Source organism: Halomonas pelophila (assembly GCF_040196315.1).
Taxonomy (GTDB): Bacteria; Pseudomonadota; Gammaproteobacteria; order Pseudomonadales; family Halomonadaceae; genus Halomonas; species Halomonas pelophila.
Genome location: NZ_JBEGCI010000013.1, coordinates 1 through 111,226 on the forward strand (window position 1 = coordinate 1; position 111,226 = coordinate 111,226).

The 111,226-nt window shown below is 68.8% G+C and carries 103 protein-coding genes, 1 tRNA gene and 1 pseudogene (1 of these 105 cut by a window edge); 70 read left to right on the forward strand and 35 right to left on the reverse strand.

Going from position 1 to position 111,226, the window contains the following annotated elements:
• Window positions 1-186 precede the first annotated feature (186 nt).
• The 3 genes from ABE957_RS14145 to ABE957_RS14155 all read right to left on the reverse strand — a co-directional run bounded on the left by ABE957_RS14145 (window position 187) and on the right by ABE957_RS14155 (window position 2,262).
• Window positions 187-405, reverse strand: coding sequence for a hypothetical protein (locus ABE957_RS14145; RefSeq protein WP_349759300.1), 219 nt, complete (start codon window positions 403-405; stop codon window positions 187-189).
• A 210-nt stretch (window positions 406-615) separates the two neighbouring features.
• Window positions 616-1,800, reverse strand: a complete 1,185-nt coding sequence (locus tag ABE957_RS14150; RefSeq protein WP_349759301.1) for a hypothetical protein — start codon at window positions 1,798-1,800, stop codon at window positions 616-618.
• A gap of 385 nt (window positions 1,801-2,185) precedes the next feature.
• Window positions 2,186-2,262, reverse strand: a tRNA-Arg gene (locus ABE957_RS14155).
• A 129-nt stretch (window positions 2,263-2,391) separates the two neighbouring features.
• Here ABE957_RS14155 and ABE957_RS14160 point away from each other — a divergent pair.
• On the forward strand, window positions 2,392-3,201 hold the full coding sequence (locus ABE957_RS14160; protein WP_349759302.1) for a methyltransferase domain-containing protein: 810 nt from the start codon (window positions 2,392-2,394) through the stop codon (window positions 3,199-3,201).
• Window positions 3,198-4,202: a methyltransferase gene (locus tag ABE957_RS14165; RefSeq protein ID WP_349759303.1), complete on the forward strand. Its 1,005-nt coding sequence runs from the start codon at window positions 3,198-3,200 to the stop codon at window positions 4,200-4,202. The genes ABE957_RS14160 and ABE957_RS14165 overlap by 4 nt, the downstream gene beginning before the upstream one ends.
• A gap of 34 nt (window positions 4,203-4,236) precedes the next feature.
• On the opposite strand, the gene greB is transcribed toward ABE957_RS14165, so the two are convergent.
• The gene (gene greB / locus ABE957_RS14170) at window positions 4,237-4,776 is read right to left on the reverse strand and encodes a transcription elongation factor GreB (protein WP_349759304.1); all 540 of its coding nucleotides are present in this window, start codon (window positions 4,774-4,776) and stop codon (window positions 4,237-4,239) included.
• A gap of 150 nt (window positions 4,777-4,926) precedes the next feature.
• On the opposite strand from greB, the gene ABE957_RS14175 reads away from it, so the two are divergent.
• The 8 genes from ABE957_RS14175 to ABE957_RS14210 all read left to right on the forward strand — a co-directional run bounded on the left by ABE957_RS14175 (window position 4,927) and on the right by ABE957_RS14210 (window position 12,195).
• A complete protein-coding gene (locus ABE957_RS14175) occupies window positions 4,927-5,586 on the forward strand; it encodes a TRAP transporter TatT component family protein (protein WP_349759305.1) in 660 nt (219 codons plus the stop codon).
• An 80-nt stretch (window positions 5,587-5,666) separates the two neighbouring features.
• On the forward strand, window positions 5,667-6,317 hold the full coding sequence (locus ABE957_RS14180) for an NUDIX domain-containing protein (protein WP_349759306.1): 651 nt from the start codon (window positions 5,667-5,669) through the stop codon (window positions 6,315-6,317).
• Window position 6,318: 1 nt separating this feature from the next.
• Window positions 6,319-6,762 carry a DUF1249 domain-containing protein gene (locus ABE957_RS14185; RefSeq protein WP_349759307.1) on the forward strand — a complete coding sequence of 148 codons (444 nt, stop codon included), beginning with the start codon at window positions 6,319-6,321 and terminating at the stop codon, window positions 6,760-6,762.
• Window positions 6,763-6,842: 80 nt separating this feature from the next.
• Window positions 6,843-7,577, forward strand: coding sequence for a phosphodiesterase (locus ABE957_RS14190; protein WP_349759308.1), 735 nt, complete (start codon window positions 6,843-6,845; stop codon window positions 7,575-7,577).
• A gap of 122 nt (window positions 7,578-7,699) precedes the next feature.
• Complete coding sequence (gene cysD / locus ABE957_RS14195; RefSeq protein ID WP_349759309.1) at window positions 7,700-8,671, forward strand: sulfate adenylyltransferase subunit CysD; 972 nt, start codon at window positions 7,700-7,702, stop codon at window positions 8,669-8,671.
• Window positions 8,671-10,095 carry a sulfate adenylyltransferase subunit CysN gene (gene cysN, locus ABE957_RS14200; protein ID WP_349759310.1) on the forward strand — a complete coding sequence of 475 codons (1,425 nt, stop codon included), beginning with the start codon at window positions 8,671-8,673 and terminating at the stop codon, window positions 10,093-10,095. Before cysD ends, cysN begins: the two co-directional genes overlap by 1 nt.
• Window positions 10,096-10,227: 132 nt before the next feature.
• On the forward strand, window positions 10,228-10,902 hold the full coding sequence (locus ABE957_RS14205; protein ID WP_349759311.1) for a zinc metallopeptidase: 675 nt from the start codon (window positions 10,228-10,230) through the stop codon (window positions 10,900-10,902).
• 222 nt (window positions 10,903-11,124) lie between these two features.
• A complete protein-coding gene (locus ABE957_RS14210) occupies window positions 11,125-12,195 on the forward strand; it encodes an App1 family protein phosphatidate phosphatase (protein ID WP_349759412.1) in 1,071 nt (356 codons plus the stop codon).
• A 42-nt stretch (window positions 12,196-12,237) separates the two neighbouring features.
• On the opposite strand, the gene cmoB is transcribed toward ABE957_RS14210, so the two are convergent.
• Entirely contained in the window at window positions 12,238-13,230 is a 993-nt protein-coding gene (gene cmoB / locus ABE957_RS14215) for a tRNA 5-methoxyuridine(34)/uridine 5-oxyacetic acid(34) synthase CmoB (RefSeq protein WP_349759312.1), read from the reverse strand.
• Window position 13,231: 1 nt separating this feature from the next.
• Window positions 13,232-13,975, reverse strand: coding sequence for a carboxy-S-adenosyl-L-methionine synthase CmoA (cmoA, locus tag ABE957_RS14220; RefSeq protein WP_349759313.1), 744 nt, complete (start codon window positions 13,973-13,975; stop codon window positions 13,232-13,234).
• Window positions 13,976-14,062: 87 nt separating this feature from the next.
• Here cmoA and pgi point away from each other — a divergent pair, with 87 nt between their 5' ends.
• The 7 genes from pgi (at window position 14,063) to leuA (ending at window position 24,962) form a co-directional block, all read left to right on the forward strand.
• Window positions 14,063-15,745: a glucose-6-phosphate isomerase gene (pgi, locus tag ABE957_RS14225; RefSeq protein ID WP_349759314.1), complete on the forward strand. Its 1,683-nt coding sequence runs from the start codon at window positions 14,063-14,065 to the stop codon at window positions 15,743-15,745.
• Between the two features lie 28 nt (window positions 15,746-15,773).
• Window positions 15,774-16,475 carry a YqiA/YcfP family alpha/beta fold hydrolase gene (locus tag ABE957_RS14230; protein ID WP_349759315.1) on the forward strand — a complete coding sequence of 234 codons (702 nt, stop codon included), beginning with the start codon at window positions 15,774-15,776 and terminating at the stop codon, window positions 16,473-16,475.
• Between the two features lie 3 nt (window positions 16,476-16,478).
• Window positions 16,479-18,359, forward strand: coding sequence for a DNA topoisomerase IV subunit B (gene parE, locus ABE957_RS14235; RefSeq protein ID WP_349759317.1), 1,881 nt, complete (start codon window positions 16,479-16,481; stop codon window positions 18,357-18,359).
• Window positions 18,360-18,567: 208 nt separating this feature from the next.
• Window positions 18,568-20,820, forward strand: coding sequence for a DNA topoisomerase IV subunit A (gene parC / locus ABE957_RS14240; protein ID WP_349759318.1), 2,253 nt, complete (start codon window positions 18,568-18,570; stop codon window positions 20,818-20,820).
• 1 nt (window position 20,821) lies between these two features.
• Window positions 20,822-22,051: a phosphoserine phosphatase SerB gene (gene serB / locus ABE957_RS14245; protein ID WP_349759319.1), complete on the forward strand. Its 1,230-nt coding sequence runs from the start codon at window positions 20,822-20,824 to the stop codon at window positions 22,049-22,051.
• Window positions 22,048-22,905, forward strand: a complete 858-nt coding sequence (locus ABE957_RS14250) for an ion transporter (protein WP_349759320.1) — start codon at window positions 22,048-22,050, stop codon at window positions 22,903-22,905. The genes serB and ABE957_RS14250 overlap by 4 nt, the downstream gene beginning before the upstream one ends.
• 350 nt (window positions 22,906-23,255) lie before the next feature.
• Window positions 23,256-24,962 carry a 2-isopropylmalate synthase gene (leuA, locus tag ABE957_RS14255; protein ID WP_349759321.1) on the forward strand — a complete coding sequence of 569 codons (1,707 nt, stop codon included), beginning with the start codon at window positions 23,256-23,258 and terminating at the stop codon, window positions 24,960-24,962.
• A 109-nt stretch (window positions 24,963-25,071) separates the two neighbouring features.
• Here leuA and epmB read toward each other — a convergent pair whose 3' ends face one another.
• Entirely contained in the window at window positions 25,072-26,109 is a 1,038-nt protein-coding gene (gene epmB / locus ABE957_RS14260) for an EF-P beta-lysylation protein EpmB (RefSeq protein WP_349759322.1), read from the reverse strand.
• Between the two features lie 108 nt (window positions 26,110-26,217).
• Between epmB and efp the strand changes: the two genes are divergently transcribed.
• A complete protein-coding gene (efp, locus tag ABE957_RS14265; RefSeq protein ID WP_349759323.1) occupies window positions 26,218-26,784 on the forward strand; it encodes an elongation factor P in 567 nt (188 codons plus the stop codon).
• Between the two features lie 217 nt (window positions 26,785-27,001).
• Entirely contained in the window at window positions 27,002-27,976 is a 975-nt protein-coding gene (epmA, locus tag ABE957_RS14270; protein ID WP_349759324.1) for an EF-P lysine aminoacylase EpmA, read from the forward strand.
• A gap of 28 nt (window positions 27,977-28,004) precedes the next feature.
• On the opposite strand, the gene asd is transcribed toward epmA, so the two are convergent.
• The 3 genes from asd to rsgA all read right to left on the reverse strand — a co-directional run bounded on the left by asd (window position 28,005) and on the right by rsgA (window position 30,864).
• The gene (gene asd, locus ABE957_RS14275) at window positions 28,005-28,841 is read right to left on the reverse strand and encodes an archaetidylserine decarboxylase (RefSeq protein WP_349759325.1); all 837 of its coding nucleotides are present in this window, start codon (window positions 28,839-28,841) and stop codon (window positions 28,005-28,007) included.
• Between the two features lie 67 nt (window positions 28,842-28,908).
• A complete protein-coding gene (locus ABE957_RS14280) occupies window positions 28,909-29,739 on the reverse strand; it encodes a sulfurtransferase (protein WP_349759326.1) in 831 nt (276 codons plus the stop codon).
• 78 nt (window positions 29,740-29,817) lie between these two features.
• Window positions 29,818-30,864, reverse strand: coding sequence for a small ribosomal subunit biogenesis GTPase RsgA (gene rsgA, locus ABE957_RS14285; protein ID WP_349759327.1), 1,047 nt, complete (start codon window positions 30,862-30,864; stop codon window positions 29,818-29,820).
• An 86-nt stretch (window positions 30,865-30,950) separates the two neighbouring features.
• Here rsgA and orn point away from each other — a divergent pair, with 86 nt between their 5' ends.
• On the forward strand, window positions 30,951-31,550 hold the full coding sequence (gene orn / locus ABE957_RS14290; protein ID WP_349759328.1) for an oligoribonuclease: 600 nt from the start codon (window positions 30,951-30,953) through the stop codon (window positions 31,548-31,550).
• A gap of 276 nt (window positions 31,551-31,826) precedes the next feature.
• Here orn and queG read toward each other — a convergent pair whose 3' ends face one another.
• On the reverse strand, window positions 31,827-32,924 hold the full coding sequence (gene queG, locus ABE957_RS14295) for a tRNA epoxyqueuosine(34) reductase QueG (RefSeq protein ID WP_349759329.1): 1,098 nt from the start codon (window positions 32,922-32,924) through the stop codon (window positions 31,827-31,829).
• A gap of 99 nt (window positions 32,925-33,023) precedes the next feature.
• Here queG and ABE957_RS14300 point away from each other — a divergent pair, with 99 nt between their 5' ends.
• From ABE957_RS14300 to ABE957_RS14350, 11 genes are all read left to right on the forward strand, one after another.
• The gene (locus ABE957_RS14300; RefSeq protein WP_349759330.1) at window positions 33,024-34,571 is read left to right on the forward strand and encodes an NAD(P)H-hydrate dehydratase; all 1,548 of its coding nucleotides are present in this window, start codon (window positions 33,024-33,026) and stop codon (window positions 34,569-34,571) included.
• Window positions 34,552-35,055, forward strand: a complete 504-nt coding sequence (tsaE, locus tag ABE957_RS14305; protein ID WP_349759331.1) for a tRNA (adenosine(37)-N6)-threonylcarbamoyltransferase complex ATPase subunit type 1 TsaE — start codon at window positions 34,552-34,554, stop codon at window positions 35,053-35,055. Before ABE957_RS14300 ends, tsaE begins: the two co-directional genes overlap by 20 nt.
• Window positions 35,052-36,524: an N-acetylmuramoyl-L-alanine amidase gene (locus ABE957_RS14310; RefSeq protein ID WP_432765422.1), complete on the forward strand. Its 1,473-nt coding sequence runs from the start codon at window positions 35,052-35,054 to the stop codon at window positions 36,522-36,524. The genes tsaE and ABE957_RS14310 overlap by 4 nt, the downstream gene beginning before the upstream one ends.
• Window positions 36,525-36,557: 33 nt before the next feature.
• Window positions 36,558-38,552, forward strand: coding sequence for a DNA mismatch repair endonuclease MutL (mutL, locus tag ABE957_RS14315; RefSeq protein WP_349759332.1), 1,995 nt, complete (start codon window positions 36,558-36,560; stop codon window positions 38,550-38,552).
• A 16-nt stretch (window positions 38,553-38,568) separates the two neighbouring features.
• Window positions 38,569-39,507 (forward strand): tRNA (adenosine(37)-N6)-dimethylallyltransferase MiaA, encoded by a 939-nt coding sequence (gene miaA / locus ABE957_RS14320; protein WP_349759333.1) that lies wholly within the window; start codon window positions 38,569-38,571, stop codon window positions 39,505-39,507.
• 123 nt (window positions 39,508-39,630) lie between these two features.
• Window positions 39,631-39,882 (forward strand): RNA chaperone Hfq, encoded by a 252-nt coding sequence (gene hfq, locus ABE957_RS14325; RefSeq protein ID WP_089847152.1) that lies wholly within the window; start codon window positions 39,631-39,633, stop codon window positions 39,880-39,882.
• Window positions 39,883-39,890: 8 nt separating this feature from the next.
• Window positions 39,891-41,207, forward strand: a complete 1,317-nt coding sequence (hflX, locus tag ABE957_RS14330; protein ID WP_349759334.1) for a ribosome rescue GTPase HflX — start codon at window positions 39,891-39,893, stop codon at window positions 41,205-41,207.
• A 154-nt stretch (window positions 41,208-41,361) separates the two neighbouring features.
• Window positions 41,362-42,576, forward strand: coding sequence for an FtsH protease activity modulator HflK (gene hflK, locus ABE957_RS14335; protein WP_349759336.1), 1,215 nt, complete (start codon window positions 41,362-41,364; stop codon window positions 42,574-42,576).
• A 2-nt stretch (window positions 42,577-42,578) separates the two neighbouring features.
• Window positions 42,579-43,460 (forward strand): protease modulator HflC, encoded by an 882-nt coding sequence (gene hflC / locus ABE957_RS14340; protein WP_349759414.1) that lies wholly within the window; start codon window positions 42,579-42,581, stop codon window positions 43,458-43,460.
• 184 nt (window positions 43,461-43,644) lie between these two features.
• Window positions 43,645-44,841 (forward strand): ATP phosphoribosyltransferase regulatory subunit, encoded by a 1,197-nt coding sequence (locus ABE957_RS14345; RefSeq protein ID WP_349759337.1) that lies wholly within the window; start codon window positions 43,645-43,647, stop codon window positions 44,839-44,841.
• A 72-nt stretch (window positions 44,842-44,913) separates the two neighbouring features.
• A complete protein-coding gene (locus ABE957_RS14350) occupies window positions 44,914-46,209 on the forward strand; it encodes an adenylosuccinate synthase (protein WP_349759338.1) in 1,296 nt (431 codons plus the stop codon).
• A gap of 89 nt (window positions 46,210-46,298) precedes the next feature.
• Here ABE957_RS14350 and cobO read toward each other — a convergent pair whose 3' ends face one another.
• The gene (gene cobO, locus ABE957_RS14355) at window positions 46,299-46,898 is read right to left on the reverse strand and encodes a cob(I)yrinic acid a,c-diamide adenosyltransferase (RefSeq protein WP_349759339.1); all 600 of its coding nucleotides are present in this window, start codon (window positions 46,896-46,898) and stop codon (window positions 46,299-46,301) included.
• Window positions 46,899-46,963: 65 nt separating this feature from the next.
• Window positions 46,964-48,472 (reverse strand): RimK family ATP-grasp domain-containing protein, encoded by a 1,509-nt coding sequence (locus ABE957_RS14360; RefSeq protein ID WP_349759340.1) that lies wholly within the window; start codon window positions 48,470-48,472, stop codon window positions 46,964-46,966.
• 168 nt (window positions 48,473-48,640) lie between these two features.
• Here ABE957_RS14360 and ABE957_RS14365 point away from each other — a divergent pair, with 168 nt between their 5' ends.
• The 4 genes from ABE957_RS14365 (at window position 48,641) to pepN (ending at window position 52,923) form a co-directional block, all read left to right on the forward strand.
• The gene (locus tag ABE957_RS14365) at window positions 48,641-49,141 is read left to right on the forward strand and encodes a GNAT family N-acetyltransferase (RefSeq protein ID WP_349759341.1); all 501 of its coding nucleotides are present in this window, start codon (window positions 48,641-48,643) and stop codon (window positions 49,139-49,141) included.
• A gap of 48 nt (window positions 49,142-49,189) precedes the next feature.
• Window positions 49,190-49,675 (forward strand): YajQ family cyclic di-GMP-binding protein, encoded by a 486-nt coding sequence (locus ABE957_RS14370; protein ID WP_349759342.1) that lies wholly within the window; start codon window positions 49,190-49,192, stop codon window positions 49,673-49,675.
• A gap of 164 nt (window positions 49,676-49,839) precedes the next feature.
• Window positions 49,840-50,217 (forward strand): YbaN family protein, encoded by a 378-nt coding sequence (locus tag ABE957_RS14375; protein WP_349759343.1) that lies wholly within the window; start codon window positions 49,840-49,842, stop codon window positions 50,215-50,217.
• Between the two features lie 72 nt (window positions 50,218-50,289).
• Window positions 50,290-52,923, forward strand: coding sequence for an aminopeptidase N (gene pepN / locus ABE957_RS14380; RefSeq protein ID WP_349759344.1), 2,634 nt, complete (start codon window positions 50,290-50,292; stop codon window positions 52,921-52,923).
• 81 nt (window positions 52,924-53,004) lie between these two features.
• Here pepN and ABE957_RS14385 read toward each other — a convergent pair whose 3' ends face one another.
• Both ABE957_RS14385 and ABE957_RS14390 read right to left on the reverse strand, forming a co-directional pair.
• A complete protein-coding gene (locus tag ABE957_RS14385; RefSeq protein WP_349759345.1) occupies window positions 53,005-53,292 on the reverse strand; it encodes a hypothetical protein in 288 nt (95 codons plus the stop codon).
• Between the two features lie 143 nt (window positions 53,293-53,435).
• Window positions 53,436-55,034: a cation:proton antiporter domain-containing protein gene (locus ABE957_RS14390; RefSeq protein WP_349759346.1), complete on the reverse strand. Its 1,599-nt coding sequence runs from the start codon at window positions 55,032-55,034 to the stop codon at window positions 53,436-53,438.
• Between the two features lie 253 nt (window positions 55,035-55,287).
• Between ABE957_RS14390 and yegS the strand changes: the two genes are divergently transcribed.
• From yegS to ABE957_RS14415, 5 genes are all read left to right on the forward strand, one after another.
• Window positions 55,288-56,190, forward strand: a complete 903-nt coding sequence (gene yegS / locus ABE957_RS14395; protein WP_349759347.1) for a lipid kinase YegS — start codon at window positions 55,288-55,290, stop codon at window positions 56,188-56,190.
• An 83-nt stretch (window positions 56,191-56,273) separates the two neighbouring features.
• Window positions 56,274-56,870 (forward strand): LemA family protein, encoded by a 597-nt coding sequence (locus ABE957_RS14400; RefSeq protein WP_349759348.1) that lies wholly within the window; start codon window positions 56,274-56,276, stop codon window positions 56,868-56,870.
• Between the two features lie 10 nt (window positions 56,871-56,880).
• Complete coding sequence (locus ABE957_RS14405; protein ID WP_349759349.1) at window positions 56,881-58,869, forward strand: M48 family metallopeptidase; 1,989 nt, start codon at window positions 56,881-56,883, stop codon at window positions 58,867-58,869.
• Between the two features lie 44 nt (window positions 58,870-58,913).
• Window positions 58,914-59,342 (forward strand): VOC family protein, encoded by a 429-nt coding sequence (locus ABE957_RS14410; RefSeq protein ID WP_349759350.1) that lies wholly within the window; start codon window positions 58,914-58,916, stop codon window positions 59,340-59,342.
• A 77-nt stretch (window positions 59,343-59,419) separates the two neighbouring features.
• Window positions 59,420-60,163: a prolipoprotein diacylglyceryl transferase gene (locus ABE957_RS14415; RefSeq protein WP_349759351.1), complete on the forward strand. Its 744-nt coding sequence runs from the start codon at window positions 59,420-59,422 to the stop codon at window positions 60,161-60,163.
• A 130-nt stretch (window positions 60,164-60,293) separates the two neighbouring features.
• Here the strand turns inward: ABE957_RS14415 and ABE957_RS14420 are convergent, their stop codons facing one another.
• Window positions 60,294-60,500 (reverse strand): cold-shock protein, encoded by a 207-nt coding sequence (locus ABE957_RS14420; RefSeq protein ID WP_040187864.1) that lies wholly within the window; start codon window positions 60,498-60,500, stop codon window positions 60,294-60,296.
• 304 nt (window positions 60,501-60,804) lie between these two features.
• Between ABE957_RS14420 and ABE957_RS14425 the strand changes: the two genes are divergently transcribed.
• Both ABE957_RS14425 and ABE957_RS14430 read left to right on the forward strand, forming a co-directional pair.
• Window positions 60,805-61,230, forward strand: a complete 426-nt coding sequence (locus ABE957_RS14425) for an NINE protein (RefSeq protein ID WP_349759352.1) — start codon at window positions 60,805-60,807, stop codon at window positions 61,228-61,230.
• A gap of 64 nt (window positions 61,231-61,294) precedes the next feature.
• Entirely contained in the window at window positions 61,295-61,939 is a 645-nt protein-coding gene (locus tag ABE957_RS14430; protein ID WP_349759353.1) for a LysE family translocator, read from the forward strand.
• Between the two features lie 112 nt (window positions 61,940-62,051).
• Here ABE957_RS14430 and ABE957_RS14435 read toward each other — a convergent pair whose 3' ends face one another.
• Window positions 62,052-63,992 carry a transglycosylase SLT domain-containing protein gene (locus ABE957_RS14435; RefSeq protein ID WP_349759354.1) on the reverse strand — a complete coding sequence of 647 codons (1,941 nt, stop codon included), beginning with the start codon at window positions 63,990-63,992 and terminating at the stop codon, window positions 62,052-62,054.
• A gap of 159 nt (window positions 63,993-64,151) precedes the next feature.
• On the opposite strand from ABE957_RS14435, the gene ABE957_RS14440 reads away from it, so the two are divergent.
• From ABE957_RS14440 to ABE957_RS14480, 9 genes are all read left to right on the forward strand, one after another.
• Window positions 64,152-64,508 carry a YkvA family protein gene (locus ABE957_RS14440; RefSeq protein WP_349759355.1) on the forward strand — a complete coding sequence of 119 codons (357 nt, stop codon included), beginning with the start codon at window positions 64,152-64,154 and terminating at the stop codon, window positions 64,506-64,508.
• A gap of 45 nt (window positions 64,509-64,553) precedes the next feature.
• A complete protein-coding gene (locus tag ABE957_RS14445; protein ID WP_349759356.1) occupies window positions 64,554-65,048 on the forward strand; it encodes a PaaI family thioesterase in 495 nt (164 codons plus the stop codon).
• The gene (locus ABE957_RS14450) at window positions 65,041-65,505 is read left to right on the forward strand and encodes a PaaI family thioesterase (RefSeq protein WP_349759357.1); all 465 of its coding nucleotides are present in this window, start codon (window positions 65,041-65,043) and stop codon (window positions 65,503-65,505) included. The genes ABE957_RS14445 and ABE957_RS14450 overlap by 8 nt, the downstream gene beginning before the upstream one ends.
• 105 nt (window positions 65,506-65,610) lie before the next feature.
• On the forward strand, window positions 65,611-67,515 hold the full coding sequence (gene htpG, locus ABE957_RS14455; protein ID WP_349759358.1) for a molecular chaperone HtpG: 1,905 nt from the start codon (window positions 65,611-65,613) through the stop codon (window positions 67,513-67,515).
• Between the two features lie 264 nt (window positions 67,516-67,779).
• Entirely contained in the window at window positions 67,780-69,351 is a 1,572-nt protein-coding gene (locus ABE957_RS14460) for a Re/Si-specific NAD(P)(+) transhydrogenase subunit alpha (RefSeq protein WP_349759359.1), read from the forward strand.
• A gap of 16 nt (window positions 69,352-69,367) precedes the next feature.
• Window positions 69,368-70,810 (forward strand): NAD(P)(+) transhydrogenase (Re/Si-specific) subunit beta, encoded by a 1,443-nt coding sequence (locus tag ABE957_RS14465; protein ID WP_349759360.1) that lies wholly within the window; start codon window positions 69,368-69,370, stop codon window positions 70,808-70,810.
• A gap of 137 nt (window positions 70,811-70,947) precedes the next feature.
• Window positions 70,948-72,012: an NAD(P)H-dependent glycerol-3-phosphate dehydrogenase gene (locus tag ABE957_RS14470; protein ID WP_349759361.1), complete on the forward strand. Its 1,065-nt coding sequence runs from the start codon at window positions 70,948-70,950 to the stop codon at window positions 72,010-72,012.
• On the forward strand, window positions 72,009-72,542 hold the full coding sequence (gene sixA / locus ABE957_RS14475; RefSeq protein ID WP_349759362.1) for a phosphohistidine phosphatase SixA: 534 nt from the start codon (window positions 72,009-72,011) through the stop codon (window positions 72,540-72,542). The genes ABE957_RS14470 and sixA overlap by 4 nt, the downstream gene beginning before the upstream one ends.
• Window positions 72,539-72,862: an antibiotic biosynthesis monooxygenase family protein gene (locus ABE957_RS14480; RefSeq protein WP_349759363.1), complete on the forward strand. Its 324-nt coding sequence runs from the start codon at window positions 72,539-72,541 to the stop codon at window positions 72,860-72,862. Before sixA ends, ABE957_RS14480 begins: the two co-directional genes overlap by 4 nt.
• 18 nt (window positions 72,863-72,880) lie before the next feature.
• Here the strand turns inward: ABE957_RS14480 and ABE957_RS14485 are convergent, their stop codons facing one another.
• Window positions 72,881-73,828: an AEC family transporter gene (locus ABE957_RS14485; protein WP_349759364.1), complete on the reverse strand. Its 948-nt coding sequence runs from the start codon at window positions 73,826-73,828 to the stop codon at window positions 72,881-72,883.
• 223 nt (window positions 73,829-74,051) lie between these two features.
• Between ABE957_RS14485 and ABE957_RS14490 the strand changes: the two genes are divergently transcribed.
• Genes ABE957_RS14490 through ABE957_RS14500 form a run of 3 tightly spaced genes read left to right on the forward strand, consistent with a single transcriptional unit; the run spans window position 74,052 to window position 76,962 of the window.
• The gene (locus tag ABE957_RS14490) at window positions 74,052-74,867 is read left to right on the forward strand and encodes an alpha/beta fold hydrolase (RefSeq protein WP_349759365.1); all 816 of its coding nucleotides are present in this window, start codon (window positions 74,052-74,054) and stop codon (window positions 74,865-74,867) included.
• Window positions 74,864-75,817: an alpha/beta fold hydrolase gene (locus tag ABE957_RS14495; protein WP_349759366.1), complete on the forward strand. Its 954-nt coding sequence runs from the start codon at window positions 74,864-74,866 to the stop codon at window positions 75,815-75,817. Before ABE957_RS14490 ends, ABE957_RS14495 begins: the two co-directional genes overlap by 4 nt.
• Window positions 75,814-76,962 carry a patatin-like phospholipase family protein gene (locus tag ABE957_RS14500; protein WP_349759367.1) on the forward strand — a complete coding sequence of 383 codons (1,149 nt, stop codon included), beginning with the start codon at window positions 75,814-75,816 and terminating at the stop codon, window positions 76,960-76,962. Before ABE957_RS14495 ends, ABE957_RS14500 begins: the two co-directional genes overlap by 4 nt.
• Before the next feature lie 36 nt (window positions 76,963-76,998).
• Here ABE957_RS14500 and ABE957_RS14505 read toward each other — a convergent pair whose 3' ends face one another.
• On the reverse strand, window positions 76,999-77,577 hold the full coding sequence (locus tag ABE957_RS14505; protein WP_349759368.1) for a Smr/MutS family protein: 579 nt from the start codon (window positions 77,575-77,577) through the stop codon (window positions 76,999-77,001).
• 118 nt (window positions 77,578-77,695) lie between these two features.
• Between ABE957_RS14505 and prmB the strand changes: the two genes are divergently transcribed.
• The 5 genes from prmB (at window position 77,696) to phaC (ending at window position 82,867) form a co-directional block, all read left to right on the forward strand.
• A complete protein-coding gene (gene prmB / locus ABE957_RS14510; protein WP_349759369.1) occupies window positions 77,696-78,652 on the forward strand; it encodes a 50S ribosomal protein L3 N(5)-glutamine methyltransferase in 957 nt (318 codons plus the stop codon).
• Between the two features lie 45 nt (window positions 78,653-78,697).
• Window positions 78,698-79,783 carry a chorismate synthase gene (aroC, locus tag ABE957_RS14515; protein ID WP_349759370.1) on the forward strand — a complete coding sequence of 362 codons (1,086 nt, stop codon included), beginning with the start codon at window positions 78,698-78,700 and terminating at the stop codon, window positions 79,781-79,783.
• 57 nt (window positions 79,784-79,840) lie between these two features.
• Window positions 79,841-80,263, forward strand: coding sequence for a hypothetical protein (locus ABE957_RS14520; protein ID WP_349759371.1), 423 nt, complete (start codon window positions 79,841-79,843; stop codon window positions 80,261-80,263).
• 132 nt (window positions 80,264-80,395) lie between these two features.
• Complete coding sequence (locus tag ABE957_RS14525; protein ID WP_349759372.1) at window positions 80,396-80,833, forward strand: phasin family protein; 438 nt, start codon at window positions 80,396-80,398, stop codon at window positions 80,831-80,833.
• Between the two features lie 198 nt (window positions 80,834-81,031).
• Window positions 81,032-82,867, forward strand: coding sequence for a class I poly(R)-hydroxyalkanoic acid synthase (phaC, locus tag ABE957_RS14530; RefSeq protein WP_349759373.1), 1,836 nt, complete (start codon window positions 81,032-81,034; stop codon window positions 82,865-82,867).
• 162 nt (window positions 82,868-83,029) lie between these two features.
• Here the strand turns inward: phaC and lnt are convergent, their stop codons facing one another.
• The 5 genes from lnt to miaB form a co-directional block, all read right to left on the reverse strand.
• Complete coding sequence (gene lnt, locus ABE957_RS14535) at window positions 83,030-84,520, reverse strand: apolipoprotein N-acyltransferase (RefSeq protein ID WP_432765423.1); 1,491 nt, start codon at window positions 84,518-84,520, stop codon at window positions 83,030-83,032.
• A gap of 17 nt (window positions 84,521-84,537) precedes the next feature.
• Window positions 84,538-85,407: a CorC family transporter gene (locus tag ABE957_RS14540; RefSeq protein ID WP_349759375.1), complete on the reverse strand. Its 870-nt coding sequence runs from the start codon at window positions 85,405-85,407 to the stop codon at window positions 84,538-84,540.
• A complete protein-coding gene (ybeY, locus tag ABE957_RS14545) occupies window positions 85,404-85,928 on the reverse strand; it encodes an rRNA maturation RNase YbeY (protein ID WP_349759376.1) in 525 nt (174 codons plus the stop codon). Before ybeY ends, ABE957_RS14540 begins: the two co-directional genes overlap by 4 nt.
• On the reverse strand, window positions 85,925-87,031 hold the full coding sequence (locus tag ABE957_RS14550; RefSeq protein WP_349759377.1) for a PhoH family protein: 1,107 nt from the start codon (window positions 87,029-87,031) through the stop codon (window positions 85,925-85,927). The genes ybeY and ABE957_RS14550 overlap by 4 nt, the downstream gene beginning before the upstream one ends.
• Window positions 87,032-87,104: 73 nt before the next feature.
• Window positions 87,105-88,448, reverse strand: coding sequence for a tRNA (N6-isopentenyl adenosine(37)-C2)-methylthiotransferase MiaB (miaB, locus tag ABE957_RS14555; protein ID WP_349759378.1), 1,344 nt, complete (start codon window positions 88,446-88,448; stop codon window positions 87,105-87,107).
• 417 nt (window positions 88,449-88,865) lie between these two features.
• Here miaB and ABE957_RS14560 point away from each other — a divergent pair, with 417 nt between their 5' ends.
• A complete protein-coding gene (locus ABE957_RS14560) occupies window positions 88,866-89,501 on the forward strand; it encodes a TIGR04211 family SH3 domain-containing protein (RefSeq protein ID WP_349759379.1) in 636 nt (211 codons plus the stop codon).
• A 2-nt stretch (window positions 89,502-89,503) separates the two neighbouring features.
• A complete protein-coding gene (locus tag ABE957_RS14565; protein ID WP_349759380.1) occupies window positions 89,504-90,130 on the forward strand; it encodes a thiopurine S-methyltransferase in 627 nt (208 codons plus the stop codon).
• A 34-nt stretch (window positions 90,131-90,164) separates the two neighbouring features.
• Here ABE957_RS14565 and ABE957_RS14570 read toward each other — a convergent pair whose 3' ends face one another.
• The 6 genes from ABE957_RS14570 to ggt all read right to left on the reverse strand — a co-directional run bounded on the left by ABE957_RS14570 (window position 90,165) and on the right by ggt (window position 96,581).
• Window positions 90,165-90,755 (reverse strand): YajG family lipoprotein, encoded by a 591-nt coding sequence (locus ABE957_RS14570; RefSeq protein ID WP_349759381.1) that lies wholly within the window; start codon window positions 90,753-90,755, stop codon window positions 90,165-90,167.
• Between the two features lie 74 nt (window positions 90,756-90,829).
• Window positions 90,830-91,930 (reverse strand): sulfate/molybdate ABC transporter ATP-binding protein, encoded by a 1,101-nt coding sequence (locus ABE957_RS14575; RefSeq protein ID WP_349759382.1) that lies wholly within the window; start codon window positions 91,928-91,930, stop codon window positions 90,830-90,832.
• Entirely contained in the window at window positions 91,927-92,754 is an 828-nt protein-coding gene (gene cysW, locus ABE957_RS14580; RefSeq protein WP_349759383.1) for a sulfate ABC transporter permease subunit CysW, read from the reverse strand. Before cysW ends, ABE957_RS14575 begins: the two co-directional genes overlap by 4 nt.
• 1 nt (window position 92,755) lies before the next feature.
• Window positions 92,756-93,628: a sulfate ABC transporter permease subunit CysT gene (gene cysT, locus ABE957_RS14585; RefSeq protein ID WP_349759384.1), complete on the reverse strand. Its 873-nt coding sequence runs from the start codon at window positions 93,626-93,628 to the stop codon at window positions 92,756-92,758.
• Between the two features lie 18 nt (window positions 93,629-93,646).
• On the reverse strand, window positions 93,647-94,657 hold the full coding sequence (gene cysP / locus ABE957_RS14590) for a thiosulfate ABC transporter substrate-binding protein CysP (protein ID WP_349759385.1): 1,011 nt from the start codon (window positions 94,655-94,657) through the stop codon (window positions 93,647-93,649).
• 193 nt (window positions 94,658-94,850) lie between these two features.
• The gene (ggt, locus tag ABE957_RS14595) at window positions 94,851-96,581 is read right to left on the reverse strand and encodes a gamma-glutamyltransferase (RefSeq protein WP_349759387.1); all 1,731 of its coding nucleotides are present in this window, start codon (window positions 96,579-96,581) and stop codon (window positions 94,851-94,853) included.
• Between the two features lie 143 nt (window positions 96,582-96,724).
• On the opposite strand from ggt, the gene rpe reads away from it, so the two are divergent.
• The 3 genes from rpe to ABE957_RS14610 are packed head-to-tail and all read left to right on the forward strand — an operon-like array spanning window position 96,725 to window position 98,615.
• The gene (gene rpe / locus ABE957_RS14600) at window positions 96,725-97,423 is read left to right on the forward strand and encodes a ribulose-phosphate 3-epimerase (RefSeq protein WP_349759388.1); all 699 of its coding nucleotides are present in this window, start codon (window positions 96,725-96,727) and stop codon (window positions 97,421-97,423) included.
• A gap of 9 nt (window positions 97,424-97,432) precedes the next feature.
• Window positions 97,433-97,726 carry a GIY-YIG nuclease family protein gene (locus tag ABE957_RS14605; RefSeq protein WP_349759389.1) on the forward strand — a complete coding sequence of 98 codons (294 nt, stop codon included), beginning with the start codon at window positions 97,433-97,435 and terminating at the stop codon, window positions 97,724-97,726.
• 46 nt (window positions 97,727-97,772) lie between these two features.
• Window positions 97,773-98,615, forward strand: a complete 843-nt coding sequence (locus ABE957_RS14610; RefSeq protein WP_349759390.1) for a mechanosensitive ion channel family protein — start codon at window positions 97,773-97,775, stop codon at window positions 98,613-98,615.
• Window positions 98,616-98,842: 227 nt separating this feature from the next.
• Here ABE957_RS14610 and ABE957_RS14615 read toward each other — a convergent pair whose 3' ends face one another.
• Window positions 98,843-100,141 carry an NAD(P)/FAD-dependent oxidoreductase gene (locus ABE957_RS14615; protein WP_349759391.1) on the reverse strand — a complete coding sequence of 433 codons (1,299 nt, stop codon included), beginning with the start codon at window positions 100,139-100,141 and terminating at the stop codon, window positions 98,843-98,845.
• A gap of 104 nt (window positions 100,142-100,245) precedes the next feature.
• Between ABE957_RS14615 and ABE957_RS14620 the strand changes: the two genes are divergently transcribed.
• From ABE957_RS14620 to trpC, 5 genes are all read left to right on the forward strand, one after another.
• A complete protein-coding gene (locus ABE957_RS14620; protein ID WP_349759392.1) occupies window positions 100,246-100,911 on the forward strand; it encodes a phosphoglycolate phosphatase in 666 nt (221 codons plus the stop codon).
• A 248-nt stretch (window positions 100,912-101,159) separates the two neighbouring features.
• Complete coding sequence (trpE, locus tag ABE957_RS14625) at window positions 101,160-102,656, forward strand: anthranilate synthase component I (protein ID WP_349759415.1); 1,497 nt, start codon at window positions 101,160-101,162, stop codon at window positions 102,654-102,656.
• Window positions 102,657-102,708: 52 nt separating this feature from the next.
• On the forward strand, window positions 102,709-103,317 hold the full coding sequence (locus ABE957_RS14630) for an anthranilate synthase component II (RefSeq protein ID WP_349759393.1): 609 nt from the start codon (window positions 102,709-102,711) through the stop codon (window positions 103,315-103,317).
• A 16-nt stretch (window positions 103,318-103,333) separates the two neighbouring features.
• Complete coding sequence (trpD, locus tag ABE957_RS14635; RefSeq protein ID WP_349759416.1) at window positions 103,334-104,353, forward strand: anthranilate phosphoribosyltransferase; 1,020 nt, start codon at window positions 103,334-103,336, stop codon at window positions 104,351-104,353.
• An 8-nt stretch (window positions 104,354-104,361) separates the two neighbouring features.
• Window positions 104,362-105,168: an indole-3-glycerol phosphate synthase TrpC gene (trpC, locus tag ABE957_RS14640; RefSeq protein ID WP_349759394.1), complete on the forward strand. Its 807-nt coding sequence runs from the start codon at window positions 104,362-104,364 to the stop codon at window positions 105,166-105,168.
• 381 nt (window positions 105,169-105,549) lie between these two features.
• Here the strand turns inward: trpC and ABE957_RS18175 are convergent.
• The 3 genes and pseudogenes from ABE957_RS18175 to ABE957_RS14660 form a co-directional block, all read right to left on the reverse strand.
• Window positions 105,550-105,868: pseudogene (locus tag ABE957_RS18175) on the reverse strand (hypothetical protein); the annotation flags it as partial.
• 56 nt (window positions 105,869-105,924) lie between these two features.
• Window positions 105,925-106,125: a DUF2905 domain-containing protein gene (locus ABE957_RS14655; RefSeq protein WP_349759396.1), complete on the reverse strand. Its 201-nt coding sequence runs from the start codon at window positions 106,123-106,125 to the stop codon at window positions 105,925-105,927.
• Window positions 106,126-106,199: 74 nt separating this feature from the next.
• The gene (locus tag ABE957_RS14660; RefSeq protein WP_349759397.1) at window positions 106,200-109,502 is read right to left on the reverse strand and encodes an FAD-binding and (Fe-S)-binding domain-containing protein; all 3,303 of its coding nucleotides are present in this window, start codon (window positions 109,500-109,502) and stop codon (window positions 106,200-106,202) included.
• 196 nt (window positions 109,503-109,698) lie between these two features.
• Here ABE957_RS14660 and serS point away from each other — a divergent pair, with 196 nt between their 5' ends.
• Window positions 109,699-110,976, forward strand: coding sequence for a serine--tRNA ligase (gene serS / locus ABE957_RS14665; RefSeq protein ID WP_349759398.1), 1,278 nt, complete (start codon window positions 109,699-109,701; stop codon window positions 110,974-110,976).
• Between the two features lie 121 nt (window positions 110,977-111,097).
• Here serS and ABE957_RS14670 read toward each other — a convergent pair whose 3' ends face one another.
• On the reverse strand, window positions 111,098-111,226 hold the 3' end of the coding sequence (locus ABE957_RS14670; RefSeq protein ID WP_349759399.1) for an SIMPL domain-containing protein. The gene runs 657 nt beyond the window's last position; the window shows 129 of its 786 coding nt (coding positions 658-786); the start codon falls outside the window, past its right edge; the stop codon is at window positions 111,098-111,100.

Sequence of the window (111,226 nt, forward strand, 5' to 3'; positions counted from 1 at the left end):
AAGCTGGTGCCATCGTGCAAACACTGCTGCGCCACCTGCAGTTTGAACCACTCGTCGTATCGTTTGCTCATAAAAACACCCCGAAGGTTGGATTGGGGGTCCAACTTTCGGGGTGCAGTTCAGTGAAGGCGCTGGGGGCCTCTTTGTCAGGCGTTACGTTATCAGGCATCGAGGGCCCGATGGTCGTCAAGAATCCGAGTCGTCGAGCATCATCTGGATCATTTCCTCCAGTGCCTCGACCTTCTGCTCGAGCGCCTCGACTTCGCCCTCCTGCTCGGACGTCTTGACGTATTGTTCGTTGATCTTGGCCATGTGCTCCTCGATGGCCGCGGAATCCATGGCCTGCGCGGCGCCGCCCATCAGCAGCAGGGTCAGGAAGCCGGCAGTCAGCGTCTTGATGTTCATGGGGCACCTCTCGTGTGACGAAATGGTCAGGACCTGCCGCCAGGTCCTGTTCACTTGGTGTCTCCCTGCTCGCGTTCCTTACAGCGGGCAATGGACCCTCTTGCACTATGGCACTGGATCCATCACCCGGCCATGTTCCGCGGCTCACAGGCGGAGCGACTGCTTATCGAGTGACCTCGAGGCCCCGCCAGCCAGTACCCCGCGTCGGCCTCAGAAGCGGTACTTCACCATGCCCTGCAGGCGCAAAGCGTCGCCGTCGCGGCCGTCGACCACCTCGCGGGTGTGGTAACCGGCCTCCAGGCCGTAGCTGACGCGTTCGATCGGTGACCAGATGTAATTGAGGTGCAGTGCCTCGAACTGTTCGTTGGCGCCCTCCACGCCGGCGATGCCGGCCTCGCGGGCATCGTCCAGGTCGGCGCTCGAGATGCCGTAACCCAGGTTGATGGCGCCAGGACCAGTCCTGAGGCTCATGCCGACGTTGGCGCCCCAGGCGGTGACGGTGTCGATCTCACCCTCGGAGAGGTAGCCCGGGGCCGAGGGGTTGTTCTGTAGGTATTCGCCGATGCCGTCGCCGTAGGTCAGCGCGCCGCGCAGGGTCAGGCGCTCGCTGGCCCGATAGCGCGCCGCCAGGTTCAGGCCCCAGCCGGTGGCGCTATCGTCGATGCCTGACAGGCCATCCTCGCTTTCGACCTCCAGCTGACGCAGCAGGGCCGAGGCCGAGTAGTCGACCCCCGCGGCCCGGCTCTGGTAGCGCAGCGTCAGGTCGGGCAGGCCGGTCTTGGCATCGTCGGCTTCCCGATAGATGCCGCGCTTGTCATTGAAGCTGGCCGCCACGCCGTCCCGATAATCCTCGGCGTCGGGGTTCTCCAGGGCAAGGTGCCACTGGCCCCAGGAGTAGCGCAGCTGCGCCTTGCGGCCGATCTTGCTCTGGCCCGGCTGAGGCGCGAGGTCGATGGTCGGCGTCTTGCCCAGCCGGCTGCCGAAGTTGGTCCAGGTCTTGCCCGCCAGCACGCCGTTCCAGCTGCCGTAGGCGTGACGAAGTCGCAGATCGCCACCCTCCGGCGCGTTATCGAACCAGTCGACTTCCACGCGGGTGACGAGTTGGCTATCGCCGGCCGGGGTGGCCGTCTTGAAGCCCAGGCGCGACTGGTAGGCGTGCAGGGTGGTGTGACCGTCGCTGCCTTGCTGATCGTCGATCAGGATCCGCGGGCGAGCCACCAGGTCGCCAAGCTCGTTGTCCATGTCGTAGATCATGTCCAGCTTGGCGTAGCCATAGATGCTGGCGGTGGTGTCGCCGACCTCGATGTCCACGGCGTGGGCGGCGCCGGCGATGGCCATGGTGAGGGCGCTGGCTGCGAAGCATGAGGCGCTCTTGAGGGAGACGTGAGATGTCATCGGGTCGTTTCCTTCTGCAGGTTCACCGCCGAAGCGGGGGAGTCGGCGACGTCCATGGCTCCCCTGATGATCCCGGTGCCGCCGATGGTTGATATGCTAACCATCCCTCGGCGGGCTTCCCATATAAGCAAGAGCTTAAAACTTGATTTGTCTCATTGAACGGTAAAAACCACGTTTTTTAATCAAAAAAGCGACAACATCTGCCATTTATATGGATTAAGAGCATATTATTGTCTTGCGATGAATCAACATGACGGCATCGTGGCGCAGAGAATCTCGATGACGATCGAGGAGGCACGGATGGTACGACGTCGCCGTATGTGGGACGGATCGCCACAGGGGACAGAGCAGGAAATGGGCAGGGTAAGACGGTGCAGGAGGGGAGTGGCGCCCCCATCAGGATTCGAACCTGAGACCTTCCCCTTAGGAGGGGGACGCTCTATCCAGCTGAGCTATGGGGGCGCAACGCAGCGCATTATAAGCGCCTGACCCGCCGAGATAAACCCGCGCCGCCCCCGGGCAGTGCCCCGGGCCATGAGTCCGGCGCGATTCCCGGGTAGAATGCGCCCATCTTCGCTTCCGGTGGCCGGCATGACCGAACCCGTCTCTCCTCTCTCGCCGGCTGGCGATCGCCACTTCGACGGCCTGGCCGACAAGTTCGCCGCGAGCCTCTACGGCGGCGCCCGCGGCGAGCTGCGCCTGGCGCTGCTCGATCGCCTGCTGCCCGAGATGCTTGATCTCGACGGCCAGCCGCTGCTCGACGTCGGTGGTGGGCTCGGTCAACTGGCCGGCTGGTTCGCCGGGCGCGGTCACGCCGTGACCCTGGCCGAGCCCTCCGGCGAGATGCTCGCGCGGGCCAGGGAGCACCTGGCCGGCAAGAACGTCACCTTTCATCAGGCGCCGCTGCAGGCCCTGCCCGAGCAGGCCCCCGGGCCCTGGTCGCTGATCGCCTGCCATGCGGTGCTGGAGTGGCTGGCCGACCCGCGCGGTGCCCTGGCCACCCTGGCGAGCCTGCTTGCCCCAGGCGGGCAGGTCTCGCTGATGGTGTTCAATCGCGACGCGCTCAGGCTCTCCAACGTCGTCAAGGGGAACCTGGAGAAGGCCCTGGCCGACCGCCTGGAGGGCAAGGGGCTTCGCAAGCGGTTGACGCCGATCTCGCCGCTGACCCATGGGCAGGTTGAGGCCTGGAGCGCCGAGAACGATCTCGTGATCCGTGAGGTGGCGGGCATCCGAGTGTTTTCCGACTACCTGCGACACCCGCCGGAGAACGAGGCCGATCGCGACCGCCTGCTGACGCTCGAGCACCGCTACTGCCGGGTCGATCCCCACTGGCGGCTTGGCCGCTACCTGCTCTACACCCTGGAGCGCCCGATCCATCCCGCACAGGAGCCCACACCATGAGTGCCGAGACCCCCGTCTGCCAGCTGCTGGAGCGACAGGCTTTCGACTACCGCGGCTGGCTCTGGGTGGCGCCGCCCAGGGACGCCTGGCTGGAGACGGGGCAGGGCAGCCTGCTCTCGGCCGACCAGGCGGTGCGCACGGCCTGGCAGGCCCGGGGGCTCCCGACGGCCTCGCCCTTCGAGGCCGTCGACGCGGCGCCTTCGGGCGTGGTGCTGTTCTGGCCCAAGAGTCATGCGCTGGGCGAATGGTGGCTGCTGTGGCTCTGCACCCACCTGCCGCCGGGCACCCCGCTGCAGTTGGTCGGCGAGAATCAGGGCGGCATCAAACGGGTCCTCAAGGTGCTGGCGGCGCTGGGGCTTGGCTGTCGCAAGGTGGACAGTGCCCGGCGCTGCGGCCTCTACGCGACCCGCCTGGATCGGGTGGGGATCGATCCCGACGAGGCCTGGATGAGCTTCGAGGCCGAGGGCCTGCGGCTTTCCAGTCACCCGGGGGTGTTCGGCCACGGCAAGCTCGACGACGGCACTCGGCTGCTGCTGGGCGAGCTGCCTGAAGCACTGGAAGAGGCGCTGGATAAGGGACGGGGCGATATCCTGGATCTCGGCTGCGGCGACGGCATCCTCGCCGCCTGGCTGGCGCGGCGCGGTGCGCGGGTCACCGCGACGGACGTCAACGGCTTCGCGGTGGAGGCGACCCGGCGCACGCTCGAGGCCAACGGACTGGCCGGCGAGGCGCTGGCGAGCGACGTCTACTCGGCCCTGGGTACCCGACGCTTCGACGCCATCATCAGCAATCCGCCCTTCCACCAGGAGCGGGCCATCGACTATGGCCCGGCGGGGCGGCTGATTCGCGAGGCGCCGGAGCACCTGAAGCCCGGCGGCCAGTTGCTGCTGGTGGCCAATGCCTTCCTGCCCTATCCGGACCTGCTGACTCGCGCCTTCGGCGGCTTCGAGATCCTGGCCGACGATCGGCGCTTCCGGGTCTATCGGGCGGTCAAGGCCTGATCGAGGGGCTGATCAGGGCCTGATCAGTGCTTGATCAGGCCTGCGGGTCGCGATAGGCGATATCGGTGATCAGGTAGGTGGTCTCGCCGCCCGGCGCGGCCACCGTGGCCTCGTCGTCGAGCCCCTTGCCCAGCAGCGCCTTCGCCAGCGGGGCATCCACGCTGATCCAGCGCCTGGTGGTATCGGTCTCGTCGTGGCCGACGATGCGGATGGCGAGCTCCTCGCCTTCCTCGTCCTCCAGGGTGACGAAGGCGCCGAAGAAGACCTTGCCGGTATTCCCGGGGAGGCGATCCACCACCGTGAGCTCGTCGAGGCGCTTGGTGAGATAGCGGATGCGCGCGATGACCCGGTTGAGCTCCTTCTTGTTATAGGTGTAGTCGGCGTTCTCGCTGCGATCGCCCAGCGCTGCCGCCTCGCCCACCTTGGTCGAGAGGTCGGGGCGCTTGACCCGCGACAGGTGGTCGAGGATGCCGCGCAGTCGTTCGGCCCCCTCGGCGGTGATCAGGTTGCTCTTGGGTTCCTGACGCGGGTCCTTGGCGGGGTCGCGCCAGCGCGTCATGTTGCGGCCCTTCATCCGTTGCGTCCTCCTTCGATCGAGAGGGGCAAGATACGCCATCGCCTCGGCGCATGCCACGTTGCCCCTCGCTCGCCTGGTAGTTCATTCGAACGTTCGTTACATTGCGGGTGACGCCATCACAACAACAATCCGCCAGGGAGTCCCGCCATGCATCGTCGTTCACTGTCCGCCATCGTTCTCGCCGCCGTACTCGGCCCGGCACTGCTCGCCGCCTCGTTGGCACAGGCCCAGACCTCGCCCCAGACCTGGGACCACGAGGTGAGTGAGCTGCGCCACCGCTGGGAGCAGATCACTACCGAAATGCCCGAGGATCGCCGCGAGTCCGCGCTCGAGTCGCTGGCGGATGAGAGCAGTGCCCTCGCCGAGGCCTATCCCCGGCAGAGCCCGGTGCTGGTCTGGCGGGGAATCGTTCTGGCCTCCCATGCGCGGGCGGCCGGCGGGCTTTCCGCACTCGGCTCGGCCAAGCAGGCGCGCGAGGTGCTGGAGCGCGCCGTCGAGCTCGACCCCGAGGGGCACCACGGCTCCACCTGGGTGACCCTGGGGGCCCTCTACGATCGGGCGCCCGGCTGGCCGGTGGCCTTCGGCGACGCCGAGACCGCCGAGCGGATGTTCCAGCGGGCCCTGTCGATCCGTCCCGAGGGGATCGACGTTCACTTCTACTACGCCGCCTTCCTCGAGGACGAGGGCCGAAGCGACGAGGCCCGTGAGCATGCCCGTCGCGCCATCGAAGGCACGGCCCGCGCGACTCGCCCGCTCTCCGACGAGGCGCTGCGCGACGACGCCAGGGCGCTACTCGCGCGCCTCTGAGGGGGCACGACGGGGAAGGGTGGTTGGCATTCCTGTCCGCGGTCCCGATAATGGGTCCTTTGTGCGATCGGGAGACCGGCATGAGCGTTACGCGCCCGCCTGCAGACGAGCATGACCTCACCCGCGAGCTGCCCTTCACGGCGGCCGACGTGGAGCTGGAAGAACGGCGCTGCCTGTACGAGGGGTTCTTCCGCCTGGAGGCGCTCCATCTGCGTCACCGTCTCTTCGAGGGCGGCTGGAGCGGTCGCATGGTGCGCGAGGTGCACCATCGCCACGACGCGGTGGGCGTGTTGCTCTACGACGTGGAACGCGACGCCGTGGTGTTGATCGAGCAGTTCCGCGCCGGTGCCCTCGACGATCCCGCCTCCCCCTGGAAGCTCGAGGTGGTCGCCGGGCTGGTCGAGCGCGGCGAGAGTGCCGCCGAGGTGGCCCGCCGCGAGGCCATGGAGGAGGCCGGCTGCGCGGTGGGCGAGCTGATCGAACTGCACGCCTACTACCCGAGCCCCGGCGCCTGCGACGAGCGCGTCACCCTGTTCTGCGGGCTGGTCGACAGCCGCGGCCTCGGCGGCGTGCACGGGCTGGACGAGGAACACGAAGATATCCGCGTGCATGTGCTACCGTTCCTTCGTGCCTGGGAACTCCTGCAGGCCGGACGACTCGACAATGCCATGTGCCTGATCGCCTTCCAGTGGCTGGCCGGTGAGCGTGCATCGTTGCGAGCAAGGAGGTAGCGTGCCGAGAAACGCCTATGTCACCGACCTGAAGACCCTGCAGGGTGAATGCGCGGCCAACTTCATTCGCCTTAGCCGGCTGCTGGGCGACCTGGAGGCCGGCGAGACCCGCGAGGTGGCGCTGGTCAACCGGGGGCGTCGCCTGGGCGCGCTCTGTCTCGAGCTTCAGGAGCGCGCGCCCTACACCAGTATCGTGCGCGTGTCCCAGCGCGGGGTGCTCGATGCCGTCATCGAGTCGCCACGCATGCGCGTGCATCTCTACCACGACGTGCGCATGGCCGAGGTCACCGATTTCCAGCGTCAGCGCCACTTCCACGGCCGCTACCGCTATCCCAATGCGCGCATGCACCAGCCCGACGAGAAGCTGCAGCTTAACCGCTTCCTCGGCGAATGGCTGGAGCACGGGCTGGCCCACGGCCACTCCGACCTGCCGCAGCTGCCCTGACGACGCCCCCGTCGGGCCACCGTCCGGCACGCGCGCCGAATCCCCGACCCGTTGCCTGTTCGATCAAGAGATTCGTCCCGATGCGCCTGATCCAGATTACCGACTGCCACCTCTATGCCGCCCCCGAGGCGCGCGGCCGGATCGGCGTGCCGCTGCGCCAGCTCGATGCCGTGGTCGAGGCGGTCAACCGCGAGCGCCCGGATCGGGTGGTGGTCAGCGGCGATATCAGCCAGGACGAGTCGGCGGCCTCCTATGAGTTGGCCGAGCGGACGCTTTCACGGCTCGACGCCCCCTGGTGCTGGCTGCCGGGCAACCACGACCGCACCGACCTGATGGCCGAGCGTCGGGCGCTGCCCGCCGAGCTCGACCTGGGCGACTGGCGCGCGCTGCTGCTGGATACCCAGGTCCGCGGTCGCGAGGGCGGCGAGCTGGGCCCCGAGCGGCTGGCGGCCCTGGACGCGAGGCTCGCCGGTGACGATCGCCCGACGCTTCTGATCATGCACCACCCACCGCTGGCCATCGGCACGGCCTGGCTCGACGCGATCGGCCTGGCCGACGCCGAGGCTTTCTGGCGCCTCATTGCCCTGCATCACCGGGTACGGGCGGTGTGTTTCGGCCACGTCCACCAGGCCTTCGAGGGCGCCAAGACCCTGGCCGGTCGGCAGGTGGTGGTCTACGGCTGCCCCGCCGCCAGCGACCAGTTCCTGCCCGGCGCCACCACCTTCGCCCTCGACGAGGCCGCCCGCCCCGGCTATCGCCTCCTCGACCTCGGCCCCGGTGCGCTCGAGACCCGGGTGGCACGCGTCGTCCTGTGAGGCTCGAGCAGTTGAAATGAGTATAAAAAGATAGTTATTGATTCTTTTGGGTTATTACCGCCCCGGGGTTACCCTGTCTCGCATGATCTCTCCCGCCCAACGTCATGCGAGGTAGCCGGGCCATGAGCCATCTTTCCGCACCGTCCCGCGAGAGCGCCGTGGAGGCCGCCGTCGGCGACCCGACGCCGTCGCGCCAGCGCCTCACCCACCTGCAGCAGCTCGAGGCCGAGTCGATCCACATCATCCGCGAGGTGGTGGCGGAGTTTGCCAACCCGGTGATGCTCTACTCCATCGGCAAGGACTCCTCGGTGATGCTGCATCTGGCGCGCAAGGCCTTCTACCCCGGGCCGCCGCCGTTCCCGCTGATGCACGTCAACACCACCTGGAAGTTCCGCGAGATGATCGAGTTCCGCGATCGCATGGCCGCGGAATCCGGCATGGAGCTGATCGAGCACATCAACGAGGAGGGGCGCGCCGCCGGCATCAACCCCTTCGACCACGGCTCCAGCGGCTACACCGACGTGATGAAGACCGCGGCCCTCAAGCAGGCACTGGACAAGTACGGCTTCGACGCCGCCTTCGGCGGGGCGCGCCGTGACGAGGAGGCCAGCCGCGCCAAGGAGCGGGTGTTCTCCTTCCGCGATCGCCACCACCGCTGGGACCCCAAGAACCAGCGCCCGGAGCTGTGGAACCTCTACAACGCCCGGGTCAACAAGGGCGAGTCGATCCGCGCCTTCCCGCTCTCCAACTGGACCGAGCTGGATATCTGGCAGTACATCCATCTCGAGGGCATCCCCATCGTGCCGCTCTATTTCTCCGCGCCGCGTCCGGTGGTGGAGCGCGACGGCATGCAGATCATGGTCGACGACGAGCGCCTGCCGCTGGCCGAGGGCGAGGTGCCCGAGGAGAAGTGGGTGCGCTTCCGCACCCTCGGCTGCTACCCGCTGACCGGCGCCGTGGAGTCCCGGGCGGCCACCCTGCCCGAGATCATCCAGGAGATGCTGCTCACCCGCACCAGCGAGCGCAGCGGCCGCGCCATCGACCACGATCAGGCCGGCTCCATGGAGAAGAAGAAGCGCGAGGGGTATTTCTGATGTCACACCAGTCCAATCTGATCGCCGACAACATCGAGCAGTACCTGCACGAGCACGAGAACAAGGACCTGCTGCGCTTCATCACCTGCGGCAGCGTCGACGACGGCAAGTCGACCCTGATCGGCCGGCTGCTGCATGACTCCAAGATGATCTTCGACGACCAGCTGGCGGCGATCACCCAGGCCTCGAAGAAGAGCGGCACCACCGGCGAGGCGGTGGACCTGGCGCTGCTGGTCGATGGCCTGCAGTCCGAGCGGGAGCAGGGCATCACCATCGACGTGGCCTACCGCTTCTTCTCCACCGACAAGCGCAAGTTCATCATCGCCGACACCCCGGGCCACGAGCAGTACACCCGCAACATGGCGACCGGGGCCTCCACGGCGAGCCTGGCGATCATCCTGATCGATGCTCGCTACGGCGTGCAGACCCAGACCCGTCGGCACAGCTTCATCGCCGACCTGCTGGGCATCCAGCACCTGGTGATCGCGGTCAACAAGATGGACCTGGTCGGCTTCGACGAGGCGCGCTTCGAGGAGATCGTCGCCGAGTATCGCGCCTTCGCCGAGCAGCTCGACGCCCCCGACATCCGCTTCGTGCCGCTCTCGGCGCTGGAGGGCGACAACGTCGTCAATCCGAGCGACAAGACCCCCTGGTACGCCGGTCCGCCGCTGCTCGAGCTGCTGGAGAGCGTCGAGATCAGTCGCGATCGCAACCTGACCGACCTGCGCCTGCCGGTGCAGATCGTCAACCGCCCCGATCTCGACTTCCGCGGCTACGCCGGCACTCTGGAGGCGGGCATCCTGCGCCCGGGGCAGGCGGTCAAGGTGCTGCCCTCCGGGCGGACCTCGACGGTGGAGCGGATCGTCACCTTCGATGGCGACCTGGATATCGCCTGGCCGGGTCAGGCGATCACCGTCACCCTGAGCGATGAGGTCGATATCTCGCGCGGCGACTGGATCGTCGCCGCGGATGCCGAGGTGGCCCTGGCCGATGCCTTCGAGGCCGACATCGTGTGGATGCACGACGAGCCCCTCGTCCCCGGGCGGCCGGTCGACATCCGCCTGGCCGGGCGCTCCGTGGCGGGCCGGGTCGGCGAGATCCTCCACCAGGTCGACGTCAACAGCCAGGCGCGCCATCCGGCCGAGCGCCTTGAACTCAACGCCATCGCCCGCTGCCGGGTCGAGCTGACCGCCGAGGTGGCGCTGGACGACTATGGCACGAGCCCCGGCACCGGCAGCTTCATCGTCATCGACCGGCTCACCAACGTCACGGTGGGCGCGGGGATGATCCGCGCCGTCGCCCAGCCGGGCAGCCGTCCGACCGGCGAGGTGGACTGGGCCGGCTTCGAGCTGGAGCTCAACGCCCTGGTGCGCAAGTACTTCCCGCACTGGGAGGCGAAGGACCTTCGCGAGCTGCTCAAGTAGCCCGATGAATCCGGCCATACACGAGCCCGGCGACCTGTGTCGTCGGGCTCGTTGTCGTCTGGGGCAGGCGGTTGGGAAACCGGCTCTGGTAGGCTGGGTCCAATGATCTGACCCCGCTTTGGAGCCCGCCCGATGATCGTCCTGGCAATCGCCCTGCTGCTGGCCCTCTTCCTGCTGCCTAACCTCTGGGCGAAGTGGGTGCTTGCCCGTCATGCTCGGGGGCGCAAGGAGTACCCCGGCACCGGGGGCGAGCTCGCCGAGCACCTCATTCGGCGACTCGGCCTCGAGGGCGTGCGTGTCGAGGTGACCGACCAGGGCGATCACTATGATCCCGAGGCGCGCCGGGTGCGGCTCTCCCAGGAGCACTACACCGGGCGCTCGCTCACGGCGGTGACGGTAGCGGCCCACGAGGTGGGCCATGCCATCCAGCACCGGGACGGCTATGCACCGCTGCTGGCCCGCTCGCGCCTGGTGGCCGTGGCGCAGAAGGCCGAGAAGGTCGGGGCGCTACTGATGATGGCCGCGCCCTTCCTGTTCGTGCTGACGCGCCTGCCCGGCGGCCTGATCGTCGTGGTGGCCCTGGCGGTGATCAGCTTCGGCACCGCCGCGCTGGTGCACCTGGTGACCCTGCCGGTGGAGTTCGATGCCAGCTTCGGGCGGGCCCTGCCGCTGCTCGCCGAGTACATCCCGGCCCGCGACATGGCCGGAGCCCGCCACGTGCTCACCGCCTGCGCCTTCACCTACGTGGCCGCCTCGCTGGCCAGCGTCCTCAATCTGGGGCGCTGGCTGGTGATCCTGCGGCGCTAGGCGCCGCGCGGCCGACGGCCGACCGCCGTCGTGGCGTTGACCGGCGTGAGATGCGACACCGGCCGGGCCGGGGGTAGGCTGGGGGCATCGACACGACTCGGAGCACCCGACCATGAGCGGCACGACGCGACTCGATCACGCGACAGGGAGGTCGGCGTGACGCCGACGCTTCGGCGCGCCGCCCTGTTCGTCAAGCGGCTGGTGGGTGTGGTGGCTCGGCCGATGAAGCACCGCCAGGGGCACGGCGGCCTGACGGTCACGCCCTATCGGGGCTACGGCTCGCGGCGAGAGGCCTTCCTCACGGGGCGCGTGTTTCGTCAGGCGCCGCTGAGTCGGGGCTTGCCGCGTCGCGGCTTCCTGCGCGACCTGGTCGACGTGGCACGACGCATCGCCCGACGGGGCGTGGCCGAGGCCAGCGTCGATATCCGCCTGGGCGACAATCGGGTGGCCGTGACCACCGACCGCGACGGCTACTTCGATGCCCGGCTGCCCCTCGAGGCCGCACTGCCCCGCAATGGGGTCTGGCATGTCGCCGAGCTGTGGGTCACGGCGGCCGAGGAGGGGCCGGTGCGTGCCAGCGTGGAGGTCTTCATCCCGTCGCCCGAGACCGACCTGCTGGTGATCAGCGACATCGACGATACCGTGATGTACACCGGCGTGGCCGACAAGCTGCGCATGCTCTATCGGCTGTTCATCGAGCAGCCCGATCAGCGCATGGCCTTTCCCGGCGTGGCGGCACTCTACCAGGCCCTGCACCGCGGCGCCGACGATCGGGGCGAGCGCCCCATCCTCTATGTGTCGCGGGGCCCCTGGGCGATCTACGAGATGCTGGAGACCTTCTTCCAGCTCAATCGCATTCCGGTCGGGCCGATCCTGTTCCTGCGCGAGTGGGGCATCTCCCTGCGCCACCCCTTGCCGCGTCGGGCCGAGGATCACAAGCAGCAGCTGATCAGCCGCATGCTGGCGACCTTCGAGGGGGTGCCCTGCGTGCTGATCGGCGACAGCGGACAGCACGACCCCGAGGTCTATACCCGCATCGTCGAGGCCCACCCCGGGCGCATCAAGGCCATCTACATCCGGCGCGTGGAGCAGCGGGATGATCGCCAGCGTGCCATCCAGCGGCTCTGCGACCAGCTACGCCACACCCACTGCGACCTGGTACTGGCCGCCGACAGCGTGCTGATCGCCGAACATGCCCAGGCGAGCGGCTTCATCTCTGATTACGGCCTCGAGGCCGTGCGCCGCGAGGCGGCCGCAGCATCTGAGGATAAGGGACCCGAGGATGCCGCCTGAGGCCGAGTCTGCCCATAGCTTCTCGCGATCGCGCCTCGGGACTCAGCTGGGCCGGTTAGCCATGACCACCGCGCGGCGCGGGGCGGGGTAGCCCTCCCGGGTGCGGGTCGGGTCGTTGGGGTCGAGGAAGTCGGCCAGCGACTGGAAGGTCATCCACTCGGTGGCGCGCTGCTCGTCCGTGGTCGTTACCGCCTCGTCTACCACCCGCACGTTATAAAAGCCGCAGCGTTCGAGCCACTGGCAGAGCGCCGCGGAGGAGGGCAGGAAGTAAACGTTGGGCATGGCGGCATAGCGCTCCCCGGGCAGCAGCACCGTGGTGGCGTCGCCCTCGACCACCAGGGTCTCCAGCACCAGCTCGCCACCCGGGCGCAGGGCCTCCTTGAGCTGCACGAGATGCTCCAGCGGCGAGGGGCGGTGGTAGAGCACGCCCATGGAGAACAGCGTGTCGAAGAAGGCGAGCCGCTCGGGGACGTCCTCGATGCCCACCGGCAGGAAGTGGGTGCGGTGGCCGTCGGCGTTGCCGACGAAGTGGCGCACCGCCCGGAACTGCCAGAAGAAGCGCGGCGAGGGGTCGATCACCAGCACGAAGGCGGCGCCGGCCCCGGCCATGCGCCAGGCGTGATAGCCGCTGCCGCCGCCCACGTCGAGCACCCGGCGGCCGGCGAGCGGCGCCAGGTGGGTGGCGACTCTTTGCCACTTCCAGTCCGAGCGCCACTCGGTGTCGATGTGCACGCCGCCGAGGCAAAAGGGTCCCTTGCGCCAGGGCATGAGCTTACGCAGCAGGTTCTCGGCCTGGCGGCGCTGACTCTCGCTCAGCTCGGCCTCGACGCTTACCGTGTCATGATCGAGGTCGACGCGGCGCGCCTCGGGCAGCGCGGGCAGCTTGGCCACGGCCTTCTCCCAGGCCGGCAGATCGCCGTAGCGCTGGCGATCCAGCCCCCGGGCCAGCTGGTCGGGCAGGCGAGCCAGCCAGGTGTCGAGGCCCTGGTCGAGGAAGGCGCAGTAGAGGTCGCGGTGTTCCGGCGCGATCGGCATGTCAGGCGTCCTTGAAGGCGATCAGCGAGGCGAAGTTGAGGAACTGGAACCAGGTGTGGGCGCGGGAGAAGCCGGCCCGGGCCAGGCGCTCGTGGTGCCCCGCCAGGGTATCCGGTACCAGCACGTTTTCCAGCGCCGTGCGCTTCTGGCTGATCTCCATCTCGCTGTAGCCGTTGGCGCGCTTGAAGTCGTGGTAGCGCTCTACCAGCCAGGCGTTCTCCTGCTCGTCGGCGGCCTTGATCTTCTCGGAGAGCACCAGCACGCCGCCGGGCTCCAGGGCGTCGAAGAGACGGGAGATCACCGCGTCGCGATCCTCCGGGGCGAGAAACTGCAGGGTGAAGTTGAGCACGATCATGCCGGCGGGGGCGTACTCCAGCTGGCGGATATCGCCCTCGAGCACCTCCATGGCGTGATCGGGACACTCCGCCGCCAGGGTCTCCCGGGCCCGCGCGACCATGGCCGGGGAGAGATCCACGCCGGTGTAGCGAAAGGCGTCCGGCGCGAGGGTCCCGGCGAGCGCCAGGCCGGCGGCGCCCAGCGAGCAGCCGAGGTCATAGACCTGGGCGCCGTGGCGCAGGTGGCGCCCGGCGATCACGCCCTGCATTCCGAGTATCTGGCCGTATCCCGGCACCGAGCGGCGGATCATGTCGGGAAAGCAGGCGACGACCTGCTCGTCGAAGGAGAAGCGCGCCACCCGGTCTAGGGGTGTCGAAAAGATCGCGTCACGGTAAGATGCGTCACTCATGGAACAGGCCGGATATCATGGGGTAAGGGGGCGCCATTCTACGCCTCGCCCGCATCGGCTGCACGACAGGACGTTCAGGAGACGCCCATGATAGAGCCCACCATCGACCAGGGTGCTGCCTGGCAGGCCCTGGCCGACCACGCCGAGGGGATGCGTGCCACGCACCTGAGCGAACTCTTCGCCGGTGAGTCGGGGCGCCATGGAGCCTTCACCCGCCAGGCGGCGGGCCTGACCCTGGATCTCTCCAAGCAGCGCTGGGACGCCGAGACTCTGACCAAGCTGCTCGACCTCGCCCGGGAGGCCAAGGTCCCCGAGGCGATCCGCGCGCTGCTCGAAGGCGAGCGGGTCAATCGCAGCGAGGACCGTCCGGCCCTGCACACCGCCCTGCGGCTGCCGCCCGAGGCGAGCCTGGTGGTGGAGGGTGAGGACCTGGTGCCCTCGGTGCACGCGACCCTGGAGCGCATGGAAACCATGGTCGAGCGCTTCCACGCCGGGCAGTGGCGGGGCGCCACCGGCAAGGCGATCCGCGACGTGGTCAACCTCGGCGTGGGCGGCTCCGACCTGGGGCCGTTGATGGTGACCCACGCCCTGGCCGACTACCGGCCCCGGGGCGTGCACGCCGTCGACGTGCACTTCGCCTCCACCATGGACGGCTCCCAGCTCGCCGACTATCTGGCGCGGCTCAACCCCGAGACCACGCTCTTCGTGCTCTCGTCGAAGTCGTTCACCACCATCGATACCCTCTCCAACGCCCGCACCGCCCGGGACTGGCTGATGGCGCGCCTCATGGGTGAGGGCCGCGAGGAGGGCGTCGATGCCGAGCTGGTCATGCACCAGCACTTCATCGGCATCTCGGCGAGCCCCGAGAAGATGAACGAGTGGGGTATCGCCGAGGCGCACCAGCTGGAGTTCTGGGAGTGGGTCGGGGGGCGCTATTCGCTGTGGGGCGGCATCGGCCTGCCCATCGCCCTGGCGGTGGGCATGGCGCAGTTCCGCGAGCTACTGGCCGGCGCCCACGCCCTGGACACTCACTTCCGCGAGGCGCCCCTCGAGGACAACCTGCCGGTGCTGCTGGCCCTGGCGGGGATCTGGAACGTCAACTTCCTCGACGTCCGCGCCCACTCGATCCTGCCCTACGATGGGCGGCTGGAGTACTTCGCCGCCTATCTCGAGCAGCTGGAGATGGAGTCCAACGGAAAGTCGGTGACCCACGACGGCCAGGCCGTCGGCTACTCCACCTGCCCGGTGCTGTGGGGCCAGCTCGGCCCCAATGCCCAGCATGCCTTCTATCAGCTGCTCCACCAGGGCACCCAGGCGGTGGAGTGCGACTTCATCGCCCCCCTGGTGCGCTACGAGGACGTCGAGGACCCGGCCACCCGCGACCACCTGATGGGCCAGCATCGCCTGACGCTCGCCAACTGCTTCGCCCAGTCCCGAGCCTTGATGCTCGGCGACGAGGCCATCGAGGAGGACGGGCCGCGCCCGGTGCACAAGCGCTATCGTGGCAACCAGCCTTCCAGCACCCTGCTGCTCGAGCGGCTGACGCCGGCGACCCTGGGGGCGCTGATCGCCCTCTACGAGCACAAGGTGTTCGTCCAGGCGACCATCTGGGACATCAATCCCTTCGACCAGTGGGGCGTGGAGCTCGGCAAGCAGATCGCCGGCGAGACCCAGCGCATCCTCGAGCATCACGCCGACGTCGCAACCATGGACGACTCCACCCGGGGGCTGATCGAGGCCGCCTGGGCGGCGGAGCGCGGGTCGCGATGATACTGGCTGCATGTACAGGGGTTGCGGTATGCTGAGCGCCGCCCGGGAGCGGCCGGCGGCCAGCGGGGTGCTCTACCTGCACGGTTTCAACAGCGGTAGCGGTTCGCCCAAGGCGGGCCTGGTGCGCGAGGCCTGCGCGCGGCTCGGGCTGCCCTGCGCCACGCCGCAGCTGCCGCACCGCCCCGAGGCGGCCCTGGCCTGCGCCGAGGCGCGACTCGCCGATCTGGGGCCGGCCCCGCTGGTGGCGGGCAGCTCCATGGGCGGCTTTCTGGCCACCCTGATCGCCGAGCGCCACGACCTGCCGGGGGTGCTGATCAACCCGGCGGTAGCGCCGGCCACGCTGGTGGCGGACTGGGTCGGCCAGCGCTTCGACAACGCCTACACCGGCGAGCGCTTCGCCATCGAGGCCGCGCATCTCGAGGAGCTCGAGGCCCTGACGCCCGAGCGGGTCACGGCGGAGCGCTATCTGCTGCTGCTGGGCACGGCCGACGAGACCCTGGATCCCCGGCGGGCCTTCGCCCTCTACCGGGGCGCGCGAGTCATCCTGCACCCGCAGGGGGATCACGGCTTCGCGGCCCTGGCGGACTACCTGCCGGCGATTCTCGCCCACGGCGGCCACGCCCTGACGGCGGCGCGGCTCGCCGGCCGCGAGGCCCCCGGCATCCAGGCCGCCGGCGTCCCGGGTGCCAATGTCCCGGGCGACACGAACGATCGAAACCACTTTGGGTGATGCATGACGCAATACAGTGCCAGCTCCATCGAGGTCCTCTCCGGCCTCGAGCCGGTGCGCAAGCGCCCCGGCATGTACACCGATACCTCGCGGCCCAATCACCTCGTCCAGGAAGTCATCGACAACAGCGTCGATGAGGCGCTGGCCGGTCATGCCGGGGCGATCACCGTTCGCCTCTTCGAGGACGGTGGCGTCGAGGTCTCCGACGACGGCCGCGGCATGCCCATCGACATCCACCCGGAGCATGGCGTCTCCGGTGTCGAGCTGATCATGACCCGGCTGCACGCCGGCGGGAAGTTCTCCCAGTCGAGCTACCGCTTCTCCGGCGGCCTGCACGGCGTCGGGGTCTCGGTGGTCAACGCGCTCTCCAAGCGCCTGGAGATCGAGGTGCTGCGCGACGGCAGCCGCCACGGCATGGCCTTCGAGCACGGCGACAAGGCCTCCCCCCTGCAGGTGATCGGCAGCGCGCCCAAGCGCGCCCGCGGCACCCTGGTGCGCTTCTGGCCTGAGGAGAGCTACTTCGACAGCCCGAAACTGTCCCTCTCGCGCCTCAAGCATCTGCTGCGCGCCAAGGCGGTGCTCTGCTCGGGCCTCAAGGTCACCCTGGTCGAACCCGACGGCAACCAGAGCGTCTGGCAGTACGCCGACGGCCTGCGCGACTACCTGGCCCAGGCCACCGACGGCTACGAGGTGCTGCCGGCCTCGCCCTTCGTCGGTCACTTCGCCGACGATGAGCACGGCGTGGACTGGGCGATCCAGTGGCTGCCCGAGGGGGGCGAGGCGCTGCTCGAGAGCTACGTCAACCTGATCCCCACCCCCCAGGGCGGCACCCACGTCAATGGCCTGCGGGCCGGGCTGCTCGATGCCCTGCGCGAGTTCTGCGAGTACCGAAGTATCTTGCCGCGGGGCGTCAAGCTCACCGCCGAGGATCTCTGGGAGCGCGTCTCTTACGTGCTCTCGGTGAAGATGCTCGACCCGCAGTTCGCCGGCCAGACCAAGGAGCGGCTGTCGTCCCGCACCGTTTCGGGCTTCGTCTCCGGGGTGGTCAAGGACGCCTTCTCGCTGTGGCTCAACCACCATGTCGACCAGGCCGAGGCGCTGGCCGAGCTGGTCATCAGCGCCGCCCAGCGTCGCCAGAAGAGCTCGAAGAAGGTGGCGCGCAAGAAGGTCACCTCGGGGCCCGCGCTGCCCGGCAAGCTCGCCGACTGCTCGGGTCAGGACCCGGCCGCCAGCGAGCTCTTCCTGGTCGAGGGGGACTCGGCCGGCGGCAGCGCCAAGCAGGCGCGCAACCGCGAGAGCCAGGCGATCCTGCCGCTGCGCGGCAAGATCCTCAATACCTGGGAGGTGGAGTCCCACGACATCTACGGCTCCCAGGAAGTGCACGACATTGCCGTGGCCGTGGGCATGGACCCGGTCAGCGAGGATCTCTCCAAGCTGCGCTACCACAAGATCTGCATCCTCGCCGATGCCGACTCGGACGGCCTGCACATCGCCACGCTGCTCTGCGCGCTTTTCGTGCGTCACTTTCCGGCGCTGGTCGATGCCGGCCATGTGTTCGTCGCCATGCCGCCGCTCTACCGCATCGACCTGGGCAAGGAGGTGCACTACGCCCTGGACGAGAGCGAGAAGGCCGCCATCCTGCGCAAGCTCGAGGGCAAGCGCGGCACGGTGAACGTGCAGCGCTTCAAGGGCCTGGGCGAGATGAGCCCGTTACAGTTGCGCGAGACCACCATGGCGGTCGAGACCCGCCGGCTGGTGCAGCTCACCCGCGAGGTCGGCGACGGCACCATGGAGATGATGGACATGCTGCTGGCCAAGAAGCGCGCCGGCGATCGCAAGAGCTGGCTCGAGGACTACGGCAACCTGGCGGACATCGAGGTATAGCGCTGAGCTACGAGCATCGAGCTACAAGCACCAAGGCAAGCGGCGCCGGGGACAGGTCGAAGGGGAGGTCCTTTCCCAGGGAGGGAAAAGGTAGCGCCCAAGGAAGGGTTCACAGCGCCTCCACGATGGTCCGACACTTCGGGGCCTGTCGCCGGAACAGCCGCGGTTGGCGGACACAGATTTTGAACCCTGACCAAGGGCATATCGTATGACCATGGATATCCAGGTGGCGGAAGGCGACGTCGAACGTCTCTCGCTGCGCGAGTACACCGAGAAGGCGTACCTCGACTACTCGATGTACGTCATCCTCGATCGGGCCCTGCCCCATATCGGCGACGGCATGAAGCCGGTGCAGCGACGCATCGTCTACGCCATGCGCGAGCTGGCGCTGTCGGCTAACGCCAAGTACAAGAAGTCGGCGCGCACCGTCGGCGACGTGCTGGGCAAGTTCCACCCCCACGGCGACAGCGCCTGCTACGAGGCGATGGTGCTGATGGCCCAGCCGTTCAGCTATCGCTACCCGCTGGTCGACGGCCAGGGCAACTGGGGCAGTCCCGACGATCCCAAGTCCTTCGCCGCCATGCGCTACACCGAGGCGCGGCTGTCGAAGTTCGCCGAGGTGCTGCTCGCCGAGCTCGGCCAGGGCACCGTCGACTGGACCCCCAACTTCGACGGCACCATGAACGAGCCGGTGGTGCTGCCGGCGCGGCTGCCCCACGTGCTGCTCAACGGCGGCACCGGCATCGCCGTGGGCATGGCCACCGACATCCCGCCCCACAACGTGGGCGAGGTGGTCGAGGCCACCTGCCATCTGCTGCGCCATCCCGAGGCGACCACCGTCGACCTGCTCGAGTACCTGCCGGCGCCGGACTTCCCCACCGAGGCGGAGATCATCACCTCCCGGGCCGACCTGCGAAAGCTCTACGAGTGCGGGCGTGGTTCGGTGAAGCTGCGCGGGCGCTACGTGCGCGAGGAGGGCAACGTGGTGGTCACCGCGCTGCCCTACCAGGTCAGCGGCGCCAAGGTGCTCGAGCAGATCGCCGCCCAGATGCAGGCCAAGAAGCTGCCCATGGTGGCCGACCTGCGTGACGAGTCGACCCACGAGGAGCCGACCCGGCTGGTGATCGAGCCGCGCTCTAACCGCGTCGACGTCGAGGCGCTGATGGCGCACCTCTTCGCCACCACCGACCTCGAGAAGAACATTCGCGTCAACATGAACGTGATCGGCCTGGACGGCCGGCCGCGGGTGATGCCGCTGCCCGACCTGCTCGGCGAGTGGCTGCGTTTCCGCCGTGCCACGGTGCGCCGGCGCCTCGAGCACCGCCTGGGCAAGGTCGAGGACCGCCTGCATATCCTCGAGGGCCTGCTGGCCGCCTACCTCAACCTCGACGAGGTGATCCGCATCATCCGCGAGGAGGACGAGCCCAAGGCCGCGCTGATCGAGGCCTTCGGCCTCAGCGACCGCCAGGCCGAGGCGATCCTCGAGCTGCGCCTGCGCCACCTCGCCAAGCTCGAGGAGATGAAGATCCGCGGCGAGCAGGACGACCTGGAGGCCGAGCGCAAGCGTCTGCAGGAGCTGCTCGGCAACGAGGCCAAGCTTACCGACCTGATCGAGCAGGAGCTGCGCGAGGCCGGTGAGGCGCACGGCGACGCGCGTCGCTCGCCGCTGGTCGAGCGCCAGGAGGCGAAGGCGCTCTCCGAGGTCGAACTGGTCGGCGCCGATCCGGTCACCGTGGTGCTCTCCGAGAAGGGCTGGATCCGCAGCGCCAAGGGCCACGAGATCGATCCCGCCGGGCTCTCCTACAAGGCCGGCGATCGCTTTCACCTTGCCGCCCGGGGCAAGACCAATCAGCCGCTGGTGCTGCTCGACGACACCGGCCGCGCCTATACCCTGCAGGCCCACAACCTGCCCAGCGCCCGCGGCCAGGGCGAGCCGGTCACCGGTCGGGTCAACGTGGTGGCCGGGGCACACATGGCGGGCCTGATGCTGGCACCGCCCGAGACCCGCTACCTGCTGGCCTCGGACGGCGGCTACGGCTTCGTCGCCCGGCTCGAGGAGCTCACCGGCAAGAACAAGTCCGGCAAGGCGATCCTCAGCGTGCCCAAGGGCTGCAACGTGCTGCCGCCGCTGGAGGTGTCGTCGCCGGAGGACGCCAGCGTGGCGGCGGTCTCCAACGAGGGACGGCTCTTGGTCTTCCCCCTCGCCCAGCTGCCCGAGATGGCCAAGGGCAAGGGCAACAAGATGATCGACATCCCCGGCGCCCGGGCCGCCCGTCGCGAGGAGTTCCTGCGCGACCTGGTGGTACTGCCGGCCGGCGCCGCCCTGGTGGTGCACGCCGGCAAGCGCAAGCTGACCCTCAAGGCGGCGGACCTGGACTATTATCGCGGTGAGCGCGGCCGGCGGGGCAGCAAGCTGCCCCGAGGCCTGCAGAAGGTCGACCGCCTGGACGTGGAAGAGTGACATGACGAGACGATTGCTGATCCGTGCCACCGGCACGGCGCGCCCCGGCCAGCTGGCCGGCCTGGGTAAGGCGCTGGCGGCCAGCGGCGCCCGCCTGCTGGACATCAACCAGAGCGTGACCTTCGGCATCCTGTCGCTGGAGGCGCTGGTGGGGCTCGCCCACGAGAGCGACCTGGAGGGCGCGCTCGCCACGGCCGGCGATGCCCTGGGGCTCGATATCCAGGCGATTCAGGTCAGCGCCGAGGACTACCAGCGCTGGAGTGCGACGGCCAGCCAGCCGCGGCTGATCCTGACCCTGCTGGCGCCGCACCTGCCCGCCGGGATCCTCGCCGAGGTCGGCGCGCTGACCGCCGAGCACGGCTTGACCGTGGAGCTGATCCATCGCCTCTCCGGCCGTGAGCCGCTGGACGGCGGCGTGCCCGGGGAACACGACGCCATCCAGGGCGCCTGCGTGGAGTGTTGGCTGCGCGGCGAGGAGGTCGATCTCGACGCCCTGCGCGAGAAGGCCCTGGCGCTCGGCGCCATGCACGGGGTGGACATCGCCATCCAGGAGGACTCCATCTGGCGTCGCCATCGCCGGCTGGTCTGCTTCGACATGGACTCGACCCTGATCCAGACCGAGGTGATCGACGAGCTGGCGCGGCGCCACGGCGTGGGCGACGAGGTGGCGGCGGTCACCGAGCGGGCCATGCGCGGCGAGCTGGACTTCCAGCAGAGCTTCCGCGAGCGCATGGCGAAGCTCCGCGGCCTCGACGAGGCGGTGCTCGCCGAGATCGCCGAGTCGCTGCCGCTGATGGATGGCGTTGAGCGGCTGATGCGCCAGCTCAAGCGCCTGGGCTATCGCACGGCGATCCTCTCCGGCGGCTTCACCTACTTCGCCCGCCACCTGCAGGAGACCCTCGGCTTCGACGAGGTGCACGCCAACGAGCTGCTGATCGAGAACGGCAAGGTCACCGGCGAGGTGCGCGAGCCGATCCTCGACGCCGACCGCAAGGCCGAGCTGCTGCGCCAGATCGCCGAGCGCGAGGGGCTTTCCATGGAGCAGACCATCGCCGTGGGCGACGGCGCCAACGACCTGAAGATGCTCGCCGCCGCCGGGCTCGGCATCGCCTTCCGCGCCAAGCCGCTGGTGCGCCAGCAGGCCAGCCACTCGATCTCCACCCTGGGGCTCGATGCGGTGCTCTACCTGATCGGCTATCGCCAGGGCGACCTGGAGGAGCCGTCGCGGTGAGCACTACCTTCGAGACCTGGCGGGGGCACGTCGAGCGCCTGCGCGCCCACAAGGCCTTCGAGCTGACGGTCATCACCATCATCATCCTCTCGGCGCTGTTGATCGGGGCCAAGACCTACGAGGAGACCGGGCGCTTCGAGCAGTGGCTGCTGGCGATGGACGTGGCGGTCACGGTGTTCTTCCTGGTGGAGATCCTGATCCGCATGGGCGCCGAGAAGCACCTGCGCGACTTCTTCCGCCGGGGCTGGAACGTCTTCGACTTCCTGATCGTGACCGCGAGCCTGATTCCCCTGGACGACTCGGAGATGGTGCTGCTGGCGCGGCTGCTGCGCATCTTCCGGGTGCTGCGCCTGGTCTCGATGATCCCGGAGCTGCGCCTGCTGATGGCGGCGCTGGTCAAGTCGATCCCGCGCATGGGCTACGTGGCGCTGCTGATGTTCATCATCTTCTACATCTATGCGGCGCTCGGCAGCTTCCTGTTCGCCGAGGTCGACGAAGTCCTGTGGGGCAACATCTCGATCTCCATGCTGACCCTGTTCCGGATCGCCACCTTCGAGGACTGGACGGACGTGATGTATGCCACCCAGGAGCTGCATGCCTGGAGCTGGATCTACTACCTGACCTTCATCTTCCTGACCGCCTTCATCTTTCTCAACATGATGATCGGCATCGTGCTCGACGTGATGCAGAAGGAGAGCGTGCAGATGGAGATCGAGAGCGGGAAGGGCGAGGCCGCGGAGCTGCACGGGCTGCGCAACGACGTGCGCTCGCTGCGCGACCAGCTCGACCGCATGGAGGCGGCGCTGGGCGCTCGACGGGAGGGGAGTGGAGTTGACAGGCGCGAGCAAGACTGATCTTCTAGGGGTCATGAACACGACATCGCGCCACCTCGTTCTCGACCTACGACTACCCCTAGCCCGCCGCTGAGCGCGACGGGCGGTGCAGTCCGCATCGCCGTCGCCTCGCCCACCGCTAGAGAGCACGTCCCGGTCGAAACGAGGTTGTAGCATGTCCACCACCCGCAGTATCCGCGCCATGAACATTGCCGTTGTTGCCATCGCCCACGGGTGCCGCCAGGCATCCCATATGGCCGTGTGCGACGATACCGACTTCCACGACGCCCCGTCCGCCCCTGGCCGACGGGGCGTCGCTGTTTCTGACGTACCGTTTCTGAACGCCGCCGCTCACCTGGGAGAACGCCACCATGATGCTCGATAACCCCGCTACCAAGTACCGCCCCTTCGTGGCCGTCGACCTGCCCGACCGCCAGTGGCCGAGCCGGCGCATCGAGGCGCCGCCCCAGTGGTGCGCCGTCGACCTGCGCGACGGCAACCAGGCGCTGATCGATCCCATGGACCAGGAGCGCAAGCAGCGCCTCTTCGACCTGCTGGTGAAGATCGGCTTCAAGCAGATCGAGGTGGGTTTCCCCTCGGCCTCCCAGACCGACTTCGACTTCGTGCGCGCCCTGATCGAGGAGGACAAGGTGCCGGACGACGTGCAGATCCAGGTGCTCACCCAGGCCCGTCCGCACCTGATCGATCGCACCTTCGAGGCCCTGAAGGGGGCGAAGAACGCCATCGTCCATGTGTACAACGCCACCGACCCGGTGTTCCGCCGCGTGGTGTTCAACGTCGGCAAGAGCGAGTGCATCCAGATCGCCGTGGACGCCACCACCCGGATCCGCGAGCACATGGCGGCGGCGCCGGAGACCCACTGGACCTTCCAGTACTCGCCGGAGCTCTTCTCCACCACCGAGATGGATTTCGCCGTGGAGATCGTCGACGCCGTGGAGGCCACCTTCGGTGCCACCGCCGAGGCGCCGATGATCGTCAACCTGCCGGCCACCGTGGAGTGTGCGACACCCAACAACTACGCCGATCAGGTGGAGTGGTTCTGCCGCCATATCCGTCATCGCGACCACCTGATCGTCAGCGTCCATCCGCATAACGACCGCGGCACCGGCGTGGCCGCCGCCGAGCTCGCCGTGATGGGCGGCGCCGATCGGGTCGAGGGCTGCCTGTTCGGCAACGGCGAGCGCACCGGCAACGTCGACCTCGTCACCCTGGCCATGAACCTCTATACCCAGGGCGTGCACCCGAGGCTCGACTTCTCCAACATCACCCCGATCATGCGCGAGGTGGAGTACTGCAACCAGCTGCCGGTGCACCCGCGCCACCCCTACGTGGGCGACCTGGTGTTCACCGCCTTCTCCGGCTCCCACCAGGACGCGATCAAGAAGGGCATGGCCGCACGCCGCGAGGCCCCGCACGACCTCTGGGAGGTGCCCTACCTGCCCATCGACCCGCTGGACGTCGGCCGCAGCTACGAGGCGGTGATCCGCGTCAACAGCCAGTCCGGCAAGGGTGGCATCTCCTACCTGCTCGAGCAGGAGCACGGCATCGAGCTGCCGCGCCGTCTCTCCATCGAGTTCAGCCAGGTGGTCCAGGAAGTCGCCGATCGGCTGGGCAAGGAGATCACCTCGCAGATGATCTACCAGGCCTTCCTCGACGAATACCTGGAGCAGCGCGAGCCCTTCGCCCTGATCAGCCATCGCATGTCCTCGGAGCCGGACAGCCCGACCGTGAGCCTCGAGGCGACCATCGAGGAGTATGGCGAGCGCCGCACCATCCAGGGGCAGGGCAACGGCCCGCTGGCCGCCTTCGTCAAGGCGCTGGCCGCCGAAGGCCACGACGTGGAGATCATCGACTACCACGAGCACTCCCGCGGCCAGGGCGCCGACGCCGAGGCGATCGCCTACGTGGAAGTGCGCGTCGGCGGCGAGGCGGTGTTCGGCGTCGGCACCGACGAGAGCATCACCAGCGCCTCCATCAAGGGAGTGATGAGCGCCATCAACCGCAAGCTCTCCACCGAGGCGCCGGCGCCCAACGTCACCGCCGAGACGCTGGCCTGATCCACAGCGGCTGAGCCACTCCCGTCAACGCGCGGCCCCGCCATTCTCTGGCGGGGCCGCGCTTTTGTAGGTGGCCACCTCGGGGCGGGGTGCCTGGCGGGGTCCTGGGTTACAGCGGCGTCTTGCTGGCCTCGCCGGGAATCTCCCGGACCAGCCGCGGCATCAGGAAGCCCGGCAGCATCTCGCGCAGGCCCGCGACCAGTTCGCGGGCCTCGTCGTCTGCCACGTCGAAGTGCGCGGCGCCGGCCACCGGGTCGAGCACGTGCAGGTAGTAGGGCAGGATGTCCGCCTCGAAGAGCCGCTCGGAGAGCGCGGCCAGCGTATCGACATCGTCGTTCACCCCGCGCAGCAGCACGCTCTGGTTGAGCAGCGTCACCCCCGCCGCCTTGAGCCGCTCACAGGCCGCTACCACTGCTTCGTCGATCTCCTGGGCATGGTTGATGTGCAGCACCATCACCTTCTGCAGCCGGGTCGCCCCGAGCCAGTCGAGCAGGGCAGCGTCGATGCGGTCGGGAATCACCACCGGCAGGCGCGTGTGCAGGCGCAGGCGCTTGAGGTGCGGGATGGCCTCGAGCCGCGCGACCAGCCAGGCGAGCTGGCGATCGCTGGCGGCCAGGGGATCGCCGCCGGAGAGGATCGCCTCGCGGATCGTCGCATCCTCCCGGAGGTAGTCGAGGCTCTGCTCCCACTGCGCCCGCGAGGGGGCGTTCTCCTCATAGGGGAAGTGTCGGCGAAAGCAGTAGCGGCAGTTCACCGCGCAGGCGGGGCTCGTGATCAGCAGCACGCGGCCGGCGTACTTGTGGATCAGTCCCTTGGCTGGGGCATGCTCGGCCTCGGCCAGGGGGTCGGCCACGTAGCCGGCCACCGGGCGGTCTTCCTCCATGAGCGGCATTACCTGGCGCAGCAAGGGGTCGGCCGGATCACCGGGGCGGATGCGCGCCAGGTAGGCCTCGGGCACCCGCACCTCGAAAAGCGCATGGCCCCGTTCGGCGCCGTCTTGCCAGGTCGCGTCGAGGCTCAGGCGACGGCACAGCTCGCGGGGGTCGCGGATCGCCCCGGCCAGCTGGGTCTGCCAGCGCGCCTGCACTGGCAGGGGCTTGGTCTCCGGGGCGGGGCGCTGCAAAAGGGCGCTGCTTCGGGTTATCATGCGGCACACCAGTCAATGCGTACGGGGGCCGGGCCCCCGTGACACTTCATCTGCTTGCGCGTGCCGCCGGCCATTGCCGGTGGCACGCTCGGATATGGATAAGCGATCATGGCCAACTATTCTACCAACGAATTCAAGGGCGGTCTGAAGGTGATGCTCGACGGCGATCCGTGCAGCATCGTCGAGAACGAGCTCGTCAAGCCGGGCAAGGGTCAGGCCTTCAACCGCGTCAAGCTGCGCAACCTGATGACCGGCCGCGTCTGGGAACGCACCTTCAAGTCCGGCGACTCCCTGGAGGCCGCCGACGTCATGGAGCTGGAGATGGAGTACCTCTACACCGACGGTGACATGTGGTACTTCATGAAGACCGACGGCTCCTTCGAGCAGTACGCCGTGGAGAAGAAGGCCCTGAGCGACACCGAGAAGTGGCTCAAGGAGCAGGTGGCCTACACCGTGACGCTGTGGAACGACAACGTCATCAACGTCACCCCGCCGAACTTCATCGAGCTGCAGGTCACCGAGACCGACCCGGGCCTCAAGGGCGATACCGCCCAGGGCGGCTCCAAGCCGGCGACCCTCTCCTCCGGCGCCGTGGTTCGCGTGCCGCTGTTCATCAATGAGGGTGAGGTGCTGAAGGTGGATACGCGCAACGGCGAGTACGTTTCTCGGGCTTGATTACATCGAGCTACGAGCTACGAGCTACGAGCTACGAGCTACGCGCGGCTGAGGGGGCAGGCCGAAGCGGAGGTCCTATGCCAGGGATGGCATCGGTAGCGCCCAGGGAGGGGTTTACAGCGCCTCCGCCTTCGGACCTGTCGCCGGATAAGCCGCAGCTCTGCACTATTAAGGCCACGCTAATGGGCGTGGCCTTGTTGGTTCTGGAGGTCGTGACATGACAGTCGACTGGCGCCCCACGGCGACTATTAGGACCCTGCGCGAGCGTGCGCGGCTGATTGCCGAGGTGCGCTGCTTCTTCGCCGAGCGCGACGTATGGGAGGTGGAGACCCCGGTGCTCGGCCACGGCGGCAGCACCGAGGTGCATCTGGCCTCTCTCTCGGCCGAGGCGCTCACCCCGGCCGGCCGCGAGCGGCTGTGGCTGCAGACCTCTCCGGAGTTCGCCATGAAGCGGCTCCTGGCCGCCGGCAGCGGGTCGATTTTCCAGCTGGCGCGCAGCTTTCGCGACGGCGAGGTGGGGCGACGCCACAACCTCGAGTTCACCATGCTGGAGTGGTATCGCCCGGGCCTCGGCCTCGAGGCGCTGATCGAGGAGACCGCCGCGCTGGTGGCCCAAGTGCTCGGCCGCGACCCCGGGCCGCTGCGCCGGCACCGCTACCGCGAGCTCTTTCGCGAGAAGCTGGGCATCGACCCCTTTACGGTGCCCCTGGAGGCGCTACGCCGGCTGGCCGGCGAGCGGGGCGGGCTCGCGATGGCCGACAGCGATCGCGACGGCTGCCTGGACCTGCTGATGAGCCTCGTCATCGAGCCGGATCTGGGCCGCGACGGGCTCGACGCGGTGGTCGACTACCCGGCCAGCCAGGCCGCCTTGGCGCGCCATCATCGCGACGCGGAGGATGGCGCACGGGTGGCCTCGCGCTTCGAGCTCTATCTCGGCGGGCTCGAGCTTGCCAACGGCTACGACGAGCTCACCGACGCCGCGGAGCAGCGCGCGCGCTTCACCGAGGACAACGCCGCCCGGCGAGCCTTCGGACTTCCCGAGGTGGCGGTGGACGAGCGCCTGCTGGCGGCCTTGGAGAGTGGTCTTCCGGTCGGCAGCGGCGTGGCGCTGGGGCTCGACCGGCTGATTCAGCTGGCGCTCGGCAAGGAGTGCGTGGCGGAGGTGATGGCCTTCGCCACCCCTCGCGCCTGATTCGCGCGACGCCAGAAGGTGCCCTGCCTCAGTCGAACTCGCCGAGTCGCTCGCCCATGCGCACCTTCTGCTCGGGCGCGAGGCCCGCAAAGTCCACCGGCTCGGCGAACCCCATCACCACGGTGGAGCCGAGCTTGAAGCGGCCCATCTCCTCGCCCTTGGCCAGGCGCACCGGGGTGTCGAAGCGGATGCGCTGCACGCCGCCGCGGGGCAGGGGAGTGATCTGCCCCGCCCACACCGTCTCGATGGCGGCGACGATCATCGCGCCCACCAGCACCATCACCATGGGGCCGTGCTCGGTGTCGAAGTGACACACCAGCCGCTCGTTGCGGGCGAAGAGGTTGGGCACGTGGTGGGTGGTGGCGGCGTTCACCGAGAAGAGGCGCCCCGGCACGTAGACCATCTCGGTCAGGGTGCCGCCGATCGGCATGTGCACCCGGTGGTAATCGCTCGGCGACAGGTAGACGGTGGCGAAGCTGCCGCCCAGATAGCGCCTGGCCGCCTCGCCGTCGCCGCCGAGCAGTTCCATGGCCGAGAAGCGGTGGCCCTTGGCCTGGATCAGCTGGCCGGCCTCGATGGGGCCGAACTGCGAGAGGGTGCCGTCGGCGGGGGAGACCACGCCCTCGCCGATGGGGCGAGCGTCATCCTCGAGGGCGCGGGTGAAGAAGTCGTTGAAGGTTGCGTAGGCCGTCGGTTCTGGCTCGGCGGCCTCGTCCATGTCGACCTTGAACTGGCGGATGAAGGCCTGGATCAGGGCATTCTTCAGCCAGGGTTGTTGGCAGTCGGCGAGCCGGCCCACCAGTCGCGAGAGCAGGTGGTGGGGCAGGGGATACTGGATCAGGGCAAAGAGTCGAGCGAGTGACAAGGGCAGTCGTCCATCAGGAAGTCGGGTGGAGAAGGCCACGCCCAGGCGTGGCCGGAGGCATTGGCTATCAGGTCTCGATGGGCGTGTCGTCGCGGTTGCCCCATTCCTTCCAGGAGCCGGCGTAGGCGCGGATCTTCTCGAAGCCCAGCGCCTTGCCCACCAGCCAGGTGAAGCCGCTGCGGTGGTGGCTCTGGCAGTGGGTGATGATCTCCATGTCCGGGGTCATTCCCAGGGTCTCGAGTTCCGTGATGAGCTCGGCATAGTCGCGGATGCGCAGCCCGCGCTCGCGATCCATGGCGTCGGTCCACTCCATGTTAACCGCCCCGGGCATGTGGCCCAGGCGACGATTGTTGCCCTTCTCGCCGTCGTACTCGGCCCGCGAGCGGGCATCCCAGATCGCGAAGCCCTTCTCGCCGAGACGCTCCTGCAGCTCGAGGCGATCGATGGCAACCTCGGGATGGAGGATCTCGGCCCGGTAGTCGCTGGGCTCGGGCGCCCGCGTCTCGGTGGAAACGGGATGGCCGGCCTCGCGCCAGGCGTGAAGGCCGCCGTTGAGGTAGGAGTAGCGGGTGTGACCGATCAGCTCCAGGGTCCACAGCAGGCGCCCGGCCCAGCCGCCGCCCTCGTCATCGTAGGCCACCACGTGAGTGTCGCGGGTCAGGCCGAGTGAGGAGAACAGCCGCGAGAGCGCCCCGACCGACGGCACTTCGTTGGGCACCTCGCCTTCGCCGGCCAGCAGCAGGCGATGATCCAGGAAGAGGGCGCCGGGCACGTGGCCCTCGCCATGGCTCTCGGCCCGGGCGGGCACGTCGATGATCAAAAGCGACGGCTCGTCGAGCCGGGCGGCAAGCTGGTCGGGCTCGATGATCAGCGGGAGCAGGTTGTCTTCGGAACTCATGGCACACTCTCCTTGAGGTAGGCTCCTCGGTGCGGGCGCCCGCCTCTCGCGGCGGTTGCCCGGGACTCGCCTCAGGCGTCAGCTCGCCTCGAGGCTCTCGACGATGCGTCGGTAGCTGGCGAAGCGCTCGGGGTGGATCTCGCCCCGCTCCACGGCGGCGAGCAGGGCGCAGCCCGGCTCCTGGCGGTGGCGGCAGTCGCGAAAGCGACAGTGCCCCAGCACCTCGCGAAACTCGATGAAGCCCTCGGTGACCTGCTGCTCGTCCAGGTGGGTCAGGCCGAACTCGCGGATCCCGGGGGAGTCGATCAGCTCGCCTCGCCCGGCCTCGGGCGATGCCCCGTCATCCGGTTCGGGCAGGGCGTAGAGCCGCGCGGTGGTGGTCGTGTGGCGGCCCTTGCGGGAGTCCTCGGAGAGCGCGCCGATGCGCAGCTCCTCATCCGGGAGCAGACGGTCGATCAGCGACGACTTGCCCACGCCGCTCTGGCCGACGAACACCGAGGTGCGCCCCGCCAGCCGCGCGTAGAGCGCCGAGAGCCCGCCCTCTCGCTCGGTGGTGGTGGTGACCACCGGGTAGCCCAGCCCCTCGTAGCGGGCCAGCAGCCCGCGCAGCTCGCCGCCGTGCTCCGGCAGCAGGTCGATCTTGTTGAGCACCAGCACCGGGGCGATGCCGGTGGCCTCGGCGGCCACCAGGTAGCGGTCGATCAGGTTGGCGTGGGGCGCGGGCTCCACCGCGAAGACGATCAGGATCTGGTCGATATTGGCGGCCACCGGCTTCAGCTGGCCGCGGGGGTCGGGGCGCTCCAGCACGCTGGTCCGCTCGCCCCGGGCCACCACCACGCCGTCGCGGGCGTCATGGGCGGCGCGCCAGATCACCCGGTCGCCGGTGACCAGCCCCTCGAGGTTGGCGCGCAGGTGGCAGCGCACGGCCGCGCCGCCCTCGTCGGGGCGCACGTCCAGGGTGCGGCCAAAGTGGGCGATCACGCGGCCGTTCTGTTCCGGTCCGTACTCGCCGGCGGCCAGCTTGTCGCTGTCCTGGGAGTCGCGCCGATCGGCGCGACGGGCGCGCTCGGCCTGGACCTTCTCGATGCGCCAGCGCTGCTGGCGGCTCAACTTGCGTTTGCTCATGGGGGCCCGAAGCTCGCTACAATAGGGCGCATTGTACTCACCCAAGGCGCCCGCTGTCGCCAGCCGCCGCCCCGCAAGGATTTCCCATGACCGAGCACGCCACGCCCGCCACCGCCGATGCGCGCCGCCAGCGCCTGATCTGGATCGACCTGGAGATGACCGGGCTCGACCCGAACCGCGAGCGCATCATCGAGATCGCCACTCTGGTCACCGACGCGGACCTCAACACGGTCGCCGAGGGGCCGGTGATCGCGGTGCACCAGCCCGATGCGCTGCTGGACGCCATGGACGACTGGAACACCCGGACCCACGGCGCCTCCGGGCTGGTGCAGCGGGTCAAGGAGAGCCGGGTCGATACCGCCGAGGCCGAACGGCGCACCCTCGAGTTCCTTGCCGCCCACGTCGAGGCCGGCGCCTCGCCGATGTGCGGCAACAGCATCCATCAGGATCGCCGCTTCCTGGAGCGCGAGATGCCCGAGCTGCTGGCCTTCTTCCACTATCGCAACCTGGACGTTTCCACCCTCAAGGAGATCGCCAAGCGCTGGAATCCTGGCGCCCTGGCGGGCTTCCAGAAGCGCAACGTGCACCTCGCCATGGACGATATCCGCGAGTCCATCGCCGAGCTCGCCCACTACCGCACCACCTTCCTCAAGACGGCCGACGAGCAGAGCGACGAGGAGGAATAACTGCGCCGAGCTGCAAGCGCCGGGCGCCGAGCAGAGCGGTAACGGGCGGGGAGAGAGCGGCGCCGGGGAGGGCTCGTAGAGGAGGTCATTTGCCATGGGTGAGGAGGATTCCTCCGAACGGGCTGGCCATGGATGGCCATCACCGGTCCTGCAAGCGGAGCAGGATGCGAGAGTGAAGCAGGGCAAATGTAGCGCCCAGGGAAGGGTTCACAGCGCCTCCTAGGAGAGCCGTCGCCGGTCAAGCCGCGTTCACCATTGGCAGGCTCAGGCTCAGGCTCAGGCGATGCGCGCCTGCCTCTTCTCGCGCTGGCGCGCCAGCGCCCAGCGCACGTGCTCGCGGACCAGATCGGAGGGGTAGGGCAGCCGCGCCATCAGCGCCGCCTCCACGGCTCGGCTCCAGGGCGCGTTGCCGAGCCCCACGGCCAGGTTGCGGAGCCAGCGCTCGTAGCCGATGCGGCGAAGCGGGCTGCCGGCGGTCTTCTCCAGGAACTCCTCCTCGCCCCAGGCGAACAGCGAGACGAGGCTGGCCCGATCCAGGTCGTGGCGGGGCGCGAAGTCCGGCTCCTGGCTGACTCTGGCGAAGCGGGTGAAGGGACAGACCAGCTGGCAGTCGTCGCAGCCGAACACCCGGTTGCCCATGGCCTCGCGGTAGTGCTCCGGGATGGCGCCGAAGAGCTCGATGGTCAGGTACGAGATGCAGGCTCGGGCGTCGACCACCCTGTCCTCGACGATCGCCCCGGTGGGGCAGGCCGTGCGACAGGCGCTGCAGCTGCCGCAGTGATCGGTCTCGAAGGGCGCGTCCACCGGCAGCGGCAGGTCGGTGTAGAGCTCGCCGAGGAAGAACAGCGAGCCGGCCCGCGGGTTGAGCAGCATGGCGTTCTTGCCGAACCAGCCCAGGCCCGCCTTGCGCGCCAGGGCCCGCTCCATCACCGGGGCGGAGTCGACGAAGGCGCGATAGCCGAAGGACCCGACCTCGGCCTCGATCCACTTGGCGAGCGTCGCCAGCCTCTTGCGCATCAGCTTGTGATAGTCGCGCCCGGTGGCGTAGCGGGAGACATAGGCCAGCGACGGGCGACCCAGCACCTTGGTGGTCTCCACCTCGGCGGGCAGGTAGTCCAGGCGCACGCTGATCACCCGCCGGGTGCCGGGCACCAGCTCCGCCGGGCGGGTGCGCTTGGTGCCGTGCTTGGCCATGAAGCCCATTTCGCCATGGTGGCCGGCGGCCAGCCAGGCTTCAAGGTGGGCCTCGTCCTCGGCCAGGTCGACGTCGGTGATGCCCAGCTGCTGGAAGCCGAGCTCGCGGCCCCAGGTCTTGATCCTCTCGGCGAGGGCGGCCATGTCGGGGTCGTCACCCGTGGGGGACACTGGGCTCATGATCGAGAAAACACCATGCAGATCGGCCCCACGACTTGGCGTGGGGCGCAGAGAATTTACACTCGGTATGGTAAAGCATCCCGAACGAGGAGACACCGCATGACCCGGCCAGCCGACCATCCCGCGCCGACGCTGCGGCCGCTCTATCGCGCCGAGCAGGTCCGCGAGCTCGACCGGCGCACCATCTCAGGGGGCATCGCGGGCTTTGCCCTGATGCAGCGTGCGGCGGCGGCCGCCTGGCAGGAGCTCCGGGCGCGCTGGCCGCACGTCCAGTCGCTGACCGTGCTGTGCGGCGGCGGCAACAACGGCGGCGATGGCCACGTGCTGGCCGCACTGGCCGCCGCCGAGGGGCTCGCCGTGCAGCGCCTGCTGCTCAAGCCGGTGTCGGAGCTCTCCGGCGACGCCCGGCGCGCCGCCGACATGGCCACGGCGGCCGGGGTGTCGGCCGAGCCCTGGCGGGAGGGTCTTTCCCTCGAGGGTGACCTCGTCGTCGATGCCCTGCTGGGCACAGGGCTCGGCGGCGAGGTGCGCGGGGCGGCTCGCCAGGCGATCGAGGCCGTCAACGCAAGCGGCCTGCCGGTGCTGGCTATCGACATCCCCTCGGGGCTCCACGCCGATACCGGGGCAATGCTCGGCGCCGCGATCCGGGCGACGCGCACCGTGACCTTTATCGGCGACAAGCTGGGCCTCTATACGGGCGCGGCCCCGGCGCACGTTGGCGAACCGGTGTTCTGCGCCCTCGGCGTAAATGCCGAGGCCGAGGGTGATCTCGTTCCCGCCGCTCGCCGGCTGGAGGCCGGGCTGATCGCGGCCTGGCTGCCGCCCCGGCCCCGCGACGCCCACAAGGGCGACTACGGCCATGCCCTGGTGCTCGGCGGGGCGCCGGGGTTCGGCGGGGCGGCGCTGCTCGCCGCCGAGGCCTGCGCGCGGCTGGGGGCCGGCAAGGTGAGCCTCGCCACCGCGCCCGAGCACGTCACCGCGAGCCTGGTGCGCCGCCCCGAGGTGATGGTCCACGGCGTGCGCGGCGCCGGGGATCTCGAGGCGCTGCCGGAGCGCGCCGACGTGCTGGTGGTCGGGCCGGGCCTGGGGCAGGGCAGCTGGGGGCAGGGCATGCTGCAGGCGGCCCTCGCGGCGTCGCGGCCGCTGGTGGTGGATGCCGACGGCCTCAACCTGCTGGCCTCGCGGTTCGCGGGTCACCAGCGCGACGACTGGATCCTCACCCCGCACCCCGGCGAGGCGGCGCGCCTGCTGGGCTGCTCCGCCGGCGAGGTGGAGGCTGACCGGCCTGCCGCGGCCCGGGCGCTGCAGCGCCGTTACGGCGGCGTGGTGGTGCTCAAGGGCGCCGGCACCCTGATCGCCGGGCCCGAGGGGCTCGCCGTCTGCTCCCATGGCAATCCCGGCATGGCCAGCGGCGGCATGGGCGATGCGCTCTCCGGCATCCTCGGCGCGCTGCTGGCCCAGGGGGTCGAGCTCGAGACGGCGGCGCGGCTGGGGGTGCTGGTGCATGCCCTGGCCGCCGACCGGGCGGCCCGCGAGGGCGGCGAGCGTGGCCTGCTGGCCGGCGATCTGGCATCCTGTGCGCGAATTCTGGTCAACCCGACCGTGTGTGATGGCAAGGGCGAGGACGATGCTGCTGCGACTCGATAACGAAGACCGCCAGGTCGCCTTCGGCGCCTGCCTGGGACGGGCCCTCGAGGGCCACGGTCGCGTGCACCTGGCCGGCGAACTGGGCGCCGGCAAGACGACCCTGACCCGCGGCATCCTGCGCGCCTATGGACACGCCGGCGCGGTCAAGAGCCCGACCTACACCCTGGTGGAGCCTTACGAGCTTACCGGCGTGCTGGTGCACCACTTCGACCTCTATCGCCTGGGCGACCCCGAGGAGCTCGAGTTCATCGGCGGTCGCGACCTGCTCGCCGAGGACGCGCTCTGCGTGATCGAGTGGCCGGAGCGCGGCGAGGGCTGGCTGCCCGCGCCGGACCTGGAGGTGTGCCTGCGCCTGGCCGACGAGGGCCGCGAGGCGATCCTCGCGGCGCGCAGCGCCCACGGCCGCACGGTGCTCGAGCGGCTGGCGGGCATGCCCGAGCTGGCGGTCTGTCTAACACCTAAGGAAGGCGACGCGGCGTCATGAAGCCCACGATACCCGCAAGGCGGCTGCTGGCCGGCCTCGGCCTGCTGGGGCTCGGTCTATCGGGAGCCCTGATGGGTGGCCTGGCCCAGGCCGCCAGCGTCGATAACCTGCGCCTCTGGGCGGCGCCCGACCATGCGCGTCTGGTCTTCGATCTCTCCTCCCCGGCCACGGCCAACGTCTTCAGCCTCGACAACCCGCGCCGCCTGGTGATCGATCTCGACGACAGCCGGCTCAACACCCGCGTCGACGTTCTGGATCTGGAGGGGAGCGCCATTAGCACCCTGCGCACCGGCGTGCGCGACGGCAACGGCCTGCGGGTGGTGCTGGAGCTCGAGCGGGAGATCGAGCCCCGCCACTTCAACCTGGCGCCCAACGATCAGTACGGCCACCGCCTGGTGGTCGATCTGGAATACCCTGGCGAGAGTGCCGTCGAGGACCCCATCGACCCCATCGAGTCGATGATCCGCGAGCAGGAGATCGCCGCCCAGCGCGCGCGCAGCGAGGCCGTGGTCGAGGGCAAGAACCCCGCCGAGGTCGACGCGCCCGACGTGCTGGAGCCGGCCACGCCGCACCCCCGGCGCGACATCATCATCGCCGTCGACGCCGGCCACGGCGGCGAGGACCCCGGGGCGATCGGCCCCTCCGGCACCCGCGAGAAGGACATCGTGCTGGAGATGGCCAAGCGCCTCGCCCGCCAGGTCAACGCCACCGAGGGGTTCCGCGCGGTGATGATCCGCGACGGCGACTACTACGTCGGCCTTCGCCAGCGCACCCGCATCGCCCGCGAGCAGAAGGCCGACTTCTTCGTCTCGATCCACGCCGACGCCTTCAACAGCCCGCGGCCCAACGGCAGCTCCGTCTACGCGCTGTCGCAGCGCGGCGCCACCTCCGAGACCGCCCAGTGGCTCGCCGCCAGCGAGAACGAGGCCGACCTGATCGGCGGCGTCGACGGCAGCCTGTCGCTGGACGACAAGGACGAGGTGCTGCGCGGCGTGCTGCTCGACCTGACCATGACCGCGACCCTCAACGACTCCCTGACCATCGGCGGCCAGGTGCTGGATCGCATGGGCCGGGTCAATCGGCTGCACAAGTCGCGGGTGGAGCAGGCCGGCTTCGTGGTGCTCAAGTCGCCGGACATTCCCTCGCTGCTGGTCGAGACCGGCTTCATCTCCAACCCCGGCGAGGAGCGCCGGCTGCGCGATGGGGCCTACCAGCAGAGGATGATGGACGCCGTCTTCGGCGGCATCCGCGGCCATTTTCAGCGCAACCCGCCGCCGGCCAGCCTGCTGGCCTGGCAGCGCGATAACGGCCGCAGCACCGCGGGCAACGAGTACCGCATCCAGCCCGGCGATACCCTCTCGGAGATCGCCGCCCGCCACGGCGTGCCGGTGGCCCAGATCCGTCAGGCCAACGAGCTCAACGGCGACGTGATCCGGGTCGGGCAGGTGCTGCGCATCCCCCGTTCCTGATCTCGAACCGCCTTGCCAACTGACCGGAGCGACATGCCAGAGAATCGACATATCCAGATCCTCGACCCCCGCCTGGCGAACCAGATCGCCGCCGGCGAGGTGGTCGAGCGCCCCGCCTCAGTGGTCAAGGAGCTGGTCGAGAACGCCATCGACGCCGGCAGCACCCGCATCGAGGTGGAACTCGAGAACGGCGGCGCCCGGCTGATCCGGGTGCGCGACGACGGCAGCGGCATCGGCGAGGAGGACCTGCCGCTGGCGCTGTCGCGTCATGCCACCAGCAAGATCCTCTCCCTCGAGGAGCTCGAGGGCGTGGCGAGCCTGGGCTTTCGCGGCGAGGCGCTGGCCTCCATCAGCTCGGTCTCGCGCCTGGAGCTCACCTCCAACGTCGACGAGGACCCCCAGAGCGGCTGGCGCGTGGTCGCCGAGGGGCGACGGATGGAACCCCGCGTGACCCCGGCCCCGCACCCGCGCGGCACCTCGCTGACGGTGCGCGACCTCTTCTTCAATACGCCGGCCCGCCGCAAGTTCCTGCGCACCGAGAAGACCGAGTTCGGCCACGTCGAGGAGGCCTTCCGGCGCCAGGCGCTGTCGCGCTTCGACATCGGCTGGGTGCTGCGCCACAACCACAAGACGCTGCATCAGCTGCCCCCGGGCGACGATCCGGTCACCCGGGAGCGGCGCCTCGGCGCCCTGCTCGGCAAGGGCTTCCTGGAGAACGCCCTGCACCTCGACCTCGAGGTCGGCGGCCTGCGGCTGTGGGGCTGGGTCGGCCTGCCCACTCACTCCCGCGCCCAGGCCGACCAGCAGTACTTCTTCGTCAACGGCCGCGTGGTGCGCGACCGCCTGGTGGCCCATGCCATCCGTCAGGCCTACCGCGACGTGCTCTTCCACGGCCGCCATCCGGTGTTCGTGCTTTACCTGGAGGTCGACCCGCGGGTGGTGGACGTCAACGTCCACCCTACCAAGCACGAGGTGCGCTTCCGCGACGGGCGCATGGTCCATGACTTCCTGTTCTCGAGCCTGCATCGCGCGCTGGCCGAGGCGCGCCCCGGCGAGCGCGACGAGGCCGGGGAACGTCGACAAGACGGGCAGGAAGGACAGGAAACGGCGGACGATCATGGCGTGCGCGAGGTCGCCCCGGCCTGGCAGCAGCAGCCCATGGCGCTGCCCGGCCACGGCGCCGGGCATGGTGATAGAAGTGGTGGCAGCAGCGGTGACGGGCGAGAGGGCGTGACGCCCGACCGCGTGCGGGCCTTCATGGAGGGCTACCGGGCGCTGCATCCCGAGCACGAGGAGACGCTGCTGACCCCGCAGCCCGCCGCGCCGGCTCCCGGCGGCCGCGCCGCCGGGGTGGCCCTCGACGAGCGCCGCGCCGCCCAGGCACAGCGTACCTCGCGGCCGGCGATGCCCGAGGAGGACGCCACCCGGGCGCCACCGCTGGGCTACGCCGTGGCCCAGCTGCACGGCGTCTATATCCTCTCCCAGACCGAACGCGGCCTGGTGGTGGTGGATATGCATGCCGCCCACGAGCGCATCGTCTACGAGCGCATGAAGGCCCAGGTGCACGGCGACGCCACTGATGCGACCGGGCTGCAGGCCCAGCCGCTGCTGGTGCCGGTGTCGCTCGCCGCGAGCCCGGCCGAGGTGGCGACCGCCGAGGCCGAGCGCGAGGCCTTCTCGCGCCTCGGGGTGGAGCTCGACGCGGCCGGTCCCGAGACCCTGCTGGTGCGCCAGGTGCCGGTGCTGCTGGCCGATGCCGACGTGGAGCCGCTGGTGCGCGACATGCTCGCCGACCTGGAGCGCTACGGGCGCTCCGATCGGGTCGAAGCACGTATCAACGAGCTGCTGGCGACCATGGCCTGCCACGGCAGCGTGCGCGCCAATCGACAGCTCGGCCTCGAGGAGATGAATGCCCTGCTGCGCGACATGGAGCGCACCGAGCGCAGCGGCCAGTGCAATCACGGCCGCCCCACCTGGACCGAGATGAGCATGAAGGAACTCGACCGCCTCTTTTTACGCGGCCAATGAGAGACACCAGCCGACCATGAGCGACCCCCGCCCCCCCGCCATCCTGCTGATGGGCCCCACCGCCGCCGGCAAGACCGACCTCGCCATCGAGCTGCACGAGCGCCTCGGCTGCGAGCTGATCAGCGTCGATTCGGCGATGGTCTATCGCGACCTCGATATCGGCAGTGCCAAGCCGGAGCTCGAGGAGCTCGCCCGCGCGCCGCATCGGCTGATCGATATCCGCGATCCGGCCGAACCCTACTCGGCCGCCGACTTCCGCGAGGATGCGCTGCGCGAGATGGCCGCCATCACCGCCGCCGGCCGGGTGCCGCTGCTGGTCGGTGGCACCATGATGTACTTCAAGCGCCTGCTCGAGGGCGTGGCCAACCTGCCGGCCGCCGATCCGGCGGTGCGGGCCGAGCTCGAGCGTCAGGTGGCCGAGCACGGCCTGGCATCGCTCCACGAGGAGCTCGCCCGGGTCGATCCGGTCTCGGCGGCGCGCATTCATCCCAACGATCCCCAGCGCCTGACCCGGGCGCTGGAGGTCCACCGGCTCGCCGGTCGCTCACTCAGCGCGCTGTGGGGTGAGCAGCGCCAGGAAACCTTTCCCTTTCGTACGTTGTCGATAGGCCTCGCGCCGGTCGATCGCAGCATGCTGCATGAGCGGATCGCCCAGCGCTTCAGGGCGATGCTCGATGCCGGGCTGATCGACGAGGTCGCCGCGCTGAAGGGGCGCGGCGATCTCACTGCTTCGCTGCCGTCGATGAAGAGCGTGGGCTATCGTCAGGTGTGGGCCTACCTCGAGGGCGAGATCGATCGCGCCGAGCTCGAGCGGCTCGGCATCATCGCGACCCGCCAGCTGGCCAAGCGGCAGCTGACTTGGATGCGCAGCTGGCCGAGGCTTCACTGGGTCGACAGCCTGGGGCCCGACCCGCTGGGCGAGGTGCTGAAACTGGTGCGCGAATTCGGCACTTAGCGTAAGATGGCGCTCTCGGTGGCCGGGCAGACAGGCCCCTTAGGGTATTCAGCGTTGCCCCCTGGCCGGAGCGACCATGACCGACATAACATCAACCCCCAGAGACACTTCAGGGAGAGCAACATGTCCAAAGGGCAGTCCCTTCAAGACCCGTACCTGAACATCCTGCGCAAGGAGCGCATTCCGGTATCGATTTTCCTGGTCAACGGCATCAAGCTGCAGGGCCAGATCGAGTCCTTCGATCAGTTCGTCATCCTGCTGCGCAACACGGTCAGCCAGATGGTCTACAAGCATGCCATTTCCACCGTGGTGCCGTCGCGCAACGTGCGCCTGCCGGCCCCGGACGCCGGCGCACCGTCGGACACTGATGCGTGAGGTACTGATTGTTTTTTGAACGCCCCGACGCCGGGGAGACGGCGGTCCTCGTCCATGTGGATTTCCAGGACGAGCAGGAGCGCGAGGACGCGGGTGAGTTCCTCGAGCTGGTTCGCTCGGCCGGTGCCACGCCGGCCACGCTGCTCACCGGCAGTCGCAAGCGTCCCGACTCGCGCACCTTCGTAGGGTCGGGCAAGCTCGAGGAGTTGCGAGAGGCGAAGGCCGTCCATCAGGCCGAACTGGTGATCTTCAATCACTCGCTCAGCCCCTCCCAGGAACGCAACCTCGAGCGCGAGCTCAAGTGCCGAGTGATCGATCGCACCGGCCTGATCCTCGACATCTTCGCCCAGCGCGCCCGTACCCATGAGGGCAAGCTGCAGGTGGAGTTGGCGCAGCTCGAGTACATGTCGACTCGACTCGTGCGCGGCTGGACCCACCTGGAGCGCCAGAAGGGCGGCATCGGCCTGCGCGGGCCGGGCGAGACCCAGCTCGAGACCGACCGCCGCCTGCTGCGGGCGCGCATCAAGGCGATTCACAAGCGACTCGACAAGGTGCGCAGCCAGCGCAGCCAGAATCGTCGGGCCCGCTCCCGGGCCGAGATTCCCAGCGTGTCGCTGGTCGGCTATACCAACGCCGGCAAGTCCACGCTCTTCAACGCCCTGACCACCGCCGAGGTCTATGCGGCCGACCAGCTCTTCGCTACCCTCGACCCGACGCTCAGGCGTGTGGAGATCGAGGACGTCGGCCCGGTGGTGCTTGCCGACACCGTGGGCTTCATTCGTCACCTGCCCCACAAGCTGGTCGAGGCCTTCCGCGCGACCCTGCAGGAGGCCGCGGAGGCGAGCCTGCTGGTGCACGTGATCGACGCCGCCGACCCCGACCGTGAGCTCAACGTCGGCCAGGTCGAGGGAGTGCTCGAGGAGATCGGGGCGCATGATCTACCGACGCTCAAGGTGATGAACAAGATCGACTTGCTCGACAGCGCCCCGCGCATCGAGCGCGACGGCGAGGGCCGCCCCGAGGTGGTCTGGGTCTCGGCCCAGCAGGGCAAGGGGCTCGAGCTCCTGGAGCAGGCGCTCTCCGAGTGCCTGGCCGATGACATTATCGACCTCGATCTGGCCCTGGCTCCGGAGCAGGGCAAGCTGCGCGCCGGCCTGCACGAGCTGAATGCGGTGCGCGAGGAGCGCTTCGACGAGGCGGGCCACAGCCTGCTGAGGGTGCGCCTGCCGCGGCGCGACTTCCTGCAGCTGATGTCGCGCCTGGGGGAACGGGCAGACGACTACCTGCCGGCGACCCTGCAGGAGAAGCCGGTCTGGGAGGCGTAAATAGACGTAAGACGAGCGGGGCAGGACGCCCCGCCGCGACTACAACATCACAACAGGGACGCCGGGCACGGCCGGGCGGCACCCGAAGGATCGCAACGGACGCCCGTCGAGAGCTGTCTTGGCGACGGGACGCAACGCAGAGTGGAGACGACGAATGGCCTGGAATGAGCCTGGTGGTGGCAACCAGCACGACCCCTGGAGCGGTGGGGGCCGTGGTGGCAACGGCGGCGGCAAGGGCGGCGGCAATCAGGGGCCGCCCGACCTCGACGAGGCCCTGAAGAAGTTTCAGGACAAGCTCAACAACATGCTAGGTGGCCGCGGCGGCAAGCGTGGCGGGTCCGGAGGCAAGGGCGGCGGTGGCAAGCCGCGCAATGCCTTCACCCTGCCGGGCCTGCTGATCGTGGTGGCGCTGGCCATCTGGGCGGCCTCCGGGTTCTACCTGGTCGACCAGTCCGAGCGCGGCGTGGTGCTGCGCTTCGGTAAGTTCCAGGAAGTGGTCACGCCGGGTCTGCAGTGGAACCCGCCGCTGATCGATGACGTGCGCATGGTCAACGTGACCCGGGTGCGGTCCCTGACCCAGACCCAGTCGATGCTGACCCAGGACGAGAACATCGTCTCGGTCGAGATCTCGGCCCAGTACCAGGTCGCCGATCCGCGCTCCTACGTGCTCAACGTGCGCAACCCGGAGCTCAGCCTCGAGAACGCCCTGGACAGTTCGCTGCGCCACGTGGTCGGCGGGACCGACATGATCGACATCCTGACCTCCGGCCGTGAGATTCTCGGCAGCTCCGTGGCCAGCCGCCTGCAGTCCTACCTGGACAACTACGGCACGGGGATCCTCGTGCAGACCCTCAACGTGGAGTCCACCTCGCCGCCCGATGCGGTGCAGGAAGCCTTCGACGACGTCATCCGTGCCCGCGAGGATCGCCAGCGCACCATCAACCAGGCACTGGCCTACGCCAACGGCGTGATCCCGGCGGCCCAGGGTCAGGCACAGCGTCTGGTCGAGCAGGGTCAGGGCTATCGCGAGTCGGTGGTGGCCGAGGCCGAAGGTCAGGCGAACCGGTTCAATGCGCTACTGACCCAGTACCAGGACGAGCCGGACATCATGCGCGAGCGCCTCTACCTCGACGCCATGTCCGAGGTCTACGGCGAGACCGCGAAGGTGATGGTGGACGTGGCCGAGAACAGCCCGCTGATGGTGCTGCCCCTCGAGCGTCTCTCCGGCGCCGGCTCCTCGGGCGCCACGGCCCAGGGCAATAACGACGCCGAACTGGATCCGCGGGTGCTCGAGCGCCTCGGCGCCAGCCAGTCGTCTAACAGCAGCAGAAACAACAGCAGCACCGGAATCCGCAGGGAGGGCCGTTAATGATGATCAATAACCGATCCCTGTTCATCGTGGGTGGCCTGGCCGCCATCGCCTGGCTGGCCAGCAACAGCCTCTACGTGGTCGACGAGACCGAGCGTGCGGTGAAGCTGCGCTTCGGCGAGATCATCGAGGAGGACATCCAGCCCGGGCTGCACGTCAAGATCCCGATCACCCAGACGGTGCGGACCTTCGATACCCGGGTGCTGACCCTGGATACCGACCCGAGCCGTTACCTGACCCTCGAGCAGAAGGCGGTGATCGTCGACTCCTACGTCCAGTGGCAGGTGATCAACCCCACCCGCTACTACGAGGCGACCTCCGGCGACGAGTTGCAGGCGGTGCGGCTGATCGGGCCGCGGGTCGACGAGAGCCTGCGTAACGAGTTCGGCCGCCTGAACCTGCAGCAGATCATCTCTGAGAAGCGCGATGACCTGATGACCGGTCCCACTGAAGACCTGAATGCGCTGATGCGCGACGAACTCGGCGTGGCGATCCTCGATATCCGCGTCAAGCGCATTGACTTGCCCGAGGATGTCTCTTCCGCCGTGTATGAGCGCATGCGTTCCGAACGCGAGCGCCAGGCCCGCGAATGGCGCGCTCAGGGGCAGGAGGAGTCCGAGCGGATCCGCGCCAACGCCGATCGCCGGCGCCAGGTGCTGCTCGCCCAGGCCCGGGCGCGCTCCGAGACGCTGCGCGGTGAGGGCGATGCCGAGGCCGCGGCCATCTTCTCCGAGGCCTACGGTAAGGACGAGGAGTTCTTCAGCTTCTGGCGCAGCCTCGATGCCTATCGCCAGAGCTTCGAGGGCGACGGCAACATGCTGGTGCTGGACCCCTCCAGCGACTTCTTCCAGTACCTCAAGAGTCCGGCCGCGACGGACCAGTGAGCCTGGCGGCGGGCGGTGCGCCGCCCGCCGGTCGGGGTTCAACCGGCCTGCAAACGTGATAGAATCCTTAAACCGGGCGTGGCCCGGTTTTTTTGTGGCCTCTCCCCGGCGCCCCACTCGCCGATCCGCCTCGCGCGACCCGGGAATCGCCGAAGGCCCACCATCGTCTAGCAGGATGAACGACATGACCATCGCTGACCGCTGGCTGCTCCCCGACGGCATGGACGAGGTACTGCCGCCCCAGGCCAGTCGCATGGAGGAGCTGCGCCGAGCGCTGCTCGACCTCTATCACCGCTGGGGCTACGATCAGGTGATGCCACCCCCGGTGGAGTTTCTGGATTCCCTGCTGACCGGCACCGGGACCGACCTCGATCTACAGACCTTCAAGCTCACCGATCAGATGACCGGCCGAATGATGGGTGTCAGCGCCGACGTCACGCCCCAGGTCGCGCGCATGGACGCTCACTCCCTGCGTCGCCAGGGGCCGGTGCGGCTCTGCTACTGCACCAACGTGCTGCGCGCCAAGGCCGATCAGTATCAGGGCGGCCGTAGCCCGGTGCAGGTCGGGGTGGAGCTCTTTGGTCATGCCGGCCTCGAGGCCGACCTGGAGATCCTGCGTCTGGCCCTGGCCAGCCTCGAGACGGCCGGTGCCGCGGAGATCCACCTGGCGCTCGGTCACATCGGCATCTACCGCAGCCTGGTCGAGGCCGCCGGCCTCGATGCCGATCAGGAGCGTGCGCTGTTCGATGCCCTGGCGCTGAAGTCGCCGGGCGAGCTGAATGCTCGCGTCGAGGAGAGCGTGCGCGACCCCGGGCTGGCGGCGATGTTCCGCGCCCTGGGCGACCTGCACGGCGGGCGTGAGGTGCTGGAGGACGCCCGCGAGGCCTTCCAGGAGGCGCCCCAGCCGGTGGGCGCGGCCCTGGATCAGCTGCGGGCCCTGGTCGATGGGGTGCTCGCCGAGTATCCCGGGGTCGAGCCCTACTTCGACCTGGCCGAGCTGCGAGGCTATCAGTACCACACCGGCATGATGTTCGCCGCCTACGTGCCGCACTACGGCCAGGCCCTGGCCAAGGGCGGGCGCTACGACGACACCGGTCGGGCCTTCGGACGGGCGCGGCCGGCCACCGGCTTTTCCATGGACCTGAAGCTTCTGGCCACCCTGGCCCCCGGCGAGCCCGAGCCCGACGGCATCTGGGCCCCGGCCGACGGCGAGGGGCTCACCGACGCCCTCCAGGCGCTGCGCCAGCAGGGCGAGCGCGTCGTCCAGGCGCTGCCCGGGCAGCGCACCGGTCCGGCGGAACACCGCTGCGATCGCCGCCTGGAGCGTATCGACGGTCGCTGGGAGCCACGCTTCCTCGAGACCCCACAGGACCGCGCCTGACGGCCAGCGGTCAATGACCTCGGCCCTGGGCCTTTTCAAGGGCGCGGTGCCGCAACGAGAGACGAGAGCACAATGGGCAAGAATGTAGTCGTACTGGGCACCCAGTGGGGTGATGAAGGCAAGGGCAAGGTGGTCGACCTGCTCACCGAATCCGCGTCCGCCGTGGTGCGCTTCCAGGGCGGTCACAACGCCGGGCACACCCTGGTGATCGACGGCGAGAAGACCGTGCTGCACCTGATCCCCTCCGGGATCCTGCGCAAGGACAAGCTCTGCGTGATCGGCAACGGCGTGGTGTTGTCGCCCGAGGCGCTGATGAAGGAGATCCGCGAGCTCGAGGACAAGGGCGTGCCGGTGCGCGAGCGCCTGCGCCTGTCGCCGTCCTGCCCGCTGATCCTGCCCTACCACGTACGCCTGGATCAGGCGCGAGAAAAGGATCGCGGCATCGCCAAGATCGGCACCACCGGTCGCGGCATCGGTCCGGCCTACGAGGACAAGGTCGCGCGTCGCGGCCTGCGCCTGGGCGACATGCTGCACCGCGAGCGCTTCGCCTCCAAGCTCGGCGAGGTGCTGCAGTACCACAACTTCGTGCTCAAGGAGTATCACCGCGAGGAGCCGGTGGACTTTCAGCAGGTCTTCGACGAGGCCATGGCCATGGCCGAGGAACTGCGCCCGATGGTCTGCGACGCCGTCTCGCTGGTCCACGACATGCGCCGCGCCGGGGAGAACATCCTCTTCGAGGGTGCCCAGGGCTCGCTGCTCGACATCGACCACGGCACCTATCCCTACGTGACCAGCTCCAACACCACCGCCGGCGGCACCGCCACCGGTTCCGGCGTGGGGCCGCTCTACCTGGACTACGTGCTGGGCATCACCAAGGCCTACACCACCCGCGTCGGCTCAGGTCCCTTCCCGACCGAGCTGTTCGACGACCATGGCCGTCACCTGGCCGAGAAGGGCCACGAGTTCGGCGCCACCACCGGGCGCGCGCGCCGCTGCGGCTGGTTCGATGCCGTGGCGCTGCGTCACGCGGTGCAGATCAACTCCGTCTCCGGCATCTGCCTGACCAAGCTCGACGTGCTCGACGGCCTGGAGAACATCCGCGTCTGCGTGGGCTATCGCAGCAAGGATGGCGAGGTGCTCGACACCCCCGTGGACTCCGAGGGCTATGAAGCCATCGAGCCGGTCTACGAGGACCTGCCGGGCTGGAGCGAGTCGACCCTGGGCGTCAAGCGCGTCGAGGACCTGCCGGCCAACGCCCGCGCCTACATCAGCTTCCTCGAGGAGAAGGTCGGGACCTCCATCGACATCATCTCCACCGGCCCGGACCGCAACGAGACCATCGTGCTGCGCAATCCCTTCGGCGGCTGATCGCGACCGAGCCTCTACCGCAAGACACGAAGGCCGGCCCCCAGGGGCCGGCCTTCGCGCGTTCGGACGCCGTAAGCCGGAGCCGAGCGTCAGTAATCGATGCCGCGACGGGCCTGGAGGCCGCTGTTGAAGGCGTGTCGCACCTCGTTCATCTCGGTGACGGTGTCGGCCATGGCGACGAGCTCCCGGTGGGCGTTGCGCCCGGTGATGATCACCGTCTGCTCGGCGGGACGGTTCGCCAGCGCCGCCCTCACGGTGGCGATGTCCAGGTAGCCGAACTTGAGCATGTAGGTGATCTCGTCGAGCACCACCAGGTAGACGTCGGGATCGGCGAGCATGCGCTCGGCCTCGGCCCACACCTCCCGGCAGGCGCGGGTGTCGGCCTCGCGATCCTGGGTGTCCCAGGTGAAGCCGGTGGCCATGATCGCGACCTCGAGGCGCTCGTCCTCGGCCAGCCGCTCGCGCTCGCCACACTCCCAGAGTCCCTTGATGAACTGCACCACGCCGACCCGGTAGCCGTAGCCCAGGGCCCGGGTCACGGTGCCCCAGGCGGCGGTGGTCTTGCCCTTGCCGTTGCCGGTGAAGACCAGCAGCAGCCCGCGCTGCTCATTCGCCTCGGCGACCTTCTCATCGACGCGGGACTTCAGTTTCTGCATGGCCTGCTGGTGGCGGGTATCGCGATCGTTCATCGAAGCTCCATGGCGTGTACAAGGCTTGTCGAGGAGTGGCAGCATACGTCACCCGGCGTCGCGCGTCAGCCTTCGAGGCGGTCGCGCTGGCCAACCCGGGCCTCCATGCGCGCCAGGAAGACGGCCATGATCCGCTCGTAGAGGGCCCGGCCGAGCACGGCATCCTCGATGCCGGCATCCACGTTGGGGTTGTCGTTGACCTCGATCACCACCACCCGCTCGCCGGCCTGCTTGATATCGACCCCATAGAAGCCGTCGCCGATCAGCCGGGTGGCCCGCAGCGCCGCCTTGATCACCGCGGGCGGCACCTCGGTGGGATCGTGGGTGGTAAAGCCGCCGCTCTTCACGCGACCGCCGGAGTGGTCGTAGATCTGCCAGTGGCCCCGGGCCATGTAGTAGCGGCTGGCGAACAGCACCTGGCCGTCGAGCACGCCGATCCGCCAGTCGAAGGCGGTGGGTAGCCACTCCTGGAGCAGCAGTAGGGCCGAGGTGGCGAAGAGCCGCTCGGATTCCCGTGCGAGCTCCTCCAGCGAGGCCACCTTGACGATGCCCCGGGAGAAGGCGCCGTCGGGAATCTTCAGGACCAGCGGGAAGCCCAGGTACGCGACCCGCTCGGCCAGCGGTCGGCGATCGCCGCGCTTGAGCAGGATGCCCTCCGGCGCCGGCACGCCGCGGGCCCGCAGCAGGGCGTGCAGGTAGACCTTGTTGGTGCAGCGCAGGATGTCGCGGGGCGCATCGATCACCACCAGCCCCTCGTGTTCCGCGCGCCGGGCCATGCGATAGGTGTGGTGATCCAGCGCGGTGGTCTCGCGAATGAACAGGCCGTCGAACTCGGCGAGGCGGCCGGCGTCGCGGCGGGTGATCAGCGAGACGTCGATGCCCTGTCGGCGCCCGGCGCGAATGAACGCCTTCAGCGCCCCGCGGTTGCTCGGCGGCAGCGCCTCCTCGGGGTCGACCAGGATCGCCAGGTCGAAGCGGTAGCGGCGGCGCGCCTGGGGCGTCCGCCATACCTGGCGCGAGTGGCGATTGAGCGCCGTCGCGAAGAGGTCCTGCTCGTCGGCGGTCAGCTCGCGCAGGCGCAGGGGCTTCAGGCGTGCCAGACGCCAGGCGTCATGGCGGCGCACCAGGCGCGCCTCGAGCAGCGGGCAGGGCAGGCGCTCGAAGAGCTTGCGCGCCAGTCGCGCCAGGCCCGGCTCCCGGCAGTCGCCGAACAGCACCCGCAGGGTCAGTCGTTCGCCGGAGAGGGCGCCCTGGCGGGCCAGGTCGTCGAGCAGGGCATCCAGGCCATCGAGCTGCAGGTCGACCAGCGCCTTGCGCCCCAGCGCATTGAGCGTCTCCACCGCGGGCAGCACGCGCTGGCCCCGCGCCTGGGCCAGTAACGATACGTAGTAGCCGGTACCCAGGTCGTCGAGTTCGCCGCACAGGTTGATCACGCGGGTGGTGCGGTCCGGCTCATCGGCGCGCCGGTGCGGTTGGTCCTGGGCGAGGAAGTCGTCGGCGGTGATCAGATCCTCGGAGGGGAAATAGGGGCGCCAGTCTTCCAGGCGGTCGACGACGATGCGCAGCGGACACATGTCAGGCTTCCAGGCAGGGCGGCAGGGTGCCGCCGGAATGCGGCCAGCATGCGCCTGGGGCCGGGCGTCGACAAGCGCCGCGGTGGGTGAAAAGATTTCATGATCAGCGACGATGACATCGACATTGGCCATGATCACAATCGTCGGCAAGACCTCTGGAGACTCGAGATGACCGTCACCCTGCGCCAGGCCAGCGGCCATGACCTGGACGCCCTCTATCGCCTCGAGCAGGTGGCCTTCAGCGGCGACCGCTTCAGCCGTCGCCAGCTCTGGCACCTGCTCAATCGGGCCCATGCCCTGACTCTGGTGGCACAGCGCGGCGATCGCGACGAGCGGCCCGTGACCCTGCTCGGCTACGGCACCCTGCTGTTTCGTCGCGGCAGCCGTCGCGCCCGGCTCTATTCGTTCTGCGTGCACCCCGAGGCGCGCGGCAGCGGCCTGGGCCGGCAGCTGCTGGAGTCTCTGGAGGCCGAGGCCCGCGAACGGGAGGCCGAGGTGCTGGGGCTCGAGGTGCGGGCCGACAACGACGTGGCGATGGGGCTCTATCGGCGCATGGGCTTCACCCCGGAGTGCTGGCTCGGCGACTACTACGAGGACGGCTGCGGCGGCTGGCAGATGGCCAAGCCGCTGGTCGCCTCGGAGGAGGCCGCGCCCCGGCGCGAGGGCTGATAGAATCGGCTTCTTTCGTTCACCTTCCATGACCCGCAGGACATCGCCATGCCCTCCTTCGACATCGTCTCCGAGTTCGACAAGCACGAAGCCAGCAACGCCGTGGATCAGGCCAATCGCGAGATCCAGACCCGCTTCGACTTCAAGGGCGTCACCGCGAGCTTCGAGCTCGGCGGCGACACCGTGACCCTCGAGGCCGAGGTCGATTTCCAGCTCAAGCAGATGCTCGACGTGCTGCGCAACAAGCTGATCGCGCGCGGGATCGACGCCCGCTGCATGGACATCGAGGAGCCGGTGCTCTCCGGGGTGCGCGCCCGTCAGGAGGTGGCCCTCAAGCAGGGCCTCGACCAGAAGGAAGCCAAGGACATCGTCAAGCGGATCAAGGAGAGCAAGCTCAAGGTCCAGGCCCAGATCCAGGGCGAGAAGGTACGCGTCACCGGCAAGAAGCGCGACGACCTCCAGGCCGTCATGGCGCTGCTGCGCGCAGAGGGCGGTCCCGACCTGCCGCTGCAGTTCGACAACTTTCGTGACTGATCGTTGCGACCGACCGTCGAGACTGGCGGGCGACGGGTCGGGCGACTGACCGGGAGGCATGATCCCGGTCATCCCGATGGCGTCCATAGGCGATCGCGATTGGCACCGGGCGGCGAAATGCTCTTCAATGAGCATTGACGCCGATGAACGGGAGTGAGCACCAGATGCCGACCCTGCAACGTCTCGCCTTCCTCGGCCTGGCCTGGATGAGCTTCGGGGTAGGTGTGGTCGGCGCCTTCCTGCCCCTGCTGCCGACCACCTGCTTCATGCTGCTGGCGGTCTGGGCGGCCTCCAAGGGCTCGCCGCGCTTCGCCGCCTGGATTCGCCAACACCCGCGCTTCGGTCCCGCCATCACCGCCTGGGAATCCGAGCGGGCGATTCCCCGCCATGCCAAGCGCCTCGCCGCGGCCATGCTCGCCGTGTCGATGCTGGTGCTGGCCCTCACCGTCAGCCTCTGGTGGCTCAAGCTCGCGCTCATCGCGGGGCTTGCGCTGGTCACCGCCTGGGTCCTGTCACGTCCCGAGCCCATCGTAGCCCGCTGAGCGCCCGGCTTTGAGCTTCGGGCACGGCGGGCCGTACAATGGATCGCAATTACCGACAGGAGCCCTTCCTAGATGTCAGAACCGCAGCCGATCTACCTGAGTGACTACCGTCCGCCCGCCTACCGCGTGACCCGCACCGAGCTGACCTTCGATCTCGACCCCGCCGCCACCCGGGTCAAGGCGCGCCTGCACCTCGAGCGCCACCCCGAGCGCGAGGCCGGCGCGCCCCTCGAACTCGACGGCGAGCAGCTCGACCTCAAGGCCATCGCCATCGACGGCCAGGCGCTTGACGAGGACGAGTACGCGGTCGGCGAGGCGGGGCTGGTCGTGCACCGGGTGCCGGAGACCTTCCTGCTCGACACCGAGGTGGAGGTCACGCCCGATGCCAATACGGCGCTCTCGGGGCTCTACCGCTCCAGCGGCATGTACTGCACCCAGTGCGAGGCGGAGGGCTTTCGTCGCATCACCTTCTACCCGGATCGCCCGGACGTCATGGCGACCTTCTCCACCACGCTGATCGGTGATGCCGCGACCCTGCCGGTGCTGCTCTCCAACGGCAATCCGGTCGAGCGCGGCGAGCTGCCCGGCGGGCGCCACTTCGTCACCTGGGAGGACCCGCATCCCAAGCCCAGCTACCTGTTCGCGCTGGTGGCCGGCGACCTCGAGAAGGTCGAGGATCGTTTCACCACCATGAGCGGGCGCGAGGTGACCCTGCAGCTCTTCGTGGAGGAGGAGAACCTCGACAAGACCGACCACGCCATGGCCTCGCTGAAGCGCGCCATGACCTGGGACGAGCAGACCTACGGGCGCGAGTACGACCTGGACCTGTTCATGATCGTCGCGGTCAACGACTTCAACATGGGTGCCATGGAGAACAAGGGGCTCAACATCTTCAACTCGGCGGCGGTGCTGACCCATCCCCATACCGCCACCGATGCCGCCTTCCAGCGCGTCGAGAGCATCGTCGCCCACGAATACTTCCACAACTGGTCCGGCAACCGCGTCACCTGCCGCGACTGGTTCCAGCTCTCCCTCAAGGAGGGCTTCACCGTCTTTCGTGACCAGTGCTTCTCTGCCGACACCAACTCGGCGCCGGTCAAGCGCATCGAGGACGTCTCCTTCTTCCGCACCGCCCAGTTCGCCGAGGATGCCGGCCCCACCGCCCATCCGGTACGTCCCGATCACTACATCGAGATCGGTAACTTCTACACCCTGACCATCTACGAGAAGGGCGCCGAGATCGTGCGCATGCTCTCGAACCTCGTGGGAGAGGAGGCCTTCCGCCGCGGCAGCGATCTCTACTTCTCGCGCTTCGACGGCCAGGCGGTGACCATCGAGGACTTCGTCGACTGCATGGCCGAGGCCTCGGGCGAGGATCTCGGCCAGTTCCTGCGCTGGTACTCCCAGGCGGGCACCCCCGAGATCGACGCCCACGGCGAGTACGACTACGCCAACGCCGAGTACCGGCTGGTGCTTCGCCAGCGCACCCCGGCGACCCCCGGCCAGGCCGAGAAGCAGGCCCTGCACATCCCGGTGCGCCTGGGCCTGGTGGGCACCAAGTCCGGCCGCGACCTGCCGCTGACGCTGGACGGCGAGGCGCTGGGCACCGACGCGGTGATCCACCTGCGCGAGGACGAGCAGGAGTTCATCTTCACCGAGGTCAGCGAGGCCCCGGTGCCGTCGCTGCTGCGCGGCTTCTCGGCGCCGGTCAGGCTGCATTTCCCCTTTGGCCGCGAGGACCTGGCGTTCTTGCAGGCCCACGACTCCGATGGCTTCAATCGCTGGGATGCCGGCCAGCGCCTGGCCCTGCTGGCCCTGGACGATCTGATCGCCGCCCACCGCAACGGCGTCGAGAAGGTGATGGATCCGCGGGTGGTCGAGGCCTTCCGCGGCGTGCTGGAGGCCCGTATCGACGACAAGGCGGTGCTGGCCCAGATGCTGACGCTGCCCTCGGAGGCCTACATCGCCGAGCAGCAGCCACTGGTCGACGTCGACGCCATCCATGCCGCCCGCACCTTCGTCAAGCAGTCCCTGGCCCTGGCGCTGCGTGACGACTTCCTGCGCGTTTTCGAGGAGAACCGCTCGGAGGCGCCCTATGCGCCGGAGCCCGAGCAGATCGCCGCGCGCAGCCTCAAGAACGTGGCGCTCTCGTATCTCATGGCCATCGAGGACGAGGCGGGGCTCGAGCTTGCCCAGGCGCAGTTCGCGGCGAACCACAACATGACCGACGTGCGTCATGCCCTGACCCTGCTGGTGCATGGCTCGCGCGGCGACATCGCCGACCCGGCGCTGAAGGCCTTCGGCGAGAAGTGGGCGCACGATCCGCTGGTGATGGACCAGTGGTTCAGCCTCCAGGTGACGCGTCCCCAGGCGGACGTGCTCGATCGCGTGAAGTTCCTGATGGCGCATCCGGCCTTCTCGCTGAAGAACCCCAACCGGGTGCGCGCGCTGATCGGCGCCTTCGCCAACCAGAACCCGGTCAACTTCCACCGGGCCGACGGTGCGGGCTACCGGTTGCTGGCCGACACCGTGATCGAGCTCAACCGGCTCAACCCGGAGATCGCCGCGCGGTTGATCACGCCGCTGACCCGCTGGGCGCGCTTCGACGAGGCGCGACAGGAGCTGATGAAGGCCGAGCTCGAGCGCATCCGCGCCGAGGAGCTCTCGCCCAACGTCTATGAGGTGGTGGAGAAGGCGCTCGCCTGAGGGAGCTCCCCGCCAGGAAATGACGCTCCAAAAACGACAGCGCCGCCCGAGAGGGCGGCGCTGTTTTTATGAGATGAAGGGTCAGTTGATCAGCCAGCTGAGCACCGTCACCCCCAGTAGCCACCAGATGAGCATGACGATGAAGGCGCCCCGCAGCAGGGCGGCCACGCCCTTCCACAAGAGCCACAGCCCCAGCGCCAGCACCAGCAGGCTGATCAGGGTGATGGGGATGCCCAGGGAGTCGGAGAGTCCCTGCATGAAGCTGCCGGCCGCCTCGTCGAGGCCGGAGAAGAAGCCGGTCAGGCCATCGACGATGAAGCGGATGAACTCGCCGAAGGCGTTACCGATGAAGCTGAAGACGTCGTCCATGGAGGTGCGTTCCGATGTGGGGGAGCCTCGACCTGCCAAGGCCCCGGAGGGCGAGGCTCGCGCGTGCCGGTGGGGCCCCGAGAGTCAGGCGATGGAGGAAGTATCGCGACAAGCGGCCCGCGCTGACAAGTCGGGCGCGTCGCTCACCCCAGCTGGCTGGCCTTGGACACCACGCCGGCCTCCTCGGCGGCGCTGTCGGCCAGCGCCCGGCCGGCTTCGTCGTAGACATGGAAGACCGCATTGGCCCCCAGCTCGCGGATCGGCTCGATCTCCTCGGGATACTCAACCACGGCGGTGATGCGCCCCGGAAACTCGCGGGAACGCAGCTGCTTGAGGGCGAAGAGGTTGCCCGCGTGGTGCGGCATCGCCAGCACCACCATCTGCACGTCGCGGGACATCAGGAGCTTGTCCCAGAAGTCCGAGTCCACGGCATCACCCTCGAGGATATTGAAGCCGCGGCCGCTCAAGGTCTTGACGCTCTGGGGATTGCTGTCGATGCCCAGCACGCGCAGGCCATACTCCTTCTGCAGGCGACGATAGACGCTGCGGCCGATACGCCCCATGCCGAGCACCACCGCCTCGGCGTCGCCGACCTCTATGGGGCGGTCGCTGGGTGAGAGCTCGCCAACGCTCACCGCCGGCAGCCGCGGCTCCAGCCAGCGATAGACCCGCTCGCTCACGCCGTTGAGGACGGCCGACAGCCCGAAGCTGAGCGCCACGGCCAGGGAGATCACCACCAGCCAGTCCCCCGAGAGCCAGCCGCTGGAGACCGCGATGGCGCCCACGATGAGGCCGAACTCCGAGTAGTTGGTCAGGCTGAGGGTGGCCAGCACCGAGGTGCGGTGGCGCATCTTGAAGCGCATGAAGATCGCCTGATAGATCACGCTCTTCAGCGGCAGGATCAGCACCAGCAGCAGGGCCGCGCCGAGCATCTCGGCACTCGGCATGGCCGTCAGCCCGATGCTCAGGAAGAAGCCCACCAGCAAGAGCTCCTTGAGGCTGAACATCGAGCGCGCCAGGGTCTGGGCGGCGGGGTGGGGCGCCAGCAGCAGGCCGATGATCAACGCGCCGAGATCGCCCTTCACGCCGACGGACTCGAACAGCGCGTAGCCCAGCACCAGTGCCAGCAGCATGCCGAACAGCATCTGCATCTCGCCGTGCCCCAGCCGGTCCAGCAGGGCGCGCAGGGCGGGTGCCAGCGGGATCAGCAGTACCAGGCCCAGGGCCCAGGGGCTCGGCAGCTCGCCGGAGGAGGCGGTGATGAACAGCACCGCGTAGATGTCCTGCATGATCAGCACGCCGATGGCCAGCCGGCCATAGGCGGTCTGGGTCTCGCTGCGCTTCTCCAGCACCTTGACCACGAAGACGGTGCTCGAGAAGGAGAGCGCGAAGCCGAGCAGGGCCAGGGTGGGCCAGCCGGTGTCGGCCAGCAGCGAGAGGCCCAGCCACTTGATCAGCGCCAGCAGCATCACCATCACCAGGGTCGAGGCCAGCATGTGCAGGGAGGCGCCGCCCCAGACGTCACGGCGCAGCAGGGTGCGCACGTCCAGCTTCAGGCCGATACTGAACAGCAGCAGCACGACCCCAATGTCGGCCAGGGTCTCGAGCAGCGGGGTCTTGTCGAAACCCAGCGCGTTGAGCACGAAGCCGCCGGCGAGAAAGCCCACCATGGGCGGCAGCCGCAGCAACATCGCGGACATGCCGCCGAGGAAGGCCGCGAGAAGAAAGGCCGGTTCGATCATGCACACTCCCTGTTCTGCAATCTTCGGCAAGACCGATAGTGTAGGGAAGTCGTCAGGTGAATGGCATTCATGATTTGGTGTATGCCCGTCGGCGATGACGCGGTCGTGACAGGGTGGCGGTTCGGCGCGCAAGGATGAGCCGTGAGCAGAAAAGGGAGCGTCGGGCCAGGGTGAGTCAGAAGAGTGTGAGTCAGGAAAGGGGAATCAGGAAAGGGTGATTCAGGACAGGGTGAACCGGGCAAGGAGAGGACGAATGGCCAGGCTGATCCTCAACGGCAAGTCGGCGCAGCTGCCGGAGGTGCGCGAGGCGGTCTTCGCGCGGCGGGCGGCGGGCGATGCCCTCGAGGTGCGCGTCACCTGGGAGGCCGGCGACGCCGAGCGCATGGCGGAACAGGCCGCTCGCGACGGCGTCGATCGGGTGATCGCCGGCGGCGGCGACGGCACCGTCAACGAGGTGGTCAACGGCCTGATGCGCGTGCCGCGCGAACGCCGGCCGGTGCTCGGCATCCTGCCCTTGGGCAGTGCCAACGATTTCGCCACCTCGGTGGGCCTGCCGCTGGCCTGCGCGCCGGCCCTCGAGGCGGCCCTGAGCCTGCCGGGGCAGCGCGTCGACGTGCCCCGCCTGGACGACTGGCACTTCTTGAACATGGCCACCGCCGGCTTCGGTGCCGAGATCACCTCGTCCACGCCCAAGGGCTTGAAGCGTCTCCTCGGCGGCGGGGCCTACTCGCTGATCGGGGCCGTCAAGGCCTGGCACATCAACCACTATGCCGGGCGGATTCGCTGGCAGGAGGGCGAACGCCGGGCCGAGATCTGCCTGCTGGCCATCGGCAATGGTCGCCAGTCGGGCGGGGGACACGTGCTGACCCCCCAGGCCATGCTGGACGATGGGCGCCTCGACGTGCTGATCCTGCACGACATCGGCTCGGTGACCCAGCTGCGCGCCATGCGTCACGAGCTAGAGACGCGCCCCGCCCGCGGCACCCATGTCGATACCCTGAGGGTCGACTGGCTCGCCTTCGAGGCCGACGAGAGCGTGCCGCTGACCCTGGATGGCGAGCCCGCCCGGCGGAAGGAATTCATGGTGACGATCGATCCCGCGGCGCTGTCGCTGGCGGTGTCCTTGACGTGCCCGCTGCTCTCCCACCCGGCATGAGGCTACTATGACCGCTGGGACATACGATACATGGCAACCGCCCTCGGGCGGACCGATTCCGGTCGACAAGGGAAGACGACATCATGAGCCTCTCGCTGATCATCCCCGTTGTGCTGCTGGGCCTCCTGCTGGTCTACGGGGTGGCCATCTATAACCGCCTGGTGGCGCTGAAGAACCGCTACAAGAATGCCTTCGCCCAGATCGAAGTGCAGCTCAAGCGCCGTCACGACCTGATTCCCAACCTGGTCGAGACAGCGAAGGCCTACATGAGCCATGAGCGGGAGACGCTGCAGGCGGTGACCGAGGCGCGCAATGCCGCCGAGGTGGGACTGCAGCACGCCGCGGCCAGGCCCGGCGAGCCCGGCCCGATGGCGGAGCTCGCCGGCGCCGAGGGTGCGCTGGGCGCCGCCCTCGGGCGCCTCAACGTGGTGATGGAGGCCTATCCGGACCTCAAGGCCTCCGAGAACATGCGCCAGCTCAGCGAGACGCTCACCAGTACCGAGAACCGGGTGGCCTTCGCCCGGCAGGCCTACAACGACGCGGTGATGCAGTACAACACCTATCGGCAGAGCTTTCCCCCGGTGCTGCTGGCGGGCTCCTTCGGCCACAAGCAAGAGGCGGCCCTGCTGGAGTTCGAGGACAGTGCCGAGATCCAGACGGCGCCTCGAGTGAATTTCTGAGTCGTCGCCCATGGACTTCTTCACGGCACAGGATCGTGCCCGCCGGATGACCGGCCGGCTGGTCATTCTGCTGGTGCTGGCGGTGATCGCCCTGATCGTCGCGGCGTCCCTGGCGGTGGCGCTGGCGGTGACGCTGCTCGAGGGAGGCACTCTTGCCGCCGATCCCCTGGCACGCGCCCAGGATCCACGCCTGCTGGGCGGGGTGGCGACGGCGGTGATCCTGGTGGTGGGGGTGGGCAGCCTGGTGCGCCACCTCCAGCTGCGCGCTGGCGGCAGCGTGGTGGCCGAGGCGCTGGGCGGGCGACCGCTCAACCTCGAGACCCGCGACGAGGAGGAGCGCCGGCTGCTCAACGTGGTGGAGGAGATGGCCATCGCCTCCGGCATGCCGGTGCCGGAGGTCTTCCTGCTCGAGGATCAGGCGATCAATGCCTTCGCGGCAGGCCATGACCTCGATGATGTGGCGATCGGCGTCACCCGGGGCGCCATCGAGTCGCTGGATCGGGACCAGCTGCAGGGGGTGGTCGCCCACGAGTTCAGCCATATCCTCCACGGTGACATGCGCCTGAACCTGCGGCTGGTGGCGCTGTTGCACGGGGTGCTGGTGATCGGCCTGGTCGGTCGCATGCTGCTGCATGCCTCCGGCGACCGTCGCACGCGTTCCCGGCGGGGGGGCGGGCACGTCGCGGTGCTGGGCCTTGGCGCGGCGCTGATGGTGCTGGGCTATGCCGGGACCCTGTGCGGCAACCTGATCAAGGCGGCGGTGAGCCGGCAGCGGGAATTCCTGGCCGATGCCAGCGCCGTCCAGTACACCCGTAACCCCGGGGGGATCGGGGGAGCCCTGAAAGTGCTGGCCGTCCATCGCCTGGGCTCGCGACTGCTCGCCTCCCATGCCCAGGAGTTCAGCCACCTGTTCTTCGGCAGCGGTGTGCGTTCCCTGTCCCGTCTGACGGCCACCCATCCGCCGCTGGAGGCGCGTATCCGCCGAGTGGAGCCCCACTGGGACGGCAGCCTGCCCCCCGTGCCGGCCATCCGCTCGGCATCGCCACGTCCTGCGGCCGTTTCGCCGCAGGGGGCCGCCTCCCTGGCGGCGAGGGCGCCGGCCGACCAGGCGACGGCCGAGGCCATGGGGGCCGGCGCCCGGGCAACCGAGGCGGCAGCCGCCGACGCGATCGTGGCGAGTGTCGGCCGGCCGAGCGCCGAGGACATCGGCCGAGCCCGTCGGCGGCTTGGCGAGATCGACGAGCGCCTGATCGAGGCGGCCCACCAGCCCTCTGCCGCTCGGGCGCTGGTCTACGGCATCCTGATGGGCGCCGATCCCGCCAGTCGCGAGGCACAGCGCGAGGCCCTGGTCGGCCAGGCCCAGCCCGATGTGCTCGTCGAGCTCGAGTCGCTGGAGGTGCCCCTGTCACGGCTGAGGCCCGGCCAGCGCCTGCCGCTGATGGAGCTGGCGCTGCCCGTGCTGCGGCGGCTCTCCGTGGCGCAGTCGACGCGCTTCCAGGCCTGCCTGCGTCGACTGATGGCGCTGGAGTCGCGTCCCGGCGCCCTGCAGTGGGCGTTGCACCGGCTCGTGCTCCAGGGGATGCAGGGCGAGCGCCGGGCTCGACGCGACCGCCACCTGGCCGACCTCTCCGGCCCGCTCTCTCTGCTGCTCTCGACGCTGGCCCGGGCCGGTCAGCAGGATGATCGCCAGGCGCTGGCGGCCGTCGAGCGGCTCTCGGCGGTGCTGGGCGTGCCACTGGACTTCGTGCGTGAGCCCGCCCTGGCCACGGACCTCGACTGGGCCATGGCTCGACTGGTGCGCCTGGCCCCGTCCGAGCGGGCCCCGCTGCTGGCGGCCATGAGCTGCTGCGTGGCCCACGACGGCCGGATCGAGCCCGAGGAGGCGGAGTTGCTGAGCGCGGTGGCCTGGACCCTGGGCTGTCCACTGCCGAGTCCGGCGCGTCCGCTCGATGAGAGGGACGGTGGGTCGGCTGGCGAGTCGGGCAACGAGACGGCATGATGAGTGATCGGTTTCCCCATCCCACATCAGCGGAGGACGTCGCGATGCTCACCCCCTTTCACCTGGCCGTTCAGGTCCGTGACCTCGACGAGGCCCGGCGTTTCTATGGCGATCTGCTGGGCTGCCCGGAGGGTCGTTCCAGCGACACCTGGATCGACTTCAACCTCTATGGCCACCAGTTCGTCTGCCACCTGAATCCGGCGCTGGGCGAGCAGGGCCTCGACGACCACCGCAATCCGGTCGACGGTCACGGCGTGCCGGTCCCGCACTTCGGCGTGGTGCTGGAGATGGCCGACTGGGAAGCCCTGGTCGACCGGCTCACCGCGGCGGGCGTGCGTTTCGAGATCGAACCCTATCTCCGCTTTCGCGGTGAGCCGGGCGAGCAGGCCACCATGTTCTTCCGCGACCCCAGCGGCAATGCCATCGAGTTCAAGGCCTTTCGCGATATCGCCGGCCAGCTGTTCGCCACCTGAGGCGAACCGTCACCTTGCGGCCGTGAGGGGGCTCTGGTGCAATGGCGCCCTTTATCGGCAGGAACAGGAGAACGATCATGAAACCCTGGATGCCGCTGGTCTCGGCCCTGGCGCTGGTCGCGGGGCTCGCCGGCTGCGATAGCGGCGACGACACGCCGACACCGTCGGAGAGCGATGGGACGCAGCAGGCGGCGAGCCAGCCGGCCGAGCCGGCGCCCACGAGCGAGGAGGCGACCGAGCAGCCCCCCGATCAGGCCAGCGAGGCGCCGCCCGCGACCGAGCAGGCCACTGAGCAGACCACCGAGGCGGCGACAAAGGCGGCAACAGAGCAGGGCGAGATCGCCGTCGAGGCACAAGGCGATGTCGACGCCGAGACGATGGACGAGTCGCTGCCCGGCGAGACGAGCCGCACCGACGTCGATGCCATCCTCGAGGAGACCGAGCGGCGCTTCGAGGAAGCCAGCCGGCGCATCGACGAGCAGTTCGAGCAGGCGGAGCGGCAGCGGCCCGAGCGCGAGCCGATCCCCGAGGCCAAGGCCTCGGCCGATCTGGAGTCGGTCCTGGAGGAGTCTTCCCCGCTGCCGGATGAGGTCTCGGCGGTGCCGGACGAGCTCGGCGAGGAGGAGGTCGACGCCATCATCAAGGAGACCGAGAAGCGCTTCGAGGAGGCGAGCCGCCAGATCGAGGAGCAGTTCCAACAGGCCGAGCGCCGGGCGCCGGGTGCTTCTTCCGAGCTGGACGCCGAACTGTCCTCCACACCGTCCTCCGAACCGTCTTCCGAACCGTCTTCCGAGCTGGACAACGAGGCCGGCAGCGACTGATGCCTCGACGCCCGTCACTGCTTCCCTGCAGGACGGGCCCCGACACGAAAAAGGCCCACCAGTTAGGTGGGCCTTTCTCTACGGCGTGCGGACGGCGATGCCGGCCGGGCGCCTCCGGGTCAACCGAGGATCAGTCGGCAGCGCGGATGTTGGAGGCCTGAAGGCCTTTCTTGCCCTGGGTCACTTCGAAGGTGACTTTCTGGCCGTCCTGCAGGGACTTGAAGCCTTCAGCCTGAATCTCGGAGAAGTGAGCGAACAGGTCATCACCGCCGTCGTCCGGAGAGATGAAGCCGTAGCCCTTGGTATCGTTGAACCACTTGACAGTGCCAGTTGCCATTGTCGATTTCCTTAACTAACTAAATAATGGTGCTGGGCCAGGGAGGACCGACCTCGCCATGGTCCCGTAATGCGTGGGCAGAACAAGAAGCAAGTGCGCACCGGGTATATCGAAGGAATCGAAGTACAACTGACGACTTTTCTGCTTGCTGACCAACGCAGCGGATAGTGCTACAGCGCCAGGGTTGCGTCAACATGGTGTCGCAGGGAGACTGGCGCTGCCGCCCGCAAAATTACTGTAGATGGAAAGCCCGTGAGCGTCCAGCCTCCATCTCGCCCGCTTCATCACCGAAAAGAGACCCCTCATGACCCAACCGCATCTTGCGTCCAGCGACACCCACAGCAAGGTCGTCGGCTACCTGCTGTGGCTGTTCGGTTTCCTCGGCGCCCACCGCTTCTACTATGGCAAGCCGGTCACTGGCACCATCTGGTTCTTCACCCTGGGGCTGCTCGGCATCGGCTGGCTGATCGACCTGTTCCTGATTCCCTCCATGGACCGCCAGGCGGACCTGCGCTTCCAGGCCGGCCCGACCAACTACACCCTGGCCTGGCTGCTGCTGACCTTCCTGGGGGTGTTCGGCCTCCATCGCTTCTATCTCGGCAAGTGGCTGACCGGCATCCTCTACCTGCTGACCTTCGGTCTCTTCGGGCTCGGGGTGCTCTATGACTTCTGGACCCTCAACGACCAGATTTCCATGCGCCATGCCCGCCGCGGCATCTTCAACGGCTGATCGTCGGGCGCTTTTCTTCCGTTGAAGGCAAGTGTGCCTTCGTGATCACCGTTTGGAGGGTGGCATGTTCATCGACGCACAGTTCTGGCCGTTCCTGGTGGCCATCACGCTGCTCAGCATGAGCCCCGGGGTGGATACCCTGCTGGTGATCCGCAATACCGCGCGGGGCGGCTGGCGAGACGGCGTGGCCACCAGCCTGGCCATCTGCTGTGGCCTCTTCGTGCACGCCACGGTCTCGGCGCTCGGCATCTCGCTGATCTTGCTGCAATCGGCCTGGGCCTTCGGCGTGCTCAAGCTGGCGGGTGCCGCCTACCTGGTATGGCTAGGCGTGGCGAGTCTGCTGGCCGCCCGGCGGGGGCAGGGGCTACCCGTGGCCGGTGTCGCGACCGAGCGTCGGCCGGTGCCGCTGTGGCGGCCGGTGCGCGAGGGGCTGCTATCCAACGTGCTCAATCCCAAGACGGTGGTCTTCTACATGGCCTTCCTGCCGCAGTTCATCGCCCCAGGGGATCCGGCACTCGCCAAGTCGCTGTGGCTGGCCGGGGTGCACTTCGTGGTGGCCAACCTGTGGCAGATCGGCATCGTGGCGATGGTGGGCAGTGCGGGCCGCTGGCTCGCCAGCCCCGCATTCAGCCGCTGGCTCAATGGCCTGACCGGGGCCGTGCTGGTCGGCTTCGGCATCAAGCTGGCGCTGACCCGACCACCGGGCTGAGACGGATGTCGAAACGCCAGCGGCCCCGAGAGATCCCGGGGCCGCTGGCGTCAGGGGCCGCTGGTTTTTAGAAGCGGCCAGGAGCGGCTGGCCTGAGGGATGCGGCCGAGGCTCAGTTGCTGGCCAGCAGCGAGCGGTCGTAGCGCACCGAGGTCTCCGCCGGGGTCAGCAGCGAGACGCCGGCGCTGTCGCCGCCGTTGGCCAGGCTCTCGAAGATCACCCGATAGGCCAGCACGGCCTGCACGTAGTCGCGGGTCTCGCGGAAGGGAATGCTCTCCACGAATAGGTCGAACGCCTGCGGCGCCTCGCGCAGCCAGCGGTCGACGCGGTGGGGGCCGGCGTTGTACGCCGCCGTGGCGGCCAGGCGGTTGCCCTGGTAGCGGTCGAGCATGTCGCGGATGTAGGTGCTGCCCAGGCGGATGTTGACGGCTGGGTCGAGCACGCCGTAGGGCCCCGGGTCGTTCATGCCGAGCTGCCGGCTGACCTGAGTGGCAGTGCCCGGCATCAGCTGCATCAGGCCGCGGGCTCCGGCCGGCGACAGCGCATCGGGATTGTAGGCGCTCTCGCGCCGGGCGATGCCCATCAGCAGATAGGGGTCGACGCGGGTCTGCCGGCCCCAGTGCAGGAAGTGGTCGCGATAGGCCTCGGGGAAACGCCACGCCAGGTCGTCCCACAGCTTGCCGGCGATGGTGGTCTGCACCAGTCGGGCCTGCCAGCCGCGTCGCTGGGCATAGTCGGCGAGCAGGCGGGCCTGCTCTTCGCTGCCGCGCGCCACGGCGGCATACCACTCGCTGGCGGCGAGCCCCGGCTCGCCGATGCGCAAGAGCGCCTCGGTGCGACGTACGGCCGGCCACTCGGCCACCCCCCGGCGGGCCTCTTCATCGAACCGGCTGCGTGCCTGATTGAGGGCGTAGGGTCGATCGAGGCGATCGGCTGCTGCGAAGCCGAAGAAGTTGCGCTCCCCGGCGGCTCGGGCATAGGCCTCTCGCGCTTCGGCGTCGTTGCCCTGCTGCTCAAGGGCCCGCGCCAACCAGTATTGCCAGCGGCTTTCCCCGCGCTGGGCCTCGTCCATCCGCTCGATCCACCCGATCACTTCGGACCAGTCGCGATCGCCAAGCGCGGTCCTGACCCGCAGTTCGAGCAGGTCGCCGTCATCGCGTCGCGTCAGCAGCTCGTCGACCCAGCCGAGGTTCTGGTCGATGTCGCGGACCATGGAATAGAAGGCCAGGTCGTGCTCGATCGCGCGGCGGTGGCGTTCCTGCAGGGAGAGGTGAGGGGAGAGCTTGCGCCAGGCCTCCAGGGCGGCCTCGGTATCCGCCCGGGTGAAGCCGTGCATGGCGGCGGCATACAGCGCGCTGGTGCCGCGGCACTCCGGCCCGAGGCAGGCCGGGGTGTGGGTGACGGCGGAGAAGTCTTTCTTCAGCACGGTCATGGCCGTGCGGCCATTCTGCCAGTCCCGGCCGAGCATGCGGCCGAGGTAGTCGGCAAGCCCGGTCTCGCCGGCCTGCCAGGCCAGGGTCATGCGCTCCCAGATCGCTTCCTGATCGATCTCCCCCTGGGCCCGCAGGGTGTTAAAGAGGGTATCGCAGGCATCGGGCTGCGATCGGCCGACCCGCCACAGCTCGCGTCCCCCCTCGGCGGCCGCCTTTTGGTCGGCGCCGAGCTGGGCGGTGTAGTAGTGGCACTGGCGCTCGGTGCCCGCGGGGACGCCGTCGGCTACCGCCCGCAGGCTTTCGTAGCGCCCCGCCTCGCCATACTGCTGGATGGCCTGGCCGCGCAGCCACTCCCCCAGCGGGGCATCGTCGTGGCGCTCGATGAAGGCCAGCACCGCCTCGGGCTCGGCGCCGGGCAGGCGCGCCTTGAGGCGGTGGTAGTCGACGTAGCCGGCCAGCACGTGACCCTCGATGGCGCGCTGATCGATCTTCTGCCACTGCTGGCTACGCGCGGCCTGCAGGGCATCCTGCATGGCGCGGTCATTGCCCTGGGCGAGCAGGGGGAGACAGCACAGGGTGGCGGCGATCAGGGTCTTGCAGTGACCGAATGACGGGAGCATGGAGTGACCTCTTGCGGTTCGCGATCGGCGGCCGGCCATGGTGGCCGATGGCGGCGGCCTTGAGTAGTGTCGCCGTGCCCCGACAGGCGCCGGCTATCCGGCGCCGCGAGGATATCCTATCGTGTAGCGGGATTTATGCGTGGCGGCAAGGAGGGAGCGATGGCCAGATTCAGCGGTGGAGGGTCGGGGGAGCACCCGCGTCGACGCTCCCGCGTGCTGGGCCAGATGGGCCGCGCCCTGCGGCTCTTCCTGCCCATGACCCGCGACGTGCTGCTGCGGCGCTACCGGCCGGTGCCCTGGGGGGCCTTCCTGTGGATGCTGGTGGCCCTGGCCTACCTGATCTCGCCCCTCGACCTGATCCCCGACGTGCTGTTGCTGCTCGGCCTGGTCGACGACGTGGTGATCGTCGGCTGGCTGCTGACCCGGGTCGATCGCCACCTGGCGGGGTATCGCGCCTGGCGGGAGGAGCGCGAGGCCCCCGGCGAAGGTCGACGCGACGACGAGCGCCTGCCCTGATACGATCGTTTGAATCTCTCTCGACAGGCGTCCCACGAGGTCCGCATGCCCCCCGATCACACCCCCAGCGCCGCCGACTGGCGCCGCGCCCTGGCGCGCTTCGTCGCGGTCATCCCCCACACCCGCGCGCTCGGCCTCGAGGTGCTCGAGGCGACGCCCGAGGGCGTCACCCTGCGCCTGCCCTGGGACGAGGCGCTGCTCGGCGACGCCGCCCGGGGGCTGGTGCACGGCGGGGTGCTGACCATGCTGCTCGATACCGCCTGCGGCGCGGCGGTGCTGCCGGCGCTGCCGGTGCCGGAGGTCTGCCCGACCCTCGATCTGCGCGTCGATCACTACCGGCCGGGCCTGGCCGGTCAGGCGATCATCGCCGAGGCGCGGGTGGTGCGCGTCACCGCATCGGTGGTCTTCACCGAGGGCACCCTTCGCCAGCAGGGGCAGCCGCTGGCGCGAGGCATCGGCAACTTCGTGCGCCTGGGCCCGCGCAATACCCCGCCGGGCTTCGCGGCGGCGCTGTTCGATGAGGAGCAACATCATGCGTGAAGGCTTCCACGACCTCGAGTGGCTGGCGCGCACTCGCGCCGAGGGCGACGTTCAGGCGTGGCTCTCGCTGATCCCCTATGCCCGGCGCATCGGCGTCACGGCCCAGGCGGACCCGGACGGCGAGGGCCTGCTGTTTCGCCTCGACCCCCGCGAGGAGAACGTCGGCAACGTGCTGCTGCCGGCGCTGCATGGTGGGGTGGTGGCGGCCTTCATGGAGACCGCCGCGACCCTGGATCTGATGTTGGCCGCTCGGGAGCCACGCCTGCCGCGCATCGTCGATCTCTCCATCGACTACCTGCGGACCGCCCGGGTGGTGCCGACCCTGGCCCGCTGCACCCTGCTGCGCGAGGGACGGCGCCTGGGCAATGTCCAGGTCAGCTCCTGGCAGGAGCGCGAGGGCGTACCCATCGCCACCGCACGCCTGCACTTCGTGCTCGGCGACCCGTCCGCCAGTTAAGCGCGACGGGGTGCTTGAAAAGCCCACGACGGTCCCCATATCGACGACAGTTCCACATCGGTGGCGTCGCCACCATTGTCATGTCGAAAAAGGGGTCCGAGCCACATGACCACTGCCACCCATGAAGAAACCCTCGGCTTCCAGACCGAGGTCAAGCAGCTGCTGCACCTGATGATCCACTCCCTGTATTCCAACAGGGAGATCTTCCTGCGCGAGCTGATCTCCAACGCCGCCGACGCCTGCGACAAGCTGCGCTATCAGGCGCTGGACAACGATGCGCTCTATGAAGGCGACAGCGAGCTGCGCATCGAGATCGAGCACGACGCCGAGGCGGGCACCGTCACCGTGCGCGACAACGGCATCGGCATGAACCGCGACGAGGTGATCGAGAACCTCGGCACCATCGCCAGAAGCGGCACCGCCGAGTTCCTCAAGCAGCTCTCCGGCGAGCAGCAGAAGGATGCCCGGCTGATCGGCCAGTTCGGCGTCGGATTCTACTCCGGCTTCATCGTTGCCGACGACATCACCGTGCGCACCCGCAAGGCGGGCACCGCGCAGGGCGACGGCGTCGAGTGGCACTCCAAGGGCGAGGGCGAGTTCACCGTCGCCGATATCGAGCGCGAGACCCACGGTACCGAGATCGTCCTGCACCTCAAGGAAGATGCCGGCGAGTTCGCCGACGACTTCCGCCTGCAGAGCCTGGTGCGCAAGTACTCCGACCACATCGAGGTGCCGGTGCGCATGCCCAAGGTCGAGACCGCCCGCGACGAGGACGGCAACGAGATCGAGGGCAGCGAGACCACCACCTGGGAGACCGTCAACGAGGCCACCGCGCTGTGGGTGCGTCCCAAGAGCGAACTCACCGACGACGAGTACAAGGCCTTCTACAAGCACGTGGCCCACGACTTCAGCGATCCGCTGACCTGGAGCCACAACAAGGTCGAGGGCAAGCTCGAGTACACCAGCCTGCTCTATGTGCCGGGCCGCGCGCCGTTCGATCTCTACGAGCGCGATGGCGCCCGCGGGGTGAAGCTCTACGTGCAGCGCGTCTTCATCATGGATGACGCCGAGCAGTTTCTGCCGCTCTACCTGCGCTTCATCAAGGGCGTGCTGGACACCCGTGACCTGTCGCTGAACGTCTCCCGCGAGCTGCTGCAACAGGATCCGCAGGTCGAGAAGATCAAGAGCGCCCTGACCAAGCGCTCGCTGGACATGCTCAAGAAACTCGCCAAGGATTCCGAGGCCTACCAGACCTTCTGGAACACCTTCGGCAGCGTGCTCAAGGAAGGCCCGGCGGAGGATCACGCCAACCGCGAGAAGATCGCCGGCCTGTTGCGCTTCTCCAGCACCCATGCCGACAGCGCCACCCAGGACCAGTCGCTGGCCGACTACGTCTCGCGCATGAAGGAGAACCAGCAGAAGGTCTACTATATCGTCGCCGACGGTTTCAACGCGGCCAAGAACAGCCCCCACCTGGAGGTCTTCCGCAAGAAGGGCATCGAGGTGCTGCTGCTCCACGACCGCATCGACGAGTGGCTGATGAGCCATCTCACCGAGTTCGAGGGCAAGAGCCTGGTCGACGTCGCCAAGGGCGATCTTGACCTCGGCGAGATCGAGGACGAGGAGGAGAAGAAGGCGCAGGAGGAGACCGCCAAGGCCAAGGAAGACCTGGTCAAGCGCGTCAAGGAGGCGCTGGGCGACGAGGTCCAGGAGGTCAAGGTGACCCATCGCCTCACCGATTCCCCGGCCTGCGTGGTGCTGCCCGAGCATGAGATGGGCTTCCAGATGCGTCGCATCATGGAGGCCGCCGGCCAGCCGATGCCCGAGGTCAAGCCGATCCTCGAGCTCAACCCCGAGCATGCCCTGGTGGCCCGCCTCGAGGGCGTCGAAGGCGACGGCTTCGAGGACCTGGCACGCATCCTGCTCGACCAGGCGATCATCGCCGAGGGCGGTCACCTCGATGACCCTGCCGCTTACGTCAAGCGTCTCAACGCCCTGCTGAGCGCCTGATCGCTGCTTCGAACTGACATCCCCCGCGATGTCACCGCTTGAAAAGGCCGCCTTCGGGCGGCCTTTTCGTGGGTAACCCGTCACCGGGATGTCGCCTTCCCAGGATGTCCGCATTGGACGAATATCTGCGTTTTTCTTTGGTGCAACAGTGCTAAATTGGGTCCATTGTCAACATCCGCCTGGCTGTTGTGCATCGCGGCATGCTCAGGTATGAATATCCGGTCTGACCCATGCAAGATTCCAATAACTAGCGGGAGATCCAACGTGAAGATTGGTGCACCCAAGGAGCTCGCCAAGGGTGAGGCGCGTGTCGCGCTGACCCCTGACAGCGCGAAGTTCATCCAGAAACTCGGACACGACTGCCTCATCGAGACCGGCGCCGGCGCGGCGGCGGGCTTCGACGACGCGGCCTACCGCGATGCCGGTGTCACCGTGGTCGACGGCGCCGAGGCGCTGTGGACCGAGGCCGAGGTGGTGATCAAGGTCCGCGAGCCCCTCGAGGAGGAGGCCGAGCGCCTGCGCGAGGGCCAGACCCTGATCAGCTTCTTCTGGCCGGCCCAGAATGAGGAGATGCTGGAGGCGTGCCGGGCCAAGGGCGCCACCGCGGTGGCGATGGACATGGTGCCGCGCATCTCGCGGGCCCAGAAGATGGATGCGCTGTCGTCCATGGCCAACATCGCCGGCTACCGCGCGGTGATCGAGGCGGGCAACAATTTCGGGCGCTTCTTCACCGGCCAGGTGACCGCGGCCGGCAAGGTGCCGCCCGCCAAGGTGCTGGTGATCGGCGCCGGCGTGGCGGGGCTTTCCGCCATCGGCACGGCCACCAGCCTCGGCGCTGTGGTGCGCGCCTTCGACGTACGCCCCGAGGTCTCGGAGCAGATCGAGTCCATGGGCGCCGAGTTCCTGTTCCTCGACTTCGAGGACAGCCAGGACGGCGCCGAGAGCGGTGGCTACGCGGCCCCCTCCAGCCCCGAATTCCGCGAGAAGCAGCTCGAGTGCTTCCGCGAGCAGGCGCCCGACGTCGATATCGTCATCACCACGGCGCTGATTCCCGGCAAGCCGGCGCCCAAGCTGTGGCTCGAGGACATGGTCGCGGCCATGAAGCCGGGCTCGGTGATCATCGACCTGGCGGCCGAGAAGGGCGGCAACTGCGACCTGACCCGGGCCGACGAGAAGGTGGTCTCCGACAACGGGGTGACGGTGGTCGGCTATACCGACTTCCCCTCGCGCATGGCGACCCAGTCCTCGCTGCTCTACGCCACCAACGTCCGCCACATGTTGACCGACCTGACCCCCGAGAAGGACGGGCAGATCGCGCACGACATGGAGGACGACGTGATCCGTGGCGCCACGGTGACCCACCAGGGCGAGGTCACCTTCCCGCCGCCGCCGCCCAAGGTGAAGGCCATCGGCGCGGCCAAGCCCAAGCCCAAGGAGAAGGAGCCGACCCCGGAGGAGAAGAAGGCCGCCGAACACGCCGCCTTCAAGGCGCAGACCAAGCGCCAGGTGACGCTGCTGGCGGTCGGCGGCGCGCTGATGATGCTGCTCGGCCAGGTGGCCCCGGCCTCCTTCATGCAGCACTTCATCGTCTTCGTGCTGGCCTGCTTCGTCGGCTTCCAGGTGATCTGGGGCGTCAGCCACTCGCTGCACACGCCGCTGATGGCGGTGACCAATGCGATCTCCGGCATCATCATCCTCGGCGCGGTCCTGCAGATCGGTTCGGGCAGCGTCGTGGTCGGCGTGCTGGCGGCGATCTCGGTGCTGATCGCGTCCATCAATATCGTGGGTGGCTTCCTGGTGACACGCCGGATGCTGGCCATGTTCCAGAAATCCTGAGCGGCGGAGACACGACATGTTGGGTCAAGGATTCGTATCTGCCGCGGCGATCGCGGCAAGTGTTCTGTTCATCCTCTCGCTGGGGGGACTAAGCAACCAGGAGAAGGCCAAGCGCGCCGTCTGGTACGGCATCGTCGGCATGGCCGTGGCGGTGTTCTTCACCGCCTTCGGGCCGGGTATCGGCGGCTACTGGTGGATGATCCCGATGATGCTCATCGGGGCGGGCATCGGCGTCTACGTGGCCGGCAAGGTCGACATGACCGAGATGCCGCAGCTGGTGGCGGCGCTGCATAGCTTCGTCGGCCTGGCCGCGGTGTTCGTGGCCTGGAACGCCGACCTGGAGCGGCGCCGGGTCATGGCGGCCCGCGCCATCGAGGCCACGTCCCAGGAGTTCTCGGCGTTCGCCGCCCTGGTGGCGGAGAAGACGCCGGCCGAGCTGACCTTCCTGCAGGTCGAGGTGGTGCTGGGCATCTTCATCGGCGCGGTGACCTTCACCGGGTCGGTGATCGCCTTCGGCAAGCTGGCCGGCAAGATCGACGGCAAGCCCAAGCAGCTGCCCGGCGGACACCTGCTCAACGCCGGCGCGGCGGCGGCTTCGCTGCTGCTGGCCATCCTCTACCTCAACGGCGCGGGCTTCTGGACCCTGCTGGTGCTGGCGGGCCTCGCCTTCTTCATCGGCTACCACCTGATCATGGGCATCGGCGGTGCCGACATGCCGGTGGTGGTGTCGATGCTCAACAGCTACTCCGGCTGGGCCGCGGCGGCCATCGGCTTCACGCTCTCCAACGACCTGCTGATCGTCACCGGCGCCCTGGTGGGCTCCTCCGGTGCGATCCTGTCGTACATCATGTGCAAGGCGATGAACCGCAACTTCATCAACGTCATCCTGGGCGGCTTCGGCGGTACCAAGGGGCCGGCGGCGGAGATCGAGGGCGAGCAGGTGTCCATCGACGCCGGCGGCGTGGCCAGTGCGCTCAACGATGCCGACAGCGTGATCATCGTGCCGGGCTACGGCATGGCGGTGGCCCAGGCGCAGAACGCGGTCAGCGAGCTGACACGCAAGCTGCGCAGCGCCGGCAAGAACGTGCGCTTCGGCATCCATCCGGTGGCCGGTCGCCTGCCGGGGCATATGAACGTGCTGCTGGCCGAGGCCAAGGTGCCCTATGACATCGTGCTTGAGATGGACGAGATCAACGACGACTTCCCCACCACCGACGTGGTGATCGTCATCGGCTCCAACGACATCGTCAATCCCGCGGCCCAGGAGGATCCCAACAGCCCGATCGCCGGCATGCCGGTGTTGAAGGTCTGGGAGTCCAAGCAGGTGTTCGTCTGCAAGCGCGGCCAGGGGACCGGCTACTCCGGCATCGAGAACCCGCTGTTCTTCAAAGAGAACACCCGGATGTTCTACGGCGATGCCAGATCGAGCATCGACTCGCTGCTGCACCTGATCGACTGAGCCGAGCGCGCCCGGGCCGTACCTCGGCCCGGGCGTGCCGCCTGACGACCAGACCTCTCAACCGCTCCCTAACACGCCCCTTTACGGGGCGTTTTTTCGTTACAATCTCCTCATCCATTCAGTTTTCCGGGGCGATCATGTCAGACCAACTCATGCGCGTGGCGGTGCTCGGCGGCGGCAGCTTCGGCACGGCGCTTGCGAGTATCGCCGCCGACAACGGGGCCGAGGTGCGCCAGTGGCTGCGCGACCCCGAGCTGGCGGCGCAGATCAACCGCGAGCACCGCAACGGCCGCTACCTGCCCGACTACGCCATCAACCCCGCGGTGGTGGCATCCACCGCCATGGACGAGGTGCTCAAGGGCGCCGGCCTGGTGCTGGTGTCGATTCCCTCCAAGGCCTTCCGCGAGGTGGTGCGCCAGGCGCGCCCCTGGCTCGACCCGGGCCAGATACTGGTCAGCACCACCAAGGGCATCCAGGAGGAGGGCTTCAAGCTGATGAGCGAGCTCCTCGAGGAGGAGACCGGCTTTGCCCACATCGGGGTGATCTCGGGGCCGAACCTCGCCTCGGAGATCGCCCAGAAGCAGCTCACCGCCACGGTGATCGCCAGCGACGACGCCGAGACCCGCACCCGGGTGCAGACGGCGCTGGGCTGCGACTACTTCCGGGTCTATGCCAGCAACGACCGCTTCGGCGTGGAACTGGGCGGCGCGCTGAAGAACATCTACGCCATCGCCGCGGGTATGGCGGCGGCGCTGGGCATGGGCGAGAACACCCGCAGCATGCTGATGACCCGGGCGCTGGCCGAGATGAGCCGCTTCGCCGTGAACCAGGGCGCCAACCCCATGACCTTCCTGGGGCTGGCCGGCGTCGGCGACCTGATCGTCACCTGCTCCTCGGCGCTCTCCCGCAACTACCGCGTGGGCCAGGCCCTGGGCGAGGGCCGGACCCTCGAGGAGGCCGTCGAGGCCCTGGGACAGGTGGCCGAGGGCGTCAATACCGTGCGCCTGGTGCGCGACAAGGCACGCGAGGACGGCGTCTATATGCCCCTCGCCGAGGGGCTCTATCAGGTGCTCTTCGCCGGCGTGCCTGCCCGGGAGATGGCGCGTCTGCTGATGCAGGGCGAGCAGAGCAGCGACGTGGAGTTCGTACTGCCGCGCTCCGACGTCCAGCAGGATCGCCGCGACGGCGGGGGGGCGGCATGAGTGAGCGAAGAGCTGAGCGACGGGCCGAACCAAGGGCTGAGCGACTGCTGATCATGCGCCACGGCGAGGCTGCGCCCGGCGCGCCGGATGCCGAGCGCGCGCTCACTCCGCGCGGCGAGCGCGAGGCCGAGCGCATGGGCCGCTGGCTCGGCTCGCGCACGGATCTCGACGCGACGCGCCTGCGCCTGGTGGCGAGCCCCTATCGGCGGGCCCGGCAGACCGCGGCGCGCATTGCCGAGCCGCTGGGGCTCGAGGTGGAGACCCTGGCGCTGATCACCCCCGACGACCCACCCGGCGCGGTGATCGACTGGCTGCTCGGCGAGCCCGACGATCGCTTGCTGATGCTGGTCAGCCACATGCCGCTGGTCGCCGCCCTCACCGGGCTCTTGGTGGAGGGGCGAGCCGAGCGCGGCCCCGGCTTCGCCACGGCCGCCGTGGCCGAACTGGAGGCCGAGGTGCGCGCCGCGGGGTGTGCCCGCCTGCGCCGCCTCGTCTCGCCCGCCGATATCAACGACCAGGAGGTCCCGTGAGCTATATCGTCAATAACCGCATCCACGTGAACCCGGGCTTCGAGGAGGCCTTCGAGGCGCGCTTTCGCGCCCGAGCCGGGCAGATCGACAAGCAGCCCGGGTTCAAGGCCATGCGGGTGCTGCGCCCCCAGGGCAACCAGGCGCCCTACGTGGTGGAGACCGAGTGGCAGAGCCAGGCGGCCTTCCGCGCCTGGGTCGGCAGCGACGACTTCAAGCGCGCCCATGCCGATCCCTTGCCGGCTGAGGCCACCGCCGAGGGCGGCGGCATCGAGCAGTTCGAGGTGGTCGAGGGTACCGAGGCGCGCGGCAGCGGCGAATGATCCCAGCCTATATCACTGTTATATCGCCCCGGCGGCGGTCAGGCCGAAGGCGCCCAGGGTGATCGACAGGCTCGCCATCAGCGTGGTGAGGGCGATGATGTTGGCGGTGAGGGCCGCGTTGGCGCCCATCGCCTTGGCCATCACGAAGGCGGCGGCGGCGGTGGGGCTGGCGAAGAACAGGAACATCACGCCGAGCGCCGGGCCCTCGAAGCCGACCAGCCAGGCGGCGCCGGTGGCAAGCGCGGGCAGGGTGACCATCTTCAGCAGGCTGGCGCCGAGCGCCAGGCGACCGGAGTGGCGCACCTCGCCAAACGAGAGCGTGGCGCCGACGCAGATCAGCGCCAGTGGCAGGGTCAGCGAGGCGAAGTAGTCGCCGGAGGTGGCGAGCCAGCCGGGCAGCGACCAGCCTGATGCCGCCACCGGCACCGCCGCGGCCACCGCGAGGATCAACGGGTTGGTGGCGATATGGCGCAGCATGCTGCGCCAGTCGGCACGCTGGTCGTGCTGATAGGCGACCAGCACGATTACCGAGCAGGCGTTGTAGGTGAGAATCACCACCCCCAGCAGCAGGCTGCCGGTGGAGAGGCCGAAGTCGCCGTACATGCCCGCGGCGAGTGCCAGGCCGACGATGCCGCAGTTGCCGCGAAAGGCCCCCTGGATATAGACGCCGCGCTCCCGGTAGGGCACCCGCAGGCTCGCCCATCCCCAGCAGAAGAGGACGCTGCCGAGCGTCGCCAAGGCGTAGAAGCCGAGCAGGGCCGGATCGAGGCTGGCCTCGAGGTCGGCGCGGATGATGCTGAGAAAGACCAGCGTCGGCAGGGTCGCCTTGAACACCAGCTGGGAGGCGGTGGAGACGAAGGCGGGATCGATCCAGCGGGCGCGCTTCAGCCCCAGGCCGATGAACACCATGGCGAAGACCGGCAGGGTGATCTCGAGGGTCTGCAGGAAGAGCGCCGTGAGCCCCATGGCCTAGCGCGCCAGCCAGAGGCCGACGACCACGGCGGTGATCACGGTGATGAAGAACACCCGATTGCGGGCGCGAGTGTCGCGGGTGGGCTTTCGGGAATCGGCCACGGTAAGCTCCTCTCGGTAGGGTTGCCGCCAATGGACGACTTGGCGAAACATGGTAATCCCGTTAGCCTGCTATCGCCAGAAGGGCACCGGCCGGCTGCCCTTAGAAGGAGCCTCCATGCGCCGATCCGACCAGACCCCACGTCTTCCCCTCGTCTTCGCCCACGCCAACGGCTTCCCGGGGCAGAGCTATCGCAGCTTCCTGTCGCCGCTGGCCGAGCGCTTCGACGTGCACCCGCTGGATCGCCTCGGCCATCACCCCGACTTCCCGGTGGGGCACAACTGGCTGGCCCTGCGCGACGAACTCCTCGAGCACCTCGCCGAGCGGCCGGGGCCGGTCATCGGTGTCGGACACTCCATGGGCGGGGTGCTCATGGCCATGGCCGCCGAGCGCGCGCCCGAGCGCTTCAGCGGCGTGGTGATGCTCGACCCGCCGCTGATGCTCGGCCTGGACGCCGTGGTCATGAAGGCCGCCAAGCGGCTCGGCCTGGCCGATCGCGTCACCCCGGCCGGCCGGACCCTGGGGCGTCGCGACAGCTGGCCCAGCCGGGACGCCATGACGGACTACCTGCGCCGCCGCGGGCTCTTTCGGGGCTTCACCGACCAGGCCCTTCACGATTACGTGGACGGCGGCACCCGGGAACTCGACGACGGCCGCGTGGTGCTGGTCTATGACCCCGACATCGAGGTGCAGATCTTCCGCCACCTGCCCGATCACCTGGATGACCTGCCGGCGCGGGTCCAGGTCCCCCTCGGCGTGCTGGCCGGCCGCGAGTCCCGGGTGCTCACCGCCCACCGCCGGCGCCGGCTTCGCCGCCGCGGGGTGCGCGTCGCCGAGGTCTCGGGGGGGCACATGTTCCCCATGGAGGTTCCCGAGGAGACCCGCACGACCCTGGTGGCGATGATCGACGAGCTGCTCGGGCGGTCCTCATGAGCGAGCCTCATTTTCAGTCCCAGCCCCAAGCCCTGCACCTGGCCGATGGGCGACTGGCAGCCCTGGCCTGGGGCGACCCCTCGGCTTCCACCTGGCTCGCCCTGCACGGCTGGCTGGATAACGCCGCGAGTTTCTCGCGCCTGGCCCCGCGCCTGGTCGAGCGCCTCGGGATCCGCGTGGTGGCCCTCGACTTCGCCGGCCACGGCCGGTCGGCGCACCGCCACGGCGGCTATGCGCTGTGGGACTACGTCCACGACCTGCTCGATGCCGGCGACGAGCTCGGCCTCTCGCACATGACCCTGCTGGCCCACTCCATGGGCGCCGGGGTGGCCTGCCTGGCGGCGGCCGCGCTGCCCGAACGGGTCGAGGCGCTGGTGCTGATCGATGGCCTGGGCGCGCTGACCACCGCGGCCGACGACGCTCCCGCCCAGCTGCGGAAGGGACTCCTCGCCGAGCGGCGTGCCCGCTCCCGAGCTCCGAGCTCTCCTGGCTCCCGGGCACCGAGCTATCCTGATAGTGAGGCCGCCGTGGCGGCGCGTGTCGCCGGCGGGGCGACGCCCATCGATGCCGAGACGGCGCGCCCGCTGATGCTGCGCAACCTCGAGGAGTTGCCCGGCGGTCGGGTCCGCCTGCGCACCGATGCGCGCCTGCTGCGCCCCTCGCCGGTGCGGCTCTGCCCCGAGCAGCTCTCCGCCATGCTGCGCGCGCTGAGCGCGCCGGTGCTGCTGGTGGAGGGGACGACCGGCATCCTGGGCGACCGGCCGCGGGCACGCCGGGCGCGGGCCGAGGTGGCGAATCTCGCGCGCCGCGTGCTGCCGGGCGGGCATCACTTGCACCTGGAGCCGGCGGCCGCGGGGGAGGTGGCGTGGGTCATCGCCGACTGGCATGCCTCTGAGCGAACGCATGAGCGCTCGCATGAGCGCGGGCACGAGAGGGAGGGCGGATCATGAATCAACAGCAGCAGGTCTCAAGCCCCCGGGACAAGACGGTCGCCCTGGTGCTCGGCAGTGGCGGGGCGCGCGGCTACGCCCATATCGGGGTGATCGAGGAGCTCGAGGCCCGCGGCTATCGCGTGGTGGCCATCTCAGGCTGCTCCATGGGCGCTCTGGTCGGCGGGGTCTACGCGGCGGGCCAGCTCGCCGCCTACCGCGATTGGGTCTGCAAGCTCGACTACTTCGACGTGCTGCGGCTGGTCGATGTCACCTGGAGCCCGATGGGCGCGATGCGCGCCAACAAGGTGATGGGCAAGCTCGAGAGCCTGATCGACGATACCCGCATCGAGGACCTGGATATCGCCGTGACCACCGTCGCCACCGACCTGACCCGCCAGCGCGAGGTTTGGTTCCAGAGTGGCTCGCTGATCGAGGCGATCCGCGCCTCCATCGCCGTGCCCGGGGTGATCACCCCGGTGCATCGCGGCGACCAGGTGCTGGTCGACGGCGGGCTGCTCAATCCGCTGCCGATCATTCCCACGGTCTCGGCCCAGGCGGACTTCGTGATGGCTGTCAACGTCACCGCCCACAGCCCTCGGCCGGTGAGCCTCGAGGAGCTGCTGCCCCCCGACGAGGCCGCCGAGGAGCAGGCCCGGGAGGAGGCCCGCGATGCTGGCGGCGTCGACTTCGCCAGCTGGATCGACGGGGTGCGCGGCGCCGCCCGGCGGCTGTTCGACGGGTTCGGCAACGGCAACGAGTCCGCCAACGGGGTCAAGAAGAGTCGGGTGGAGGAGGCCCTGGAGCGCGATCGCCGGGAGTGGGGGCGCCTGGACATGGTGCTGGCCTCCTTCGACATCACCCAGGCGGCGCTGGCCAAGTACAAGGTGGCGGGCTATCCGCCGGACGTGCTGATCGAGGTGCCCAAGACGGTGTGCGGCGCCTACGAGTTTCACCGTGCCGAGGCCCTGATCAGCCTAGGCCGCCACCTGGCCGTGGACGCGCTGGACCGCTTCGAGGGGCTCACCCATCCGGGCTGGGGCGATCAGGCGATCGTCGTCGAGCCGACGGACGAAGAAATGGACGAAGAAATGGACGAAGGAACGGGCGAGGAAACGGGAGAGGAAACGGGCGAAGACACCGGAGAGGAGAAGGCACCGTCCTGAGGCGCCGTGCCGAGTCGCGGGCCGGCGGTGAGCCGCTCAGGCCTCGGCGCCGCGCCGGCGCAGCAGCACGTAGACCGCCCCGGTGCCGCCGTCGATCGTGGTGGCCGAGCAGAAGGCCAGCACGCTGGGCCACTCGCGCAGCCAGGCGTTCACGTGGCTCTTGATCACCGGGTAGTTGCGGGTGCTGCCCCAGGCCTTGCCGTGCACCACCAGCACGCAGCGTCGCCGGCGGTCGCAGGCGTCGCGCAGGAAGGCTTCGAGCTCTTCCCGCGCTTCCTCCAGGGTGTGGCCGTGCAGGTCGAGCCCCGCCTCCCAGGCCAGGCGTCCGCGCTTGAGCTGCTGGCGCGTGCGCCAGGGCAGGTCGGGGAGGGCGAAGTCGAGGAACTCCGAGGGCCGTACCGGTTCCACCCGGCCATCCGAGGTTCGCCCGCCGCCTGCGAGGTCGTCGGCGACCGTGGTGGCGGCCGCGCGTCGCTCGGCCGCGGCGGCATCGCCCCGCCGCCGGCGACCGGGATCGGCCCGGTTGCTGGCGATGGGGCGCACGCCGGCCTCGCGCAGGGCCTGGCGGAAGGCGTTGATCTCGTCGTCGTCCGGGACGTGGCGATCTCGACTCATGGGACCATCGGGTGGAGGAACGAGCCGCCAGTATACCGCCCCAGCCGTGGCTGTGAACCGCGGGCCCGGTTACAATCTGACGTCGTCATTCCCGAACCCCCCGACTCCAGGAAGCCCCGTGGCCGAATCTCTCCCCGACGCGTCTACGTCCACCCTCGTGCTGAGCGACGAGGCCTTGAACGAAGGCCTGATCACCCTGCGCGATTGCCTGCGCTGGGCCGCCAGCGAGTTCCACCTGGCCGGCCTGCACTACGGACACGGCACCGCCTCCGCCTGGGACGAGGCCGTGGCGCTGACCCTCGGCGCCCTGCACCTGCCCTGGAACGTCGACCCGGCAGTGCTGGAGGCGCGGCTGCTGCCCATGGAGCGCTCGCGCATCGTGGCGCTGGTGCGGGCGCGCATCGAGACGCGCCGGCCGCTGCCCTACCTGCTGGGCGAGGCCTTCTTCGCCGGTATTCCGTTTAGCGTCGACGAGCGGGTGCTGATCCCGCGCTCGCCGGTCGCCGAGCTGATCGAGCACGGCTTCGCCGCCTGGTTCCCCGACGAGCCGCCCGCCCGGGTACTGGACCTGTGCACCGGCTCGGGCTGCATCGGCATCGCTACGGCGCTGCACCTGCCGACCTGCGAGGTCGACCTGGCCGACATCAGTCCCGAGGCCCTGGCCGTGGCGCGCCGCAACATCACCCGCCACGACGTGGGGGAGCGGGTGCGCGCAGTGGAGTCCGACCTCTTCGCGGGCCTCAAGGGTCGCCGCTACGACCTGATCGTCTCCAACCCGCCCTACGTGGACAGCCGAGACCTGACCACCATGCCCGCCGAGTTCCGCCACGAGCCGGCGCTGGCGCTGGGTGCGGGCCAGGACGGCCTGGACATCGTCCGGCGCATCCTGCGCGAGGCTCGCGAGCACCTGAGCGACGACGGCGTGCTGATCGTCGAGGTCGGCAACTCCGATCACCACCTGGAGGCGGCCTTCCCCGAGGTGCCTTTCCTGTGGCTGGAGTTCGAGCGCGGCGGCCAGGGGATCTTCGCCCTGAGTGCCGCCGAACTCGACGCCCATGCGGCGTCCTTCGCCTGATTCACCTTTCCCGCCCCCACTCTCCCGCCCCCAGGAGGAGCGCCCATGTCCGGTAACACCTTCGGCAAGCTGTTCACCGTCACCACCTTCGGCGAGAGCCACGGCCCGGCGCTGGGGGCCATCGTCGATGGCTGCCCGCCGGGGCTGCTGCTTTCCGAGGAAGACCTGCAGCACGACCTGGACCGCCGCCGTCCCGGCAGCTCTCGCCACACCACCCAGCGTCGCGAGGCCGACCGGGTGCGCATCCTCTCCGGGGTCTTCGAGGGCGTGACCACGGGCACTTCCATCGGCCTGCTGATCGAGAACACCGACCAGCGCTCCACCGACTACTCGAAGATCAAGGATCAGTTCCGGCCGGCCCACGCCGACTACAGCTATCACCACAAGTACGGTATCCGCGACTACCGCGGCGGCGGGCGCTCGAGCGCGCGGGAGACCGCCATGCGAGTGGCGGCCGGGGCCATCGCCAAGAAGTACCTGGCGGCCCAGGGTATCACCGTGCGGGGCTACATGAGCCAGCTCGGCCCCATCGCCATCGACTTCAAGCAGTGGGAGGCGGTGGACGAGAACCCCTTCTTCTGTCCCGACCCCGAGCGGGTGCCGGAGCTCGAGGCCTACATGGATCAGCTGCGCCGCGACCAGGACTCGGTGGGGGCGAAGATCAGCGTGGTGGCCGAGGGCGTACCGCCGGGCCTGGGGGAGCCGGTCTTCGACCGCCTGGACGCGGAGCTGGCCCACGGCCTGATGAGCATCAACGCGGTGAAGGGCGTGGAGATCGGCGACGGCTTCACCTCGGTGGCCCAGCGGGGCAGCGAGCACCGCGACGAGATGACCCCCGAGGGCTTTCTCTCCAACCATGCCGGCGGCGTGCTGGGCGGCATCTCCAGCGGCCAGGCGATCATCGCGCACCTGGCCTTGAAGCCCACCTCCAGCATCACCACGCCCGGGCGCTCCATCGACGTCCATGGCCAGCCGGTGGAGATCGTCACCAAGGGCCGCCACGACCCCTGCGTGGGCATTCGCGCCACGCCCATCGCCGAGGCGATGATGGCGCTGACCCTGATGGATCACCTGCTGCGTCAGCGCGGCCAGAACGCCGAGGTGAACGTCTCGACTCCGCGCTTGCGTTGAGCCGCCCCGCGCCGCATGGCTGCTACACTTCAGGCGTCCACCCACAAGAGTGACGCCATGAAGATCAACGTCGAATTCGACCTGACCCCCGAGGAGTTTCGTCAGGCGCTGGGCCTGCCCGACGTGGAGGCCTTCCAGAAGGATCTGCTCGACCGGATCCAGAAGCAGATGGAGTCGGGCGTCGAAGGGTACGACCCGATGAGCCTGATGCAGCCCTTCCTGCAGCAGCAGGGGCTGTCGCAGAACCTGACGCAGGGGCTCTCCCAGGGCCTTTCGAGCTTCGGCAACTACCAGCAGATGATGCTCGACATGCTCTCCAAGGCCGCCGCCAGCTCCTCCAGCGGTGATGCGTCCGGCGAGGCCTCATCGGGCGAGGCGTCGTCCTCCACGAAGAAGGCCTCGTCTTCCGGCAAGTCGTCCAGCAGCGGTTCCGGCGCCTCCACGGCCAGTGCCCGCTCGCGCGGCAAGCGCGAGAGCTGAGGACCGGCCTCGCGCCACTCTTCGACCTTCGCCGGGGGCCGCCGCAATCCGCTTGCAAGCCTCAGAGTGGCAGACTAGGCTTTGTGCAGTGCAACAAGTCGTTCGTTACCGAGCCGCCAGGAGGGATTCGCCATGCAGGACAAGATGATCGAGACATTCAACGAGCAGACTCGTCAGTTCTTCGAGCCGATGCGCAAGCTCAACTCCCTGATGCTGAACAACATGGAGAAGATGACCCAGTATCAGATGGAGTCCATGAAGCGCTACAGCCAGATGGGCACGGAGCGCATGCGCGATGCCGGCGAACTCACCGACGCCGAGAGCGTGCGTGACTTCGGCGCCCGCCAGGCCGAGATGATGAACGAGCTCTCCCAGCAGATGCTCGAGGATGCCAAGGCCATGAGCGAGATGAGCCTGGAGTTCAAGGCCGAGCTGGAGAAGCTCTACGCCGAGTCCGGCAAGCAGCTCGCCGAACAGGCCCAGAAGGCCGGCCAGGCAGCCAAGGAGGGGGGCACCCCTTCAGAGCAGCCCGCCAAGGCGACCAGCCGGTCCTCGTCGCGCAAGAGCTGATTTCCTAGGCCGTCACCACGTCGCTCCGATACCCGCCCCGCGGGTATCGGTGTCAGTCGCTCTGGCCATGCGTTCTGGTCATGCCTTGCGTGTCGCGAGGCGATGCGGCGGTATTCGCGTCGAACCCTGGGCCGGCACGGTTTGCGGTCGATACGAGCGGTCGATATGAACGATCGATATGAACAACAGGAGTGGTCAATGCAGTCAGGGGTGCAAGCACCGACACCGGCCGAGCTCGAGGCATGGAACGCTCAGCTCTCAGTGATTGGCGAGGAATACAAGGTCTTGATGCAGGATCTGCTGGCACGGATGGTCCCCAGCGATGCGGCGGAATCGGTCCATGAAGACATGCGACGCAGCTTCCAGGCCGGCGCCGAATCATTGATGCAGAATCCGCCCCTGCTGTGGCAGACCCAGTCGCAGTTGCTTCAGGACCAGTTCCAGCTCTGGCAGCAGTCGCTGCGCCGGCTGTCCGGCGAGGATGTCGAGCCGCTGATCACCCCATCCAAGGGGGATCGCCGCTTCAAGGACGACGCCTGGCGTGACGACCCCCATTACCTGGCGATCATGCAGCAGTACCTGCTCTTCTCGCGCATGGTGGAGGAGCTCATCGAGCGCCTGGATGGCCTCTCGGACGACAAGAAGCGCAATCTCCGCTTCTATGCTCGCCAGCTCGTCAATGCCATGGCGCCCACCAACTTCGTGACCACCAACCCCGAAGTGATGCGCAGGACCATGGAGACCCGAGGCCAGAACCTGGTCGAGGGCATGGCCCGCCTGCGCGAAGACCTGGCCAACTCCGCCGAGGGCCTCAATGTCACCATGACCGATCGCAGCGCCTTCACCATCGGCGACAACATCGCCGTCAGCCCGGGCGCGGTGGTCTACGAGAACGAGCTGATCCAGCTGATCCAGTACACGCCGACCACCGAGCAGGCCTACAAGACGCCGCTGCTGGTGGTACCGCCCTGGATCAACAAGTACTACATCCTCGACCTGCGCCAGGACAACTCCCTGGTACGCTGGCTGGTGGAGCAGGGTCACACGGTGTTCCTGATCTCCTGGCGCAATCCCGGGCCGGAGCAGCGTGACCTGACCTGGGCCGACTACATGCAGATGGGCCCCATCGATGCCATGGGTGCCATCGAACAGGCCACCGGCGAGAAGTCGGTGAACCTCCTGAGCTACTGCATCGGCGGAACCCTGACCGCCTCTACCGTGGCCTACCTGACCAGTACCCGGCGTGGCCGCAAGGTCAAGTCGGTGACCTACATGGCCACCCTTCAGGACTTCCGCGACCCCGGCGAGATCGGCGTCTTCCTCACCGAGCCGGTGCTGAAGGGCATCGAGGCCAAGCTCGAGCGAGACGGCTACCTCGACGGTCGCGTCATGGCCTATTCCTTCAACCTGTTGCGCGAGAACGACCTCTTCTGGTCCTTCTACATCAACAACTACCTGAAGGGCGACTCCCCCGCGCCGTTCGACCTGCTCTACTGGAACACCGACGGCACCAACCTGCCGGCCGGTACCCATGCCTGGTACCTGCGCCACATGTACCTGGAGAACCGGCTGGTGGAGCCCGGTGGAATCGAACTCGACGGGGTCAAGATCGACCTGCGCAAGATCTCCACGCCGAGCTACTTCGTCTCCACTCGCGAGGACCATATCGCCAAGTGGAACAGCTCCTACTACGGGGCGCTGCTGCCGAAGGGGCCGGTGACCTTCGTGCTGGGCGGCTCCGGCCACATCGCCGGGATCGTCAACCCGCCGAGCAAGAACAAGTACGGCTACTGGACCAACGACGAGCTGCCGGACAGCGCCGAGGCGTGGCTCGAGGGCGCCCAGCAGCACGAGGGCTCCTGGTGGCCGCACTGGCAAGCGTGGATGACCGAGAACGGCTATGTGGATGCCGAGAAGCTGGTGCCGGCGCGCCAGCCCGGCGACGGCGAACTCAATATCCTCGAGCCGGCTCCCGGGCGCTACGTGCGCATGACCATCCCCGAGGTGCTGGGCGACGCCGAGTCCGAGTCATGAACGGGATGACGTGACGCGCCGTGACACGCAAAACCCCGCCTGATGGCGGGGTTTTTTGATGAGGGTCGAGGCGTTGTCGATGTCCCTCAAGGCCCTGTCGCGAAGCTCTGTTTCAAGCCCTGTCTCGAAGTCCTGTTTCAAGCCCTGTCTCGAAGTCCTGTTTCAAGCCCTGTCGCCGGCCCGGCCAGCTGAGCGCCGGCGCAGTCCCGGCAGCACCAGCAGGGCCGCGAGCAGCCAGGCGGGCCAGCTGCCGGTGCGGGTGAAGGGCGTGAGGCCCTGGGTGGCCATGACCTCGCCCTCGAGCACGACGGTCTCGAACTGCGGCGCCCGGGCGGTGACCCGGCCCTGGGCGTCGATGAGCGCGGTGACGCCGTTGCTGGTGGCGCGGATCACCGGGCGGCCGTTCTCCAGGGCGCGCAGGCGCGCCATCTGCAGGTGCTGCAGCGGCCCGATCGAGGCGCCGAACCAGGTGTCGTTGGAGACCGTCAGCAGCACGCCGGCCTCGCGGGCCTGCTCGGCCACGAGATCCGCGTAGATGATCTCGTAGCAGATGGCGTTGCCGATGGCGAGGCTGCCGACCCGCATCGGCGCCTGACCCTCCGGGCCCGGGGTCATCGCCGGGGCCGGCAGGTCGAAGAAGGCGATGGCGCCGCGCAGCAGGTTCTCCAGCGGCAGGTACTCGCCGAAGGGCACCAGGTGCGACTTGCGGTAGGCCCCCGCCACGTCGCCGCGGCCGACGACGCTGTTGTAGTAGAGGCCGTCCGCGTCGCGCTGCAGGATGCCGGTCACAAGCTCGGTGCCCTCCGGCAGGCCGGCGTGGGCGCGCTCGAGGAGCGGCGCGGCCTGGTCCTCGAACATCGGCAGCGCGGCCTCGGGCCAGATCACCAGGTCGACGTCGTCGAGCCCGCGGGTCAGGGCGAGGTAGGTGTCGATGGCCCGGCGCTGCCCCTCGGGGCGCCACTTCATCAGCTGGGGCAGGTTGCCCTGCAGCAGCGCGACGCGCGCCGGCTCGCCCTGGGGCGTGGTCCACTGGGTCGGGAGGGCCAGCGGCACCAGCCACAGCGCGGCGAGCGGGGCGGCGGTCCACCAGCGGCGGCGCACTAGCTCGACGCCCAGGCTGCCGGTGAGGGCGGTGATCAGCGACAGCAGGTAGACGCCGCCCACCGGGGCCCAGGGGGCGAGCGGTGAATCGATCTGGGCGCTGCCCAGCAGCAGCCAGGGGAAGCCGGTAAAGAGCCAGGTGCGCAGCCACTCGCCGAGCACCCAGGCGCCGGCGAAGGTCAGCGCGGCGAAGCGCGGCCCGCACAGGCGGCGATAGCCCCACAGGGTGGCGGCGAAGAAGAGCGCCAGGCCGATGACAAACAGCGCCGTCAGCAGCAGCGCCAGGGGCACCCCGGTATAGCCATAGTCGTGGATCGAGACATACACCCAGGAGGCCCCGGAGCCGAACAGGCCGATGCCGTAGCAGAGGCCGCGCAGCGCGGCCTGACGAGGCGTCAGAGCGGGAAGGCCGAGGAAGATCAGGCCGGCGGCAACCGGGCCCAGCCACCAGAGCGAGAAGGGGGCGGTGCTGAGGGTGGTAAAGACCCCGGCCACCAGGGCCAGCAGGCAGCCCAGAGCCGGGGGCAGGCGAATGTCAGCCATCGTATCCATCCATGGAAGGGGGCGAGTCACTCCTCGGTGCTCTCCTCGCAGCGGGCCGCCTCGAGCAGGCGGATGCGTCGGTTATCGGCGTTGAGCACGGTGAAGCGCCAGCCGCTGAGCTCGGTGTGCTCGCCGCGCCCCGGCAGGTGGCCGAAGCGCTGCATCACCAGGCCGCCGACGGTGTCAAAGTCGTCGTCGGAGAACTCTGTACCGAAGCGCTCGTTGAAGTCCTCGATGGGGGTCAGGGCGCGAATCGCATAGCGCGCCTCGCCCAGCTCGCGGATATCGATCTCCTCGTCGATGTCGTGCTCGTCCTCGATCTCGCCGACGATCTCCTCGAGGATGTCCTCGATGGTGACGATGCCCGCCGTGCCGCCGTACTCGTCCACCACCACTGCCATGTGGTTGCGAGTGTCCTGGAACTCCTTGAGTAGGCTGTTGAGGCGCTTGGATTCGGGGACGAACATCGCCGGGCGCAGCACCTCGTCGAGCTGGAAGGGGCGACCGTTGTCCTGGCCGCCGCGCAGCAGCGGCAGCAGGTCCTTGGCCAGCAGGATGCCCTTGATCTCGTCGAGGTTCTCGCCGATCACCGGGTAGCGGGAGTGGCCGGTCTCGAGTATCACCGGCAGGTATTCGTCGAGGGGCTGGTCGAGGGCGATCGCGGTGATCTGCGAGCGGGGGATCAGCACCTCGCGCACCTGCTGGTCGCTGATGCTCAGGGCGCCCTCGATGATCATCATGGCGTCCTGGTCGAGCTTCAGGCGGGACCCCGCCTGGCGGAGGAACTCCATCAACTCGCCGCGGGAGCTGGGTTCGTCACTGTCGTTGGACAGGGCACTGAACAACTTATCGAGCCAGGACCTGCTGCCCTGGCCACTCGATCGGTCTTCGCTCATGCGTCGGCTCTCTCGTCCTCGTTGTCGGTATCGTGGTGCGGAGGGCTGGGGGTGAGATACGGGTCGGCGATCCCCAGCGATGCCAGGATCTCGCGCTCGAGGGCCTCCATGATCTCGGCCTCGGCGTCGTCGAGGTGATCGTGGCCCAGCAGGTGCAGGGTGCCGTGGATCACCATGTGAGCGTAGTGAGCGGGCGTCGTCTTGTCCTGCTCGCGGGCCTCCTGGAGCACCACCGAATGGCAGATCACCAGGTCGCCGAGCAGCGGCAGTTCGATGCCGGGCGGGCCTTCGAAGGGGAAGGAGAGCACGTTGGTGGGCTTGTCGCGGCCGCGGTAGTCGCGGTTCAGGGCCTGGCTCTCCTCGGCGTCGACGAAGCGGATGGTCAGCTCATGGCGGTGCTCGTCGGGCTGGCGCGCCAGCACGGCCGCGACCCAGGCCTCGAGATCGGCCTGGCCGGGCAGGGCCTCGGCCGCGAGGGCCACCTGGCGATCGACGACCAGTGGAGGAGGTTCGCCGGTCATGCGGGCTCTCCGGCATCGTCGGAGCCCTGGGCCTGGCGCTCGCGGCGCTCCTGACGTTCCTCGGCCTGGGCCTCGCGGCGCGCCTCGCGCTGTTCCCTGCGTTCGCGTTCGGCGGCTTCCTCGCCGGCCTCGAAGTGGTCGTAGGCCTCGATGATGCGCTGGACCAGAGGATGGCGTACGACGTCCTTGGCGGCGAAGTGGGTCACGCCGATCCCCGGGGTGTCCTTGAGCACGTCGAGCACCTGGATCAGCCCCGAGGTCTGGCCGCGGGGCAGGTCCACCTGGGTCACGTCGCCGGTGATCACCGCCGTGGAGCCGAAGCCGATGCGCGTCAGGAACATCTTCATCTGTTCGCGGGTGGTGTTCTGGCTCTCGTCGAGGATGATGAAGGCGTTGTTCAGGGTGCGCCCGCGCATGTAGGCGAGCGGAGCGATCTCGATCACCTGGCGCTCGATCAGCTTGGCCACCTGCTCGAAGCCGATCATCTCGTAGAGGGCGTCGTAGAGCGGCCGCAGGTAGGGGTCGATCTTCTGGGCCAGATCGCCCGGCAGGAAGCCGAGCTTCTCGCCGGCCTCCACGGCCGGGCGCACCAGCAGGATGCGACGCACCTCCTGCTGGTTGAGCGCCTCCACCGCGGCGGCCACGGCCAGGTAGGTCTTGCCGGTGCCGGCCGGCCCGATGCCGAAGTTGATGTCGTGGGCACGGATGCTCGAGACGTAGCTCTGCTGGTTGAGGCCGCGGGGCTTGATCAGCGTGCGCGGGGTGCGCAGCAGCACCTCGTCGTCGGCCTCATCGCCCTCCTCCTCGTCCAGCGCCTCGAGGCCGGACTCCTGCAGGAAGAGATGCACCGTGTCGGGCTCGAGGTCGCTGGCCTCGGTCTCCCGGTAGAGGTGCTCCAGCACGTTGGCGGCGGCCTTGACGCGACTCGCCGGCCCGGCGAGCTGGAAGATGTTGCCCCGATTGCGCAGGGTGATGCCAAGCCGTGCCTCGACCAGCTTGAGGTGCTCGTCGCGCTGGCCACAGAGGTTGGCCAGGCGGCGAGGATCGTTGGGTTCCAGGTTCAGGGTGACGATGCGGTTGGCCTGAGAAGATGGCTGGCTCAAGACTGGATGATCCCTGCGTTGTGGATGTGTCTCTCAGCTTACTGCCCCGGCGCCGGCCGGGGCAATCGCTGACTCAGAAGCGTTCGGGAGAGATCAGCTCGCCGCGCAGGGAGTTGGGCAGCGCCTCGTTGATCTCGACGTCGACGAAGTAGCCGATCAGCTCGAAGGGATTGGCGGCGCGGAAGTTGACCACGCGGTTGTTCTCGGTGCGTCCCGAGAGCTGGCCCGGGTCGCGGGGCGAGAAGCCGGTGACCAGGATGCGCTGGGTGGTGCCCACCATGCGCCGGCTGATCTGCATGGTCTGCTGGATGATGCGCTCCTGGAGGATCGCCAGGCGCTGCTTCTTGACGCTCTCCGGGGTGTCGTCCTCGAGCCCCGCCGCCGGGGTGCCGGGGCGCGCCGAGTAGACGAAGCTGAAGGAGTGATCGAAGCCGATGCGATGGATCAGGTCCATGGTCGACTCGAAGTCCTCCTCGGTCTCGCCGGGGAAGCCGATGATGAAGTCCGAGGAGAAGCTGATGTCGGGGCGCAGCGCGCGGATGCGCTCCATCTTCTCGACGTACTCCTCCACCGTGTGGCCGCGCTTCATGGCGGCGAGCACCCGGTCCGAGCCCGCCTGCACCGGCAGGTGGAGGTGGCTGACCAGCTCCGGGATCTCGGCGTAGGCCTCGATCAGGCTGTCGGAGAATTCCACCGGGTGCGAGGTGGTGAAGCGGATGCGATCGATGCCCTCGACGGCGGCCACGCAAGCGATCAGCTCGGCCAGGTCGATCTCGTCGCCCAGCTGGTTGAGGCCCCGGTAGGCGTTGACGTTCTGGCCCAGCAGGTTGATCTCGCGGACCCCCTGGTCGGCCAGGTGGATGACCTCGTCCATCACCGCCTCGAAGGGGCGCGAGACCTCCTCGCCGCGGGTGTAGGGCACCACGCAGAAGGTGCAGTACTTGGAGCAGCCCTCCATCACCGAGACGAAGGCGGTGGCGCCATCGGAGCTGGGCTTCGGCAGGTGGTCGAACTTCTCGACCTCGGGGAAGGTGACGTCGACCACCGAGATCTGGTTGTCGGCCCGCGCGTCGAGCATGCCCGGCACCCGGTGCAGGGTCTGCGGGCCGAACACCATGTCGACATGGGGGGCGCGCTTGCGCAGGGCCTCGCCCTCCTGGCTGGCCACGCAGCCGCCCACGCCGATCACCAGTTCCGGATTAGCCTCCTTGAGCTTCTTCCAGCGGCCGAGCTGATGGAAGACCTTCTCCTGGGCCTTCTCGCGAATGGAGCAGGTGTTGAGCAGGATGACGTCGGCATCGCGCTCGTCGTCGGTGAGCTCGAGCTGATGGGATTCGCCGAGCAGATCCGCCATGCGCGCGGAATCGTACTCGTTCATCTGGCAGCCGTGCGTCTTGATGAAGAGTTTCTTCGCCATAAGAGTAGGTCGCGGCAGCTGGCGCGACGGGACACCGTTGGATGGACGTGGGGAGATGGCCGGATGGCCACCCGAGACAAGGCCTCATATTATACGCAGCGCCCGGCATCGGGGCCAGCGTGGGGCGGCGGTCGGGCGCCCCGACTGTGGTACCCTGTGGGCCTTTCGAGGACGGGACCAGGCGCCGGCCACGGCTCACGGTCTGGTCAGAAAATGATCGGAACGTGACAGAGACGATGGTCACGCCGGCTTGCGGCGGGTTTCCAGCGGTTTTCCCGATGGTTGTCCACAGCAGCTGTGGGTAACCCGTCCGCGCGAATCACACATCGCCGCCGCGCCCGGCACGGACGTCCGGGCGCGGCGAACGCGTCACGACAGAGCAACGACACGCGAGCCTTGGACAGCCAGGACGATGGCATGACGATACACAGACTCAAGATTCTGACACTCGGCGTCGCGCTCGCGACGCTGCCCCCCGCGCTCCACGCCCAGAACGCCGCCGATGCCGAGGCCGGCGCCTGGGTGTCGGACGAACTCACCACCTTCGTGCGCAGCGGTCCGACCGACGGCTACCGGATCATCGGCACCCTGAGCGCCGGCGAGCCGGTGACTGTGCTCGAGACCAGCGGCGACTACAGCCGGGTCGAGGATGCCGAGGGCGATGTCGTCTGGGTGCTCAGCAGCGAGCTGCAGGCCGAGCCCAGCGCCCAGCAGCGGCTGCCGGCCCTGGAGGCCCGGGTCGAGGCGTTGACCGAGGAGCTCTCCGGCATCAACGCCACCTGGGAGGAGCGCACGGCGTCGATGACCGACACCCTGGAGGTTCGCCAGGCGCGCATCGACGAGCTCGAGGCGCGCAACCAGGCCCTCGAGGAGGAGACCGAGCAGTCGCGGGCCACCATCCGGGAGTTCCAGGCGCGCCTGGACACTCAGGAGGAGGACCTGCTGATGCGCTACTTCATGTATGGCGGCGGCGTGGCCGGGGCCGGCCTGCTGGTCGGCCTGATCGTGCCCCACCTGCCGCGCCGTCGTCGCAAGCGCGACCGCTGGTTCTGAGCATGGCCGAGGATTGGCGCAAGCGCTGGCACGAGGGGCGCATCGGCTTCCACCGCGACCGCCCCCATCCGGCCCTCGTTCGTCACTGGCCCGCCCTCAAGGTGCGGGCCGGGACCAAGGTGCTGGTGCCGCTGTGCGGCAAGAGCCTGGACATGCGCTGGCTGGCGCGCCGCGACCACCCCGTGCTGGGCATCGAGCTCGCCGAGACGGCCATCGAGCAGTTCGTCGCCGAGGGGCGAGGGGAAATCACCCGCTACCATCAGGACAGCTTCGATATCTGCCGCCAGGGCAGCGTGGAGCTGTGGTGCGGGGACTTCTTCCACTTCCATATCGAGCAGGCGGCCGAGATCGGCGCCTTCTACGATCGGGCCGCGCTGATCGCCCTGCCCGAGGCCACCCGCCAGCGCTACGCCTTCCACCTGGCGCAGCTGATGCCGCCGGGCGCCCGGGGGCTCTTGATCAGCCTGACCCGGGACCCGGGCGGCCCGCCCTACAGCGTCTCGGCCGAGGAGGTGCGCGCGCTGTTCGAACCCAACTTCCGGGTCACCCACCTGGAGGATGGCGAGCCGGAGGCCAACGGCTTTCGCGAGTGCGTCTGGGCGCTGGAGCGCCGCGGGCCGCTGACTTGAGGTGGCCTGATGCGGGGCGGCCCGGCAGGCGCGCTCAGCGCGCCAGCAGGCGCCCCAGCTCCGGGTCGCGGAAGGCGCGATCCAGGCCGTCGGCGAGCAGCTCGTTGACCATCCGGGTGTTGGCTTCCTTGTCGGGGCGCAGGGCGTAGCCCTGGGTGCGGCGCGAGGTATAGGTGCCGGTGTAGGTAGTGCCGGCGTTGATCGCCTCGGCGACCAGCACCGCCTCGAGTCGCGCCTCGTCGATGAAGGGGCGACTCTCGCCGCGCTCGTAGCCCAGGTGCTCGAGGGTCAGCGTCAGGCTGGGCCGCCCCTCGGCGCGCTCGGTGGTTGGGGTGAAGCCCATCTCCCGCACCGCGCGTTCGGCCTCGGCCTGAAGCTCGGGCACCAGCTCGTGGGCGTTGACGGTGATCACCGCCGTGGACATGGCGCTGCCGGTGCGCGTGCCGAGCACCTCGCTGTCACGCCCGTCCACGGCGGTCACGGTCACGGCCTGGCCACTGCCCGTCTGGGGCACCCCGGCGGTGCGACGGGGATCGAGCTGCAGGTAGTGGGGGCTGGCGCAGCCGGCCAGCCAGCCGGCGGTGAGTAGCAGGGCGCAGGCCCCCAGAACGCGTCGACGCTGCATGAAAAGACTCCTGATGAAAAAGACGCCCGGTGATTGATCGGGAGCCCGAGTATATCGCCCCTAGGGGCGATCCATCAGCCTGCGGTGGCGAGCCTCGGTCGCGCGGCCGGGCGTGCGCCGTCGTCGAAGCGATGCCAGCGGCGCGGCAGCGCAAAGAGGCGCTTGCCGCGGGCGAGCGCCAGGTGCTCGAAGTCGGCGTGGCGCACCGTGGCGAGCCACGGCTCGGCGAGCCAGTCGGCGGCTAGCTCCACGCGCACCTCGGCGCCCACCGGCGAGACCGCGGTGACGGTCATCGGCAGGTGGGCTTCAGTGCTCGGCGCAGTGGCCAGCGCCAGCTCATGGGGACGCATCAGCAGCTCCGCCGCGCCGTCGGGCAGGTCCACCGCCAGGCGCGCCTCGCCGCAGGTGAGCACGCCCTGCCTGACCTCGCCCTCCAGATGGTTCACATCGCCCAGGAACTCGAAGACGAAGCGGTTGGCCGGCGCGCGATAGAGCGCCTCGGGGGTATCGATCTGCTCGATGCGCCCGTTGCTCATTACCGCCACGCGATCCGAGAGCTCCAGCGCCTCCTCCTGGTCGTGGGTGACGAAGACGCTGGTGAAGCCCAGCTCGTCGTGGAGATGGCGCAGCCAGCGCCGCAGCTCCTGGCGCACCTTGGCGTCCAGCGCCCCGAAGGGCTCGTCGAGCAGTAGCACCTCGGGGCGCAGGGCCAGGGCACGCGCCAGCGAGACCCGCTGCTGCTGGCCTCCGGAGAGCTGGGCGGGATAGCGATTCGCCAGCTGCTCGAGCTGGACCATCTCCAGCAGGCGGTGCACCCGGGCGCGAATCTCGCCGGACGAGGGGCGCTCGCGGCGCGGCAGCACCGTCAGGCCGAAGGCCACGTTGTCGTAGACGCTCATGTGGCGGAACAGCGCATAGTGCTGGAAGACGAAGCCGATGCGCCGGTCGCGCACATGCACCCGGGTCACGTCGCGCTCGCCAAACTGGATGCGGCCGGCGGGCGCGCGGTCGGGCGCCTCGAGGCCGGCCATGATGCGCAGCAGCGTGGTCTTGCCCGACCCCGAGGGGCCGAGCAGGCCGATCAGCTCGCCCTCGCCGATCTCCAGGTCGATCGGCGAGAGGGCGCGGGCGGACGGCCCGTAGTGCTTGGCGATGTTCTCGAGACGAATGCTCATGCGAGGGCCTCCCGGCGCGCGGCGCGCCACTCCAGGCCGGCCTTGGCGGCCAGGGTGAACAGGGCGATCAGGGCCAGCAGGGCGGCGCTGGCGAAGGCGCCCACGGTGTTGTAGTCCTGATACAGCAGCTCGACGTGCAGCGGCAGGGTGTTGGTCTCGCCGCGGATCGCCCCGGAGACCACCGAGACCGCGCCGAACTCGCCCACCGCCCGGGCGTTGGTCAGGATTACCCCGTAGAGCAGCGCCCAGCGGATATTGGGCAGGGTGACGCGGCGAAACAGCGTGAAGCCCGAGGCGCCCAGCGTTACCGCGGCCTCCTCCTCGCGGGAGCCCTGCGCCTGCATCAGCGGGATCAGCTCCCGAGCAACGAAGGGGCAGGTGACGAAGACGGTGACCAGCAGGATGCCCGGCCAGGCGAACATCAGCTGGATATCGTGGGCGTCGAGCCAGCCGCCGAGCCAGCCATTGCGCCCGTAGAGCAGCAGGTAGACCAGCCCCGCCACCACCGGCGAGATGGCGAAGGGGATGTCGATCAGGGTCTGCAGCAGGCGCCGCCCGGGAAAGGTGAAGCGCGTCACCAGCCAGGCCAGCATCACCCCGAACACCAGGTTGATGGGGATGGTCAGCGCGGTGACGAACAGCGTCAGGCCGATGGCGGCCAGGGTGTAGGTGTCGCTCACGTTGACCCAGAAGGTGGCGAGGCCTTGAGAGAAGGCCTGGGCGAAGATCGCCACCAGCGGCAGCAGCAGGAACAGCGCCGACAGCGCCACGGCGGCGCCGATCAGCAGGCGGCGCAGGGCCGGCGCATCACCGATGCGTTGCATGTCAGTTGCCTCCGTGCAGGCGACGGATGAAGCGTCCCTGCCACAGGTTGATGGCCAGCAGCAGCGCGAGCGAGGTGGCGAGCACCGCCGAGGCGATGGCCGAGGCGCCCACGTAGTCGTACTCCTGCAGCTTGACGAAGATCATCAGCGAGGTGATCTCGGTCTCGTAGGGCATATTGCCGGCGATGAAGATCACCGCGCCGAACTCGCCCAGCGAGCGCACGAAGGCGAGCCCGGTGCCGGTGACCAGCGCCGGCCACAGGTGCGGCAGGATCACCCGCCGGAAGGCCACGCCGTCGCGGGCCCCCAGGGTCATGGCCGCCTCGTCGATCTCGTGGGGCAGATCCTCGAGGATTGGCTGCACCGTGCGCACCACGAAGGGGATGCTGGTGAAGGCCATGGCCAGGGCGATGCCGACCCAGGTGTAGGCCACCTCCAGGCCCAGCGGGGCGAGTGCCTGACCCATCCAGCCGTTGCTGGAGTAGAGGGTCGCCAGGGTGATGCCGGCTACCGCGGTGGGCAGGGCGAAGGGCAGGTCCATCAGCGCATCCAGGGCGCGCTTGCCGGGGAAGTCGTAGCGCACCAGCACCCAGGCCAGCAGCAGGCCGAAGGCGGCGTTGACCAGCGCCGCCACCGCGGCGGCGCCGAGGGTGATCGCGTAGCTCGCCACCACCCGGGCCTCGCTGATGATGGCCCAGTACTCGCCGAGCGACAGGCCGGCCAGCTGGCCCACCAGGCCGGTCAACGGCAGCAGCAGCACCAGCGAGACGAAGGTCAGGCTGATGCCGAGCGAGAGCCCGAAGCCCGGCAGCACCCGCTGGGTGCGGCCGGGGAAGGGCAGGGCCAGGCGGGACCCGGCGGCGCGTTGGCTCATGGCGAAGGCTCCGCGCGCTTAGCGGCGCTGCAGCTGGTCGAGCCGGCCGCCGCTGGCGAAGTGGGTCTCCATGGCCACGTCCCAGCCGCCGAAGACGTCTTCCACCTTCAGAAGCTCCGTCTCGGGGAACTGGTCGGCGAACTCCGCCACCACGGTCTCGTCATGCACCCGATAGTTGAAGCCGGCCAGCAGCCGCTGGGTGTCCTCGGCGTAGAGGAACTCGAGGTAGTCGCGGGCCAGCTCGAGGGTGTCGTTGCGCTCGGCGTTCTCCTCGACCACGGCCACCGGGAACTCGGCCAGGATGCTGACCGGCGGCACGATCACCTCGTAGTCGTCGCTGCCGTACTCCTGGCGGATGTTGTTGACCTCGGACTCGAAGCTGATCAGCACGTCGCCGATGCCGCGCTCGATGAAGCTGGTGGTGGCGCCGCGGCCGCCGGTGTCGAAGACCTTGACGTTGCCGAGGAAGTCGCGCATGAACGTCGTCACCCGCTCCTCGTCGCCGTCGAAGGCGCGCTCGGCGGCGCCCCAGGCGGCGAGGTAGGTGTAGCGGCCGTTGCCGGAGGTCTTGGGGTTGGGGAACACCAGCTCGACGCCCTCGGCGGCCAGGTCGTCCCAGCTCTCGATGCCCAGGGGGTTGCCCTTGCGCACCAGGAAGGCGGTGGTGGAGTAGTAGGGCGAGGCGTTGTTGGGCAGCTGCTGCTGCCAGTCCTTGGCGACCAGGCCGGCATCGGCCAGCACCTGGACGTCGGTGACCTGGTTGTAGGTGACCACGTCGGCACGCAGGCCCTGGAGGATCGCACGGGCCTGGGCCGAGGAGCCGCCGTGGGACTGCTTGATGGTCAGGGTGTCGTCGTGCGTCGCTTCCCAGTGATCCTTGAAGGCCGGGTTGACGGTCGCGAAGAGCTCCCGGGCGATGTCATAGGAGGAGTTGAGCAGTTCGCGCTCCTCGGCCATGACCGGGGCCACCACGCCCAGGGCAATGGCGGAGACGACGAGGGTGCGGCGGAAGAGGGGCAGCGGCGACATGGTGACTCCTTGGGGCGACGGTTTCCTTAGAAGGTCAAGGTAAACAGCGCGCAATGGAATTACAATGCCATCTTTTATTCTATTTAAGAATTAATGTATCCGTCGACGCTAAAATGCCGGCGCCCTCGGTGAGGCCGAGGGCGCCGGGGTGGTGCGGGGGACGTGAAGTGGTCTGCCTGGGGCTATTTCGGGCCTAGAGCCCCATGGCGGAGGAGGTGGAGCGCCGCGGGTCGGCGCCCCCGTAGAAGCGACCGTCCTCGATCACGATCGACTGGGCGGCGCCCATTGCCGACTCCTGGCTGATGGTGTGGCCCTTGCCCTCGAGCAGTTCCAGGGTGTCAGGGCTGAAGCCGGCCTCGATGCGCAGCTCGTCGGGCAGCCACTGGTGGTGGATGCGCGGGGCGCTGACCGCCGACTGGATGTTCATGTCGTGGTCGATGACGTTCATCAGCACCTGCAGGGTGGTGGTGATGATCCGCGAGCCGCCGGGGCTGCCGGTGATCAGGAAGTTCTTGCCGTCCTGCTTGACGATGGTCGGCGTCATCGACGACAGCATGCGCTTGCCGGGCTCGATCTTGTTGGCCGCGCCGCCGATCAGGCCGTAGGCGTTGGGTACGCCGGGCTTGGCGGAGAAGTCGTCCATCTCGTTGTTGAGCAGGAAGCCGGCGCCCGCGACGGCGATCCCCGAGCCGTAGCTGAAGTTGATGGTGTAGGTGTTGGAGACCGCCAGGCCGTCGTCGTCGGCGATGGAGAAGTGGGTGGTCTCGTTGGACTCGTAGGGCAGCGGGTTGCCGGGGGCGATCTCCTCGCTCGGCGTGACGCGATCCATGGCGATCTCGGCGCGCAGCTCGTCGGCATAGCCCTCGGAGGTGATGCCCTCGAGCGGCACGTCGACGAAGTCGGTGTCGCCCAGGTACTCCGAGCGGTCGGCGTAGGCACGCTTCATCGCCTCGGCCATCAGGTGCATGGTATTGGCGGCGCCGAAGCCCATGTCGCCGATGTCGTAGGCCTCGAGGATATTGAGCATCTGCACGATGTGCGCGCCACCGGAGGAGGGCGGGCTCATGGCGTAGACGTCGTAGCCGCGGTAGTTGCCGTGGCTCGGTTCGCGGATCACCGGCTGGTAACCGGCCAGGTCCTCGCGGGTGATTAGGCCGTCGTGGCGCTCCATCTCGGCGACGATCAGCTCGGCGGTCTCGCCCTCGTAGAACTCGCGGGCGCCCTGCTCGGCGATGCGCTTGAGGGTCGCCGCCAGGTCCGGCTGGCGGAAGGTGTCGCCGACCTCATAGGGGCTGCCGTCCTCCTTGAAGAACATTGCCTTGGTCGAGTCCCACTGGGTCAGGCGCTCGCTGGTCGCGCTCACCCCGTCGACGAAGCGCTGGGGCACCGCGAAGCCCTCCTCGGCGAGCCGGATCGCCGGCGCCAGGGCCTCGGCGAGGCTCAGGGTGCCGTACTCCTCCAGCGCCAGGGCCAGCCCCGCCACGGTGCCTGGCACGCCGGCGGCGCGATGGGTGAAGCGCGACCATTCGGAGACGGCGTTGCCGTCCTCGTCCTGGAACATGGTTTCGGTGGCGGCCGCGGGGGCCTCCTCCCGGTAGTCGATGGCGATGACCTCGTCGCTGCCCTCGTCGGAGATCAGCATGAAGCCGCCGCCGCCGATGTTGCCCGAGCGGGGCTGGGTGACGGCCAGCGCGAAGCCCGCGGTGACGGCGGCGTCCACGGCGTTGCCCCCGGCGGCGAGCACATCGTGGGCGACCCGGGAGGCCAGGAAGTGGCTGGTCGCCACCATGCCCTCGGCGCCCTCCTGGGGTTGGAAGCGCTCGCCTTCGAGGATGGCCGGCTGGGCGAGCAGCGGTGGGGCGAAGAGCAGCGTGCCGGCCAGCAGGCCGGCACTCAAAGGATGCGACAGGCAGCGGGTCATCATCGGGTTTCTCCGTTGAAGGTGGGGCGTGCCCTGATCACTATCGGCCGGGTGTGGCGAACCTGCAAGCCATACGGCGGGGGGCGAGATGCTGCTAGAATGCCGCCCATCGTGCCTCTCGACTCTTACAGGAACCGATCGTCGCCATGACCGACTCCCGACTCGATTTCCAGCTTGCGCCCTCGATTCTCTCCGCCGATTTCGCCCGCCTGGGCGAGGAGGTGGACGATGTGCTGGCGTCCGGCGCGGACATCGTCCACTTCGACGTGATGGACAATCACTTCGTGCCCAACCTGACCATCGGGCCGATGGTCTGCGAGGCCTTGCGTAAGCACGGCGTGACCGCGCCCATCGATGCCCACCTGATGGTCAGGCCGGTGGATCGGCTGATCGGCGACTTCATCGATGCCGGGGCCAGCTACATCACCTTCCACCCGGAGGCCTCCGATCACATCGATCGCTCCCTGCAGCTGATCCGCGACGGCGGCTGCAAGGCGGGCCTGGTGTTCAACCCGGCCACGCCGCTCTCCTTCCTCAACTACGTGATGGACAAGGTCGACATGATCCTGCTGATGAGCGTCAACCCGGGCTTCGGCGGCCAGTCGTTCATCCCCGGTACCCTCGACAAGTTGCGCGAGGTGCGCCGCCGCATCGATGCCTCGGGGCGTCCGATCCGCCTGGAGGTCGACGGCGGGGTCAAGGTCGACAACATCGCCGAGATCGCCCGTGCCGGCGCGGACACCTTCGTCGCCGGCTCGGCCGTGTTCAAGGCGCGCAACGCGGCCGACCCGCACCGCTACGACGGGGTGATCGGCGACTTCCGTCGGGCCCTGGCCGGCGCCTGAGGCGGCCCGATGAGCGCCGCCGATGCGCCGCCCCCGGCCGCCGAGCGCCTCTGGTACCTGTACCTGGTCGAGACCGCGGCGGGGGCGCTCTATACCGGGATCTCCACCGACGTCGACCGACGCCTGGCCGAGCATCGTGCCGGCCGCGGCGCCAAGGCGCTGCGTGGCAAGGGGCCGCTTACGTTGGTGCATCGCGAATGCGTCGGCGAGCACGGCGCGGCGCTGCGCCAGGAAGCCGCCGTCAAGCGCCTGAGCGCCGCGGCGAAACGGCAGTGGCTGGCCCGGCGCCGGGCCGGCGAATGATCACCATGGACGCGGGGCGCGGCCTCGCCAGCACAGGGAGCACCGAATGAATAGCCAATGGCTCAGTGATTTCGTCCAGATGCAGGGCACCAACTTCGTGATCAACCTGGTGGCGGCCGCCGCCATCTTCGTGGTCGGGCGCTGGGCGGCGAATCTCGTGCACCGGCTCTCGCTCAAGGCCATGCAGCGCGGCAAGGTCGATCCGCTGCTGGTCAAGTTTCTGGGCAATATCCTCTATGCCCTGCTGCTGGCCTTCGTGGTGCTGGCGGCGATCAGCCAGGTCGGTATCCAGACCACCTCGTTGATCGCGGTGATCGGTGCCGCCGGCCTGGCCATCGGCCTCGCCCTCCAGGGATCGCTGGCAAACTTCGCCGCCGGGGTGCTGGTGATCATCTTTCGCCCCTACAAGATCGGCGACTACGTCGAGGCGGGCGGCGTGGCCGGGGTGATCGAGGACGTGCAGATCTTCACCACCGAGCTCAAGACCGGCGATAACCGCAAGATCATCGTGCCCAACGGCCAGATGATGAGCGGCGCCATCACCAACGTCTCGGCTCACGACACCCGTCGGGTCGACCTGGCGGTGGGGGTCGGCTACGAGGCCGACATCGACACCGTGCGTCGCGTGCTGCAAGGCGTGGTGGCCGACGACTCCCGGGTGCTGGTTGATCCCGCGCCGAACATCCGCATGAGCGCCATGGGCGACTCCAGCGTGACCTGGATCGTGCGCCCCTGGGTCAGCGCCGGCGACTACTGGGACGTCCACTGGGAGATGACCGAGGAGATCAAGCGTCGCTTCGATCGCGAGGGCATCAGCATTCCCTTTCCCCAGCGCGACGTGCACGTCTATCACCACGGTGACGCCTCGGGAGGGCTCGGCGAGCGCTGAGCCTCTCACCTTAAAACGACACGGGCCCCGGCCTTGGCTGGGGCCCGTGTCGTTTATGGTCATGGTATATCGAAAGCAATAGCTCCCAGCGATAAGCCCCGGAGTGCCGGACCATCGCGAGGGCGCTGTGAACCCTTCCCTGGGCGCTACCGACGCCATCCATGGCGTAGGACCCTCGCTGCGCCTTATCCCTGGTACTCATCTCTTGGGCATTGAGTTATCAATTTTTAGTGCAGCTTCAGGCGCGGCTTCAAGAAGCGGTTGAGCCCGTCGACCACGACCATCAGGCCGGTCTTCAGAGTGCCGTGGATGGCGCGCTGGTGCATGCGATAGAGCGAGGCGTAGAAGAACTTCGCCAGGTGCCCCTCGATGAACAGGCTGCGCGCCGAGGCGCCGCGCATCAGGCTGCCGATGGCGTCGAAGTGCGCCAGCGAGATCAGCGAACCGCGGTCCCGGTAGACGAAGGACTTGAGCGGCTTGTCGGCGAGCTGGGCCTGCAGGTTGTGGTACAGGGTGGCGACCTGCTGATGGGCGGCCTGGGCACGCGGCGGCACCGTGCTGCCGTCTGACTGCGGGCAGCTGGCGCAGTCTCCCAGGGCGAACACCCGGGAATCCTCAATACTCTGCAGGGTCTCGTGGACCTTGAGCCGGTGGTTCTTCTCCGTCGGCAGGCCCAGTTCCGATAGCAGGGCCGGCGCCTTGATGCCCGCCGCCCAGACGCCGAGATCGATCTCGATGCGTGCGCCGTCGGCGGTATGGATCGCCGCGGCCTCCACCTGGGTCACGCGGGTCTCGGCATGGATCTTCACCCCCAGCCGTTCGAGCTCCCGGTGTACCGCCTCGCTGATGCGTTCCGGCAGCGCCGGCAGGACCCGCGGCGCGGCCTCGATCAGGTGCACCTCGAGCCGGTCGCTGTCCAGGGAAGTGACTCCGTAGCTGTGCAGCATCCGCGAGGCCTCGTGGAGCTCCGCGGCGAGCTCGACCCCCGTGGCGCCGGCGCCGACGATGCCCACCGCCATGCGCGCCGGCCGCTCGCGGCGCGGGTCGTTGTGGCGCAGGAAGGTGTTGAGCATCTCCTGGCGAAAAGCCTCAGCCTGGTGGGGGCTGTCGAGGAAGTGGCAGTGCTCGCCGACGCCGGGGGTGTCGAAGTCGTTGCTGACGCTGCCCAGCGCCAGCACCAGCTGGTCGTAGGCGAGCTCCCGGGCGGGCAGCACCTCATCGCCGGCGTCATCGAGCACCGGGGCGAGCGTCAGGGTGCGGGCCTCGCGGTCGATGCCGCTCAGGGTGCCGCGCTGGAACCGATAGCCGTGAAGGCTCGAGTGCGCCTGGTAGGAGATCTCGTCCAGTCCCGAGTCCAGCGCCCCGGTGGCGACCTCATGCAGCAGCGGCTTCCAGATGTGGGTGGCGTTGCGGTCGACCAGCACGATCTCGGCGCGGCCGCGCTTGCCCAGCTTGCGGCCGAGCCGGGTGACCAGCTCGAGGCCGCCGGCGCCCCCGCCGACCACGACGATTCTTGGCAGGTTCATGTCACTCTCCCGAAAGGTTGAGGCTCCAGCATAAGCCTCCGCCGATTTCCTGCCCATGGCCGCTCCGGCATAATGGGCCTTCGACTCACCCGACGAGAGGCGTCATGCACCCCATCCTCAACGACATTCGACTGGTGGCCTTAGACCTGGACGGCACCCTGGTCGATTCCGTGCCGGACCTGGCCGTGGCGGCCGATGCCGCCCTGGCGGAGCTCGGCCTGGCGCCCCAGGGCGAGGCCCGGGTGCGCGACTGGGTGGGCAACGGCTCGCTCACGCTGATGGCGCGCTCGCTCGAGGGGGCGCAGGGCGAGGCGCCGGACGAGGCGCTGCTGGCGCGTGCCCACCGGGGCTTTCTCGATCACTACGGCCGCGCGCCCTGCACCCACACTCGGCTCTATCCCGGGGCGCGGGAGGCGCTGGCGGCCCTTGCCGCGCGCGGGCTGCCCCTGGCGCTGGTGACCAACAAGCCGAGCGCCTTCATCGCGCCGCTCCTCGACGCCTTCGAGCTGACGCCTTACTTCGCGCTCTGCCTGGGGGGCGACAGCCTGGCGGCGAAGAAGCCCGACCCGGCGCCGCTGTTGCACGTGGCGGCGCACTTCGACGTGGCACCCTCGGCCTGCCTGATGGTCGGCGACTCGCGCCACGACATCGAGGCCGGCCGCGCCGCGGGCTTTCGCACCCTGGCGGTCCCCTACGGCTACAATCACGGCGAACCGGTGGCGCTGAGCCGCCCGGATGGCACGGTTGAATCGCTTGCGGAACTCGTTTAGGGTGATTTTGTTCGGGCTATAATGAGCCTGATAACGATAGTTTTTTGTTATAACGGATCTCGCGATCTCCTCCGATGGACACCCCATGACGCTGGATGCCCCCGCCCGCCGCTCTACTGACCGCCTCCTCTCGCGCCCCGGCCTGATCGGCGGCTGGCGATGGTGACGCTCGCCTGACCGGGCGCCCCAGGCGGCGTCCTCCCCCCGAACACCAGTGTCTTTCTCTCCACCGCGAGGACCCGGGCATGATGACCCCCGAGCGCTTTCATGAGCTGGCCGATGCCGGCTACAACCGTATTCCGGTCACCCGCGAGGTGCTGGCCGACCTCGATACCCCGCTCTCGACCTACCTGAAGCTCGCCGACGCGCCCTGGACCTTCCTGCTCGAGTCCGTGCAGGGCGGCGAGAAGTGGGGGCGCTACTCGATCATCGGCCTGCCGTGCCGCGAGCGCATCGAGGTGCGCGGCTTCACCGTCCGCCATATCGTCGACGACCAGCAGCAGGGCGCCGTGGAGGTGGAGGATCCCCTCGTGTGGATCGAGCGCTTCCAGGCCCGCTTCAAGGTGCCGCGCCTGGACGACCAGCCGCGCTTCGACGGCGGCCTGGTGGGCTACTTCGGCTACGAGACCATCCGCTACATCGAGCCGCGCCTGCGCGGCCCCCGGGTCGAGGCCAAGGCCGATCCGCTGGACGTGCCGGACATCCTGCTGATGGTCTGCAACGACCTGGTGGTGTTCGACAACCTCTCCGGGCGGCTGGCCCTCTGGACCCACGCCGACCCGGCCGAGGACGCCGCCTACGCGCGGGCCGTGGAGCGCCTGGAGCGCCTCGAGATGCGCCTGCGCAGCGCCACCCACAACACTGTCAGCCCCGGCACGGGCCGCGCGGCGGTAGAGGAGGGCGACTTCACCTCGGGCTTCACCGAAGAGGGCTTCAAGGCGGCGGTGGAGCAGATCAAGGAGTACGTGCTGGCCGGCGACGTCATGCAGTGCGTGCCCTCCCAGCGCATGTCGATCCCCTACCGGGCCGCGCCGCTGGACCTCTATCGCGCCCTGCGCAGTCTCAATCCGTCGCCCTACATGTTCTACCTGAACCTGGGCGATCACCAGGTGGCCGGCTCCTCGCCGGAGATCCTTACGCGTCTGGAGGACGGCGAGGTCACCGTGCGTCCCATCGCCGGCACCCGCAAGCGCGGCCATAGCGAGGAGGAGGATCGGGCGCTGGAGGCCGAGCTGCTCAATGATCCCAAGGAGCTCGCAGAACACCTGATGCTGATCGACCTGGGGCGCAACGACGTAGGGCGCATCAGCGAGACCGGCTCGGTGACGGTGACCGACCAGATGGTGGTGGAGCGCTACTCCCACGTGATGCACATCGTCTCCAACGTCGTCGGGCGCCTGAAGCCGGGGCTCTCCGCCATGGACGTGCTGCGCGCCACCTTCCCGGCGGGCACCGTCTCCGGCGCCCCCAAGATCCGCGCGCTGGAGATCATCGACGAGGTGGAGCCGGTCAAGCGCGGCGTCTACTCCGGCGCCGTGGGCTACCTCTCCTGGCACGGCAACATGGACACCGCCATCGCCATCCGCACCGCGGTGATCAAGGACGGCCAGCTGCACGTCCAGGCCGGCGCGGGCATCGTCGCCGACTCGGTGCCAGAGATGGAGTGGCAGGAGACCCTCAACAAGGGCCGTGCCCTGTTCCGCGCCGTGGCCATGGCCGAGCGCGGCCTGGACAACCTCGAGTGACCCCTGATTCCTGTCGTCCGGCCCTGGCCGGGCGAATGCCGGAGAGCGCACCATGTCCGTGCTGATGATCGACAATTACGACAGCTTCACCTTCAACGTGGTCCAGTACCTCGGGGAGCTGGGCGCCGAGGTGGCGACCCACCGCAACGACGCCATCACCCTGGAGGAGATCGAGGCGCTGGCGCCGAGTCACCTGGTGATCTCCCCGGGCCCCTGTACCCCCGACCAAGCGGGCATCTCCATGGCCGCCATCCGCCGCTTCGCCGGCCGCATCCCGGTGCTCGGCGTCTGCCTGGGCCACCAGTCGATCGGCCAGGTCTATGGTGGTCGGGTCGTGCGCGCCCCCCAGGTGATGCACGGCAAGACCTCGCGGATCCGCCACCGGGGTCAGGGTGTGTTCGAGGGCCTCGAGGATCCGCTGGAGGTGACGCGCTACCACTCGCTGGTGGTGGAGCGCGAGGGCCTGCCCGACTGCCTGGAGGTCACCGCCTGGTGCGACGAGGACGACGTCACCCCCCGGCTGATCATGGGGCTTCGCCACCGCACGCTGGATGTGGAGGGCGTGCAGTTCCACCCCGAGTCTATCCTCACCCGCCAGGGCCATGAGCTCCTGGCCAACTTCCTGAAACGTCGCCCGACGGCGCCGCTGGACCGTGCCTGATTCGAGGAGAACCATGATGCAGATGCGAGAGGCCATCGGCGCGGTGATGCGCCGCGAGAACCTGAGCTTCGATGAGACCCACGCCGTGATGCGCCAGATCATGACCGGCGAAGCCAGCGAGCCGCAGATCGCCGCCTTCCTGATGGGCATGGCGATGAAGGGCGAGACCGCCGAAGAGATCAGCGCCGCCGCCCAGGTGATGCGCGAGCTGATGTCCCCGGTGCGGCTCACCGCCGACAACGTGGTCGACATCGTCGGCACCGGCGGCGACGGAGCGAATCTGTTCAACGTCTCCACGGCGGCGAGCTTCGTGGTGGCCGCCGGCGGCGCGCATGTCGCCAAGCACGGCAACCGCGGCGTCTCCTCCTCTTCGGGCAGCGCCGACCTGTTCGCCGTGGCGGGCATCCACCTGGACCTCGATGCCGCTCAGGTCGGGCGCTGCATCGAGCAGGTGGGCGTCGGCTTCATGTTCGCCCCCAACCACCACCCCGCCATGCGCTACGCCGTGGCGCCGCGCCGCGAGATGGGCGTGCGCACCCTGTTCAACATCCTTGGGCCGCTGACCAATCCGGCCGGTGCGCCCAACCAGGTGCTCGGCGTCTACGCCCCCGAGCTGGTGCCGCTGATGGCCGAGGTGCTGCGCCGCCTGGGCAGCGAGCACGTGCTGGTGGTGCATGCCGAGGACGGCCTGGACGAGATCTCGCTGGCTCAGCCGACTCTGGTCGCCGAGCTCAAGGACGGTGAGATTCGCGAGTACACCATCACCCCCGAAGAGTTCGGGATCGAGCGCCAATCGCTCGACCCGCTGCGCGTCAAGACCGCCGAGGACAGCCTGCGGCTGGTCGAGCAGGCGCTGGTGGGCGAGGGGCCCGCCGCCGACATCGTCGCGCTCAACGCAGGCGCCGCGCTCTACGCTGCCGGGGTCGCCGATACCCTCAAGGAGGGCGTCGCCATGGCCCAGGATGCCCAGGCCTCGAAGCTGCCGCTGGAGAAGCTCAAGGAGCTTGCCAACTTCACCCGCGTGTTCAACCAGTGAGGCCCGACATGACCGACGCATCCGCCCTGCCGACCATCCTCGAGCGCATCCTGTCCCGCAAGGAAGAGGAGGTGGCCGAGCGCTCGCGCGCCGTTTCCGAGCAGTCTCTCCTGCGCCTGGCCGCCGAGCAGGACGCCCCGCGAGGCTTCGTCGCCGCCCTCGACCGGCGGATCCGCGCCGGCGATCCGGCGGTGATCGCCGAGATCAAGAAGGCCTCGCCCTCCAAGGGCGTGATGCGCGAGGACTTCCGGCCCGGTGAGATCGCCGCGAGCTACGCCGAGGGCGGGGCCGCCTGCCTCTCGGTGTTGACGGACGCCGACTTTTTCCAGGGCCACGAGGACGACCTGATCGAGGCGCGCGCGGCCTGCGACCTGCCGGTGATCCGCAAGGACTTCATCACCCAGGGCTACCAGGTGAGCGAGGCGCGGGCCATCGGCGCGGACTGCATCCTGCTGATCGTCGCCGCCCTGGACGATGCCCGACTGGCGGACCTTCACCGCCAGGCCGTCGAACTCGGCATGGACGTGCTGGTGGAGGTCCACGACGCCCTCGAGCTCGAGCGGGCCCTCAAGCTCGACCTCGCCCTGGTGGGCATCAACAACCGCGACCTGCACACCTTCGATACCCGCCTCGAGACCACCCTGGAGCTGCTGCCGCGTATACCGGCCGGCGTCACCGTGGTCACCGAGTCCGGCATCCACCGCCGCGATGACGTGCTGCGCATGCGCGAGCACGACGTCAACGCCTTCCTGGTGGGCGAGGCCTTCGTGCGCGAGGCCGAGCCCGGCGAGGCGCTGCGCCGGCTTTTCTTCTGATCCCTCGCGTGTAAGAACGAGCGACAACGGGCAGCCTAGGCTGCCCGTTGTCGTTTTCTACATCGTGAGCGGCTCAGAAGCCGAGCTCGAGCCCCGCGAACCAGGTGGTACCAGGCGCCGGCTCGTAGTAGCGCCCTCCGAAGGCATTGATGCGCACCTTCTCGTTGTAGTCCTCGTCCAGCAGGTTGCGGATACCGACCTGTAGCCCGAGTCGCGAGGCGCCAGGTGTCGCCAGCGCGCAGGTTGGCCAGCCAGTGGCTGGGAATCTGCACCTGGTTGGCGTTGTCGGCGTAGAAGGAGCCTGTGTACTGGGCTTCCAAGGTGGTGAAGCGCTCGCCGCTGCCGTACCAGGTCAGGCGGTTCATCCACAGCCGGCTAGGCAGCCCGGGCACCGAAGCCCCGGACGGCGATCCGCTGGCCCTGGGCGAAGTTGTCTCGGTTCTGCAGGAAGACACCGGGAACCGTCACCAGGGACTCATCCAGGCGAATACCCTGCTGGCCCCTCTGGATATCCTCCCGGGTCAGCGGCCGGGGTATCGTAGAGGTCGCGGGCGAGTCACGGGGCCGTCACCGTGATGGTGGGCAAGGCCGCGCTGCCGGAGGGTTCTCCATTGCCCACCAGGCTGTCGAGGCCATCGGGTGCCTGTGCCCAGGAGAGGGGACCCCAGCAGGCCAGCAGCAGCGTGAAACGATTTGCCATGGGCTCATCCCGTTCACGGGTACGGCTTCAGCGTAGCGCCGGGACGGCCCGTCGGCTCAGCGCTGGAACAGCCACAGTATGGTGGAGACGACGAGACTGACCAGAATCATGGTGGTGATCGGGACGTAGACGGTGACGTGTTCGCGGCGGATCACGATGTCCCCGGGGAGGTGACCGAAGGGCAGCCTCGAAAGCCAGGGCCAGAGCAGGCCCGCGGCGACGATCAGCAGTCCGACGAGAATCAGGGTGCGGTTCATGGATGCGCCTCGGGCTCCCGCAGTGTCCTAGCGATTCGGCGCCCACCGGCGTGCTGCCGGTGGACGTCGGGGGCTCAGCGCTGCTTGAGCCTGCCCAGCAGGGCCTGCAGCGGGTGGGGCAGGGCCGCGTTCGAGAAGCGCTTTACCTGGCTGCGGCAGGAGTAGCCGGTGGCCAGAAGCCGGCCGGCGTTGGCTTCGCTCTCCACCTGGGGCTGCCAGGACTGGGCATAGATGGTCCGGGAGGTCTCGAGGTTTCGGGCCTCGTGACCGTAGGTGCCGGACATGCCGCAGCAGCCGGTACTGAGCAGCTCGAGCTCCAGGCCGAAGGCGGCGAACAGCTGCTGCCAGGCTTTGGGGCTGCCCGGGGCGTTAGTCTTCTCAGTGCAGTGGGAGAGCAGCCGGAAGCCGGGATCGCGGCCCGCATCGGAGGCGGCGACGCGCGCCAGGCTCGGTGTCTGGGTCACCAGCCACTCCTGGAGCATCAGCACCTCGGGCACCGCGTCCGGCCCCAGCGCCTTCACGTACTCCTGGCGGTAGGTGAGGGTCATCGCCGGGTCGATGCCGACCAGCGGCACGCCGAACTCGGCCAGCGTGCGCAGGCGCCGGGCCTGCTTCTCGGCGGTGCGCGCGAAGGCGCCCTGGAAGCCCTGAACGTCCAGCGGCTTGCCGTTGGGCGAGAAGGGCGCCACGAAGACCCGCACGTCGAGCCGCGAGAGCAGCTCGACGATGTCCATGACCAGCCGCGCCTCGAAGTGGCTGGTGAAGGCGTCCTGCACGAGCACCACGCTCCTGGCCTTCTGGGACTCGGTGAGCAGGCCGAGCGAGGTCGGCGTGGCCTCTGCCACGCCCCAGGCGGCGAGCTGCTTCTTGAGGCTCGCCCGGGAGAGTCGGGGGCTGTCGACCAGGCCGACGGGGCCCGCCAGCAGACGGTCGACCAGGCGGTTGCCCATGGCGGCGTTATAGAGCGGGGCAATCTTGGACAGGGCGGGGAGAAGGAACTCCATGCCGCCGACCACATAGTCTCGCGCCGGGCGCAGGTAGCGGCCGTGGTAGGCCTCGAGGAAGCGCGAGCGGGAATCCGGCACGTTGACCTTCACCGGGCACTGGCCGGCGCAGGACTTGCAGGCGAGACACCCGGCCATGGCGTCGTAGACCTCGTGGGAAAAGTCCGCCTTGCGGTCGCGGCGCCAGGTGTTGAGGGCGCGGCGGGGGAAGCGCTTGACGAAGCCCCAGGCCCCCTCGGCGCGCTGGCGGCGCGACTCCTCGATCAGGTCGACGCCGGCCTCGCCCTGCAAGCGCAGCCACTCGCGGATCAGGCTGGCACGCCCCTTGGGCGAGTGGACCCGATCGCGGGTCGCCTTCCAGGAGGGGCACATGGCGTCGTGGGGATCGTAGTTGTAGCAGGCGCCGTTGCCATTGCAGTAGACGGTGGCGGCGTGGGCCTGCCAGACCCGCTCGTCGATGGTGCGATCGAGCTGGCCGCGGGTGGGCACGCCGTCGATGGCCAGCAGGCCGGGGTCGACGAACTTCACCGCCTGCTCCTTGGCGTCGTCACTCGACGTTGCGCGCGTCCCATTCTCTGCCGAGGAGGCCCTGCCCGCGGCGTCGGGCGGGATGGAGAGAGACGCGTCGTCGGGCGGGATGGTCTTTCCTGCGGTCTCGGGCGGGGTTCCCACGTCTTCGGGTGGGGTGGATAAGGAAAGCGGCGTGGCGATCTTGCCGGGATTGAGCTGGTTATGGGGATCGAAGGCCGCCTTGACCCGCTGCAGGCTGGGGTAGAGCTCGCCGAAGAAGCCGGGGGAGTACTCGGAGCGCACGCCCTTGCCGTGCTCGCCCCACAGCAGGCCGCCGTACTTCTGCGTCAGCGCGGCCACCTCGTCGGAGACCTCGCGGATCAGCCGCTCCTGCTCGGGGTCCTTCATGTCGATCGCCGGGCGCACGTGGAGCACCCCGGCATCCACGTGGCCGAACATGCCGTAGGCGAGCCCCCGGGCGTCGAGGGCGGCGCGGAACTCCGCGATGAAGTCCGCCAGGTGCTCCGGCGGCACCGCGGTGTCCTCGACGAAGGGGATCGGGCGCTTCTCGCCCTTGGCATTGCCCAGAAGGCCCACGGCGCGCTTGCGCATGGCGTAGACCCGCTGGATCTGCGCCCGACCCTCGGCCAGGGTGAAGCCGAGGCGCTCGACGCCCGCGTCCGTTTCCAGGTGACGGCAGAAGGCCTCGACCCGCCGGGCCAGCCGCTCGGGGTCGTCGTCGTTGAACTCGACCAGGTTGATGCCGCGCACCGGCGTGTCGCCGGAGGGAAAGAACTCGGCGACGCTGTCCCAGACGAAGTCCTCCATGGCGAGCAGCAGCACGGTGTCGTCCACCGTCTCGATGGAGGTGGGCTGCACCTGCGGCTGATCTTGTGAAGAGCCGAGCGCCTGCGGCTGGTCTTGTGAAGAGCCCATCAGCGCCCGAGCGTCGCGCAGCGCGTCCATGAAGCCCGCATAGCGCACGTTGACCAGGGTCGAGTGCTTGGGAATCGGCAGCACGTTCAGAACCGCCTCGTCGAGCAGGCCGAGCGAGCCCTCCGAGCCGCACAGCAGGCTGTTGAGGTCGAGTCGGCCCTGGTCGTCTCGCAGGTGCGCCAGGTCGTAGCCGGTCAGGCAGCGGTTGAGCGGCGGGAAGACGGCTTCGATCAGCCCGCGCTGGGTGTCGATGATCTCACGGGCGGTGCGGTGGGCCATGCCGATGACGTCTTCGCGCTCACAGAGCGGCGCGAGCTCGTCGTCGGCCAGCGGACGGCTGATCAGGCGCTCGCCGCCCAGCAGCACGGTCTCGAGCTCGATCACGTGGTCGCGGGTCTTGCCGTACTCGCAGCTGCCCTGGCCGCTGGCGTCGGTGGAGATCATGCCGCCGATGGTGGCGCGGTTGGAGGTGGAGAGATCCGGCGCGAAGAAGAGTCCGTGGGGCTTCAGGGCAGCGTTGAGTTGGTCCTTGACCACCCCGGCCTGGACGCGCACCCGGTGATGCTCGACGTCGATGTCGAGGATGGCGTTCATGTGCCGCGAGACGTCCACCACCAGGCCGTCGGTGAGCGACTGGCCGTTGGTGCCGGTGCCGCCGCCGCGCGGCGTGAGCACCACCTCGCGATGCGCCTCGCGCCCGGCCAGGCGGGCGATGCGCTCAAGGTCCTCGCTGTGCTTCGGGCTCAACACGGCCTGGGGAAGGCGCTGATAGATGGAGTTGTCGGTGGCGAGCACCGTGCGGGCGGCATAGTCCGGGGTGATCTCGCCCTCGAAGCCGTCGGCTTTCAGCGCCTCGAGAAAGCGCAGGTAGCGGGCATCGAGGCCCGGCAGGGTGCTGGCGTCAGCGGTGTCCAAGCGTGCGATCATGGCGTCGTGTTCAATGGTGGCGCCGCCTGGGCAGGGCCAGGCGGGGGGAAGGGGTGGTCCTACTCTACCGCGAGAGGGCGGTGGCGCGCATCCCGCAGGCCCCGTCGCGTGGCGCCCCCGCCCCCTTTTGCCTACAATGGTCGGCCTGATTTTCACCGCCCGACCTTCCTTCACCGACTGCAACGGACTGGATGCCATGCTCGATCCCAAACTGCTGCGCAGCGACCCCGACGCGGTCGCCCAACGATTGGCCACGCGGGGCTACGACCTCGATACCCAGCGTCTCGAAGCGCTGGAGTCCCGGCGCCGCGAGCTGCAGGCCGAGACCGAGTCTCTGCAGAACGAGCGCAACACCCGCTCCAAGTCGATTGGCAAGGCCAAGTCCCAGGGCGAGGACATCCAGCCCCTGCTGGCCGAGGTGAGCGATCTCGGCGAGCGGCTCGATGCCGCCAAGGCCCGCCTCGCCGAGGTGCAGGCCGAATGGGACGCCCTGGTCAGCGAGATTCCCAACCTGCCCCACGAGAGCGTGCCGCAGGGCCAGAGCGAGGAGGAGAACGTCGAGCTGCACCGCTGGGGCACGCCGCGGGCCTTCGACTTCGAGGTCCGCGACCACGTTGACCTGGGAGCGCTCAAGGGCGACCTGGACTTCGAGCTGGCGGCCAAGCTCACCGGCTCGCGCTTCGCCGTGATGCGCGGGCCCATCGCGCGGCTGCATCGGGCACTCACCCAGTTCATGCTCGACACCCAGACCCTCGAGCACGGCTACGAGGAGTGCTACGTCCCCTTCATGGTCAACGAGGCCTCGCTCTACGGCACCGGCCAGCTGCCCAAGTTCGGCGAGGATCTCTTCCGCCTGGACGACGAGCGAGGCTTCCACCTGATCCCCACCGCCGAGGTGCCACTGACCAACTTCGCCCGCGACGAGATCCTCGAGCACAAGTCGCTGCCGGTGCGCCTCACCGCCCACACGCCGTGCTTTCGCAGCGAGGCAGGCTCCCACGGCCGCGATACCCGCGGCATGATCCGCCAGCACCAGTTCGACAAGGTCGAGATGGTGCAGATGGTCGAGCCGGAGCAGAGCTACGCGGCCCTGGAAGAGATGCGCGGCCACGCCGAGGCGATTCTCCAGGCGCTCGGCCTGGCCTATCGGGTGGTCACCTTGTGCACCGGCGACATGGGCTTCGGCGCCGCCAAGACCTACGACCTGGAGGTCTGGATGCCGAGCCAGCAGACCTACCGCGAGATCTCCTCGATTTCCAACTGCGAGGAGTTCCAGGCGCGGCGCATGCAGGCACGTTTCCGCCACCCGGAGCAGAAGAAGCCGCAGCTGCTGCATACCCTCAACGGCTCCGGCCTGGCAGTGGGGCGCTGCCTGATCGCGGTGATGGAGAACCATCAGAACGCCGACGGCTCGATCACCGTGCCCGAGGCGCTGCGTCCCTACATGGGCGGCGTCGAGACGATCAACGCCTGACTTCCTCGCGCGCGTTCGTATACGCAAGAGAAACGCGACGATCGATAAAAACCCCACCCGGGCAGTGCTCCGGGTGGGGTTTCTCGTTTAGGGGGGAGGGAGCGCCTATCCCGGCTGCCGCTCAGGGCTCGCCATCGATTGCCCAGCTGACGTTGACCCCGGCCTCGATGGTGATGGTGCCCGGGCGATACTCCGTGCGCGGGGCGCCCTCCGGGCGAGCATCGCTCATCGCCATCATCCGCGGCTGGAA

Excerpts from the sequence above, each read along its gene's own strand:
- ABE957_RS14145 (WP_349759300.1), bottom strand. The coding sequence starts at position 405 with ATGAACATCAAGACGCTGACTGCCGGCTTCCTGACCCTGCTGCTGATG.
- ABE957_RS14150 (WP_349759301.1), bottom strand. The coding sequence starts at position 1,800 with ATGACATCTCACGTCTCCCTCAAGAGCGCCTCATGCTTCGCAGCCAGC.
- ABE957_RS14160 (WP_349759302.1), top strand. The coding sequence starts at position 2,392 with ATGACCGAACCCGTCTCTCCTCTCTCGCCGGCTGGCGATCGCCACTTC.
- ABE957_RS14165 (WP_349759303.1), top strand. The coding sequence starts at position 3,198 with ATGAGTGCCGAGACCCCCGTCTGCCAGCTGCTGGAGCGACAGGCTTTC.
- greB (WP_349759304.1), bottom strand. The coding sequence starts at position 4,776 with ATGAAGGGCCGCAACATGACGCGCTGGCGCGACCCCGCCAAGGACCCG.
- ABE957_RS14175 (WP_349759305.1), top strand. The coding sequence starts at position 4,927 with ATGCATCGTCGTTCACTGTCCGCCATCGTTCTCGCCGCCGTACTCGGC.
- ABE957_RS14180 (WP_349759306.1), top strand. The coding sequence starts at position 5,667 with ATGAGCGTTACGCGCCCGCCTGCAGACGAGCATGACCTCACCCGCGAG.
- ABE957_RS14190 (WP_349759308.1), top strand. The coding sequence starts at position 6,843 with ATGCGCCTGATCCAGATTACCGACTGCCACCTCTATGCCGCCCCCGAG.
- cysD (WP_349759309.1), top strand. The coding sequence starts at position 7,700 with ATGAGCCATCTTTCCGCACCGTCCCGCGAGAGCGCCGTGGAGGCCGCC.
- cysN (WP_349759310.1), top strand. The coding sequence starts at position 8,671 with ATGTCACACCAGTCCAATCTGATCGCCGACAACATCGAGCAGTACCTG.
- ABE957_RS14205 (WP_349759311.1), top strand. The coding sequence starts at position 10,228 with ATGATCGTCCTGGCAATCGCCCTGCTGCTGGCCCTCTTCCTGCTGCCT.
- ABE957_RS14210 (WP_349759412.1), top strand. The coding sequence starts at position 11,125 with ATGAAGCACCGCCAGGGGCACGGCGGCCTGACGGTCACGCCCTATCGG.
- cmoB (WP_349759312.1), bottom strand. The coding sequence starts at position 13,230 with ATGCCGATCGCGCCGGAACACCGCGACCTCTACTGCGCCTTCCTCGAC.
- cmoA (WP_349759313.1), bottom strand. The coding sequence starts at position 13,975 with ATGAGTGACGCATCTTACCGTGACGCGATCTTTTCGACACCCCTAGAC.
- pgi (WP_349759314.1), top strand. The coding sequence starts at position 14,063 with ATGATAGAGCCCACCATCGACCAGGGTGCTGCCTGGCAGGCCCTGGCC.
- ABE957_RS14230 (WP_349759315.1), top strand. The coding sequence starts at position 15,774 with ATGCTGAGCGCCGCCCGGGAGCGGCCGGCGGCCAGCGGGGTGCTCTAC.
- parE (WP_349759317.1), top strand. The coding sequence starts at position 16,479 with ATGACGCAATACAGTGCCAGCTCCATCGAGGTCCTCTCCGGCCTCGAG.
- parC (WP_349759318.1), top strand. The coding sequence starts at position 18,568 with ATGACCATGGATATCCAGGTGGCGGAAGGCGACGTCGAACGTCTCTCG.
- serB (WP_349759319.1), top strand. The coding sequence starts at position 20,822 with ATGACGAGACGATTGCTGATCCGTGCCACCGGCACGGCGCGCCCCGGC.
- leuA (WP_349759321.1), top strand. The coding sequence starts at position 23,256 with ATGATGCTCGATAACCCCGCTACCAAGTACCGCCCCTTCGTGGCCGTC.
- epmB (WP_349759322.1), bottom strand. The coding sequence starts at position 26,109 with ATGATAACCCGAAGCAGCGCCCTTTTGCAGCGCCCCGCCCCGGAGACC.
- efp (WP_349759323.1), top strand. The coding sequence starts at position 26,218 with ATGGCCAACTATTCTACCAACGAATTCAAGGGCGGTCTGAAGGTGATG.
- epmA (WP_349759324.1), top strand. The coding sequence starts at position 27,002 with ATGACAGTCGACTGGCGCCCCACGGCGACTATTAGGACCCTGCGCGAG.
- ABE957_RS14280 (WP_349759326.1), bottom strand. The coding sequence starts at position 29,739 with ATGAGTTCCGAAGACAACCTGCTCCCGCTGATCATCGAGCCCGACCAG.
- rsgA (WP_349759327.1), bottom strand. The coding sequence starts at position 30,864 with ATGAGCAAACGCAAGTTGAGCCGCCAGCAGCGCTGGCGCATCGAGAAG.
- orn (WP_349759328.1), top strand. The coding sequence starts at position 30,951 with ATGACCGAGCACGCCACGCCCGCCACCGCCGATGCGCGCCGCCAGCGC.
- queG (WP_349759329.1), bottom strand. The coding sequence starts at position 32,924 with ATGAGCCCAGTGTCCCCCACGGGTGACGACCCCGACATGGCCGCCCTC.
- ABE957_RS14300 (WP_349759330.1), top strand. The coding sequence starts at position 33,024 with ATGACCCGGCCAGCCGACCATCCCGCGCCGACGCTGCGGCCGCTCTAT.
- tsaE (WP_349759331.1), top strand. The coding sequence starts at position 34,552 with ATGCTGCTGCGACTCGATAACGAAGACCGCCAGGTCGCCTTCGGCGCC.
- ABE957_RS14310 (WP_432765422.1), top strand. The coding sequence starts at position 35,052 with ATGAAGCCCACGATACCCGCAAGGCGGCTGCTGGCCGGCCTCGGCCTG.
- mutL (WP_349759332.1), top strand. The coding sequence starts at position 36,558 with ATGCCAGAGAATCGACATATCCAGATCCTCGACCCCCGCCTGGCGAAC.
- miaA (WP_349759333.1), top strand. The coding sequence starts at position 38,569 with ATGAGCGACCCCCGCCCCCCCGCCATCCTGCTGATGGGCCCCACCGCC.
- hfq (WP_089847152.1), top strand. The coding sequence starts at position 39,631 with ATGTCCAAAGGGCAGTCCCTTCAAGACCCGTACCTGAACATCCTGCGC.
- hflK (WP_349759336.1), top strand. The coding sequence starts at position 41,362 with ATGGCCTGGAATGAGCCTGGTGGTGGCAACCAGCACGACCCCTGGAGC.
- hflC (WP_349759414.1), top strand. The coding sequence starts at position 42,579 with ATGATCAATAACCGATCCCTGTTCATCGTGGGTGGCCTGGCCGCCATC.
- ABE957_RS14345 (WP_349759337.1), top strand. The coding sequence starts at position 43,645 with ATGACCATCGCTGACCGCTGGCTGCTCCCCGACGGCATGGACGAGGTA.
- ABE957_RS14350 (WP_349759338.1), top strand. The coding sequence starts at position 44,914 with ATGGGCAAGAATGTAGTCGTACTGGGCACCCAGTGGGGTGATGAAGGC.
- cobO (WP_349759339.1), bottom strand. The coding sequence starts at position 46,898 with ATGAACGATCGCGATACCCGCCACCAGCAGGCCATGCAGAAACTGAAG.
- ABE957_RS14360 (WP_349759340.1), bottom strand. The coding sequence starts at position 48,472 with ATGTGTCCGCTGCGCATCGTCGTCGACCGCCTGGAAGACTGGCGCCCC.
- ABE957_RS14365 (WP_349759341.1), top strand. The coding sequence starts at position 48,641 with ATGACCGTCACCCTGCGCCAGGCCAGCGGCCATGACCTGGACGCCCTC.
- ABE957_RS14370 (WP_349759342.1), top strand. The coding sequence starts at position 49,190 with ATGCCCTCCTTCGACATCGTCTCCGAGTTCGACAAGCACGAAGCCAGC.
- ABE957_RS14375 (WP_349759343.1), top strand. The coding sequence starts at position 49,840 with ATGCCGACCCTGCAACGTCTCGCCTTCCTCGGCCTGGCCTGGATGAGC.
- pepN (WP_349759344.1), top strand. The coding sequence starts at position 50,290 with ATGTCAGAACCGCAGCCGATCTACCTGAGTGACTACCGTCCGCCCGCC.
- ABE957_RS14385 (WP_349759345.1), bottom strand. The coding sequence starts at position 53,292 with ATGGACGACGTCTTCAGCTTCATCGGTAACGCCTTCGGCGAGTTCATC.
- ABE957_RS14390 (WP_349759346.1), bottom strand. The coding sequence starts at position 55,034 with ATGATCGAACCGGCCTTTCTTCTCGCGGCCTTCCTCGGCGGCATGTCC.
- yegS (WP_349759347.1), top strand. The coding sequence starts at position 55,288 with ATGGCCAGGCTGATCCTCAACGGCAAGTCGGCGCAGCTGCCGGAGGTG.
- ABE957_RS14400 (WP_349759348.1), top strand. The coding sequence starts at position 56,274 with ATGAGCCTCTCGCTGATCATCCCCGTTGTGCTGCTGGGCCTCCTGCTG.
- ABE957_RS14405 (WP_349759349.1), top strand. The coding sequence starts at position 56,881 with ATGGACTTCTTCACGGCACAGGATCGTGCCCGCCGGATGACCGGCCGG.
- ABE957_RS14410 (WP_349759350.1), top strand. The coding sequence starts at position 58,914 with ATGCTCACCCCCTTTCACCTGGCCGTTCAGGTCCGTGACCTCGACGAG.
- ABE957_RS14415 (WP_349759351.1), top strand. The coding sequence starts at position 59,420 with ATGAAACCCTGGATGCCGCTGGTCTCGGCCCTGGCGCTGGTCGCGGGG.
- ABE957_RS14420 (WP_040187864.1), bottom strand. The coding sequence starts at position 60,500 with ATGGCAACTGGCACTGTCAAGTGGTTCAACGATACCAAGGGCTACGGC.
- ABE957_RS14425 (WP_349759352.1), top strand. The coding sequence starts at position 60,805 with ATGACCCAACCGCATCTTGCGTCCAGCGACACCCACAGCAAGGTCGTC.
- ABE957_RS14430 (WP_349759353.1), top strand. The coding sequence starts at position 61,295 with ATGTTCATCGACGCACAGTTCTGGCCGTTCCTGGTGGCCATCACGCTG.
- ABE957_RS14435 (WP_349759354.1), bottom strand. The coding sequence starts at position 63,992 with ATGCTCCCGTCATTCGGTCACTGCAAGACCCTGATCGCCGCCACCCTG.
- ABE957_RS14440 (WP_349759355.1), top strand. The coding sequence starts at position 64,152 with ATGGCCAGATTCAGCGGTGGAGGGTCGGGGGAGCACCCGCGTCGACGC.
- ABE957_RS14445 (WP_349759356.1), top strand. The coding sequence starts at position 64,554 with ATGCCCCCCGATCACACCCCCAGCGCCGCCGACTGGCGCCGCGCCCTG.
- ABE957_RS14450 (WP_349759357.1), top strand. The coding sequence starts at position 65,041 with ATGCGTGAAGGCTTCCACGACCTCGAGTGGCTGGCGCGCACTCGCGCC.
- htpG (WP_349759358.1), top strand. The coding sequence starts at position 65,611 with ATGACCACTGCCACCCATGAAGAAACCCTCGGCTTCCAGACCGAGGTC.
- ABE957_RS14465 (WP_349759360.1), top strand. The coding sequence starts at position 69,368 with ATGTTGGGTCAAGGATTCGTATCTGCCGCGGCGATCGCGGCAAGTGTT.
- ABE957_RS14470 (WP_349759361.1), top strand. The coding sequence starts at position 70,948 with ATGTCAGACCAACTCATGCGCGTGGCGGTGCTCGGCGGCGGCAGCTTC.
- sixA (WP_349759362.1), top strand. The coding sequence starts at position 72,009 with ATGAGTGAGCGAAGAGCTGAGCGACGGGCCGAACCAAGGGCTGAGCGA.
- ABE957_RS14485 (WP_349759364.1), bottom strand. The coding sequence starts at position 73,828 with ATGGGGCTCACGGCGCTCTTCCTGCAGACCCTCGAGATCACCCTGCCG.
- ABE957_RS14490 (WP_349759365.1), top strand. The coding sequence starts at position 74,052 with ATGCGCCGATCCGACCAGACCCCACGTCTTCCCCTCGTCTTCGCCCAC.
- ABE957_RS14495 (WP_349759366.1), top strand. The coding sequence starts at position 74,864 with ATGAGCGAGCCTCATTTTCAGTCCCAGCCCCAAGCCCTGCACCTGGCC.
- ABE957_RS14500 (WP_349759367.1), top strand. The coding sequence starts at position 75,814 with ATGAATCAACAGCAGCAGGTCTCAAGCCCCCGGGACAAGACGGTCGCC.
- ABE957_RS14505 (WP_349759368.1), bottom strand. The coding sequence starts at position 77,577 with ATGAGTCGAGATCGCCACGTCCCGGACGACGACGAGATCAACGCCTTC.
- aroC (WP_349759370.1), top strand. The coding sequence starts at position 78,698 with ATGTCCGGTAACACCTTCGGCAAGCTGTTCACCGTCACCACCTTCGGC.
- ABE957_RS14520 (WP_349759371.1), top strand. The coding sequence starts at position 79,841 with ATGAAGATCAACGTCGAATTCGACCTGACCCCCGAGGAGTTTCGTCAG.
- ABE957_RS14525 (WP_349759372.1), top strand. The coding sequence starts at position 80,396 with ATGCAGGACAAGATGATCGAGACATTCAACGAGCAGACTCGTCAGTTC.
- phaC (WP_349759373.1), top strand. The coding sequence starts at position 81,032 with ATGCAGTCAGGGGTGCAAGCACCGACACCGGCCGAGCTCGAGGCATGG.
- lnt (WP_432765423.1), bottom strand. The coding sequence starts at position 84,520 with ATGGATACGATGGCTGACATTCGCCTGCCCCCGGCTCTGGGCTGCCTG.
- ABE957_RS14540 (WP_349759375.1), bottom strand. The coding sequence starts at position 85,407 with ATGAGCGAAGACCGATCGAGTGGCCAGGGCAGCAGGTCCTGGCTCGAT.
- ybeY (WP_349759376.1), bottom strand. The coding sequence starts at position 85,928 with ATGACCGGCGAACCTCCTCCACTGGTCGTCGATCGCCAGGTGGCCCTC.
- miaB (WP_349759378.1), bottom strand. The coding sequence starts at position 88,448 with ATGGCGAAGAAACTCTTCATCAAGACGCACGGCTGCCAGATGAACGAG.
- ABE957_RS14560 (WP_349759379.1), top strand. The coding sequence starts at position 88,866 with ATGACGATACACAGACTCAAGATTCTGACACTCGGCGTCGCGCTCGCG.
- ABE957_RS14565 (WP_349759380.1), top strand. The coding sequence starts at position 89,504 with ATGGCCGAGGATTGGCGCAAGCGCTGGCACGAGGGGCGCATCGGCTTC.
- ABE957_RS14570 (WP_349759381.1), bottom strand. The coding sequence starts at position 90,755 with ATGCAGCGTCGACGCGTTCTGGGGGCCTGCGCCCTGCTACTCACCGCC.
- ABE957_RS14575 (WP_349759382.1), bottom strand. The coding sequence starts at position 91,930 with ATGAGCATTCGTCTCGAGAACATCGCCAAGCACTACGGGCCGTCCGCC.
- cysW (WP_349759383.1), bottom strand. The coding sequence starts at position 92,754 with ATGCAACGCATCGGTGATGCGCCGGCCCTGCGCCGCCTGCTGATCGGC.
- cysT (WP_349759384.1), bottom strand. The coding sequence starts at position 93,628 with ATGAGCCAACGCGCCGCCGGGTCCCGCCTGGCCCTGCCCTTCCCCGGC.
- cysP (WP_349759385.1), bottom strand. The coding sequence starts at position 94,657 with ATGTCGCCGCTGCCCCTCTTCCGCCGCACCCTCGTCGTCTCCGCCATT.
- ggt (WP_349759387.1), bottom strand. The coding sequence starts at position 96,581 with ATGATGACCCGCTGCCTGTCGCATCCTTTGAGTGCCGGCCTGCTGGCC.
- rpe (WP_349759388.1), top strand. The coding sequence starts at position 96,725 with ATGACCGACTCCCGACTCGATTTCCAGCTTGCGCCCTCGATTCTCTCC.
- ABE957_RS14605 (WP_349759389.1), top strand. The coding sequence starts at position 97,433 with ATGAGCGCCGCCGATGCGCCGCCCCCGGCCGCCGAGCGCCTCTGGTAC.
- ABE957_RS14610 (WP_349759390.1), top strand. The coding sequence starts at position 97,773 with ATGAATAGCCAATGGCTCAGTGATTTCGTCCAGATGCAGGGCACCAAC.
- ABE957_RS14615 (WP_349759391.1), bottom strand. The coding sequence starts at position 100,141 with ATGAACCTGCCAAGAATCGTCGTGGTCGGCGGGGGCGCCGGCGGCCTC.
- ABE957_RS14620 (WP_349759392.1), top strand. The coding sequence starts at position 100,246 with ATGCACCCCATCCTCAACGACATTCGACTGGTGGCCTTAGACCTGGAC.
- trpE (WP_349759415.1), top strand. The coding sequence starts at position 101,160 with ATGACCCCCGAGCGCTTTCATGAGCTGGCCGATGCCGGCTACAACCGT.
- ABE957_RS14630 (WP_349759393.1), top strand. The coding sequence starts at position 102,709 with ATGTCCGTGCTGATGATCGACAATTACGACAGCTTCACCTTCAACGTG.
- trpD (WP_349759416.1), top strand. The coding sequence starts at position 103,334 with ATGCAGATGCGAGAGGCCATCGGCGCGGTGATGCGCCGCGAGAACCTG.
- trpC (WP_349759394.1), top strand. The coding sequence starts at position 104,362 with ATGACCGACGCATCCGCCCTGCCGACCATCCTCGAGCGCATCCTGTCC.
- ABE957_RS14655 (WP_349759396.1), bottom strand. The coding sequence starts at position 106,125 with ATGAACCGCACCCTGATTCTCGTCGGACTGCTGATCGTCGCCGCGGGC.
- ABE957_RS14660 (WP_349759397.1), bottom strand. The coding sequence starts at position 109,502 with ATGATCGCACGCTTGGACACCGCTGACGCCAGCACCCTGCCGGGCCTC.
- serS (WP_349759398.1), top strand. The coding sequence starts at position 109,699 with ATGCTCGATCCCAAACTGCTGCGCAGCGACCCCGACGCGGTCGCCCAA.